This is a genomic window from Acinetobacter sp. ACNIH3 (assembly GCF_002918965.1).
GTDB classification, from domain to species: Bacteria; Pseudomonadota; Gammaproteobacteria; order Pseudomonadales; family Moraxellaceae; genus Acinetobacter; species Acinetobacter schindleri.
The window spans coordinates 57,672-173,014 of record NZ_PQLP01000001.1; the positions used below are offsets into that span (position 1 = coordinate 57,672).

The following is a 115,343-nucleotide window of genomic DNA, read 5'->3' on the forward strand; positions in this document are numbered from 1 at the left end:
TGGGGCAGCAGTCGCCTATGCTACTTATAAGATTCCTTTAAATCGCTGGTTTAACAGTACTTTCTTTTTATGGTTTGTGACCATTCTGCTGCTATTGGCAGTATTACTGGTCGGTACTGAAGTCAATGGTTCCAAGCGCTGGATTCGTCTTGCTGGCTTTACCTTGCAAGCTTCCGAAGTAGCGAAGGTGATGATGGCAATTTTCACCGCAGACTACGTAGTACGTCGTGCTGAAGAGGTACGCAACAAAATTTCCGGTTTGGGGCGCTTAAGTATCATCATGGGGGCAACCATCCTGTTGGTTATGCTTGAGCCGGACTTGGGGGCAACTGTGGTCATCACGTTAACCATGCTTGGGGTATTCTTCCTGGCAGGTGCACCGTGGAACCAGTTTGGTCTGGCCTTCGGCGTCATTATTGGCGCGTTGATCGCTGCAATTGCTTTTGAGCCATATCGTCTGCAGCGTTTCCTGTCTTTCTCGAATCCTTGGGAAGATCCGCTGGGTACGGGTTATCAGCTATCCAATGCGCTCATGGCTTTTGGTCGTGGAGAATGGACGGGTGTCGGTCTGGGACACAGTATTCAGAAAATGTCTTACCTACCTGAAGCGCATACCGATTTTATGCTGGCAATTCTGGGTGAGGAATTCGGTTTTCTGGGCATTGCGATCGTTCTGATTCTGTCTTTCAGCATGATTGTCTGCTGTATTCGCATTGGTCATCGTGCCCTGAAAAACCATTACCTGCGTGCTGGCTATCTAGCATATGGCATCAGTATTATTTTCCTGTTACAGGTTTTAGTGAATGCAGGCATGAACATGGGCATGCTGCCAACCAAGGGTTTGACCCTGCCATTTATCAGTTATGGTGGTTCTTCGCTGATTATGTGTGCCATGATGATCAGCCTGATTCTCAAGATTGATGCCACGACTCGTGAAAGTAATCCAAGCCGTGAGGAATCAAGCTTCTAGATTAGACTGACGGTTCGAGTCAGGCTGGGCATGGTCGAGAACTGTGCTTGGCATGACCGTACCGCAGTGATTGCAGCGCACAAAAGCATCCTTGGCTTTCGACAGGGGAATCAAGGGAATAAAGAATAAGGAAAAATAATTACGCTGCTGTCTCAGCTCGTAACCGGCTCGGGTTCGGCACACTGGACATAAGAACTGACTTTTTTCGATGACTTTGGTTTTCGGTCCAACACCAAAAATAAAAAACATAGACTGACTTCCACCTGAATTTTTCTTTAGCTTAAGCCAAAACAGCCCTTTATAAATAGTAGCCTTGTAGCTCAGTTGTGTGTGGAATCCGTTCGATATTCCATTGTGCCACTGCCTGTTTCAGCATTTTTTCCGGAGTATCCAGTTCAACTTCAGCCTGGTGCAAAGCTTTAAGTACCTGTTTTAATAATTGCGGCGCCTGAGTTAAATCCAGTGCTTGCGCCAGATTCTGTTTAGAGAGTTTCTGACCCTGATCATTCATTGCGAGTGGCAGGTGCATATACTGCAGACGAGGGTAGCCGAGCAATTGGCCTAGATAAATCTGACGTTCGGTATTATCCAGCAGGTCCGCGCCACGTACCACATGAGTTATACCTTGCAGGTAATCATCCACCACGACTGCCAGCTGATAGTTAATGATGCCATCACGGCGCTTCAGGACAAAATCTCCCAGATCATGCTTAAGATTAGAGCAATGATGACCTTGCAACGGATCATCAAAACAGATTTCGACATCTTCAACTTTTAAGCGAATCGCCTGATGTTCGAAAGCTAAGCCTAAATCACGGCAGGTATCCTGATAGATATGATTGGAACCGAGCATCTTGCGCGTACATTGGCAGGCATAGACCAGACCCTGCTGACGTAGCTGTTCAATCACACCATCATAAATGTCCAGGCGGTCTTTTTGAAAAATGATTGCGGCATCGGGATCGAAACCAAAGACATCCATGGCACGAAGAATATGATCTTCACTACCGGGATAAATGCGGGGAATATCGGTGTCTTCAATACGAACCAGCCATTGACCCTGATGGGCACGGGCATCGCAGTAGCTGGCGACTGCAGTAATGAGGGAACCAAAATGTAAAGGGCCGGTTGGCGATGGCGCGAACCGACCTGAGTAGCGAGTTAGCGAAACATCGTTTCGCCGCTGCGCATGAGGAGCATGCTCCGCAAGGGAGCTGTGCTCGGCTGAGGAATTCTCAACAGTCACGATTAACCGTTATTTTGCTTCTCTTTGATTTCAGCAAGAGTCTTACAGTCAATACATAAAGTCGCAGTTGGACGAGCTTCTAAACGACGCAGACCGATTTCGATACCACAAGTTTCACAGAAACCGTAGTCATCATTTTTGATTGCTTCGATAGACTGTTCGATTTTGCGGATCAGTTTACGTTCACGATCACGGGTACGTAGTTCAATCGCAAATTCTTCTTCTTGTGTTGCACGGTCGTTTACATCTGGAAGTGCCGTATTTTCGTCTTGCATGGTATTCAGCGTACGGTCAACTTCAGTCATCAACTCAGCTTTCCAAGCCAGCAGAATCTGGCGGAAGTGCTCAAGCTGACCTTCAGACATGTATTCTTCATTTTTTTTCGGTTGATAAGGTTCGATACCAAATAAGCTAGCAGTAGAACCACCTTCAGTCGTTTTTGGCTTAGATTTGCGCACACGTTTTGTAGCTTTTTCATCTACCACATCAGTTTGTTCATCTAAGACTTGATTTTGGTTGTCATTCGCCATTTAGGGCATTCCTCATCATATGCGTAGGTAACTACGCAAAAAACATGGTGATATGCAAATTTTTATCCACCCTGAAGAAGGATTATCCTCCTATGGGGGTCGTCATCATATAGACTTTTTATGCGTTTTGATAGTCTTTGATGGCGGGATTGTAGATATCACGTTTCCTTTAAGAGCAATAAAGTAAAGCAAAAAAAACAAATTGAAAAGTTAATAACCTGAAATTTCAGTATTAATTTTAGCTTGCTTTAAAACTACCCTTTGAATGTAAGTCTGGTACTCACCATTGTCTTTTAATTGTAATACGCGATAGCCGGGCTGTGCCTGGTCTAAGGCAAAATTTTCGCTCAAGGGTTTGAACTGTACACTGGTTGAAGGGGTAGACAGATAGCGTACGCCCTGCCATTTATTTTCAGAATCCTGATGCACATGTCCAAATAGCACCATTTTGACATTGGTATGTCGTGCAATCACATCTTTCAATGCTTCTGAATTTTTCAGCCGATGCTGGTCAATCCAGTGTGATTGCATCGCAAAAGGATGATGATGACAGGCCACGATCACATACTGCTTGCTATGTTCAAGCAATAACTGTTCCAGCTGATCCAGCTGTTTTTGTTCTACCCAGCCATCGACCCGGCCTTTTACAGCACTGTTGAGCAGAATTAACGTCCAGCAACCAAAGCTAATCGCATGCGCTTCATCACTATTTTTATAAAAAGGGAAAATAGCGAGATAATCATCATGATTACCCGGAATCTGATAATGCGGCACATTCCAGGCCTGCATAAATTGTAAGTAACGTTGATAGGTAGATTCTGCTGCAACCTGGGCCAGATCTCCGGTATGTACCACCGCATCAATATGCGGAAAACGGTGCTGAATGTCGTGTACGACCTCTAAAAAGCTTTGCTCCGGATTCATGCGGGCAAATTCAAGCTCAGGCTGGTCCATCAGATGCGTGTCTGAAATCTGGATGAGCGTCCAGACTTTTTCAGATGCAGGAGTAGAGGTCTGTGTCATCTGATCTACTCCTTTGGATAGGCTGTTGAGATATGTTGCTGTAACCATTGTAATGCCATAATGACGGGCGCATTTTTGAGGCGGTTATAACGGAATAATTCTGGAAGGTGGGCATAATCAAAAATATGCAGCTGGATATTTTCCCCTTCATCCGGCATGCCATGTACACCGCCATGTTCAGGCAGTTCTGCCTGAGCCACATAAAGGTGGAACAGTTCAGAGCAGGCACCCGCTGAAGGATAGAAACTATACAGATGTTGCAACTCCTGGATTTCACAGCCAGATTCTTCCAGTGCTTCACGACGGATGCAGTGCTCTGGAGATTCATCACCATCTAAAACCCCGGCGATGATTTCTAACTGCCATGGGGAATCGGTATCATCCAGTGCACCAATACGGAACTGCTCGATCAAGGCAAATTTTTGTTGTTGGTCATTATAAATCAGCACCCCAGCTGCAGGACGCCGCGCAATCAGTTCACGCTGAATCGGAGGAATATATTCCTTGCTCTCAAAAAGACGATGACTCAGCTGCACTTTTTCGACTTTCACGAATCCTTGATACAGATATTCGCGCTGTTGCAGGTCGACATCATTATAGTTATAGGACGCTTGCTGAATAATCTTCATAAATCAGAAAAGGATGAAAACATTTATTTCATCCTATCTGAGTTTTTAGCAAAAACAACTGATTTTCAGTGGGAATTAGACTTTATGATATAAATTTCGACCACTTTCAATGAAGCTGGTTTTCATGCTGTTAAGACCTGCTTCAACCTCTGGATCGAGCTCTGCTGCCTGCTGTGCATTTTTCTGATTATTCGCATAATCCCGCACATTCTGGGTGATCTTCATCGAACAGAATTTCGGACCACACATCGAACAGAAATGCGCTGACTTGTGTGCCTCTTTCGGCATGGTCTCATCATGCATGCTGCGCGCCGTATCCGGATCCAGACTCAGGTTAAACTGGTCTTCCCAACGGAACTCAAAACGGGCTTTGGATAGGGCATTGTCACGTGCCTGTGCACCCGGATGGCCTTTGGCCAGATCCGCTGCATGCGCGGCAATCTTGTAGGTGATGATACCGTCTTTCACATCCTTTTTATTTGGCAGACCCAAATGTTCTTTTGGCGTCACATAACATAGCATCGCGGTGCCATACCAGCCGATCATCGCGGCACCAATGGCTGAAGTAATATGGTCGTATCCCGGAGCGATATCGGTGGTCAGTGGTCCCAATGTATAGAAAGGCGCTTCTTTGCAGACTTCCAGTTGCAGATCCATATTTTCCTTGATCATATGCATTGGCACATGGCCTGGACCTTCGATCATCACCTGTACATCATGTTCCCAGGCACGATGGGTCAGTTCACCTAAAGTACGTAGCTCGGAGAATTGCGCTTCATCATTGGCATCCTGAATACAGCCCGGACGCAGACCATCACCCAGACTGAATGAGACATCATAGGCTTTCATGATTTCACAGATTTCATCAAAGTGCGTGTACAGGAAGTTTTCCTGATGATGGGCCAGACACCACTGCGCCATGATTGAACCACCACGGGATACAATCCCGGTCAGACGGTTCGCAGTCAGTGGGACATAACGTAATAACACGCCAGCATGAATCGTAAAGTAATCCACGCCCTGTTCGGCCTGCTCAATCAGGGTATCTTTAAAGATTTCCCAGGTCAGGTCTTCGGCTACGCCATTCACTTTTTCCAGCGCTTGATAAATTGGCACAGTACCGATTGGCACAGGGGAGTTACGGATAATCCATTCGCGGGTTTCATGAATATTCTGACCTGTAGACAAATCCATAATCGTGTCAGCACCCCAGCGGGTTGCCCAGGTCATTTTTGAAACTTCTTCTTCAATCGATGAACCCAGTGCCGAGTTACCGATGTTGGCATTAATCTTGACCAGGAAATTACGCCCGATGATCATCGGTTCGCATTCAGGGTGGTTGATATTGGCTGGAATAATGGCACGACCCGCTGCAACTTCCTGACGCACGAATTCTGGTGTGATTTCAGTCAGGTTTTTCGCACCAAAGTTCTGTCCGGCATGCTGGCGCATATCAACACCTTCACGCTGGCGCAGATTTTCACGGATGGCGATGTATTCCATTTCCGGTGTAATAATGCCTTGCTTGGCATAGTGCATCTGGCTGACATTGTGACCGCGTTTGGCACGACGGGGTTTTTGAATATGTGCAAAGCGGATATTGGCAGTACGGATATCGCGTAGGCGCTGGCGACCAAATTCGGAACTTAAGTCTTCTAGTACTTCGCTATCACCACGCTGTTCAATCCAGCTTTCGCGTACATGCGGCAGACCTTTGTTCAGGTCAATCGTGATTGCAGGATCGGTATAAGCACCAGACGTGTCATACACCATTAAAGGTAGATTTTTTTCACCGCCCAGGCCAGTCGGCGTATCTGTCAGTGAGATTTCACGCATTGGCACCTGAATATCAGGGCGTGAACCTTGAATATAGACTTTGCGGGAAGCTGGTAAAATACGGGTGAGATCTCGAGCTTCCTGCTCATGATGAGCATCGGTTGCGGGAGTGGAGAGATTCGTTAATTGGTTCATGGCAATGATCCTTAGAATGACATCAACGAATCAAGCACGACCAAAAACGCAGGCGGATCTATCTTATAGATAGAAAGAGGGCTTTAAGTTTTTAGAGGCTTGATTCCTACGCAGGTCTTAACCTGATCAGGTTCAACGGTACTCACCATCAAATTGCACTCTAAAAGGCTATTTTGGTGATCTCAGCGAGTGATTACTCGCGCTCCGTCAAGCTCAGGCGATCATATAATAGTTAGGGGATAAAAAGTAGACGTGATTCGCTACTTTCTAGCAGAAATATGCAGTAAAGATTTCAGGGAAAAAGGCTGTTATAAACAGATGGCGTCCCTGAAACAGTCTTTTTTATAGTCTTGGGCTGGCATCTGAATTCCGGAATAATGTGCAATCTGTTCCCAGGTTGAACGGTTCTGATATTCGCTGTCAAGCACCTGTTTGCGCTGCTCTTCATTCATATCCAGAAATTCTAGAAAGCGTTGTGCCTTGGAAGTGATGCCACCTTCATTGCCTTTAGACAGACCGATAATGGTTTCCAGATGGCTATGATCAACGGCATAACGATCCCGATAATCCTGGGAAATTGGCGCACTATTCATGCCATGAAACAGGAAATAATTATATTGCTGTAGCAGATATTCAGCATCCTTTTGGTAAGGGCTTTGCGGAAAACGCTTGAGATAATCCTCCCAGTCCAGAATACGCGCAGCAATTTCAGCAGGTTCAATCATTAAGCGTTGTTGCGTGAATACTGGTTCAAGATTCTGCTGAGATAAAGTTTCAATAAAAGCACGTTCTGCTGCCGGGAGATAAGGTGCAAAGATACGAGCCAAATATTCAGGACTACGACGATAAGTCAGTTGCTGTTCTCCTTGCTCCACCACTTCGACATATGCTTGTCCCTTATGTTTAAGCAGGTACTGGTCACGTGCAGTCAGTTCAACAAAATGACTTTGCTGAATGGTCGGATGTTGAGCCATTTCCAGCGCATATTGTTCAAATGCACGTTGCTGGGCTGGTGTTCTTTCAACTTTCAGGAAACGGCTATACATGGCATTGGCATGACGCATCAGGTTTTTTTGCTGTTTATGCTCTAACAGTGGCAGACACACTTTAAGATTCTGATTGATCTGCTCAAGCGCAAAAGTCGTGCGCTGGTCATCAATTTCAGCCATCTGTTTTTCAATATTCTGGCACATTAGGCTAAAATCTTGAGTTGCAGTATTTTTCTTGACACTGGTTTCAGCAGGCTCAATTTCGACCTGCGGCTGTTTGGGCTGCTGACAGGCAAGCATCAGCAACAGCAACAGGGCAAGGCAGCTGGCAACTAAAATTGAGGAAAAACGTGTAGACACTATAACTCTATGCTCTGATACAAATAATGAATAACAGCGGGGAATGCGCCTATTGTATACATCTTGTGCCAACAGACTGTTTAGTATTGTGAAGCTGTTTGTTAAGCTGTTGTCATCGATTCAAAAATGTGAATCAATATAGGATAAGTTCACTTATTTGAATTAAAAAAATTAATAAAAATCATACGTAAGTTTAGGAATAGACAAGTAATATTTGTATCACTTTAAGATTCAAGCATTTGGCTATATTTCGTTATGTATGACGATACAGCAGTTAGGGATTCACATTATAAATGAAGATAAAATTCATCCTTAGTGCCAGCCTATTGTGTTCAAGTTCTGCCGGATGGGCACTGGACTTGGTTGAGGCGTATGAACGTGCCAAACAAAATGATCCAAACTGGCAGGCCAATGTACTGCAATATGAAGCCGACCAGCTGAATCTTGGAATTGCCAGCGGCAATTTACTTCCAACTGTAAGCCTGTCGGGAAATGTGACCCGAAAAAACCAGTCGACTGATAATTCTGGAACACAAGGCTTGCCTGCGGAATTTGGGGAATTACAGGGTTCAAGTACAACCACCCGACAGATTGCTGTGACTGCGCGTCAACCTTTGTTTCGCTGGGATGCCTGGCAAGGCTACAAGCAGGTCAAAACCTCAGTAGAACTGAGTGAAGTCAATTTGCGTCTGCAGAAGCAGCAGCATATTTTGCAGGTAGCGGAAGCTTATTTTAATGTACTGCGTCAGCAATCCCTGACTGGTGCATATTTGCAGGAAGAGCAGGCGCTGGCTGAACAGTTGCGCATGATGAATGCCAAACTCAAAGAAGGTCTGGTTGCACGCAGTGATGTCAGCGAAGCCAATGCCCAATATCAAAGTGCCCAAGCCAACCGAATCGCCACACAAGTACAGTTGGTGTTGGCACAGGAGCAACTGGCGCAGTTAATTGGTCCTTATCAGGATAATCTGGCGGTCCTACGCAATGATTTCCAGTTCCAGAAACCATTACCAGCCAATATCCAGTCCTGGACCGAACTGGCACAAAGCCAGAACCTGGAAATTCTACAGGCTCGTCTGCAAAAACGTTATTCCGAAGATGCCAAACGTGTTGAAGAAGCAGCACGCTATCCGCAAGTTGAAGCAGTGGCAACTTATGGTTATTTGAAACAGACGCCAGAAACCGTTTTATCTTCTAATGGAGACTTTGATCAGGTCGGAGTAGAGGTCAACTGGAATCTGTTTAGCGGTGGCCGTACCAGCAAGAATATCCAAAAAGCAGGGGTGCTGGTGCAGCGTAGCGATGCCCAGCTGGATGCTGCGATGCGTAGAGCCAATACCGATGTGAAACAGTCTTATCTACAGGTGGAAACAGATGAAGCCAAGCTGAATGCCCGCAAGGCGGCAATGGAATCAGCAGAAATTGTTTCCCAAGCATCCCGAGCACAATATCAGGAAGGGCTGAAAGCTATGGTGGATGTGCTGCTGGCACAGCGTAATGCTTTTTCTGCCAAAACTGATTATCTGAATGCTAAGTATGATTACCTGATTCATGTGCTGCAGTTGCAGGCCTCAGTAGGGCAGCTCAATGAACAGCAGCTAGCGGAAATGAATGCCTGGCTAGTAGAATATAACTAAAATCTAGCAAGCTCTTTTGAATAGATTGCCACCCTACTTTCATTATTGCAGTGCTTTAGGACAGGGGGGATTTCTCTCTAATACGGTTCGATGCAGCGTTAATTTTCTAGGTAAATAAAGCTATAAAGAGATGTCGATTTATAGTAAATTTTTATTATAAATTAATAAAAATGAAATCCTAATTATTTGTTTAAGATAGTGAATCATTTAAATGTTAATAATTTTTAAGCAATAAACCAATGTAAAAGTTACAAAAAATATATTTTTTAATAAAAAATAATACAAAAAAGCGTACAATTGTGCGAAATGTGATCCAATCTCCCTTGAAAGTGTGAAGTAGTTCTTGAATTCACGCAGGCATATTTAATGCAGCAGATATTTATATAAGAAAATATCCGCATTTCTTCTGATCACATAATTAATTCTATTTAGGATGGGTTAGGCATCCTATTAAGCAAATTCACGCATTGAAGAAAAAATCTATGATCATAGATGAAAATAAAAAAGCAGGGTCTGGGCTTTACTTTACTGTACAGCTTAAGTTCGTTGTAGCATTTATTGGTGCCTGCTTCTGGGCAGGATTTTCAATATGGATCGCTCAAGATTGGATAGATGATCTGAGTAATTATATTGGTCAATTTGCGGCTATTTTTTTCGTATATGGTATAGCTATTATTCCTGGTTTTATGAATTCATTTGCAGCTTTTAGTCTGCTGATGGATCGAAGACCGAAGCGAGAACCTTTACCCGTTTATCCTGGGATTACAATGCTGGTTGCTGCCTATAATGAAGCTGCCTCAATTAAAGATACACTGGTCAGTATTGCTCTGCAAAAATATCCAGGACCATTACAAGTAATTGTTATCAATGATGGCTCCCAAGATAATACAGCAGATATTGTTCGACAGGCTGAAGCCAAATATCCTTGGCTAGCCTTGCTGGATTTAAAGAAAAATGCAGGTAAAGCCAATGCATTAAATCAAGGTTTAAAAATTGCCGAGCATGATCTTATCATTACTGTTGATGCTGACTCTTACTTACATAAAGTGGCATTAATTAATATTGTTGAGCGCTACAAGTTAGATCCCCCTAATACACGTGCTGTGGCTGGCAAAATTCTGGTGCGTAATTCTCGTGAGAATATGCTTACCAAGGTGCAGGAATGGGATTATTTTCTGGGCATCGCTGCTACTAAACGTTTGCAATCTTTATATCAGGGAACCCTAGTTGCTCAAGGTGCTTTTTCTATTTATGACCGTGATGCATTAATTGAGATGGGAGGGTGGCCTGAATGTGTAGGTGAGGATATTGTGCTGACCTGGGCTTTATTAAAAGCAGGCTATCGTGTTGGGCATTGTGAGGACGCCTGTTTATTTACCAATGCCCCCATGACTCTTAAAGTCTTTGTCAAACAACGTCAGCGTTGGGCACGTGGTATGATCGAAGCCTTTATTAAACATCCCGCTATTTTAATTAAACCAAGATTGTCTACATTTTTTATTCATTGGAATTGATTTTTTCCCTGGTTAGATATTGCTTTTACTTTTGGCTTTATCCCGGGGCTCATCTTGGCATGCTTTGGACACTATTGGATCGTTGGGATTATGACTCTTGCACTATTGCCACTGGCATTCCTACTTGGTCTACTTAATTACAAGATTGAGCGGAGCATGTTCAAAGATTTAGATCTCAAAGTAAGAAAAAATTTTGTTGGTTTCTTACTGTATGTGCTGACCTATAGTTTTCTGCTACAACCCGCCAGTATTTTATGATATCTGGATGAAGTCTTCAGAACAAGAAAAACCTGGGGGACAAAATAAAATGAGAAGTTATAAAATCAGTCTGTATGGTGTTGCTTTAATCATTAGCATGACGAGTACCAGTAATTATGCAGATGTATTACAAGAACAGCAAACTGAAAAAGAGCATGCGGCTGGAACAGAATTCTTTTTCAGTGACGATAGTGAAGGTTTTCAGACTCGTAAATTATCAGCAGAATTTTTGCCTCAATATGAAGATGCCGATCATTATTTAGGGGTACGTGGCAGTGCTTATCAATATAGAGCTGATGACTGGCAACGCGATGGTCAGAAGATCTCATTTATTGGACGTGATATTGAATCTGCTACCGCTAATGGCTGGGTCTTAGAAGCGGGGCTATTCGAGCAAGGTGATCATACTTTATTAACCTTCGATGGTAGTTATCGTACGCCTCTTGCAGAAAAGACAGCTATTGAAGTTTTTGCTAACCGAGATTGGGTTGAAACCCAAGCTGCTTTAGAACATGGAACACATTTTACTTTTGTGGGTGCTGCACTGGATCAAGGTCTGGGAGATCATGTCACCGTAGTAGGAGTAGCGGGTTCACAGCTCTTTTCAGATGATAACCGCCGTGATCATGGACGAGTTAGGCTTATCTATCAGCCTTCACTTGACCTAGGCCTGACATTGCAAGCCCGATATCGCACTTATCGCAGTAGTGAGACGGATGTAGGGGGCGAGTACTTCAATCCGAAAGATTATCAAGAAAGCATGTTTGCTATTGGCTGGCGTAAACGTATTTCCGGATGGACCACCGGTATTACTGCCGGGCTAGGCCGTGAAAAAATTAATGATGATGCTAGTCAGAACACACGATTATTTGAATTGAACTTACAAAGTCCTGTACGTAGTGAGCAGTTTTTACGCCTGAATGCCGGATATAACCGCAGTGCTTCTTTCTATGGGCCAGATTATAACTATCGTTATGTTCGAGGTGAGTGGATTTTACGCTTTTAGGCAAAGTGAACTGGTTTGCTGAATAGCGGTCTATTAGGCCGCTTTTTCTTTAGATCTATGTTTGAGGGAATAGAACTTTTTCAGCTTTTTAACTATGTGTTTCCTCTTCTGCATCTTCCTCAAAGGTCTTCGCAATCTTTTCAATATTGAGGCTCTTTGCCATCGCGTCAAAGATTTGCTTATACACGCCGTCCTGATGATAAAGCTGATCATGCTCGCCATGTTCAGCAATCGCGCCTTCTTTCATCACGTAGGTATAATCCGCATCAATAATCTGCGACAGGCTATGCGAGATAATAATCACGGTACGACCTTGCTTGATCTGATCCAGACTCTGCTTGATCTGTTCAGCAGCAATGGCATCCAGGCTGGCAGTCGGTTCATCCAGAAAAATAATCGGCGGATTTTTCAGGAACATGCGTGCCAAGGCAATGCGCTGCTGCTGTCCACCAGAAAGCTGCAAGGCATCGGAATCATAACCATTGGGCAACTGTAAGATCTGTTCATGAATCGAAGCTTTCTGTGCGGCCTCAATGACATCTTGCATACTGGCACTGGTCCTGCCATAACGGATATTGTCAAAAATCGTGCCCTGAAAAATATGATTTTTCTGTAGAACCAAGCCAATATGATCACGTAAATACTGGGTGTCATAATCCTGAAGATCAATACCATCCAAGGTGATCTTGCCTTGCTGCGGTTCATAAAATTTATCCAGTAAACTAATCAAAGTCGATTTACCCGCACCCGATAAACCGACCAGCGCAGTGATCTTGTTAGGGCGGATTTCCATGTTGATATCTTTTAGGGCATGGTGTCCATTCGGATAATAGAATTCGACATGGCTCAGCTGAAATTTGCCCTGAATAGGTGGTTTCTGCTGTCCACTGGATTCAATTTCATGATCTGCTTCCAGAATATTAAAGAAGCTCTCGGAATAGATCATGGCATCATTAACTTCATCATAAATCCGGTGCAATGAACGGATCGGTGCCGAGACATTATTAAACAGCAGCACGTGATACATGATCATGCCAATACTCATCTGACCAGCAAGCACAAAATAAGCGGTCAGAATAATGATAAGGACGATGCCAATCTGCTCAATAAAGGTTTTCAGACCATCAAACAGAAAACTGGTTTGACGGGTTTTCATCTGATTATCGGTCAGTTCACGCTGTAGGTCGAGCTGCTTTTCGGACTCAATCGACTCACGGTTAAAGGATTTAATTACGGTTATCGAGTTAATAATACTGAGAATGCCCTGACTCTTTTTCTCGCGACCGTCTCTTAAACTACGGCGCCAGCCGCCCAGTTTTTGCGCCTGTTTGTAGGTCAGCCAGAAGTAAATTGGTACAATCGCCGTGGCTACCATCCCCACATAAATATTGGCATAGTACATCAGGCCCAAAGCTACAATCGCGCTGGTAAATAGCGGCAGGATATCAATAAAGAAGATCTGCACCAGACGCGTCAGTGAGCTAATACCACGGTCAATACGGGTTTGCAATTTGCCGGCCTGGTTATTGTCCTGATTAAAAAAAGCCAATCGATAGGTCAGAAACTTTTCAATAATGCCTTGTGCCAGATCCTGAGATACAAAAATTCGCAACTTTTCCCCATAGAATTTTTGTCCAAACTGCACGAAAGCATTAATCACTTCTTTCACCAGCAAGATCGCTGAAATGGTAATCAGGATATGCCAGCCCTCATTCAGTCCTTCACCTGCTTCAAGCAGCTTATTGATACTGTCGACTGCATATTGCAAAGTGATCGCGTTGACCTGAGCGGTAAATGAACCGATCAGGGTCAATATCAGGGTCGCAATCACCAGCAGCCGGTAAGGACGGACAAAGGGACGCAGCTTGTGAAAGAGTTGCCAAAGATCCATGCAGTATTATTTTTATTGTGAAAGTTAAAACAAGTTTATGCCCCTGAATGATCATTCACAAGAAGCTGATTTGTATTGATTTGTGCAATTTTAGTTGTGTGCAGAAAGCGAAAATGACAGGATAAAAGCTCTAAAGAGAATGAAACTGACATGACACTGGATTTGTTTTCGCCCCAGCCTCAAACCAATCTTTTGCCCTGTGACGGGGTAGTAGAAGACCATGGTCTGATTTTAAATGGAGAGCAAAGTCAGAAATATCTCGACTATTTTTTGCAGCATCTGGCTTGGGAGCAGGATGAGGTTTTCCTTTTTGGCAAGCACCATGTCACTGCCCGTAAAATTGCCTGGTATGGTGATGCAAATTACCAATACCATTATTCGGGCAGCTTGAAGAAAGCCCATATCTGGCAGCCAGCATTATTGAGATTGAAACAGCATATTGAACAGCAGGTAGGTCATCCCTTTAATTCCTGTCTGGCCAACCTGTATGAACATGGTCAGCAGGGCATGGGCTGGCATAGTGATAATGAAGCCAGTTTGATGTCAAAACAGCATGAAACTGTCATTGCTTCTTTAAGTTTTGGTGCTACCCGCAAAATGCGTTTTAAACATAACTATACTGGGGATCTGGTAGAGTTGCTGCTTCAAAGTGGGCAGCTGATTGTGATGCGTGGGCAAACCCAGCAGTTCTGGAAACATCAAATTACCAAGACCACTAAAGTCATTACACCAAGGATCAATCTGACCTTTCGCTATTTTTATCCCGAAAATTAGAGATATAGAAGGAGCAAGATTACATGCGTATTTATTTAAGATTTCTTGTTTCGCCTATCCATTTAGAAAAGTATCCATTTGGATGCTTTTTATTTTAAGGATTCACTCCGACCGGATGTCGATACCAGCTTTCAATAAATAGCGCTGCTGCAATACTGTCAGCCGCTAACTTTTTAGCTCGACCTTGAGTCTGATAACTCTCTAATTCATCCCGCGCTTCACGTGTAGTGAGACGTTCATCGACCATCAAGGTTTCAATATTGGTTTGATGACGTAAACGGCGGGCAAATTTGCGTGCACGCGCAGAAAGTTCAGATTCTGTATCATCCATATTCAGCGGCAGGCCGACTAAAAATAAAGTCGGTTGATATTGCTTGACAATTTTCAGTAGTGTATCCCAGTTGGGAATTCCATCTTTCATGGGAAATAAAGCAAGAGGGTTGGCACTTTCAATCAGGGATTGTCCAACCGCCATGCCCATTTTTTGTGTACCAAAGTCAAACGCCATAATCATCTGTGGCGCGTTTACATCAGGCATGTCCAATCTCAGAAGACAACCAGTTTCGATCTACGCCCATCTTTTTATAGGCAGCATCCCAACGGTCGTCATAAGGTAAATTAAAAATTAAATCCATATCCGATTCACAGATCAGCCACTCACCTTTAGCAATTTCTTTTTCCAACTGGCCTTTACCCCAGCTAGCATAGCCAAGTGCAATCTGGTAACGTCCGACACCTTGGTTATGGGCGATGGCATCTAGAATATCCTTGGATGTGGTAATACAGACATTTTCACCGACGGCAATTGAAGAATGCCAGGTAGGCTGACCGGTGTGCAGCACAAAACCGGCTTCAGGTCGCAATGGGCCCCCTTGCAACACTTCATGAGGATTGACATTATCTGCTTCGATTTCAAGATCATTCAATAATTCTTTGATCTGAATGCCTGCAGGTCGATTGATAATGATGCCTTGCGCTCCATCTTCGTCATGTCGTGCGAGATAAATGACCGTGTTGGCAAAAAAATCGTCACGCATTTCTGGTGGAGCAATCAGACAACGGTGTGTCAAATATTGTTTGTTCACCGAAAAGCTTCTCCTTAAAATCAATTTCTTGGCAAAGAAATCGTGTGATCTTCACCTTTAACTTACTAGAGCTTTGTTAATTCACCAACAGTTTTTTGTGAGCATTGTAATATTTTTAAACATGCTGAAACTTTAACTGACGTAACTGACGCGCGTGTTGCAGTGTTGTTTCATTAATTTCCACACCGCCTGTCATTCGTGCAAGCTCTTGAATACGTTCATCTTCTTCTAGATCAAGAATTGTGCTGCTAGCCGGATCGGTTTGCTGCTTTTTCACCAGCAGATGCTGATCAGACTGTGCTGCGACCTGTGCCTGATGAGTGATACACAGAATTTGTACATGCTGCGCCAGATCGGCTAACAGACGTCCCACAATTTCCGCCGTGCCCCCACTGATGCCAACATCAATCTCATCAAAGACCAGAACTTCAGCTTCAGTTTTTTCAGCATTCATCACTTGCATTACCAGTGCAATACGGGACAGTTCACCACCGGATGCCACACGTGCCAGCGGCTGTGCCGGAATACCTTTATTGGCAGTAAATAACAACTGAATAAAGCTCAAGCCTTCACTGTTTGGTTCATCGAGTGGTTCAAATTTAAATTCAAAATAAGCTTCTGGCAGGGCAAGCTGTTTGACCTGTTCCGTCAGTTGTTTCGCCAATGGACCAGCTGCTTCACGACGAATCTCATCCAGATGCCGTGCTTTGGCCAGAAACTCCTGATAAGACAATTCGACTTGTTCCGCCAGTGTTTCTGGATCTTCGAGCTGATGCAATTGCGCTAGTTCAGCCTGCCAGGTTTCATACTCTTCCTTTAATAATTCAGGTTGGGTACGGTATTTACGTGCCAGACGGTGAAACACTTCAAGTTGTGAATTCAGCTCTTCCATACGTTCAGGATCAAAACTTTGACGATCCATAAAATGACGCAGGTTGGCTGTAGCATCTTCAATTTCACTCTGCGCATTGAGCAAAGAAGTGTGGATTTCAGAAAGCTGCTCACTACGACCAGCATGGGATTCTACACGACGCAGTATAGAGGAAAGCTCCTGATTAATATTCTGTTCCGCTTCATCCAGGCCATTCAGACTATAGACACAGTCCTGCATGATCGCTTCATGATGAGAGAGACGATCAAATTCCTGTTCAATTTCCTGATAATCAATCTGTACTACATCTTCAAGTTCTTCGAGCTGTAGTTCCAGTGTTTCCATGCGCTGTTTACGGGTGGCTTGAGCATCAAGCGCTGCCTGATGCTGGCGGATATTTTTATGCCAAGTACTGTATGCATCACGAACTGCCTGGGCGGGCTCATAAAAATTATAATAACGGTCCAACCAGTGTTTCGGGTAAGGCGGCTCCAGTAGCTGTTGCTGGCTGTGCTGGCTATACAGTTGTACCAGTAAACGGCCAATTTCTTTCAGTTCAGACAGACTGCTTGGACGGCCATTAATCCATGCCTTGCTACGTCCCGTAGCAAAAATCACCCGACGCAGATGGATTTCACCCGACTCATCATCCAGTTCATGCTCTTTAAGCCAAAGCGCTTCGGGACTATTGTCCTGATAACTGAAGGTTGCTGTCACATCGGCTTTTTCTGAACCATAGCGCACATAGTTGGTGTCGGTGCGTTCACCCAGACAGGCCGAGAGAGCGTCCAGCAATAAAGACTTACCAGCGCCGGTCTCGCCGGTGAGCACGTTAAAACCTTGATGAATATCAATGGCTAGGTGGTCAGCTAAGGCAAAGTTGATCAGAGTTAAATGTGTCAGCATACACGCATCCAAGCTGCGAAAAGTTTGATTGAAATCAAGTAGGATCTGATATGCATCAGATCATGTATGTCATTATAAATCAGGATGAAACCCTTTGATTCTATCTTATATTACGGTCAATGATACAAGCAGATTTTGTAGTATTGTCAGTATGCACGACTAAAGCAGGTCAATCTTCCCATAAAAGTGATTACTCCCTACAGTTCAGCGAATCCTACTAAATTTGATTTTGCATTGCAGAATTGTTCATCCTCCTTTAAATCACTTTATTTTATATATTTGCTTATTGAATATATGTACAAAATATATACAGAAAATTTTAAGCTGAGCTAGGCAAACTTCGATTGATTAGTTAGGAATGCGCATTTAAACTACAGCCATTCCAATATTATAAAACCCGTGCTCTGGAGATAAACGGATGTCAGCTCAGTTTGACCATGTTTCAGTACTTAAGAAATCAAATGTATATTTTGGCGGTCTGTGCATCAGCCATGTGGTTCAGTTTGAAGATGGTACGAAAAAAACCCTGGGAGTCATTCTACCGACTGAAACCCCACTTACATTTGAAACACATGTGCCTGAGCGTATGGAAATTATTTCCGGTGAGTGCCGTGTGCAGATTGCAGATAGCGAAGAAAGCGAACTGTTCCGTGCTGGTCAGTCTTTCTACGTGCCAGGCAATAGCCGTTTTAAAATCGAAACTGATGATGTATTAGATTACGTTTGTCATTTTGAAGGCTGATTTTATTATTTCATCTCCCTAACCGGACTGAAGCTGATCAGGAAATTTTCTGCCGAATCGGTTAAACTTAATTTATACAGAAATCCTGTGAAGCTGGCTTTGCAGGATTTTTCTTTTGCAGCATATTTCCCAAATTAATTTAGAGGTCGTTCATGGCTAAACCTGAGTATTTTTATGGCGTACATTCAGTTGAGTCATTACTGGAGCTTGAGCCTGAACGCGTCCTGACGCTGTTTACTCTGAAAGGTCGTGATGATCAGCGCTTAAAGCGTGTATTAGAGCTTGCTGAACCGTTTGGGATTAGTGTGCAACAGGCTAGTCGCGACAAACTGGAAAAACTGGCAGGTTTGCCGTTCCATCAGGGGGTGGTAGCAGCAGTACGTCCGCATCCAATTTTAAATGAAAAAGATTTAGAAGAGCTTTTAAAACAAGATTCGCAAGCACTTTTATTAGCGCTTGACCAAGTCACCGATCCGCATAATCTCGGTGCCTGTATCCGTACGGCAGCAGCCATGGGTGTTGTGGCTGTAATCGTGCCACGTGACCGTTCTGCAAGTTTGACACCGACAGCGCGTAAAGTCGCAGCCGGTGGTGCCGAAAAAGTTAAATTTATTCAGGTCACCAATCTGGCACGTACCTTGGGTCAGATCAAAGATGACTTTAATGTCCGCGTTGTGGGGACTATGCTCGATGAGAAAGCATTACCAATTCAGCAATTTGATTTTACTGGTACTGGTGTCTGCGTGGTAATGGGGGCGGAAGATACCGGTCTGCGTCCAATTACGCAAAGTCAGTGTGATCAAACGGTTTATATTCCGATGGCAGGCAACTTGCAAAGTTTAAATGTCAGTGTTGCAACAGGTATGGCTTTATATGAAGCCTGCCGTCAGCGTAATGCTTAACCCCTGATGAGATTATCCACACGTGCACAAGGTTATTTTTTCCTCTTAACGACCATGTGTATCTGGGGCGGTTTTACTTTAACCGCTCGCCTGAATGCAATCTGGCAGATCAGTGCCTGGGATATCGTCGCACTACGCTTCTCTCTGGCTTTTCTGATTCTCATGCCGATTTTAATCTATCGTAAAGAGGCTTCTTTTTTATTGAAAAAAGAATCTTTTATCCTGGCTATGATCGGTGGAGTGGTGTATTGCCTGTTTGCTTATAGCGCATTCCATTACGCGCCGACTGCCCATGCCGCCATTTTCTTGAATGGCTGCATACCGTTGTGTACCGCAGTGATGGCTTATTTTCTGATGAATCAGGCTTTTGATAAACATACCTGGATCAGTCTGAGCATTATGATCGGGGTGCTGTGTCTGATGAGCGTACTGATGTATCAGGAAACAGGTGTGGCCTTTGGGGCAGGGGATGTCCTGTTTTTCATCAGTGCGATTTTATGGGGGATATTTACGGTCTTGTTACGTAAATATCAACTGTCTGCCTGGCAAGCCATGTGTGGCGTGGCAATTTGGTCGGCTGTGGTGTATGTGCCGATTTATCTGCTGTTCTTACCTAAAAATTTAACTATACCTGAGCCCCACCATTTACTATTTCAAACACTTTTCCACGGGGTGTTTGTGGTTATTATTGCGACTCTAACTTATGTAGAAGCGATTAAGCGGCTTGGCGCATTTAAAGCAGGCAGTATTACCAATCTGGCACCTTTTATTGCGGCTATTCTGGCAGTGCCCTTGTTGAATGAAACGCTGAGTCTGGCGATGGTCTGTGGTCTGATCGGGATGGCAATCGGTGCCTTGCAGCCATGGCGCTGGCTGCAACATCAGGACAGTTTGGCCATCAAACTTGAAGAACAAAAAAAGCAGTCTTGATGACTGCTTTTTTTATTAGTTCAGAGCCCTTTGCAAATATTGTTCATGTAGAGGCTGTAGATGCGCATATAAGTGCTCCAGATGGCCATCATTTAATACGATATCATCCGCCAGTTGCTGTTTTTGTTCACGGGGCATCTGAGCAGCAATAATGCGATGAATCTGTTCAATATTTTGACCATCACGCTGTGCAGCACGCTGGATCTGCAACTCAATCGAAGCATCAATCAGTAAGGTATGGTCGGTAAGTTCATGCTGATTGGTTTCAAACAGCAGGGGAGACACCAGAATCACATAAGGACTTTGTGCATCCTGTAATTGCTGAATAATCGATTGGCGAATTGCGGGATGAGTAATGCTTTCTAAGATTCTACGGGCATCATTGGATTGGAAAATATGTTCGCGTAAAGCACGACGGTTTAAGGTTCCATCTTTCTGTAATACCCAGTCACCAAAAGCTTGCTGAATTTGTAGCAGTGCTGGCTGACCGACTTCGACAATCTCGCGTGCCACAACATCAGCATCCACGACCACAATACCATGCTGTTCAAACCATTGACTGGCAGCAGATTTGCCGCTGCCAATACCACCTGTCAGACCTAGTGTAAATTTCAAATTATTGACCTAAATAGACTTTCATAATCTGCTCGCCCCACAGGAAAGCGATCCAGCCGGCAATGGCAATATAAGGACCAAAAGCAAAAGGCTGATTTTCCTTACGTACTTTTAACAGAATAATGCCAATAATTGCACCAACGAGTGATGACAATAATACAACTAGTGGCAACATTAACGGTCCCATCCAGGCACCTAAAGCAGCCAGCAATTTAAAGTCACCATAACCCATGCCTTCTTTACCAGTTACTATTTTGAACAGGTAGTACACGACCCATAAACACAGGAAGCCGATGATATAACCCCAGATGGCTGAAGTTGGTGAGGTGTAAATTGCATAGCTATTTACCCCTAAGCCTAAAGCTGCAAGCGGAAGGGTATAGCGATCTGGAAGCAGCTGGGTATCAAAGTCAATAAAGGTTAGTGCAATGAGAATATAAGTCAGCACCAGACCGAACAACATTTGTATTGTAGGACCAAATACAGCCAAAACGGTCAATGCACAAACTGCTGTTAGAATTTCAATGAATGGATAACGGGCACTAATTGGATTTTGACAGTTCGCACATTTACCACGCAAGGCTAACCAGCTGATCACGGGGATATTTTGATACCAGCGAATTGATGTATGACATTTTGGACAGGTCGACGCAGGTTTACTTAATGTAAGCTTGCTTTCATCAATGATCGGTTGATCAGGGTGTAAAAACAGCTGGCAGTCGTTACGCCATTCCTGTTCCATCATTTTAGGGGTGCGGTAAATTACGACATTCAGGAAACTACCGATACAGAGACTAAAAAGCCCGACTGCAATATAGAGCGCAGTCGGGTTTTGAGTGAAATATAAAATAAGATCTTGCATTAAACCACGGAACCCATCTGGAAAATTGGCAGGTACATTGCAATAACAAGACCACCTACAAGCACACCAAGAACGGCCATAATCAATGGCTCCATCATGGAGGTCAAACCATCAACGGCATTGTCGACTTCATTTTCATAATGGGTCGCAACTTTATCCAGCATGGCATCTAGTGCACCAGATTCTTCACCAATCGAGACCATTTGCACGGCCATAGAAGGAAACTTATTGGTAACACGCATGGCGAATTGCAGTTGTTGGCCAGTAGCAACATCCTCACGAATTTTCATTACCGCATCTTCATAAACTACATTATTTGTAGCGCCTGCAGTTGATTCCAGTGCATCAATTAATGGAACACCAGCAGCAAAAGTCGTTGCCAGAGTACGACTATAACGAGCAATAATCGCTTTATAAACCAGATCACCAAAGATAGGCGCTTTTAGTGCAGCCTTATCCAAGAAATCACGGAATTTTTTACTGCGTTTTTTTGCTTCCAGGAAAGCAGTAATGACTACACCAATCCCAATGATCAGCAGGAACCAGTATTTCTGCATCCATTCAGACATATTGACTACCATTTTTGTAAATGCTGGCAAGTCTGCACCAAATGACGAGAAGAGATCCTGGAAGACTGGAACGACTTTAACCATCAAAATAATCGTAACAATAATTGCAACAACAACCACTGTTGCTGGGTATTTCATGGCTTTTTTAATTTTCTGCTTTAACAGTTCACTTTTTTCTTTATAAATCGCAACACGATCCAGCATAGTCTCTAAAGCACCCGATTGTTCACCGGATTCAACCAGCGAACAGAATAGCTTATCAAAGTATTGAGGATACTTGCGCAGTGCACCTGCAAAGGTATTTCCGCCTTCAACCTCACCTTTAATCCCGAGTACAACCTCGCGCATTGAAGGATTTTCAAGGCCTTCCGCTACAATTTCAAAGCCTTGTACGAGTGGTACACCGGCTTTCATCATGGTAGCAAGCTGACGGGTAAAAATGGTGATATCCAGTGTGGTCACTTTTTTCTTCATCAGGCCTTCAAGAATATTCTTCTTTTTTTCTCGAATACTCTTGATACTGATACCCTGCTTACGCAATGTGACCTTGGCCAAGGCGAGGTTACGTGCAGGTATTTCCCCTTTAATCTTTATACCTTTACGGTCTACCCCTTCATAGGTAAAGGTCGGCATCATTTGACCTTTTTTCACTGAAGCCATGAGTTTATCCTTATTTTATAGCAGCACCTGATCATTCGCTGGTAACACGATTGACTTCCTGAAGAGAAGTCACCCCCTGCATTACCTTTAATAACCCTGATCGGCGTAAATTGTTAAAACCTGCGCGTGCGGACGCTTCGGCAATCTCAATTGCATTGCCATCTTCCATAATAATACGTGAAATCTCTGGTGTCACTTTCATGACTTCATAAATACCGACTCGACCTTTATACCCTTCACGACATTCGTTACATCCGACAGGTTCAAAAATACTAAATTCCGGATTCTGTAAATCATCATCGCTAAAGCCCATTTCAAGCAGGCTCTGACGTGGAATATCTGCCGGTTTTTTGCAATGTGGGCAAAGGCGACGCGCCAAACGCTGAGCAATAACCAAATTCACCGAGGTGGCAATGTTAAATGATGGCACACCCATATTACGTAAACGGGTCAGGGTTTCTGGTGCGCTGTTGGTATGTAGTGTTGACATCACCATATGACCTGTTTGTGCTGCCTTGATTGCAATCTCTGCAGTTTCCAGGTCACGGATCTCACCGACCATGACAATATCAGGATCCTGGCGCAGAAATGATTTCAAGGCAGCAGAGAAGGTTAGGCCGACTTTATTATTGACGTTAACCTGATTGATCCCTTGCAAGTTAATTTCAACGGGGTCTTCAGCAGTTGAAATATTGGTGTCTTCACGATTCAGGATATTTAAACCGGTATAAAGAGATACAGTTTTACCAGAGCCTGTCGGACCGGTAATTAACAGCATACCTTGAGGCTTATCTAGTGCCTCCATAAATAAGGCTTTTTGATCAGGCTCATACCCCAAAGCATCAATACCCAGCATGGCACTCGATGGATCCAGAATACGCAGTACCAGTTTTTCCCCAAACAAGGTTGGAAGTGAGTTGACACGGAAATCGATAGCCTTATTTTTAGAGAGTTTTAACTTGATCCGGCCATCTTGAGGCACACGCTTCTCGGAAATATCCATTTGTGACATAACTTTAAGACGTGAAGCCAGACGTGTTGCAAGCTGTAAAGGTGGCGTGGCGATTTGACGCAAGACCCCGTCGACACGGTAACGCACACGGTACATTTTTTCATAAGGTTCAAAGTGTAAATCAGATGCACCCATACGGATTGCATCAATCAGTAACTTATTAATATATTTAACAATGGGTGCTTCATCACCTTTATTGTCATCCTCATCATCTTTATTCGGGTCAGAGTTATCGATATCAACATCTAGATCAAAATCATCATCAAAGTCAAAGGTGCTTTCTTCAGTAAAATTCTGCTCGATCAGTTTTTCGAGTTTATTATGTTCAACAATGATGGTTTCAATATTGAGTTTGGTCGCAAAACGGACAGCATCAATTGCTTCGATATTGGTCGGATTGCTGGTCGCGATAAACAGAATATTGCTATTTTTAAAGATTGGCAGCACGCGGTGTTTGGTAATGATCTTTTCATCAAAATCTTCGCGTACGATCAGGGCAGGATCATAGGCACTGATATCAAATAGCGGTTCACCGAATTCAAGAGAAATCGTTTCTGCGATTTTGGTTGGCGAGAGGCGGTGATGTTCAATCAGATAGGGAACAATATCAATTTTATCTTTTTTGGCACTGCTCAAAGCACCCTGCATATCTTCTGCGGATATAACCCCTTCATCGACAAGTCGACGAATAAACCCCGTAAATCTTGGAGATCCCTGAATTGCTGTCATGCTCTAATATGCCCGTGAATCAAAATTGTTTTAATTGCTTTATCAAAATTATACGTTGCTTGCGTAAAATTACCATAGCGTAAAATGCTGCCTTCTTCGCATTAATATTCAAAATACTGAATGAATCCTAAGAAGTGATCCCCATAATCTTAAGTGATAACAAAAAATGAGCAGTTTGAACAGACCTGGCACTGAAAATGCCGCAAGAAAACTCTTCTTCAAATTTTCTAATTCCGTGTAGAATGTGCCCAATTAAAGATAGGTATTCAGAATAGGTTGTTTATGTCGTTGTCGACGATTACCCCATGGGTAGTGGGTAACTGGAAAATGAACCCGCTGCAGACAGATGCGCAGATATTGCTTCGTGGGGTGAAAGATTTACTTGAATCTACACCGATTTCAGCAGAAAAGTGTCATTTAGGCGTAGCCCCTGTAGCAATTGCACTCACTCAGGTTCAGGCTGAAATGGCTTCCGCCGTTCGTCCGGTTTATGCCGTTGCTCAGGATGTATCTCGTATTGCAGGCATGGGCGCCTATACGGGCGAAGTGAGTGCAGAACTGCTGGCAGACAGTGGTATTGGTTATGTTCTGGTAGGACATTCTGAACGTCGTGAAATCTTTGGTGAGTCACGAGAGATTCTCAATACCAAAATCAAAAATGCTTTAAATGCAGGTTTGACTGTGATTTATTGTGTAGGTGAAAGTCTGGAACAGCGTGAAGCCGGTCAGGCGGAAGCTGTGGTATTGCAGCAGATCTGTGATATCGCGGCTGTAGTTGAAGCAGAGCAATGGAAGAATATTGTAATTGCCTATGAACCGATCTGGGCGATTGGTACTGGTAAAACTGCTTCTCCGGAAGATGCACAAGCGATGCATGCTCAGATCCGTCAAGGTCTAAAACAGATTACTGGTTATGGTGAAACCACTGCAATTCTGTATGGTGGTAGTGTTAAACCTGAAAATGCAGTAGAGTTGGCAGCCTGTCCTGATATCAATGGGGCACTGGTGGGTGGTGCATCACTCAATGCCGATTCATTTCATAAAATTGCCCAGGCATTTGCAAATACACAATAATTAGGAGTTCAGCATGCAAACTTTTGTGCTGGTAGTACATATTATCTTAGCGATTTTGATGATTGTCTTGATTTTAGTTCAGCATGGTAAAGGTGCAGATGCTGGTGCATCTTTCGGTGGTGGCGGTGCTGCGACTGTTTTTGGTGCTTCAGGTTCAGGTAATTTCCTGACCCGTTTGACTGCAGTATTTACGGCATTGTTCTTTATTACCAGCTTGACTTTGGCGGTATTTGCCAAAAAGCAGACCACAGATGCTTATACTCTGAATAGCGTTCCAACGACTCAGACTGCACCTGCTCAATCGGCTGAAACTTCACCAACTGCACCAAAAACTGGTGAATAATTTCGCCAAAGGCTTTCTTTTTGTGCATGATGCGAATAGAATGCCTGCAGCTGCGGTGGTGGTGGAATTGGTAGACACGCTACCTTGAGGTGGTAGTGCTTTCGGGCGTGGGGGTTCAAGTCCCCCCTTCCGCACCAACTTATAATCCAGAACATAAGTTGGTGTATGCAGCTAAAAAACTTCTGTTGTTGCGGGATGGAGCAGTCTGGTAGCTCGTCGGGCTCATAACCCGAAGGTCGTTGGTTCAAATCCAGCTCCCGCTACCAATCAATCCTTTTATAAAGACGCAAACTTTAAAGAGGCAACTTGAAACCAGTTTTAAGTTGAGAAGAGTTATTTGCATGTTGTTGCGGGATGGAGCAGTCTGGTAGCTCGTCGGGCTCATAACCCGAAGGTCGTTGGTTCAAATCCAGCTCCCGCTACCAATCCTTTAAAGACGCAAACTTTAAAGGCAGTTCTATGAACTGAAAAGTTTTTTGTACGCTGATGCGGGATGGAGCAGTCTGGTAGCTCGTCGGGCTCATAACCCGAAGGTCGTTGGTTCAAATCCAGCTCCCGCTACCACTTTTTGGAAAGTGTGGTTTCGTTATTTTAATCAGTTGCAAGCTCGTCGGGCTCAACTCTTTATAAAATCTCGAAGATCGTTGGATTAAAGTCCAGTGAGCGCTGCCAATTTTTCAGCGACAAAAGACCAACATATCGATAGAGATAGTTTTGATTGAAAACTTATCGTCTTTTGTATATAATTTTTGCACGTTGATGCGGGATGGAGCAGTCTGGTAGCTCGTCGGGCTCATAACCCGAAGGTCGTTGGTTCAAATCCAGCTCCCGCTACCAAGTTTCTTAAAAGAGGCTCACAACTATGGTGGGCCTTTTTGCACAGTGGGATTTGAAAAAATCCGAAATTGTGCATTAATTGGGGCGATTTACGCCCTTTTTTATTGGCTATCGTGTAGTGTCGACAAAATTTGGTCATATCTCCATGTTTCACTACTACTATAGTTTGTATTGGTTTGTAGTGGTCAAATAGATCATAAAATCGCACCAGATGACGAGAGTAAATGAAGCTATCAAATAAAACTCAAGCACTTCAGGACTTGATTGCACCTGCAGTTGAAGCCTGTGATGTAGATCTTTGGGGAATCGAATTTGTTCCTCAGGGTAAACGTTCTCTATTACGTATTTATATCGACAAGCCAGTCGATCCAACTGCTGAACCGGTCATCAATGAAGACGGTGAAGTGGAGCAGGGCCGCGGAATTGGTGTGCAGGACTGCGTACGCGTTACCCAACAGGTGGGCGCGATGCTAGACGTACATGATCCGATTTCAGGTGAATATGCACTTGAAGTGTCGTCTCCAGGCTGGGACCGTCCATTCTTCCAGCTTCAGCAAATGGCAGATTATATCGGTCAGACCGTTGCCTTACGTCTGATTAGTGCGGTGGACAACCGTCGTAAATTCCAGGCAAAACTGGTTGCAGTCGACCTTGAAAATGAAATGATTCAGGTAGAAGTAGAAAAGCAGCAGGTTCTGGACATCGACAGTCACAATATCGATAAAGCAAATTTGGTCTATCAAGATTAACTAAATCAATAAGAATCTGAACGAATAGGTGACATATGGCACGTGAAATTCTTACCGTCGTTGAAACGGTTAGTAACGAAAAAGGTGTACCTCGTGAAGCAATTTTTGAAGCACTAGAACAAGCTTTAGTTGCAGCGACCAAGAAGAAGTTCTACGAAGGAACTAACTCGGAAGAAGCACGTTTACGTGTAGAAATCGATCGTAAAACTGGTGACTACCGTACTTTCCGTCAATGGGAAGTGGTTGCAGACGAAGATCATGAAATGCCAGCTTGTCAGGATGCCATCTCTGATGTTGATCCGGCAAAATGGTCAATCGGTGACATTCGTGAGCTGGAAGTTGAGTCAATCGATTTCGGTCGTATTGCTGCACAGATTGCTAAACAGGTGATTGTACAAAAGATTCGTGAAGCAGAACGTGCACTGGTTGCTGATGCTTATGAATCTAAAGTCGGTGAGCTGATCTACGGTGAAGTGAAAAAACAAACCAAAGACGGTTTCATTATTGACTTAGGGGATAATGCTGAAGCATATCTTGCACGTGAAGAAATGATTCCGAAGGAAATCCTTCGCCCGAAACAACGCGTGAATGCGATTCTTTTCAATGTCAACCGTGAAGGTCGTGGTGCTCAGCTACAGCTTTCTCGTGCTAAACCTGAAATGCTGATCGCATTGATGAAAAAAGAGATTCCAGAAATCTCGGAAGAAATCATTGAAATCAAGGCAGCCGCACGCCAGCCAGGTGTACGTGCCAAAATTGCAGTGAAAACAAATGACCACCGTATTGATCCGGTTGGTGCTTGTATTGGTATGCGTGGTACACGTATCCAGGCAGTACAACAGGAACTCAATGGTGAGCGTATTGATGTCGTAGTATGGTCAGATGATCCTGCTCAGTACATCGCAAGCGCACTTGAACCAGCAGATGTATCCAGTATTGTTATCGATGAAGATGCACGTACTGCAGACATCATTTTCGCAACGAGTGATCAGTTGGCTCGTGCGATTGGTTCACAGGGTCAGAACGTTCGTCTGGCATCGGAACTGACTGGCTACAAGCTGGATATGATGCTGGAAGAAGAATACTACGCACGTCAACAAAGCGAAGCACAAAAATACCTGGACATGTTTGTAACACGTCTGGATATTGCTGAAGATTTGGCTATGGCGTTGGTAGAAATGGGCTTCACCTCGCTTGAAGAAATTGCATACGTACCTGCAGAAACGTTTGATGAAATCGAACTGGATGCGGAACTGGTTGAACTACTGCAAAGCCGTGCAAAAGAAGTTGCACTTGCTGATGCATTACAACAGCAAGAAAACGTACAAGCGCCAAGTGAAGAACTTGTTGCAATGGATGGCATGACAGCAGAGATCGCGCAAGCTCTAGCAGCTCGTGGTGTGGTAACAGTGGATGACCTTGCAGATCAGGCAACTGACGATATCGCAGATATTGAAGGTTTAGGCGCTGAAAAAGCGGGTCAGCTCATTATGAAAGCGCGCGAATCATGGTTTAACTAGGAGGTAGTATATGACGGACAAGTCGATTAAAGAGTTAGCCCTCAAATTGGGTCGCCCAGTTGAGAAGCTCCTGGAACAGGTTCGTGAGGCAGGTTTACCACAGAGCAAATCTGACGAAATTATTACCGCCGAACAACAAGATCACCTGATGAGCCATGTGAAAAAATCACAAGGTTCGGATGGTCATGCAGGACAAATCACGTTGAAACGTAAAACGACCAGTACGGCTAAAGTAGCCAGTACTTCGGGTAAGGCAAAAACCATTAATGTAGAAGTTCGCAAGAAACATACATTTACTAAGCCTGATCCAGAACAAATCAAGGCAGAAGCACTGGCAAAAGCGCAAGCTGAACAGCAAGCAAAAGCTGAAGCTGAGCAAAAACCAGCAGCGCCGAAGCCAGCTGATGCACCAAAATCAGGTGCAAACAATGCCAGCAAAGCATTAGAAGCAATGCGTGCTGCTGCGAAACAAACCAGCGACAAGCAAGAAGTTTCTAAAGCGGCTGTAGTTGTAAAACGCAAATCTACAAACAAACCAATTGTGAAGCAGGTTGTTAAACCGACTGAAACTGCTGAACAGAAAAAAGCACGTGAAGCGCAAGCAGCACAACTCAAAGCTGTTGAAGAAGCTGCACGTCGTAAGGCTGCTGAAGAAGCGCAACAACGTACGCTTGAACAAATGCGTCAAATGGCCTCTAAGTACACGGCGGAAGATACCACAGCAACGATTCGTGTTGTTGATGATTCTCCTCTTGCTGCTGGTCTGGTTGGCCAAGCATACGAAGACTCTTTCGCAAAAGAAGACCGTGAAATTAAACGTGGTACGAACACGAATAATACTCGCTCATCTAAGAAAGGTGGTCGTCGTGGTGAAGAGCAATCTTTCCGTGATAACTCACATAAACGTGGTCTGAAAACAAGTCAATCGAACAAACATGGCTTCGAAAAACCTGTTAAGAAACAAGTTTATGACGTTGAAATCGGTGAAACGATTGTCGTTGCTGATCTGGCTGCGAAAATGGCAGTTAAAGTTCGTGAAGTCATCAAATCACTGATGAAAATGGGTGAACTGGTTACTCAGAACCAGGCGATTGACCAGGAAGTTGCTGCGCTGATCGTTGAAGAAATGGGCCATCATCCGGTACTGGTTTCTGAAACTGCAGCAGAAGATACGCTGATGGAACAAGCTGAAGAGGCGCGTGGTGTGCAATCTACACGTGCACCTGTTGTTACCATCATGGGTCACGTTGACCATGGTAAAACATCGCTGCTTGACCGTATTCGTCGTGCCAAAGTGGCTGCGGGTGAAGCGGGTGGTATTACACAGCATATCGGTGCTTACCACGTAACAACTGATAAAGGCATCATCACTTTCTTGGATACTCCGGGACACGCAGCATTTACAGCAATGCGTTCACGCGGTGCGAAAGCGACTGATATTGTAGTGTTAGTTGTGGCGGCAGATGATGGTGTAATGCCACAAACTGCTGAAGCAATTGACCATGCGCGTGCTGCGGGTACGCCAATCATCGTTGCGATCAACAAAATGGATAAAGAATCTGCTGATCCAGATCGCGTATTGAATGAATTGACGACCAAAGAAATCGTGCCTGAACAGTGGGGCGGTGACGTTCCTGTGGCCATGGTTTCTGCGCACACAGGTGCCGGTATCGACGAGCTTCTTGATCTGATTTTAATTCAGGCTGAACTTCTAGAGCTTAAAGCTTCTGAAGAAGGTGCTGCACAAGGTGTAGTTATTGAAGCACGTGTTGATAACTCTCGTGGTGCAGTAACGTCAATCCTTGTACAAAACGGTACCTTGAAAGTAGGTGATCTTGTTCTTGCAGGTTCATCATACGGCCGAGTTCGTGCCATGACAGATGAAAACGGTAAACGTATTCAATCTGCAGGTCCTTCGATTCCAGTGGAAATCTTGGGTCTTCCAGAAGCGCCAATGGCAGGTGACGAAGTTCTTGTTGTGAATGACGAGAAAAAAGCACGTGAAGTTGCTGATGCGCGTATGGATCGTGAACGTCAAAAACGTCTTGAGCGTCAATCTGCAATGCGTCTTGAGAACATCATGGCATCAATGGGCAAGAAAGATGTGCCGATTGTGAATGTGGTTCTGAAAACTGATGTACGTGGTACATTGGAAGCATTACACGTTGCGCTTGCTGACCTGGCAACCGACGAAGTTAAAGTACGTATTATTGGTTCAGGTGTCGGTGCAATCACCGAGTCTGACGTAACACTTGCTGAATCTTCTGAAGCTGTACTTCTAGGCTTTAACGTTCGTGCCGACAACACTGCGCGTCAAAAAGCAGATGCTGACAGTATCGATATCCGTTACTACTCAGTAATCTACCAGTTGATCGACGATGTGAAAGCAGCCATGAGCGGTAAGCTTGCACCTGAACACCGTGAAACAATTCTTGGTGTTGCGCAAGTACGTGAAGTATTCCACTCTAGTAAATTTGGTGCAGCTGCGGGCTGTATGGTACTTGAGGGTACTTTACACCGTAACAAACCGATTCGCGTATTACGTGATGACGTAGTTGTGTTCCAAGGTGAACTTGAATCTCTACGTCGCTATAAAGAAGTGGTTGAAGAAGTTCGTGCGGGTATGGAATGTGGTCTTGCAGTGAAAGGCTATAAAGACATCAAACCTCTCGACAAGATCGAAGTGTATGATGTTCAACTGATTAAACGGAGTCTTTAATGGCGGGTAGTCAGCGTCTTAAGCGTATGGCTGATACAGTTCAGAGAGAACTCTCTGAACTGATTCGTCAGGAGCTTAAAGATCCACGTTTGGGTGGTCTGGTGACCATCTCGGCGGTGAAAGTCAGCCCTGATTTAGGCTATGCTGAAGTTTATGTGACTGTAATGGGTCGTGAACTGGGTGATGAGCAAAGTGAAGCGGCAAATAAAGAAACGCTGGATGTGTTAAATAAAGCGTCTGGTTTCTTGCGCCACGAACTAAGCCGTCGTATCAAGACACGTATTACGCCACGTCTGCGTTTCCATTACGACAAAACCAATGCATATGGTAACTATATGTTTGGTCTGATTGCTGAAGCTGTGAAGGATTTACCTCCAGCTGAAGACAAGAAAGATGAAGAATAAGCGCTGATCAAGTGCAATAAAAAAGCCACCTTCGGGTGGCTTTTTTATTAGGCTTGAGAAATAAAGGAAAAAGACTTTCATGCTTATTTATATCCGCTTTCTATTTTCCTTCCAGAAGGAGAACCGAAGGAAATAAAAGCCTTTGTTATTTTAAATCATCATCGCAGTTCTTCTTTTCAAAGAAAGCACGACGACGGGTTTTCTGCCAGGGCAGGGGACGTTCCAGTGCTTCCGGTACTTCACCACTCATTGAGCGCAAACGTAAGTGCAGTGCTGCCTGAGCCATCAGATTGGCCGAAACTGGTGCTGTAATAAAGGCAAACAGGGTAATCAGCACTTCAGCAAAACCAAAACGACCAAAGCTTGCAGAATAGATCATCGCAGCAATCAGGAAGCTACCGAGGCCCAAGGTACTGGACTTGGTCGGTGCATGCAGGCGCATAAACAGGTCGGGTAATCGAACCATACCAATCCCGCCGACCAGCATAAAGAATGAACCGATCAGCAGGAAAATCGAGATCAGAATTTCTAGGTATAATTGCATCTGAGAACTCCTAATCGATCACATGGCCAGTGGTAAAGTAACGTGCCAGCGCAGCCGTAGAGACGAAACCTAACATTGCCACGAGTAAAGCACCTTCAAACATAAAGGTACTGGCCCAGTAAATACCGAGGATGACGACCAGACAGGTAGCATTCAGGAACAGAGTATCCAGAGCCAATAGTCGGTCCACAATTGAGGGTCCTATGACCAGACGTGCCAGACACAGGAACATGGAAATGGTCACGGCACCCAGACAAATCAGTAAGGCATAAGGCAAAATCGTCATGCATTTTCTCCAGTCTGAGCGCTAAAAATCTCAATCAGTGGACGTTCATAGCGCTGTTTGATAACTTCAATCTCAGCAGCTTCATCGTCGGTACTTAAGGCATGCACCAAAATGTCGCCACGATCCTGATCAATTCCGGCAGATACCGTACCTGGCGTTGTGGTAATGATCATTGCCAGTAAGGCATTTACTTCTTCATGTTCAGTATCCAAAGGAACACGGAACCATTTGGGATGCAAATTTTTGGTTGGTCCTAAGACCAGAATAGCGACTTTAATATTGGCAACAATAACGTCCCAGATCACCACAAAGAACAGACGAATGGCGGGTAGCCAGTGAATATTCGGTGTATAGTCAATAAACCGGAATACCATTCGTGGAATTAATACTGCAAGGACTAATGCGGTGACGAGTGTACCTGCATCCAGACTATGATTGAGTAAAGACCAGCTTACTCCGACAATGACGGAAACCAGTGGATGAGGGAACCAGCGGCGTAAGAACGATGCTTTCATTATGGTCCCTCCTGCGGTTTAAGCTGGTTATCGCTTGGCGCATTTTTCTGTTCAATATACTGTTCATTGATCTGACGCTGTTTGAATTCAGAAATATTTTCACCTTCTAAAGTTGCCGGTGAAATTACATATGGAATCAGATGTGCATTTGGATCTGGATTTTCCCCACCATATTTGGTTTCAGGCAAATATTCCGGGTCAAATGGCTGCACGCTAATGACCTTGCCTTCAGCATCACGTTTCAATAATGCCGCTTCATAGACTGGATTATCTTTAATTTGTACAGCAGTGCGATACACATAATTATAGATAGGTGAAGCAAATACCACATAGGCTGTCAGTCCGGCGAGCAACAGGTAAATCACCTTATCATTACGCAAAGGTGCCCGGCTTGGCAGGGTTTCGTACTGGGTAAAGGCTTCAGAATGGACATTATCATCCGGTTTGCTGGCCCGCCAGAACAGGATAAAACCAACCCGGGTAAAGGCTAGAATACTCAGCAAGCTAACCAGTAGCACCGTAATAATGATGATCATCTGATAAGGTGAGCCTGTCGTAGCCTGCAAGATAAAGACCTTACCGAAGAAACCACTAAATGGTGGCAGACCGGCCATCATCAAGGCAATGATAAAGTAGACTATCGATACCAGGGTATTCTGTTTCATCTGTGGTGCGATTTTAAAATGATCTTTAAACTCACCACGCTGAGAGGTGATCCAGCCGCTAAGCATATAGAAAGCAGCAGCAATCACGGTACTGTGCACCATATAGTACAAACCACCAGCCCAAGCTGCTGAATTATTCAAGGCAATTGCAATCAGAATAGTACCCACTGAAGACAGCAGCATAAAACCAATGAAGCGACGCAAACGATCTGTGCCAATAGCTGCCACAGCACCATATAACGACGTGATCAGACCAATAACCATCAGACAGTTCATCAGAATCTGATGGCTGTATTCATCATCAAAGACCGTACCATTGACCCGCAGGATGGCATAAATACCCACCTTGGTCATGATGGTAAACAGGGCTGCTACCGGTGTGGTTGCCACAGCATACGTTTTCGGGAGCCAGAATCCGACAGGCAGCATGGCAGCCTTGATTCCAAACACCACAAATAACAGCAGTCCACCAGCAACTGCAATTTTATGTTGATCATTTTCCAGCGTTGGCATCAGTCGGGCAACGTCGGCCATATTCAGGCTGCCGACACTGCCGTAGATCATGCCTAAGCCAATCAGAAACAGGGCAGAAGCCAGCAGGTTAATTGTGACATAGTGAATACCCAGCTGGAAACGAGCCTTGCCTTGACCATGCAGAAGCAGGACATAAGATGCCATCAACAGGATTTCAAAGAATACAAACAGGTTGAACAAGTCACCTGTGAGGAAAGCACCACTGAGTCCCATCAGCAGGAAATGCATCATGGCATGGAAATAACGTCCGCGCATGTCCCAGTCACGACTGGCATACCAGATAATCGGCACAGCCAGTGCATAGGTCAGTACCAGCATCAAGGCAGACAGCTGATCCAGAACCAGTACAATTCCAAATGGAGCAGACCATTCACTTAGGGTATAAACACTGATTTGTCCCTGACTGGTGCTTATCAAGTAACTGATTGAAACCACCAGGCCCAGCAGCGTTGAGACATGGCTGATGCCACGACGCCAAGGTTGACGCCAGTCTGTCGCCAGTGAACCTGCACCAGGATTGCCTAATAACAGCAGAATGAATGCAGTGAATGCTGGCAGGAGAATACTGAAAATAGGTGTATGTTGGACCCAGAAATTATAAAGATCAGTCATTAAGGCTCATCCTCACGTGGGTCATGGTTTGGTATTTCTTCTTTGGAATCAACGTGGTCTGTCCCTGATTCATAACGGCTGCGAAGTGCCAGCTGAACAATGAATGCCGTGGTGGCAAATCCGATTACAATAGCAGTCAGTACCAATGCCTGTGGCAGTGGGTCCGTAGTTTTGGTGGTTTCTGTAAGGACTGCAGGTGCATTGAGCTGAATACGTCCCATGGCAAACAGAAACAGGTTGACGGCATAACCGATCATTGCCAGACCCAATACTACAGGGAAGGTACGGGCACGCAGGATCAGGTAGATCCCGGTTGCTGTCAGGAGTCCAATTGCAGAGACCAATAAAAATTCTAGACTGATCATTGCATTATCCTCTTGGTACCGGGCCAGTCATAGACGAGTGACGTGAATCCCCAAGCACAGAAATCATTAACATGGTCGCGCCGACCACGGTGACATAAACCCCGACGTCGAACAGCGCTGCAGAAGCCAGATGCATATCGCCCAGTATTGGGGGGTGGACATAAATATGCGCACTGGTCAGGAATGGACGTGACCAGAACCAGGCAGCAACACCAGTTAGGCCAGCAAACATCAAACCGCTACCAATCCAGATTTCATAGAGACGACCAGATTTAGCACCCAGCATTTTTTCTGCATGATCCTGACCGATGGCAATGTACTGAATAATTAAGGCTAAAGAAGTCACTAGGCCTGCGATAAAACCACCGCCAGGCTGGTTATGGCCGCGCATGAAAATATACAGACTCACCACCAGTGCGACTGGCAAAATCCAGGAAGCAGTAATTCGCAGCATCAGCGGGGAGGGGTTAAAACGATAAGTCAAACCTTGAGTAATGGTAGTGCCATGGGCACGCATACCATCCATCAGGCTCAATACGCCAATCGCCGCAATACCGAGTACGGTGATTTCACCGAAGGTATCGAAACCACGGAAATCCACCAGAATCACGTTCACCACATTGGTCCCGCCGCCGAGCGGAATTGACTGCTGGGCAAAGAACCAGGAAATTGAATTATGATCTCGGGTCATGACGAGCCAGGCTACCCAAGCAATACTCAGACCACCCGTAATTGCAATAATGGCATCGCGCCAACGTCGGGTCGGACTGGATTCATAAGGGGTGAGCTGTGGTAATAGAGACAGGCTCATCAGCAGCAATACTGTGGTAACTACATCGACGGTAATCTGGGTCAGGGCCAAATCTGGTGCCGAGAAACCGATAAAGATCATGGTCACGACCAGACCGACTGCACCGCTGATCAGTACGGCTTTAATCCGCTCGTGATGGAACCACAGCATCATCCAGCAGGCTGAGAATAACAGCAGCCATAAGATAATCGCTAAAGCCGGTGCATGGGTCAGCTCACGTGCGCCAGTACCAATCTGATGAGTCAGTAAAGGTACAGCAACCAGACCGATGGTAAAGATCACAATCCACAGCAGATAGCTTTGCAGTTTGCCATTTTCAGTGGCACGGCGAAAACGACGTGAATTTAGCAATAATGATTTTAAGAATAGGTCAAATAAAATCCGGCCCTGAAATTTGCCCAAGCTCGGATCAAGATCAATTTCACGAATCAAGCCGCCTTTGGCCAGCGAGAAATAGAATAGGATTCCGCCAATCAGGGCGATCACACTCATTAAGAGTGGTGCATTAAAACCATGCCAGATAGCAAGGTGGGTGCCTTCAAACGCCAGGTTTTGTGTGGCAGCCCGGGCAGTGCTATTAACAATTTTCTCAACCAGTAAGGCAGGCAAAATACCGACCAGAATACATAAGGTTGCCAGTAAAGTTGCTGGCGCACGCATGCCAAATGCTGGTTCGTGTGCATTTTTATTCGGTACATGGCGCCCAATTGGACCATCGAAGAATACGCCGTGGACCAGACGAATCGAATAGGCTACCGCGAAAATACCGGCTAAAGTCGCGACAATGGCAGAGCCAATCATTACTGGACCACTTAGGTTGGCCAGCAGTTCAGTAAAGAACATTTCCTTGGACAGGAAACCATTGGTCAATGGGACACCTGCCATTGAGGCAGCAGTGATCATGGTAAGTGTTGCAGTAAAAGGCAGTAATTGCCATAAGCCGGACAACTTGCGTAAGTCGCGTGTACCCGATTCATGGTCAATAATGCCGGCAATCATAAACAGTGCAGCTTTAAAGGTTGCATGGTTAATGATATGGAAAATTGCAGCAGCCACCGCGAGTGGTGAACCAATCCCCAGCAGACACATGATCAGGCCAAGATGACTGATGGTTGAATAGGCCAGCAAGCCTTTCAGATCTTCCTTAAAGATGGCAAAAAAGGCTGCCATGCACAGGGTAAATAGACCGATAAAGGTAACAATATTATGAAAAAGTGCCGCGCCAGCAAAAATTGGCAGCAAGCGTGCGACCAGAAATAAGCCCGCTTTTACCATCGTGGCAGAATGCAGATAAGCAGATACTGGTGTCGGTGCTGCCATGGCATTTGGCAGCCAGAAATGGAAAGGAAACTGCGCACTTTTGGTAAAGGCACCAAGCAAAATCAGCAGCAGGGTAGGTACAAACAGGCTATGCGATTGGATCAGCTCGGTCATCCCAAGGATCTGATCAATCTGATAAGTTCCTGTAATCTCGCCCAGTAAAACGAAACCACCCAGCATTGCTAGACCACCCATGCCGGTAATGGTTAACGCCATGCGTGAGCCACGTTGGGCCACTTCATAATTGCTCCAGTAACCAACCAGCAAGAACGAGGAGATACTGGTCAGTTCCCAGAAAATTAATAAAATAATCAGGTTATTCGACAAGGAAATGCCGAGCATCGCTGCCATGAACAGCATCAGCAGGATATAAAGTTTGCTGAGCGAGTTCTTCGGACTTAAATAATAGTAGGCATAAATAAAAATCAGGGTGCCGATGCCACTGATCAGCAGAGCAAATAATAGCCCCAGAGAATCCAGGCGGAAACTGAAATCAATACCAAGTTGAGGCAGCCATGACCAGCTTTCGCTAATGACTGCGCCATCTAGCACCGCAGGCGCTTGGCTGAGTAATAATGCAAAACTGCTGAGGCTGACACCAATGGCCCCTAAGGCCGTTACCCCGCGCGAAAATCTTTTCAGCCACGAGACAAGGGTTGTGCCTAATACTAACGGTAACAATATAATAATCGGCAGCACACTCGTATCCATTGTCGTGAGTTAGGTCGTCATGAACCTAGGGTGAATCTTTATCTTTCAAGGATTACAGGAATGCAAGGAGCAGCCCTAATTTCTCAATCTTGAAAGCCAAATCGTATTCAAAGAATAAAAAACAGTTGTATTGCGCAACTTATAAACGATAGCAAATTCCGATTTTACAATGAAAAATGCAAGTAATTCCGATCATATTACAGGATAACAACAACATCAATCTTTTTGTGTACGACTTAACAATTATACGATGACCCCATGAAAACATGGGGTGCATGCTTGAGCACATCGACCGGATTGAACTGAAAATAAAGATCAAATTTGAAGATTCTATTGAAAAAAATGGACAGCCTTGAAGGTCTGCTTCGATAAGGAGCCATTCAGAAAAATTAAATCAGGTTAATTCAAGAGCCAGCTTATTCGCTTAAAACGGAATTTGGGGAATTTTCCGGTCATTCTGATTCAGTAAACGTAGCAACTCCTGTTGCTGCTCTTCATTCAATGTTTGCTGAATCAGTTGCAAGATTGAAAGTGGTGTTACTTGTTCAAGCTCGGGCTCGAGCAGCACGATTTCCTCAGTATTCAGTGTTTCTTGACCCAAGCCTAAATTGGCATAGAGTTGATCAAATTGCGCTGGGATTGTATCAACTTGAATTGGGGAGAGTTGTTTATTTTCAAGACACAGACATTGAAAATCCGCTGCCTGTTCCAGTAACTCAGGACGGTTACCTGTCACAATGATTTGCAGTTCAGGAAAGGCTTGATGCAGACGAGACAGAATGACTGCTGCCATGTCCTGATCCAGCTGATGATCAATCGCATCAATCAGTAGAATGCCACTGCCTTCCTTGCATGGAAACAGGCTTTTCGGATTGAGCAGACATAGGCTTTTCGGATTGAGCAGACATAGGCGACGCACAATATCTCCGACTAAGGCAATCCAGTTGCGGATGCTATTCGGTAATTGCTGTAAAGTCTGGGTTTGTCCTTGGTAGCTCACCATCAGCTGCATTTTAGGTTGGTACTGCAAATAGAGATTGCTGACTTCAGGCAGAACGATCGACAAAGCTTCACGCAGGCTATTTAAACTCGGAGTATTCACCTGAATCTGGGCATGTTCAATATGCTTGACCAGTTCATCCATATTGTGTTTTTTATCCTGCTGCGAAGCGCGGCTCAGGATTTGCTCCAGAATCTGGGCACTCTGGGCATTTTCAATGTCGCTAATTTCCCGGAACCATTCAAAAAAACGGGTAAAAGTCGTAAAGGGAATAGCTGCAATTTCATAGGCATACACCGTCTGTAAAATCGCCGGATTATTTTTACTAAGCAAATTGATTTCATTGACAAAACGCTCAGACGGATAATAGGCAATCAGCGGTAAGCCCAGCATTGGATCTTTGGCGAGGGCTTTCTGATACAACGTGACCATCGCTTCGAGTTGCGATGTATCTACCTTACTCAGTCCCACACCCTGACTATTTAAAGTTTTATAAAGCTGCCAGCTACACTGCTGGGTAGAAGATTGCTGTTGATCGCTACTTTCTGCAAAAGAGCCAATTTCTTCAGGAAAACGGACCTGAATATTGATCTTGGATTGCAGACGATGTTGCATGATGTCCTGATCCAGCATCACCATGCCGGCAGTACGCAGGTCGCGATAGCGCGCAGCGAACCAGGTCAGTGCCTGATAGGTGCTACGCAGCAGGGCCGTTTTACCAGAACCCTGATCACCGAGAATTAAGGTAACGGGCAGTTTATGATATTTAAAATCAAGCTGGATATCAGAAAAGTGCAGGGTATGTTTGAGTTGTATGGATTCGACTTGCATAGACCACCTGTATCGTGATGCCTACATCCATGCTGTACTAGCCTGCTGCCTGCCGTAATGATAGAGGCATTTTAATTTTTAGCTGCTGAATCAGGTCATAAATGTGGTGAATATTTAAGCTTACTTTAGCACGTGTACAGGCCACGTAAAGCAGTCTTAACTCTTCATCACTAATCTTGTGATCTTTTTCATTTAATTTAAACTGGTAGTCATCTTCAATATGGACCCGGTCCCATTCCAACCCTTTGGCTTTGTGGGCAGTGGAGATGATGTAGTCGGCCTGTCCGATTGGCGTGATCTTGGCCAGCGCAGTTTTTAGTGGATCAGTCCCATGCTCATCCACTAACTTTACTAACGGTTTAATGTCGCTGCCTTCATTGGTCTCGCAATATTCATGCACATCATGCCAGGAGTTAAACCAAGCCAGTTCAGGCACATCCACCACGCGTTTGCCCTGTTTCAGCATGGCAGCCGCTTCGACAAAACGGTTGAGCTTGACATGATCGGCCTGCAGACTGACCTTTTCACCACGCACAAGTCCAGCAAGCAGCAGTTCCATGGCGCGGGCATTGGTACGGCATAAAATCGCATCACGCATTTTAGTATGTGGTTTATTCACTACTTTAGAGTTCAGATGCGGATTACCGAGTAAGGGCACGGTTTCATTCAAGGCTCCCAAAATTGCATTGGCATTCAGGGCAATTTCAGGACCAAAACGGAATGAGGTGGTCAGGCGGGATTCTGGTAATGGCAGTTGCTGCATGGCATTGACTGCACCACGCCAGGCATAAATCTGCTGATGCGCATCCCCGACATAGATCACCTGGGTGCTGCGCTGTTTTAGCAAAATGCCCAGCATCAGGGGGTCAGCATCCTGAGCCTCATCAAACAGTACATAATCCGCTGGAATATTCGGTTCTGACAATGCCCAGAGTTTCAGATAAATATCATGTCCAATACCGGCCTGATGATTCGGATCAATTGATTCCAGCCAGCGACGCTCAACCGCAGGATAGAGTTTCTTTTGCAGGGCTTCGACATCGTCCGGATGTAACCAGCTTGGTGCCTGAATATGCCGTGGAGCAGGGTATTGTGAACTAGTTGAACAGAAATAACCGACCGCATTGGCGACCAGACTGGCCAGACGCGAAGGCATCATGACATATTTTTCATAACGGCCACCCATCATGCGGCGCAGGGTCATCGGCTCAAGGCGATATTCCTTGGCAATGAAGCTTGGACTGAGACGGGGCAGGCGCAGTTTATCCGTGACTCCACGTGGAACACTGCGATAGGCTAGTGAATGGAAAGTCCGGCAGTCCACACCACGATGAAACTTATTCTGTGCTTCCGCAGCAATGGATTTGTTAAATGCCAGATACATGCCACGCCGCTGCGGCATGGCATCGCTGATCATTTGTAAAGTTGTGGTTTTACCTGTGCCGGCATAGGCAATCACTTTAAAAGATTTGCCCAGACGTGCGTTATCAATCGCAGTGGCCTGCTCATAGGTTGCGGTCGGTTTAATTGGCTCAGACACAGGTAAATTCAAAATTTAGTGTGAGCGGTTGGCTTTTTCAACCAGACCGGATAAGCCCTGACGACGTGCCAGTTCATTTAAAACCAGTTGTGGATCAAGGTCGAAATAGCCCAGCATCACGATGGTATGGAACCACAGATCTGCCACTTCATAGATCAGGTCATTTTTATTGTCTTCGGTTGCTTCAGCTTTAAAGTCTTTGGCAGCAATTACGGTTTCAAAGCTTTCTTCACCGACTTTTTCCAGAATTTTGTTTAAGCCTTTGTGATAGAGCTTGGCAACATAAGATGAATCGGGATCAGCCTGCTTACGTTCAGCCATCATCTGACCCAGATAAGACAACACTTCAACCTGTTCTGATTGGGCATTAGATGCATTCATCGCCATGGTATGCGGGTTTGCAGATTTTTCACCATAGATCGCTGCAGGATCTTTGATTTGAGCATCGACAATTTCCCAGCCATTCGGCGTCAGTTTGCGATAGAAACAAGATTCACGACCAGTATGACAGGCAATTCCACCATGCTGTTCGATTTGCAGCACAATCACGTCAGCATCACAGTCCAGACGGATTTCATACACTGTCTGGAAATGACCAGATTCTTCGCCCTTATGCCATAACTTGTCGCGGGAACGAGAGAAATACACGGCCTGATTTTTTTCAGCTGTCAGTGCCAGTGCTTCACGGTTCATCCACGCCACCATCAATACACGACCGGTTTGATGATGCTGGGCAATGGCAGGTACAAGTCCTTGTTCGTTAAATTTTACTTCATCGAGCCATTGCAGGTTATTCATAAGGGTGTCCATCTGTTGAATCAATATCTAAATGTTTAATACATGCGGATCAAATATCCGTCCGGTAGTGTACGTGATCTGAGATCATTTGCGGCAAAAATCTGTATCTGAAATGACAGGATCTGTCGTGATAACTCAGGGTATCGTGATTAATGACCGATCAAAATAATAAAGCCGCCAGCAGGCGGCTTGGTTCAAATTGCATTTTCGCCTGGACTTACCAGTGCTCACCCGGGAAGATACGTGCATATGCTTTCTGCACCCAGTTCAGCTTCTGTGGCTGACCTACAGAGGCAGATGAACTTGGGAACAGGTTGTAGCCGATCGACATCAGTTTATTGTTAATGTCTGGTGCAATTGCATAAGTAATTGAAGCTAGACGACCCAAACCGGTAGCAACTTTTTTCGGTCGTTTCACAATTGCATGTGCAATCAGATCAGACGCTTCTTCAGGAGAAAGCGTCGGAACATATTTATAGATCTTGGTTGGTGCAATCATTGGCGTACGTACCAATGGCATATAGATGGAAGTAATCGCGATCTTATGTGAATTGACTTCTGCAGACAGACAGCGGCTAAATGCATCCAAGGCTGCTTTCGATGCCACATAAGCAGAGAAGCGGGTCGCATTTGCCAATACCCCAATCGAACTGATATTGATGATGTGACCCTGACGACGAATCATCATATGTGGCAGGATGTTCATCACCAGACGCACAGCACCGAAATAGTTCAGCTGCATGGTGCGTTCAAAATCGTGGAAGCGATCCACCGATTCATGTACCGCACGGCGGATCGAACGACCGGCATTGTTAATCAGAATATCAATGTGATCAACAGAAGCCAGAATCTGTTTGGATACTTCATCAATGGCGTCCAGATTATTCAGGTCACACGGAAAAACTGTTGCCATGCCGCCTTTTGCTTCAATTTCTTCTTTTACCTGGTCCAGAGTCTCTTTGGTACGTGCTACTAGCAGGACATGTGCACCTGCATCTGCCAGACGATGTGCTGCTGTCAGGCCAATGCCGCTGGATGCACCTGTAATGAGGATGGTTTTGCCTTGAACTCGTTTCAGTAGATGTTTCTGTAGTCTGGATTTCACGTTTGTTATTCCTGAAATATGCTGTAGGTTTACATTTTTTCTTATTTGGTTTGTACGTAGGTATGCACGAAAGTTCGTACACAATGAAGTCTGTATATGATAACGAATTATGCAGGAAAATCCAGAGATTAAGTTGTTGAAAATAAGGAAAATTTTAGAGTAATTGCTCTATTTTTAAACTACGTTTCAATTAATTTTTATTGTGATCTAACCATAAGATAAAGCTCATGAAAAGTAAAGCCAGATAAAAAACTCCATCAGAAATGATGGAGTTTTTTGCTTTAAAAGAAGGCTTAAACGGCTGCGAGTGACTGTTCCAGATCAGCAATCAGGTCATCAATGTGTTCAATCCCGATAGAAAGACGAACCATATCTTCACTCACGCCAGCCGATTTAAGTTCTTCTGGATTAAGCTGGCGATGAGTCGTAGTGGCCGGATGACAGGCCAGACTCTTGGCATCCCCAATATTGACCAGACGGGTGAACAGCTGCAGGGCATCAATAAAACGAGCACCGCCTTCACGACCACCTTCAACACCAAAAGTCAGAATGGCAGACGGTTTCCCTTTCACATATTTCTGCGCCAAAGCATGCTGAGGATGATCTTTCAGACCAGCGTAATTGACCCATTTTACTTTTGGATGCTGCTGCAAATATTCCGCAACTTTAAGTGCATTTTCAGTATGACGTTCCATACGTAGACTTAAAGTTTCCAGTCCTTGCAAAATCAGGAATACATTTTGTGGGCTGATTGCTGCACCAGTATTGCGAAGTGGTACCACACGGGCACGGGCAATATAGGCTGCTTCACTCAAAGCTTCGACATAGTTGACACCGTGGTAGCTTGGGTCAGGTGTATTCAGGGTAGAGAAGCGTGCTGCATGTTTGCCCCATGGAAACTTGCCGCTATCGACAATAATGCCGCCAATCGAATTGCCATGCCCGCCAATATATTTGGTCAGTGAGTGCACCACGATATCGGCACCGAAATCAAAAGAATTTTGCAAGACGGGAGTTGCTACAGTGTTGTCGACAATCACGGGTACGCCGTATTCATGCGCAATCTTTGAAATCGCTTCTAAGTCGATAATATTGCCGAGTGGGTTACCAATTGATTCCACAAAAACCAGTTTGGTTTTGTCGTCAATCAGACCACGCAGTGCTTCCGGGTTTTGGTAGTCAAAGAAGCGGACTTCAATGCCTTGCTTTGGCAGGGTATGTGCAAACAGGTTATAGGTGCCACCATATAAAGTAGACACTGAAGCAATATTGTCCCCAGCTTCAGCAATGGTCTGAATCGCGTAAGTAATGGCGGCCATACCGGATGCTAATGCCAGTGCGCCAATACCACCTTCTAGCGCAGCAATACGCTGTTCTAACACTGCTGTGGTCGGATTCATGATACGGGTATAAATATTGCCCTGAACTTTCAGGTCAAACAGGTCTGCGCCATGCTGGGTATTGTCAAAGGCATAAGAGGTGGTCTGATAAATTGGCACCGCGACAGCTTTGGTGGTGGGTTCCGGGCTATAACCTGCGTGAATTGCTAAAGTTTCTGCTTTATAAGTCATGATCGTTAGTCTTCTTTGTGTTTTGCTTTAATAAAATTGCTCAAATATTAGCGCTTGAAATATGAAGAAAAGTGCATATTTATTCAGATGAATATCTTAATTCACGATATAACATCAACAAAATAATGCAAGTTCAGGTACTAAAAATTCTGTTTGAAAAATAAACAGGATTAAACTTGTAACAAGGCATTAACTTCACCGGAATGGCTTATGTTTTGGAGACATTCTGCGTATAATAGCCGATTATTTTTTCGCTCATGATTGAGCAGGGGAAATTCATTTTTTCCCCATCTGGTTTTTCAATTGAGGAGTCCTACGTGGCCCAATATATTTATACGATGAACCGAGTATCCAAGATGGTTCCGCCGAAGCGCGAAATCCTCAAAGATATCTCCTTATCATTTTTCCCAGGCGCAAAAATTGGTGTGCTTGGTCTGAACGGTGCGGGTAAATCTACTTTGCTTCGTATTATGGCGGGCGTAGATAAAGATTTCTCTGGTGAAGCTCGTGCGCAACCGGGTATCAAAATCGGTTATCTGGAGCAAGAACCACCTTTGGATGAAACCAAAGACGTTCGTGGTAATGTTGAAGATGGCGTACGTGAAGCACTTGATGCTTTGGCACGTTTGGATGAAGTTTTCGCTGAATATGCAGCAGAAGATGCAGATTTCGATGCACTTGCAAAAGAGCAAGAAAAGCTAGAAGCGATTATTCAGACTTGGGATGCGCATAACCTGAACAACCAGCTTGAACAGGCGGCAGCTGCATTAAACCTGCCAGCTTGGGATGCTGATGTAACTAAATTGTCTGGTGGTGAGCGCCGTCGTGTTGCACTTTGCCGTCTGCTTCTGTCTAAACCAGACATGTTACTTCTAGACGAACCGACGAACCATTTGGATGCATCATCTGTATCCTGGTTAGAGCGTTTCTTGAAAGACTTCCCAGGTACCATCGTTGCGATTACGCATGACCGTTACTTCTTGGATAACGTAGCAGAGTGGATTCTCGAACTTGACCGTGGCATGGGCATTCCATACCAAGGCAACTACTCTTCTTGGTTAGAGCAGAAAAATGCCCGTTTAGAGCAGGAACAGAAGCAAGAAGAATCTTTTGCTAAAGCGCTTAAGAAAGAACTTGAATGGGTTCGTTCTAATGCCAAAGGCCAGCAAAAGAAAAACAAAGCACGTATGGAACGCTTTGAAGAGCTTAACTCGCGCGAATTCCAGCAACGTAACGAAACGTCTGAAATCTACATTCCACCTGGTCCACGTCTAGGTAACAAGGTTGTAGAAGTTGAAGGTATCAGCAAATCGTTTGGTGATCGTACGCTCTATAAAGATTTATCGTTTGTTGTACCGCCTGCTGCGATTGTGGGTATCGTCGGTGAAAACGGTGCGGGTAAAACTACACTCTTCCGTATGATGACAGGCGAATTACAACCTGATACGGGTACAGTAACTTTAGGTGATTCAGTTAAAGTTGCTTATGTAGGTCAGATTCGTGATACCTTAGATAACAACAAAACTGTTTGGGAAGAAGTTTCTGGCGGTTTAGATATCTTGCGTATTGGTGAATACGAAATCGCGTCGCGCGCGTATATCGGTCGCTTTAATTTTAAAGGCCAAGATCAGCAAAAACGTGTCGGTCAGTTGTCCGGTGGTGAGCGTAACCGTTTACAGCTTGCAAAAATCCTGCAAATGGGCGCTAACGTAATCTTACTCGATGAACCGTCGAACGACTTGGACATCGAAACTTTACGTGCACTCGAAGACGCGATTCTTGTCTTCCCGGGTACAGTGATGGTGATCTCGCATGACCGTTGGTTCCTTGACCGTATTGCAACGCACATCTTGTCATTCGAAGGTGAAACACCTGAATTCTTCACCGGTAACTATGCAGAATTCGAAGAATACCGTCGTAAACGCGATGGTGATGACCTGGTTGCGAAACGTCAGAAATACCGCAAAATTGGTGCTTAACTAAAGCGCAAAAAAACCAGCCCTAGGGCTGGTTTTTTATTCTATATTCTTAAGTTATTCAGCTTTCTATTTCTGATAAAAGTTGTGCAGCCTTACTATGATTTTGCTGTCTGGCTTTATCTAACCATAATCTGGCCTGTTCATCATTTTGATCTAGGCCTAGTTTCCCATGCAAATAATACACGCCAAGTCGATATTGTGCTTCCATATGTCCTCTTAACCCTGCACTCAGGTAGTTCCAGACAGCATTGCGTTGATAGATGTGTTTTGGGGTTAGGCGTTGGCTAATCTCTGGTATAGCCTGTAGTTGTTGCAGGGTCATGCACAGTGACTCATATTGCAAAGCCTGCAAATAATAAGTATCTGCTTCACTTGGCTGCTCCTCAATGAATGGAATAGGTGGATCATTGTAAGAAAATAGAAAATTTATAATTTTTTTAAGCATTTTTATTATTCCTTTATGCTGCATCCCTGCAATAAATTGGAATCCTTCTTTATAAGAATAAATTACACCAGTTTGTCTGATGATGTTTTTAAATTTTTAGATAATCCGATAAAACTAATCTAATGAAAGGCATAAAAAAGACTGCCGAAGCAGCCTTAAATATGAAAGAGAAAAATCAGATTTCCCATTCATGATTACATTCACGGCATTTCCATTTTTTCTGGCTTTGCATGAATGCCTGCATAGAGATTTTAAAGTCAGGCAAGTCTTTATAGAACATAAAGCCTGCAATCAGACAGATCACGAATACAATCACTGTCGCAGTCTGTAGGGTAGTGCCTGCACCGTCACCAAAAATCCACATACCAATACTGATGATCACCAGCAGAAGTAAGACAAATAGGGCAGGTACAAGAAGTACCAAGCTTTTTGGCACGACTGGACGTGCTGCTGGCTGACCTGGTTGTGCAAGCGGCATAATTTTAGGACTTTGACATTTCGGACAACGGTATTGCATTGCAACTCCAGAATTTTTCAATTTTGTCTATTTTAATCTTAATCATACAGAAAGCCAAAAGTGGCTCAAAGTTATCATAATAAATTTCAGACAATAAAAAACCCAAGTTGCAATGCTTGGGTTTTTTATTAAGATCACCCTAATATATTAGGGTGATCTTGAATATGGCGTCCCTACGGGGATTCGAACCCCGGTTACCGCCGTGAAAGGGCGATGTCCTAGGCCTCTAGACGATAGGGACAAATGAGGCAAATACACAAGTAAAGCAAGACTTTTGGTGGAGTCAAGGAGGATCGAACTCCTGACCTCTACAATGCCATTGTAGCGCTCTACCAACTGAGCTATGACCCCAGTCTGTGTGAGCGCTATATTATGGATATAACGTTCACACGTCAACTAAAAATTTAATTAAGCTTCATCAACTGCATCATTTTTCGGCAATTTTAAGCTTTCATTAAGTTTTTCCCAGACTTTCAGCTCTTTTTTGCTTGGACCACCGACAATTTCCAGGGCATGACGCAGACGGGAAAAGGTCAGGTCCGGTCCAATCGTCACCATGGTTTGCATCACGGGCGTAGATGCAGTTGAACCGGCAATGGCAATAAAGAAAGCTGGCATAAAGTCACGCAACTTGATGCCCATCTGGTTGGCAAGATCCATCAAGGTTTGGCTGACCGTATCATTATTCCAAGTAAACAGGCTTTCCAGACGCCAAATTGCAAACTGCAAACTTTGACGTACCTGTTCTTCAGTCAGTTTTTTGCTTTCAAACTGTTCTTTATTTAGTGTCGGGAAATGGTTGAAATAATGCGCTGACCAGTTCACCGCTTCTGACAACAGGTTGATACGTGGTTGAATCGCAGCAGCAATTTCTTCTAACTTGGCACGATCAGCTTTCCAGGCCAGCAAGGTATCCAGAAGCTCGGCAGGAGAAAGTGCCTTAATCCACTGACCATTCAGCCAATTTAATTTTTCTACATCAAAGATCGGGCCGCCAAGAGAAACACGATTAATGTCAAAGTGTTCAATCATCTCAGCCAGCGTAAATTTTTCACGCTCATCTGGCATTGACCAGCCCATACGACCCAAGTAATTCAACAGGGCTTCTGGCAATACACCGATGTCTTTATAGTAGTTAATAGACGTCGGGTTTTTACGTTTAGACAGTTTTGATTTGTCCGGGTTACGCAGTAGTGGCATATGGCACAGCACTGGCATATCCCAACCAAAGTATTTGTAAAGCAACTGATGTTTAGGTGCAGAAGGAATCCATTCTTCACCGCGAATCACATGGGTGATTTGCATCAGATGATCATCGACCACGTTTGCCAAATGATAGGTTGGCAGCCCGTCTGTTTTTAACAGAATTTGCATGTCGACTTGCGCCCATGGAATTTCTACTTCACCACGCAACATATCATTGAAGGTACATACACCTTCAGTTGGCACTTTCATACGAATCACATGCGGTTCGCCAGCTGCCAGACGACGTGCGACTTCTTCTTTAGAGAGTTTCAAACCACGGCCATCGTAACGTGGTGATTCACCACGTGCCTGCTGTTCAGCACGCATTTCATCTAACTCTTGCGCAGTCGCAAAACAGTAGAAGGCATGACCTTTATCTACCAGCTCTTCAGCATATTTTTTATAGATGCTCATACGTTCTGACTGACGGTATGGCGCATGTGGACCACCAATATCCGGACCTTCAGACCAGTTCAGGCCTAACCAGCGCAAAGAATCCAAAATCATTTTCTCTGATTCAGGGGTAGAGCGCAGCTGATCAGTATCTTCAATACGAAGAATAAATTCACCGCCGTGCTGCTTGGCAAAGCACAGGTTAAACAAGGCAATATAGGCAGTTCCTACATGAGGAAAACCTGTAGGAGAAGGGGCAATACGAGTACGAACAGTCATAGTCGGATGGAATCTAAATATAAATTTCTGGCTATTATAACGAAAAAGCCACATCACTTAATGCTTAATTCAACATTGAATGATATGGCTTTAGATCAGAAACAGTTTTAAATGTTGCGAGCTGTCAGCTGATCATTAGGAATTGCTGCTAAAGAAAAAATTTTGCAGAAAACGAGTAAAACTCTGGTTTTGATCGGCAAAAAAGTTTTGTGATGGACGTACTTTAATTGCAGTCAAAACTTTCAGGTTTTCTTCAGGATGCAGAGATTTTTCAGTTTTTTGCTGCTGAATTGCCTTTACAATAGGAGATGACTTAGTCACTGTTACTGCTGGTTTAGAGGCAGCAGCTGTTAGTGCAGCCGGATTATTAACTAGCTCAGGGTGCGCAACAACAGCGTTGCTGAATTGTGCGGTAAATAAAATGGATAGGCTCAGGATGCCGGTCTTGAACGTTGCAAATTTCATGTCCAAACTCCCTCTCTTGTTGTGGTGCTGGATTTATAGTCTTAGGGTTTTTGTTGTGTTGAATACAATTCAATCACATTTAACCTCTAAAAAGTAGAACCAAGTCACAAAATTTACAAAAAAAATAAATATGACAATGGAAAATTGAGAAAAATCAGAGATCACCTCATAACGGCGCTATTTTTAGCACAGGACTATGAAGAGACTATGAAGATCATATCCTAAAGTAATCAATTGATAGGCGATAAGTATAAAAAATGCAGAGAATTGTCATTTATAAGATATCTAAAAATAAGAAAATCTTTAAAATTATTATTATAAGCATATGATTGTTAAATATATTTCAAGTTTATATAGTGTTTTTTAGATAAACAAAAGAGCTATTGTAATGAAAAAAATAATTGTATCTGCATTTTTCGCAGTGCTTTCGGGGACAAGTACACAGCTGGCAATAGCCAAAGATTTCCTGAATGTTTCCTACGATCCAACCCGTGAGTTCTATCAGGACTATAATGAAGAATTCGGCAAATTCTGGAAACAAAAAACCGGACAAACGGTTAACTTTAAGCAGTCACATGGGGGTTCAGGTAAACAGGCCCGGTCCGTAGTAGATGGTTTACAAGCCGATGTCGTTACCCTGGCACTGGCCAATGACATTGAAGAAATCGTCACTGCTGGTCTGATTCATAAAGGCTGGCAAAAAGAGTTTCCGAATAACTCAGCACCTTATACTTCGACTATTGTCTTCTTGGTGCGTAAGGGTAATCCAAAACAGATTAGAGACTGGAATGACCTAACCAAGCCAGGGGTCGAAATTATTACCCCAAATCCGAAAACCGGTGGCGCACCACGCTGGATTTATCTGTCTGCCTGGGGCTATGTGCTGAAACAGCCGGGTGGTAATGATATCCAGGCCAAAGAACTGGTGAAAAAATTATATGGCAATGTCAAAGTGCTGGATTCAGGTGCGCGTGGATCTTTAACCACTTTTGCTGAGCGTGGCATCGGTGACGTGTTGTTGTCTTGGGAAAATGAAGCCTTGCTGGCGACTCAAGGTTTAGGTAAAGACAAATACGAAATTGTTTATCCGTCTATCTCGATCTTGGCTGAACCATCGGTGGCGATTGTCGACAAAAGTGTCGCGAAAAATGGTAGTGCGAATCTGGCTAAAGGTTATTTGAACTACTTGTATTCACCGAAGGGACAGGAACTGGCAGCGAAATATTATTTCCGTCCGCGTGACCAAAAAGCGGCTGCAAAGTATGCAAAACAATTTCCAAAAATTCAAACCTTTACAATTAATAAAGTGTTTGGTGGTTGGGCTAAGGCACAGAGAACTCATTTCGTAAATGGTGCAATCTATGACCAGATTTCTGCTGAAAACCGCTAATTTGCCATGTTTTTCTAAATACTTGATAAGACGGCAAAACGGATAAATTGCTTATCCGTTTTTTTCATATTTAAAGAATAAAATGCTATAAAACCTGCATAGCTCTATATTGTTAAAATTTTTATTATATAAAACATGATATTAAAACAACAAATAACAGAATATTACCCTGTATACACTTTGTTTGCTGAATTGCGAAAAATAACTTTATTTCATATAGTTATATCAATACAAGATAATCCTCCCGTGCTCTCATGAAAACTCAGTTAAAATCAATATTTAGCGCTGCCTTATTGGCAATAGGTTTGACCTTTACCGCAACGGCTACGCAAGCAGCTGACCGTGATTTTTTAAATGTTTCCTATGATGCAACCCGCGAGTTCTATGACGAATTCAATAAATCTTTTGGTGCTTACTGGAAAAGCCGTACTGGTATTAATGTGAACTTTAAACAGTCGCATGGTGGTTCTGGTAAACAGGCACGTTCGGTTGTTGATGGTCTGAAAGGCGATGTTGTGACTCTGGCTTTAGCCAATGACATCGAAGAAATTGTAAAATCCGGTCAGATCAAAGCGGGTTGGCAAAAGGAATTCCCATATAACTCTGCACCGTATACCTCGACTATTGTATTTATGGTGCGTAAGGGTAACCCTAAAGGAATTAAAGACTGGAAAGATCTGACTAAACCGGGCGTGGAAATTATTACACCAAACCCGAAAACTGGTGGTCTGCCACGTTGGGTGTATTTGTCAGCTTGGGGTTATGCAGAAAAACAACCGGGTGGCAGCAAGGCCAAAGCTCAAGAGTTTGTGGGCAAGCTTTATAAAAACGTAAAAGTCATGGACTCAGCTGCACGTGCATCGATGACTACCTTTGCAGAGCGTAATATTGGTGATGTATTGCTGACCTGGGAAAATGAAGCTTTAGTGACGCAAAAGACATTGGGTAAAGAAAAGTTTGACATTATCTACCCATCTCTGACGATTCTGACTGAACCTTCTGTGGCAATTGTGGATCGTACTGTTGAGAAAAATGGCAATAAATGGTTGGCAACAGGCTATATCAATTATTTATATTCTCCACTCGGTCAGGAAATGGCAGCGAAACATTATTACCGCCCACGTAATCAGGAAGTTCTAGCGAAATACTCGAAGCAGTTCCCGAAAATTAAAACTTTTACCATTGATGAAGTATTCGGTGGCTGGGCCAATGCACAGAAAACTCATTTCGTGAATGGGGCGCTCTTTGATCAGATTTATAACTCAAAACGTTAATCTGTTGATTTAAAATTTAATTTTATAAATAAAGAAGCTTCCTCCAAGGAAGCTTTTTTATCGTTTGAGTAAAAATAAAAACGGTTTTCTCTATGGAAAATAATATTTATCTACAAAAAGTCGTTTGGAGCTTTAGCTAAACAGAGTGATAATGTGCAGTTAAATTTTTCGCCCTATTGATTGAGTTTTTATGTCCCATATTTCTGTATTGCTTCACGAAACCGTTGATGCCCTGGTGGCTGATCGAAATACGGGAATTTATGTGGATGGAACTTTCGGCCGTGGTGGCCATACGCGTCTTTTATTATCTAAATTAGATGAAAATGCCCGTGTTTATGCCTTTGATAAAGACCCCCAGGCACTTGAAACAGCTGCGATCCTGGAACAGGAAGATCCCCGGTTTAAAATTATTCATGCCAGCTTTGCTGACCTTAAAGAAGCACTTGCTGAGCATGGTATAGAAAGCGTGGATGGCGTGATGGCGGATTTAGGCGTGTCATCTCCACAGCTGGATCAGGCTGAACGTGGCTTTAGCTTTATGAAAGATGGTCCGCTGGATATGCGCATGGACAATTCACAAGGCCCGACCGCAGCTGAGTGGCTGGTGAATATTGAAGAAGAAGCTTTGGCCAATATCATTTTCCAGTATGGCGAAGAGCGATATAGCCGCCGGATTGCCAAAGCGATCAAGGCTGCCGGATATATTGATACGACAGCCAAGCTGGCAGAAATTGTCAAAGTGGCACACCCGAAATGGGAAAAAAATAAACATGCGGCAACCCGAACTTTCCAGGCAATTCGTATTGCTATTAATAAAGAATTAGAAGATATTGAAGTTTTCCTGCCACAAGCCGTTGAAGTACTTAAACCTCATGGTCGTTTGGCGGTTATTAGCTTCCATTCATTGGAAGACCGTTTAATTAAACAATTTATTCAAAAAGAATCTACCTTAGAGGAAGACTCGGGCTGGGGGATGCCGCAACAACGCAAGGATACACGTCGACTGAAAAAAGTATCACGTATCAAGGCAAGTGATGAGGAAGTGAAAGCCAATCCTCGTTCACGTAGTGCATGGCTCCGAGTTGCAGAACGTTTAGCTTAATAGGCAAATAATGAAAACTGAAGTGGTCGAAAGGAAGTTGAATCAGTCAGGGATGAAGAAAGCCATTACTTACGGCATTCTGTTGATGATGGTTTTCATCAGTGCTGTATTTGTGGTATTTCAAGTCTTTGAATATCGTCAGGATTATCGAAAACTGAGCAGCTATCTGCGTGAGCGTGATGATCTCAATGCAGAGTGGGGACGTTTGCTGATCGAGCAGCAGACCTTTGGTGCAACCGCCCAGATTGGAACACGTGCCGTGACCCAGCTCAGAATGTATTCTCCTCCTGTTTCACAGACCGTGGTGATTTCATTGCCACAAACTTCAGATGTAAAAAAATAAGGCTAGCGCTCAGACATGGTAGACAAGAAAACCAAGCAAGTGGCACGTAAAAAACAGTCCGTGACGACAAAAAATGCTTTAAGCGTTGATATTAGCCGTTTTTATATTATGTGGGCCGTGGTACTGCTGTGCTTTCTGGCTTTGATCGGGCGCGCTTTCTATGTACAGGTGATTAATAAAGAATTCCTGCAGAACAAGGCCAATGCCAAGATTTTAAGAACCGACAAAATTAAAGCCATGCGTGGTGTAATTTATGACCGTAATGGCGTGCCACTGGCGATCAGTACTCCAATTATGCGGATAGTGATTGATCCACGTGATTATTTTGATAATAAAAAACTCTATGATGAAACGATTCAGGCTTTGGAAAAGGATCCGAATAACCGCAAGCTGAAACGTCAGTTACCAGATAAAAACCTGAACCTGGATGAACTGGCTGATGCGGTGGGTATGGATCGTGCCGACCTGCGCCAGAAGATGGAAGCGCGTCCACGTTCCCGTTATCTGATTCTGAAAAAAGAAGTTCCGCCTCAACAGGCTGAGCTGATTATGAAGCGTAATTTCCAGGGTGTATACACCGAGAAAAACTATAAGCGTTACTATCCGCAGCCACAACCGAACTCCCAGATTATTGGCTTGACCAATAGTGAGAGCGTGGGGATTGAAGGCCTGGAAATGCAGCTGAATACCCGTCTGTCAGGTGTGGACGGCGAGCAGCAGATAGTACGTGATAAGAAGGGCAACCGCGTTAAAGACCCTGAAATTATTAAAGAAGTTGAAGCAGGAGAAAACATCACGCTTAGCATCGATTCACGTTTGCAGTACATTATGTATCGTGAACTGACTGCAGCAGGTGTTGCAAATAATGCCCGTTCTGCAACCGCAATCGCGGTGGATGTGAAGACTGGTGAAATTCTGGCGATGACTTCATGGCCAGCTTATAACCCGAATGATAAAAACGGATTATTGAACAAAGATGCGATGCGTAACCGCGGTGCGGTCGACTCTTTCGAGCCAGGTTCAACCATGAAGCCGCTGACTGTAGCGATGGCGCTGGAAAGTGGTAAATATACAGCCAATTCAGTGGTGAATACGACCCCGGGGAGTATGCGGGTCGGGAATCACACAATCCGGGATACCCACAATTATGGGCAATTAACCTTGGGTGGTATTATCCAGAAATCCTCTAACGTTGGTGTCGCCAAACTGGCGTTATCACTGCCTTATGAAACCTTGCCGACTTTCTATAAACGCCTTGGTTTTGGTCAGCGTTCTGCCGTGAAATTCCCGGGTGAAAGTGCCGGTCTGATTCTGCCACCTAGTAAATGGAACGTGTCTGAAGTGGCGACTATGTCTTATGGTTATGGTCTGAATGCGACGGTGCTACAACTGGCTGATGCCTATGCCATGCTGGCTAACAAGGGTGTAAAAGTCCCGCTAAGCCTGTACAAGTTAGAAGAACAGCCGAAAGGCGAGCAGATGATTGATCCGAAAATTGCAGACCAGGTTCTGCTGATGATGGAAACTGCAACCTTGCCAGGGGGTACCGCTACTCGTGCGACAGTGCCAGGTTATCGGGTTGCAGGTAAAACAGGGACTGCGCATAAATTGCGTGCTGACCGTAAAGGTTATTCGACCAATGAATACCGTGCTTTATTTGCCGGTGTGGCACCAGTCAGTGACCCACGTATTGCCATGGTGGTGGTGGTAGAAAACCCGCAAGGCACCTACTATGGTGGTACGGTATCTGCGCCGGTCTTTGCGCGTGTAATGCAAGAGTCTTTACGCTTGCTGAATGTCCCATTGGACAAACCTTTAGAATCTCCCCAAGTCCAGTAAACAGGTGATCAATGTCGATAACATTTCAAGATCTCTACGCCGTTCAAAATAGTGCTGAATGGATGCGACAATCCTTTCAGGGCTTTGAGCTGGATAGCCGAAAAGTAAAATTAGGGCAAATTTTTATTGCCCTGACCAGTCTGTCTCAACCTGAAAAAACTGTGGAATATGCGAAAAAAGCGCTATCTCTAGGAGCACTGGCAGTCATTTCTGAACAGGATCTCGGAATCTCTCCTGCATTAGTTTTGACAAATGTAAGGCATCTAATGGGGGAGTGGCAGAAACGTTATCTGCAAGCGACCCAGCCAGTACAGGCTGCACGTATTCTGGCCGTGACTGGAACCAATGGAAAAACCACCATTTCCCGTTTGGTCGCAGAACTCCTGATGCTGCAAGGCAAACCTTGCGCGGTGATGGGCACCACGGGCAATGGAATTTTGCCCAATCTGGAAGCCTCTTCGCATACCACACTGGATGCGCTGCAATTGCAAAATGCCCTACATGGTTATGCGCAAGCGGGCGCAGAATTTGCTTCGATTGAAGCCAGTTCGCATGGTCTTGAACAAGGCCGCTTAAATGGTTGTGATATTGAAATTGCAGCTTATAGCAACCTGAGCCGTGACCATCTGGATTATCACGGTACGTTGGAAGCTTATGCTGAGGCCAAGTCACGTTTATTCAAATTTGAATCTCTGAAAGTTGCAATCATTAATCTGGATGACGCACATGCTCAGGTGATGATTGAGGCGGCTCAGGCTAATCTAGCGCAGCCGAAAATTTTGACTTATTCATTGTCGCAAGCTGCTGACTATCAGGTACAGGATATTCAATATAGGATTTCTGGTGCAGAATTTAAACTGATCACTGCGCAGGGTACATTCACCGTACACAGTCCACTCTTGGGTCATTTCAATATTGAAAACCTGGTGGCGAGTCTGGTTGTTGCAGAACAGGCTGGTTTTGATTTAGCAAATTTGATTGAGACTGTGCCTAATCTAAAAGGCGCACCGGGTCGTATGCAGGTACTGCGTGATGGTGAGCGCTTGTTTGTAGTGGATTATGCCCATACGCCAGATGCTTTGACACAGGTATTGGTGACTTTAAAACGCCATGTCAATAACAAGCTCTGGGCGGTATTTGGCTGTGGTGGTGACCGTGATCGTGGTAAACGTCCATTGATGACACAAGCGGCTCTCAATGGTTCGGATATTGCGATTTTAACCTCTGACAATCCGCGTACTGAAAACCCGGAACAGATTTTTGCGGATATGAAGCAAGGTATCGATTTCGCTGGTAAAACTTATCAGGAAATTCATGACCGCCGTGAAGCGATCAAGTTTGTAGTGAAACATGCGCAAGCGGGTGATATTGTCGTGATTGCAGGCAAAGGGCATGAAAATTATCAGGAAATCGATGGCGTTCGCCATTGGTTTGATGATGTTGTCGAAGTACAGGCGGCCATTGATGCGCAGCACTGTAACTCTGATTCAGCATATCCAGCGCAGTAATAGGACGAATTTATGCATACTTCAACTACCAGTACTGTGCCTTTAGTACCTTGGACTGCAGCACAATTACAACAGGCGACTCAGGGTTACTGGCTGAATGACAAGCAGCCTGAAGGCGAAATTAAACGTATCCTGATGGATTCTCGTGATGCTGAAGCCGGTGATGCTTTTCTGGCTTTGAAAGGTGAACGCTTTGATGCACACGATTTCGTAGCGCAAGTTGCGGCAAACGGTTGCCAGATTGCCATTGTCGATCATCCGGTTGATGCTGAAATCTGCCAATTGGTTGTGGACGATACCCGTCAGGCGCTGGGTCATCTAGGTGCTTTCCGTCGTCAGCAAAATCCACAACTCAAAGTCATTGCCCTGACTGGCAGTAGCGGTAAAACCACTACCAAGGAAATGCTGGGTAGTATCTTGTCTCGTCTGGCACCAACTTTGGTGACGCGCGGTAACCTGAACAATGATCTCGGTGTGCCTGTGATGTTGCTGGAGCTGCGCCCAGAGCATCAATATGCAGTGATGGAACTGGGGGCCAGCCATCAGGGTGAAATTGACTATACTGCTGGTCTGGTACAGCCTCACGTGGCCGGTATTATTAACATCGGGACTGCACATCTGGGCGAATTTGGCGGCCGTGATGGGATTTGCCGTGCCAAGTCAGAAATTTATTCGCATATTTCTGAAACCTCTATTATTCCTGCAGCGGATGATTATGCCGAGCAGATCCGAGCTGCTGTGAAAACCGAAAAGACCTTAAGTTTTGGTCAGGGCGGAGAGGTCTACGCAACTGAAGTGGAATTACATCCGCAGTCTGCAAGCTTTATCTTGAATACACCTCAAGGTAATAAAACAGTAAACCTGCCATTTGCTGGTGAGCATAATGTGCAGAATGCAACTGCTGCTGCGGCCTTATCTTTAGCCCTTGGTATCAGCCTGGATGATATTGTGGCTGGCCTGGAAGAGGCAGTAGGTGCCAAAGGTCGTCTGAACTTCATCAAGCACAAAGAATTTTTGTTTATTGATGATACCTACAATGCCAACCCAAACTCGATGCGTGCTGCCGCTGACGTTTTAGCACAGCAGGAAGGTATCCGTGTCATGGTGATGGGTGATATTGGTGAGTTAGGTGCATCAGCTGCGATTGAGCATTATAAACTCGGTCGGGATCTGGTTTCGGTAAAAGGCCTGAACTTTGTGGTGGCTGTGGGTGAATTTGCACCTGCCGCACAAGAAGGTGCGCGTAGTACACAATATGGTAAGAAAATGCAGGCTTTCCTGAATCAGGAGCAGGCATTACCGTTTTTAATTGATTTGATTGAAACACATCAACCTCAGCCGATGTCATTCCTGTTTAAAGGGTCGCGTTTTACCCATATGGAAACATTGATGGCTGCATTGATGGAGAAACTCTAAATGCTGTTATGGCTATTTGAACAACTGGCGGGCTATGACAGCACGTTTCAGGTGGTTCGTTATTTAACATTACGTGCTTTGCTCAGTGTCTTGACGGCATTGACCATTGGTTTGGTGCTGGGCCCTGTGATGATTCGCAAATTACAGGCATTAAAATACGGTCAGGCGGTGAGCTCATTTGCACCGGAAAACCATGCCAAAAAAATGGGTACACCCACCATGGGTGGTGTGCTGATTCTGCTCTCAATTGGTATTTCGACCTTACTCTGGGCAGATTTATCGAACCCATACGTGTGGATTGTACTTGCGGTGATGGTGATTTTTGGTGCCGTTGGCTGGGCAGATGACTGGATCAAGATCCGTTATAAGGATAATGCCGGTTTGCCTGCACGCAAGAAGTTTTTCTGGACCTCTGTAGGTTCAATTGGTGCCGGTATTGCGCTTTATGTGATTGCACAGCAACAACCGAATCCGGTCGTGACAGCCAATATGCTGGATGTGCTGATTCCATTCTTTAAGGATCATACGATTCCACTCTCAATGATTCCACTCGGTATTGGTTTTATTATCTTTACTTATTTCGTGATTAATGGCGCATCGAATGCCGTTAACCTGACGGATGGTCTGGATGGTCTGGCGATCATGCCGATTGTACTGGTGGCTGCTGGTCTAGGTGTTTTTGCTTATCTTGCCGGTGATGTACGTTTTGCGAACTACCTGCATATTCCATATGTAAAATATTCATCTGAGCTAGTGGTGATCTGTGCCGCGATGATTGGTGCGGGTCTAGCATTCCTGTGGTACAACGCCCATCCTGCCCAGGTATTTATGGGCGATGTAGGAGCTTTATCATTAGGTGCGATGCTGGGTACGATTGCGGTGATGGTTCGTCAGGAAATCGTGTTTGCGATTATGGCGGGTGTATTTCTGGTTGAGGCAATTTCAGTATTCTTGCAGATCGGTTCATTAAGAATGCGCAATAAACGCGTATTCCTGATGGCACCCTTGCATCATCATTATGAAAAGAAAGGGTGGCGTGAAACTCAAGTGGTGATCCGTTTCTGGATTATCACGATTATGCTGGTAGTTTTGGGTCTAATGACTTTAAAATTACGCTAAGAAATGCATTTGAAAAAGTCGGCGCATGCCGGCTTTTTTGTTTTGGAGAAACTATAAAATGAACCTACTCATGTGTCCGGTATGTCGTGAGCAGTTACGTCTAAATGAACGGACCTGGCGCTGTGACAATCAGCATAGCTATGATGTCGCAAAGCAAGGCTATGTGAATTTGCATGTGGTTCAGCATAAACACAGTAAAAATCCGGGTGATACACCTGAATCAGTACAGGCGCGCCGCGCATTTTTAAGTGCAGGTCACTATGCTCCGTTGCAACAAGCAGTGGTACAAAAGATTCGTGAACTGCGTATTGAAAATCTGCTGGATATTGGCTGTGGGGAAGGGTATTACACTGATGCCATGCAACAGGAAGTACTGCAGTGTGTAGGCGTGGATATTGCCAAAAATGCGATTCAGGTAGCAGCGAAGCTGAATAAAGAGATTACTTGGGTAGTAGGTACAGGCGCAACTTTGCCTGTATTAGATGAATCAATAGATCTATGTACCAGCCTGTTTAGCCCGATTCCGAAACAGGAAATTCTGCGTGTACTCAAGCCGAAATCTTATTTAATGGTTGTGACTCCTGCACCACAGCATTTGTATGCCATGCGCGAAGCCTTATTTGAGGAAGTTAAACCGCATGAACCACAAAAGTTTGTCGAGCAGTTGCAAGATGCATTTGATTTGGTGAGTGAACAGATTGTTGAAGCGCCTATGAATTTGCCACAAGCAGACTTGAAAAACCTGATTGCGATGACGCCATATGCTTATAAGGCTAAACCGGAACGCCGTCTGGCACTTGAACAGCAAGAACAATTTGAATTAATGGCACAATACCAGATTTATCTTTTTCAAAAGAAATAATACCGATCATTATTCTAAATAATATAAAGCCCTCATTTGAGGGCTTTTTATTTGACTGCTTAATCGGGAAAGTTACTGAACCTGTTCAATCAGACTATCAAGAGAATCTGTTTTCTTTGGCTGCAATGGTTGTTCCTGCGTTGCTGGTGTTTCACCAGGTACAGTCAATTCTTCACCCGGTAGATCTTCAAAATCATTTTGCTCACGTCTAGGTATAACGACTGGGGCTGGACGATACAGTGGAGTGGCCATTGGTGGAGAAGAGTGGTCTTCTTGTACTTCTTCTAAATCCTGATTGATGACTTTAGTACGATTAACTGGGGCTTTGGCTTTACGATCCAGACGCACCCAGGATTCTGGTGTACCTTTTAGCGCATTGGCCATAAAGTCGGTCCAGATTGGCAGGGCAGCTACACCGCCATACTCACGGCGACCTAAAGTTGTTGGCTGGTCAAAGCCGACCCAGGCTACTGTTACCAGCTTACCATTAAAGCCAGCAAACCAGGCATCCTTGGCATCGTTAGTAGTACCTGTCTTTCCCCCCAGGTCACTACGCCCAATGCGTAAAGCTGCACGGCCAGTACCGTGCTGGATTACATCACGTAAAATATTAGCCATTTCGTAGGCAGAGCTGGATTTAAGAATACGCTGTGCCTGACGGTAATTGCTATGTTCAGCCGAAACTTTCGGTGCTACTGCTTTGGTTTCCAGTGAGCGGTTATTCATTTCGATCACTTCATCATCTGGCGTCACCACGTCAGCAGATGCAATCGTTTGTTCTTCCTGATTAATACAGGAAATGCAGGCATATTCAGGTTTTGCTTCAAAAATCGTCTTGCCATAAGCATCTTCAATACGGCTGATGAAATGCGGCTGGATACGGTAACCGCCATTGGCGAAGGTGGCATAACCGGTTGCCATCTGAATAGGCAGTACTTGCGGCGTACCAAGGGCAATGGTGTAGTTGCGTGGAATCTGTTTGTCTTCCAGACCAAAATCCATCAATAATTGTCGGGTGCGCTCAATCCCCACCGTTTGTAGCAGGCGCACAGAAACGGTATTACGTGAAAGGTATAAGGCACGACGTAAAGGAATCATGCCCAGATAACGACCATCTGAGTTTCGGGGAGTCCATTTACCAATCGTAATCGGCGCATCATTGACCATGGTATGCGGACTCATGCCGCGTTCCAATGCCAGTGCATAAACAAAAGGCTTGATGGTCGAACCCGGCTGACGCCAGCCTTGAATGGCACGGTTAAAAGTCGATTGATAAAAATTATAGCCACCCACCACTGCTTCAATGGCACCATTATTTGGATTGATGGCAATCAGCTGACCTTGAACTTTAGGAATCTGTACCAGTGCCCAGGAAGTTTTTTGTGCATTAGGACGTAAACGGACAATATCTTTCAGTTTAACAATATCCGCCGCACGCTTGGGTGCAGCGCCAACACTATTGGCGTTTCGGTAACGGCGCGCCCATGACATTCCTGACCAGGGAACGGTGACGGTGGTGCCATCCTGCATTAAGGCTTCAAAACTATTTTGGTTGATTTTAGTGACTTGAGCAGGGTAGGTATTGGCAAAAGGCTGGAATTTTTTTAAGGGTTGATCATTTGCTTCAGCACCGCGCCAGCCATGACGTCGGTCATAAGCTTCAAGGCCTTCTTGTACGGATTGCTCAGCATACGCCTGACGTTGACTATTAATCGTGGTATAGACTTTATAGCCAGAATCGATAGCCTGTGCACCAAAATTCTGGATCAGTTCAGAACGAACCATCTCTCCAACATAGGGAAACTTATTGCGAGTGCTACGATCCGGCATATCCAGATTGATTGGTTCCGCAATCGCTTGCTGATACTGTGTCTGATTCAGATAACCAAGCTGCAGCATACGTCCCAGAATCCAGTTACGACGTTCAAGAGCACGTTTAGGATTGGCGACCGGATTGTACTTGGAAGGAGCTTTCGGCAAACCGGCAATCATTGCCATCTGGGCAAGAGAAAGTTCTTCCAGGCTTTTGTTGTAATAGATTTTAGCCGCTGCTGCGATGCCATAAGCATTTTTACCCAAGAAAATCTTATTCACATAGAGGGTTAAAATTTCTTCTTTAGTCAGGTTTTGCTCAATTTTACGTGCCAGGAAAATTTCAGTCAGTTTGCGCTTCAGTGTTCGTTCTGGACTGAGATAATAGTTTTTTGCCACCTGCATAGTGATGGTCGAACCACCGGTCTGTACATCGGAACCCGTGACGCTTTCACTTAATGCCCGGCCCAAGCCTTTAAAACTGATGCCACTATGTTCGAAAAAGCTGGAATCTTCCGCAGCGAGGAAGGCATGAATAAATTCTGGTGGAATCTGATCATATTCCACAGGCACAGAAAGTTTGCCGCCATATTCTGCAATCAACTCTTGATCGGAACTAAATACTTGTAAAGGCTTAAGTAAAGGAGCCTTTTTAAGGATAGACATTTCAGGCAAAGATGGAGCAATATAAAGGTACATGCCATAAAAGCCCATCGGAATTGAGATCATAATTATGATAATGATCAAAAAAAATGGATGAACAAGGCCTGAACTGGATAGCTTTTTCATAACAAGTAAGTTTTAATAAGAGCTAATGGCAAACTAAGTGAGCGGTCAGTATATCCTTTAGATATACATAATGTTAGATGACTTATTGTATCTAGATAAAATTATTAGACCGATTATACCTAGTAGGCTACTTTATTTTTGGGGATAAAAAAATAATAGGAATGATATTGTGCGCAGGTTATATCGTAAGCCAAACAAGGGGTTAATAGGCGTCGACATCAGCTCGACTTCTGTTAAAGTTTTGGAACTCTCTATGAAAAGCGGACGGTACTGGGTAGAAAGCTATGCTTTGGTCCCATTACCAGAAGGTAGTGTTGTTGAAAAAAACATCTTAAATCCAGAAGCCGTCGGTGATGCTTTGGCTCGTGCTATTAACTTGGCCAATACCCAATCTAACCAGGCTGCATTTGCGATTCCTACGTCTATGGCGATCACCAAAACGATCGAAATGGATGCAGATATGACAAGTGATGAACGCGAAGTTCAAATTCGTGAAGATGCCGAACAATACATTCCATTCCCACTCGATGAAGCCAGCATTGACTTTGAAGTCTTGCCTGATCGATTGTCTAATCCAAATCGTGTCAATGTTCTGTTGGTCGCAACCCGTATTGAAAATGTCGAAGCCCGGTCTGAAGTACTGCAAATCGCGGGGATCACACCCAAGATTGCAGATGTAGAAAGCTTTGCATTGGAAAATGCTTTCAGGGTGTTTGCCGATACTTTACCAATGGGCGTAAATACTGTCGGTATTCTGGATATTGGTCATAGCATGACAACTCTATCAGTCATGCGGAACAACAAGATTATTTATACTCGTGAGCAGGTGTTTGGGGGCAAGCAGCTGACTCAGGAAATCCAGAATCGTTATGGTCTGTCTTTTGAAGAAGCGGGACGCGCCAAGAAAACACGTGCATTGCCAGATGACTATGATATTGAAGTCTTGGAGCCATTCTTGGATGCTGTGGTGCAACAGGCAGCTCGTTCATTGCAGTTTTTCTTCTCATCTTCTCAGTTTAATGAAATTGACCATATCCTGTTGGCAGGAGGGAATGCCAATATTCCGGGTCTGGCAAAATTATTACAGCAAAAGCTTGGTTACCGTGTCACGATCGCGAATCCATTTTTACAAATGGGCTTTTCTCCTCAAATTGATATTAAAAAAATTGAAAATGACGCGTCCTCACTCATGGTTGCATGTGGTTTGGCATTGAGGAGTTTTGATTAATGGCAAAAATTAACTTACTTCCTTGGCGTGATGAGCTCAGGATAAAAAGAAATAACGAATTTGTCGCATATTGCGTCGGGGCCTTGTTGCTAGGGGTAACAGCAGCTGGAGGAAGCTGGTTCTACTATGATCAAAAATTACAGGATCAAGAACAAGCCAACCAACTCATCATCAGTACCAATCAGAATCTGGATGTACAGCTAAAATCTCTGGAAGGTTTACAGGAACAGCGTAATGCGATTGTGGAACGCATGAAACTGATTCAAGGTTTACAAACCCAGCGTCCAATTGCCGTACATCTTATTGACGAGATTGTACGTGTAACCCCAAGTGATATGTATATCACCAAGTTTGACCGTGTCGGTGATAAGTTCACCATTGAAGGTAAAGCAGCAAGTCCAAATACGGTTGCAGAATTATTGCGTAATCTCGAAGCTTCTACCTGGTACCGTAATGCTTTCATGAATGCATTCCTAGTGGCGGAAGAGAATAAGGACAAGGCGCCAAGCTCTGTTATTCCACGTGTTGAAGAATCTTATGGCACATTTACAGTGACAGTGGATCTGGACCAGATTGCTCAACCGGTGCTTTCAGAACAACAGCCGCAAGCAGCTGCAGCAGCAGGAGGGGCGACATCATGAGCGAACAATTTGATGAATTAGGTCAGGAAGCTGTTGTTGTACCAAAAAATAAAATGACGGTAGAAAAGTTTTTTCAGCAATTTAATACCCTCGATCCAAATAACTATGGTAGCTGGCCACTGGCTGTAAAGATTACCTGCTGGGTATTTATTGTTTTCCTGGTTTTGATGCTGGCTTATTTCGGTCTGATTCGAGGCAAGATTGAATCAATTACTCAGGCCAATGCACAAGAACAGAATCTGTTAAATGAATTTCGTGAGAAAGATTCCAAACTGCGTAATTTGCAACAATACCAACAGCAACTTCAGGATATGGAAGCAAGCTTTAACCAGCAGCTTGAACAGTTACCAAAGGAAACTGAAATCCCAGGCCTGGTTGAAGATATTAATTTGAGTGGTGTCAATGCCGGACTGAAGTTTAAGAATATCCGTCTTGAACCTGAAGTAAAGCAAGAGTTCTTTATTGAACAGCCAATTTCTATTGAAGCAACGGGTGATTATCATGCCTTTGGTTCATTTGTCAGCGGTATTGCAGGATTGTCTCGTATCGTGACGCTACACGATTTTACGATTACGGGTACTGAAAATAAAGAGAAGAAAACAGATATCCCGGTTGTAGATTATACCTTGAAGGCAAAAACCTATCGTTATGTCGGTAGTGCGAACTCAGCATCGGCAGATACAACAGCTGCGAATAGTCAGGGGGCACAGTAATGAAGATGATCAAAATTGCTTCAGCACTTACTGCCGGATTAATCCTGGCAGGTTGTGAATCACGTATTGATGTGGTGAATCAGGAAATGGCCAATATCCGCAATCAACCCGCATTGCCCATTGAGCCAGCACCCGATTTTGCTCCGGTTGAAACTTTTAGTTATGCAGCACATCAGCTAAAAAGTCCTTTCTTGCCAAGTTCATTGGCAGCAGAACTGAAGATTATGGCAGGGAAACGGGTTTATCCAAACCTATCACGTCAATTGCAACCTTTAGAAAGTTATCCGCTTGAAACTTTGACCATGAAAGGAAGTCTCAAAAACCAGGCTGGACAGATTATGGCTTTAATTAATACGCCAGATGGGGAAATTGAACGTGTACAGCGTGGCAGTTATATGGGACTTAATCATGGTCGGGTGATCCATATCACACCGACACAAATTGATCTGATCGAGATTATTCCAGATGGACGCGATGGCTATGTGGAACGCCCTCGCAGTATGGTCCTGATTGGGCCTGCGCCATAAGTTAAAGGGAATAACAATGAATAAAAGTTTTAAAGAATTTATTTTTGGGGATGCTAATACAATGAATCATGTGTTTCGTCAGTTTTCAATGGGGGCAGTTGCTATTGCTGTAATGCAGGCGGCAAGTGCACAGGTTTCGATGACCAATGTGGTGCCAATGCAGATTCCAGGACAAGGTACTGAAATTCGCGTGATGTTTAATGGCTTGCCACCTCAACCACAAGCTTATCAATTAGAATCACCATCACGTCTGATTCTGGATTTTGATAAAGCACAGCAGAATTTAAAACAGAGCAATATTGTTGTTGCAACGAAAGAAGCAAGTTCTGTAGATGTGACTTCAGATGCCCAGCGTGCGCGTTTAACTGTGAATCTGGCTGATGCGGGTGCATTTACCACGCGTGTTGAAGGCAATACCTTTATTCTAAAAATCAATTCAACCAATCCAGTTATCCCTGTACAGCCAGTCGTACAACAAAATACTCAAGGTATTACTAATATTGGGTTCCAGCGCGGGGCGAAAGGTGAAGGTCAGGTCGTGATTGATCTGGCGAGTGGTAATACACCGGTTGATGTGCAACAGCAAGGCACCAAAGTTATTGTACGAGCATTAGGCTCCAAGATTCCTACTCATTTAACGCGTCGTCTGAATGTGAATGATTTTGCTACACCTGTTTCGACAGTAGATGCAGTCAACCAGAATGGCTCTGGAGTGATTACCATTCAAACTTCAGATAGCTATGAATACATGGCTTATCAAACCGATAATAAACTGACAATTAGTTTAAAACGCCCAGAAGAGAAAAATCCATTACGTCCAAAAGCTGCTCAGCATTATACTGGTAAGAAAATTTCTTTAGATTTTCAGGATATTGAAGTTCGCCGAGTATTACAGCTACTAGCAGATTTCACTGACATTAATATGGTTGCAGCAGACAGCGTACAAGGCAATATTACTTTACGTCTTAAGGAAGTGCCTTGGGATCAGGCTTTAGATATTGTTTTAAAGACTAAGAATTTGGATAAGCGTCGTAATGGTAATGTAATCTGGATAGCGCCTGTATCTGAGCTCATTAAAGCTGAAGAAGAAGAAGCCAAAGCACTTGCACAAAGTGTAAAGCTTGCTCCTATTCAGACAGAATATATGCAACTCAGTTATGCCAAAGCAGCTGATATTGAAAAGCTCATCACGCAGAATAAAGGGGCCTCAAGTGCCGGTTCTAATACAGGCAGTACAAGTGGAGATGATAAGGAGAGTCTACTGAGTTCACGTGGTTCTATTTCTATTGATGCACGTACCAATACTTTAATTGTAAATGATACTCAGCCTTTTATCGATAAAATCCGCAATATGGTGGATCTGCTTGATGTACAGGTAAAGCAGGTCATGGTTGAAGCACGTATTGTGCGTGCATCGACTGAATTCACCAAAGAAATCGGGGTGAAATGGGGAATTCTTTCTCAGGGCATTACTAATAATAATAATCTATTAGTGGGTGGAAGTGACACTACACTTTGGGATTTGCGTGATCCTCAAGAAAGTGATTTAGGTGGATATACCTATGATATTCAACGCCCAGATAATTTGAATGTTGACTTGGGTGTTGCAAACCCTGCTGGTCGAATTGCTTTTGGCTTGATTAGCTTATCTGACTTTATGTTAGATCTGGAGCTTTCTGCTTTACAAGCAGATGGTTATGGTGAAGTGATCTCAACACCTAAAGTTTTAACAGCAGATAAGCAGGCGGCTAAAGTTTCATCAGGTACACAAATTCCGTATCAATCTTCAGAAGGGGGTGGTGCAAATGCAGTTTCAACTACTGAATTTATTGATGCAACCCTCAGCTTAGATGTAACTCCTAGTATTACACCTGACGGTAAAGTTCAGATGCTGCTCAATATTACCAGTGATACTCCTGGAAACCCGACTCCAACGGGTCAATTAACGATTAATAAAAATCAAATTAGCACTAATGTGCTGGTTGATAATGGAGAAACGGTAGTTTTGGGGGGGATTTTTGAGCAAGAAACACGGAATGGACAAACTAAAGTACCTTTCTTGGGAGATATTCCATATTTAGGTCATTTATTTCGTAGAGATCTTAAATCTGACAATAAGCGTGAGCTCCTGATTTTTATTACACCTCGAATTGTTAATGACAGTGTTTCAAGAAATCATTAATATATTTTGAAATTAACAAAATGAATAGGTGACTCCTTGCCAAGCAAAGAGTTTGAATCCCTGCCAAATATCTATTTGGTAGGGCCGATGGGGGCGGGAAAGACAACAGTAGGACGGCATTTAGCAGAATTGTTAGGACGAGAATTTCTGGATAGTGATCATGAAATTGAGCGTAAAACAGGTGCAACGATTCCCTGGATCTTTGAAAAAGAGGGTGAACAGGGCTTTCGTAGTCGTGAAACGGTTGTCATCGATGAGTTAACTTCACGACCACAGTTGGTTTTGGCCACAGGTGGTGGTGCGGTGACTCAGGCGCCTAACCGCGAATATCTGAAACAGCGAGGCATCGTTGTTTATCTCTACACTCCTGTAGAAATCCAGCTCCAACGAACCTATCGCGACAAAAACCGTCCCTTATTACAAGTTGAAAATCCGGAACAGAAACTTAAAGATCTGCTGGCAATTCGGGATCCGCTGTATCGGGAAGTCGCACACCATATTATTGAGACCAATCAGGGCGCTGCACGCGATCTGGCACAGCGTATTCTGAATCTCATCCTTCCGAAAAAATAAGCTCAGTAAAAAAGTGGTTACCCCATCATGCAAACCTTACATGTCGAACTCGGTGAACGTCGTTACCCAATTTTTATTGGTAGCGATTTAAATCCTCAGCAGCTGTTAGAACCTTATATTCATGGTAAACAGGTGATGATTGTCAGTAATGATACGGTAGCACCACTATATCTGGAACACTATAAGACAGCCTTGGAAAACCTGGGTAAAACAGTAGCGACCTGTATTTTGCCTGATGGTGAAAAATATAAGGATATTCAATATTTAAACCTGATTTTTGATGCGTTGCTTGAAGCGGGTTTTAACCGGGATTGTACTGTATTGGCATTGGGTGGTGGCGTGATTGGCGATATGGCTGGTTTTGCTTCAGCCTGTTTCCAGCGTGGTGTGTACTTTATTCAAGTGCCAACAACTTTGCTTTCGCAGGTGGATTCCAGTGTCGGTGGTAAAACCGGGATCAACCATCCACTCGGTAAAAACATGATTGGTGCTTTCCAGCAGCCACAAGTCGTGCTGGCGGATATGTCCCAGTTATCAACCTTGCCAGATCGTGAATTATCAGCAGGTCTTGCTGAAGTCATTAAATATGCATTACTCGGTGATAAGGACTTCCTGGTTTGGCTGGAAGCCAATATGGAAGGTCTGATTGCTCGTGATGAGCAGTTGCTGGCTGAAGCTGTTTATCGTTCCTGCGCCCATAAAGCCCGTATCGTGGCGAATGATGAAAAAGAGCAAGGTGAGCGTGCTTTACTCAACCTCGGTCATACCTTTGGTCATGCCATCGAGTCTTATCTGGGCTATGGTGAATGGCTGCATGGTGAAGCGGTAGCAACCGGTATGGTCATGGCCGCTGATTTATCACAGCGTATGGGCTGGATTTCCGAAGCAGATCTCGCGCGTACAAAAAAAATCATTTCTCGTGCCAAACTTCCGATTGTTTGCCCTAAAATTCCTCTGGATGATTTCCTGGGATATATGGCACATGACAAAAAAGTCTTAAATGGACAGTTACGTCTGGTATTGCTGGAACAATTAGGACAAGCGATTATCACCCGAGACTTTGATGTAGAATTAATGAAGCAGGCCATTCTGGCCAATCAGGCATAGGTAATTTTAGAAAATGACAGCACTCCATACGCCATGGCAAAAGATTCAGCATTATTTTTGGCTGGTGACTGCGGTAGGCTGTCTTTTTGTTGCGCTCATTTTTTGGGCAATTACAGATAAGGATCAGGTCACTCCTGTAGAGAAAAAGCCTGAAACAGAGGTTGAACTACTGATTCAACCAGAAAAAGTCGCTTCAATGACCCATCTTGGTGCATTAAATGAGGAAGTTCATCCGCTGGATATGACCACACGCACCATTGTAAATGCAAACCATGAAGCCGAGTTTCGTGGTACCAAATATGTTACTCAATTTAAAAATCAGTATGCGATTGAGCTATTTCGGGTCTCTGATGAAATTATTATTAAAAACTTCTTAAGAAAACAGATAGATCGTAATAAATTCATATACTTGCGTCTGTCAGGCGAAAATATGCCTGAGCAATATGTTTTACTCTATGGTTCTTATAAATCAGCCAATCAAGCAAAGCAGGCACTGGATCATTTGAATATGGATTTGCCGAAATCAGTCAAACCAGCTGTGCAGCAAATTCAGGATTATCAACCTTATGTGAATAACTTAGGTTCTGATGAGCTGACGTCTAACCAGAAACTCTATCAAGTACGATTAAAAAATGTGCCTCTACCAAAAGTAGAGGAAATAGTAGTTCCTAAACCGCAGAGCCAGCCCTCATCAAATACGTCAAGTACCACCAGTACAACTATTGTTCGTCGTGATCCATCGGGGAATGTAGTAGATGTGCAGAAGTCTGAAAGCACTGTACCGTCAACGCCACGTGCTCAACCTAATGGTCAACAACGTGCTGAAGAGCAAGAGATAAGTGATCCTTTTAACTAATACAAATTTGGGTGCGGGCTAAAATAGCGCACCCTGTATGAAAAAATACTATAAATGTGCGTTTTTGGTGCAAAAAATACACAATAAAAATTATCACTCTGTTCCTAATATTTGCTAAATCTTTGTCATTGGTATTGTTTCTGTCTTAGTGCATCAAGTTGGCATGTTCTTTGCTTTATTGGTGCATGAATTGAATTAATCTCCCTGTTTTGGCGCGAAAATGATTCGATGATTATGCGTAAGCGTCATATTTAGTCGTTATTTTTATGTGATTTCTGAGTCTTTTAAACTTTATTTTTCATGCGTATTAATCTGAAAAGGTTTATCTTCAAAGTGTGAAGAAAAGTTTTACTCTGCTCATAGAAATTTCCTCGAAAGTAAATTGGACGCCATCGCAAAGACGGATTTAGATTGTTTAACAGCCCGCCAGGGCTTTGTGATAAGAAGGGTACGCTATGCACATGCCATCGCCTAATAATGTAGCTCCCGCTCAAGGTTTATACCAACCGGATGAGTTTAAAGATAACTGTGGTTTCGGTTTGATCGCCCATATGCAGGGTGATGCAAGCCATGATCTCGTCAAGACCGCAATTCATAGTTTAAGTTGTATGACCCACCGTGGTGGTATTGCCGCAGATGGTAAGACCGGGGATGGTTGTGGTTTGCTTTTGGCAATGCCAAAGGAATTCTTTCGTGAAGAAGCAAAGCGTTTAAGTGATATTACCTTAAGCGAAATTTTTGCTGTAGGTACGATCTTCCTGAACCTGGATCCTGCACTTGCAGCACACGCAAAACAAGTATTAACCAAAGAAATTGAAGAAGAAGGTTGCCGCGTTATCGCATGGCGTGTGGTACCAACCAACAATGGCGCGTTAGGCGAGATCGCGATGCAGTCTTTGCCTGCTTTTGAACAGGTCATTGTTAACTGCCCAATCGGTGTCACTGAGGTTGAATTTAACCGTAAGTTATTCTTGGCGCGTCGTCGTGCCGAGCAGAAACTGATCAATGATTCATACTTCTATGTAACTACCTTATGCTCAACTGTGATTAGCTATAAAGGTTTGATGATGCCAGCAGCAATTGCTGACTTCTATACTGACCTGGCTGATGAGCGTCTGGCGTCACATATTGTGGTGTTCCACCAACGTTTCTCTACCAATACCTTGCCACGCTGGCCATTGGCTCAGCCATTCCGTTATCTGGCGCATAATGGTGAAATCAATACCATTACTGCAAACCGTAACTGGGCGCTGGCGCGTACACCTAAATTCGAAAATCCATTACTGCCAGGCTTGACTGAACTGAACCCGATTGTTAACCGTACCGGTTCGGATTCTTCTAGTCTGGATAACATGCTGGAAATCCTCATAGGTGGTGGTATGGACCTGTTCCGTGCGCTACGTATGCTGGTTCCACCCGCTTGGCAGAATGTTGAAACACTTGATGCTGACTTACGTGCATTCTATGAGTTTAACTCTAAACATATGGAAGCATGGGATGGTCCTGCAGGCCTAGTCATTCAGGATGGTCGTCATGCGATCTGTATGCTGGACCGTAATGGTTTACGTCCTGCGCGTTGGGTCGTGACTAAAAATGGTTATATCACCCTGGCGTCTGAGATCGGTGTATGGGGGTATGAGCCTGAAGATGTAGTATCTAAAGGTCGTGTAGGTCCAGGTCAGATTCTGGTTGTGGATACCTTGACTGGTAAAGTATTAGATACTCAGGATGTCAATAACCACCTGAAACGTATGCGTCCATACCGTGAATGGCTGCGTGAAAATTCAGTACGTCTACAGGGTAGCCCTGAGCTGGAAGAATATCTGTGCGATCAAGGCTTAAAAGGCGATAGCCTGAAAGCGGCACAGAAAATGTTCATGGTGACTTTTGAAGAACGTGACCAGTTATTACGTCCAATCGCAGAAAGCGGTCAGGAAGCTGTAGGTTCAATGGGTGATGATACGCCAATGGCCGTGTTATCACGTCAGGTCCGTCACGTTTCCGATTACTTCCGTCAGCAGTTTGCGCAGGTTACTAATCCGCCGATCGATCCATTACGTGAATCGATCGTGATGTCACTGGAAACCTGTTTCGGTCGTGAACAGAATGTATTTGAGCAAAGCCCAGAACATGCAGACCGTTTGATCGTATCCAGCCCAGTGCTGACGAATTCAAAAATGCATCAGATCCGCACGATTGGTCGTAAAGGTTATGAAATTGCGGACATCGATCTGAACTATCCAGAAGCGGAAGGTCTTGAAGCGGCGATTGCACGTATCTGTGAAGAATCTGCTCAAGCGATTCGTGATGGTAAGACTTTACTGGTACTTTCAGACAAGAAAATCCGTGAAGGCTTCTTGCCAGCTAATGCTGTGATGGTCACTGGTGCAGTACACCATTATCTGATCAATACAGGTCTGCGTACCGATGCGAATCTGATTATCGAAACCGGTTTTGCTCGTGATCCACATCAGTTTGCTGTACTTCTAGGCTTTGGTGCGACAGCGATCTATCCATACCTGGCGTATGACGTGATCAATGATCTGGTGGCGAAAGGTGAATTGCTGGGTGATCCGGTATACGCGCAAAACAACTTCCGTAAGGGTATTGAAAAAGGCTTGCTGAAAGTCCTGTCCAAGATGGGTATTTCAACGGTTGCTTCTTACCGTGGCGGTCAGCTGTTTGAAGCAGTGGGCTTATCCAATGAAGTCGTGAACACATGCTTCGTTGGTGTACCAAGTCGTATTCAGGGTGCAACATTTGTTGATCTTGAAAATGACCAGAAACAATTGGCTGATATCGCGTGGAAAAACCGTAAACCAATTGATCAAGGTGGCTTGCTGAAATTTGTATTCGGCAAGGAATACCATGCATTTAACCCGGACGTGATCAACTCGCTGCACAAAGCAGTACGTTCTGGTAATTATGCAGATTTTAAAGAATATGCAGAACTGGTGAATAACCGTCCGATCGCAACGATCCGTGACCTATTCAAACTGAAAACAGACAATTCGATTGCACTGGATCAAGTGGAATCTGTAGAAGAGATCCTGCCTCGCTTTGACTCTGCGGGTATGTCTTTAGGTGCATTGTCGCCTGAAGCACACGAAGCGATCGCGATTGCCATGAACACAATTGGTGGTCGTTCAAATTCAGGTGAGGGCGGTGAAGATCCAGCGCGTTACGGCACTATTCGTAACTCGAAAATCAAACAAATTGCATCGGGCCGTTTTGGTGTGACTCCTGCTTACTTAACTTCAGCAGAAGTCCTGCAAATTAAAGTCGCGCAAGGTGCAAAACCAGGTGAAGGTGGCCAGTTGCCGGGCGGTAAAGTGAACGGTCTCATTGCTCGTTTGCGTTACTCTGTACCAGGTGTAACCCTCATTTCGCCACCACCGCATCATGACATCTATTCAATTGAAGATTTATCACAGTTGATCTTTGATTTAAAACAAGTTAACCCACAGGCGATGGTGTCAGTTAAACTTGTTTCTGAACCAGGTGTCGGTACGATCGCGGCAGGTGTAGCGAAAGCCTATGCTGACTTCATTACCATTTCTGGTTATGACGGCGGTACAGCGGCTTCTCCACTTTCCTCTATTCACCATGCGGGTTCGCCTTGGGAACTTGGTCTAAGTGAAGCGCATCAAGCCCTTCGCGTAAATGACCTGCGTGGCAAAGTCCGTGTACAAACCGATGGTGGTTTAAAAACCGGTCTGGACGTTGTGAAAGCAGCAATTCTGGGTGCAGAAAGCTTTGGTTTTGGTTCAACGCCAATGATCGCATTGGGCTGTAAATACCTGCGTATCTGTCACTTGAATAACTGCGCAACCGGTGTAGCAACTCAGCAGGATCACTTGCGTCAAGAGCACTACATCGGCGAACCACAAATGCTGATCAATTTCTTCACCTTTATTGCTGAAGAAACCCGTGAATGGTTAGCAGCACTCGGTGTATCCAGTCTGAAAGACCTGATTGGCCGTACCGATCTGCTAGAAGTCTTGCCAGGTGAAACTGACAAGCATGCACATCTAGATCTGAGCAAACTGCTGGAGTCACATCCTGCAGCTGAAGGTAAAGCACAGTACTGTGAAGTTCAGGGCAATGCGCCGTTTGACAAAGGTATTCTGGCTGAGAAAATGGTAGAAGAAATTCTGCCAGCGATTGAAGCGGGTACTGGTGGCGAATATCACTACAGCATTGGTAACTGTGACCGTTCGATTGGTGCACGTCTGTCTGGTGAGATTGCAAAACGTTATGGCAATCTCAGCATGGAAGCTCATCCGGTTAAAGTAAACTTGCTGGGCACAGCAGGTCAGTCACTGGGTGTATGGAATGCCGGTGGTCTGCACATCAGCCTTGAAGGGGATGCCAATGATTATGTCGGTAAAGGCATGGCAGGCGGTCGTATCTCGATCTTCCCACCGAAAGGTTCGCCATTCCAGACGCAAAATACCGCAATTATTGGTAATACCTGTCTGTATGGGGCGACTGGCGGTAAACTTTTTGCTGCAGGTACTGCGGGTGAGCGTTTTGCGGTGCGTAACTCAGGCGCCTTTGCCGTGATTGAAGGTGCGGGCGACCACTGCTGTGAATATATGACTGGTGGTATTGTGACTGTGCTTGGTAAAGTAGGCCACAACTTTGGTGCAGGTATGACCGGTGGGTTTGCCTATGTACTTGATCTGGATAACGACTTCGTTGACCATTACAACCATGAACTGATTGAGCTGAACCGTATTTCTACTGAAGCGATGGAAGAGCACAAAGAGTTCCTGGGTCGTATCCTGGATGAACATATTAAAGAAACAGGTAGTGCTTGGGCGTACAAGATCCGCCACGAGTTTGACTTCTATAGCCGTAAGTTCTGGTTGGTAAAACCAAAAGCTGCCAACTTGCAAACGCTGTTGAAAACAACTCAAGCTGATCCACAATAATTCCACTACTGCAGAAATGAAGGCAGATGCAAGGCAACTGTGAATCCCTTGCATCTACCCACGGAGAGAGACATGGCAGAACGCCTAAGTAATGACTTTCAATTCCTGGATGTAGCACGCCAAGATCCAGAGAAAAAAGAGATTGACGTCCGCAAAGCAGAATTTGTGGAAATTTATAAACCTTTCACAACTGAAGTGGCTGCAAATCAGTCACATCGTTGTCTAGGTTGTGGTAACCCATATTGTGAATGGAAATGTCCGGTTCATAATTACATTCCAAACTGGTTGAAGTTGCTGGCAGAGGGCCGTATTTTTCAGGCAGCTGAATTGTGCCATCAAACTAATACCTTGCCAGAAGTTTGTGGTCGTGTCTGTCCGCAAGACCGTTTATGTGAAGGTGCTTGTACCTTAAATGATGGTTTCGGTGCAGTCACCATTGGTAATGCAGAAAAATATATCAATGACACCGCCTTTGCATTGGGCTGGCGTCCAGATATGTCCAATGTAAAATGGACGGATAAAAAAGTTGCCATCATTGGTGCAGGTCCTGCCGGACTTGGTTGTGCGGATATTTTAGTTCGTGCCGGCGTAAAGCCAGTCGTGTTTGACAAACGTCCGGAAATTGGTGGCCTGCTGACTTTTGGTATTCCAGAATTCAAAATGGAAAAAGATGTAATGAAACGCCGTCGTGAAATTTTCACCGGTATGGGCGTTGAATTCCGTCTGAACACTGAAATTGGTACAGATGTGACCATCGACCAGCTACTGGCTGACTATGATGCGGTATTCATGGGTATGGGAACTTATACCTATATGAAAGGTGGTTTTGCCGGTGAAGACCTGAATGGGGTTTATGATGCCCTGGATTTCCTGATTGCCAACGTGAACCGTTGCCAAGGCTGGGAAAAAGATCCATCGGAATACATCAGCGTTGAAGGCAAGAAAGTCATCGTTTTAGGTGGTGGCGATACGGCTATGGATTGTAACCGTACCTCGATCCGTCAGGGTGCTGAGTCTGTTGTGTGCGCTTACCGTCGTGATGAAGAAAATATGCCGGGTTCACGTCGTGAAGTAAAAAATGCACGTGAAGAAGGGGTGGAATTCCAGTTTAACCGTCAGCCAATCGAAATTGTCGGTGAAAATGGCAAAGTGACAGGCGTGAAATTTGTGACCACTCAACTCAGTGAACCAGATAGCCGCGGCCGTCGCAGCCCGGAACCAATTCCGGGTTCAGAAGAAATTCTGCCTGCGAATGCAGTACTGCTGGCATTCGGTTTCCGTACCAGCCCTGCGGACTGGTTTGCTGATGTAAGTATTAATCTCGATGGTTCTGGTCGTGTGCTTGCCGCTGAACAGCAGCAATATAAATTCCAGACTTCGAATCCAAAAATCTTTGCTGGTGGCGATATGGTGCGTGGTTCTGACCTAGTAGTCACTGCGATCTGGGAAGGTCGTCAGGCTGCTGAAGGTATTCTGGATTACCTCGATATCTAACAGTTAAAAATTCACTGTAATCATTTAAGGAACCTGCTACGGCAGGTTTTTTTAATCTTTAATTATTTGCAAACTTAAAATAGGAAGCATTAAAAAGATTATAAAAAGTAACAAAACTTTAGAAAATACTGTTTAAAATCAAATTAATTATATAAATATCAATAAAGAATTGAGGACGAGACATCATGCGTGTATTAAAACAATCTCTCATAGCTTTGATGCTGGCCAGTACCTTAACCCTGAGTGGCTGTGGCTATAACACCTTGCAAGTCAAAGATGAGGCTGTGACTGCAGCCTGGTCTGAAGTACAGAACCAGTATCAACGTCGTGCCGATCTGGTACCGAATCTGGTGAATGTGGTGAAAGGCTATGCCGCGCATGAAGAGCAGGTGCTCACAGAAGTCACTCAGGCGCGTGCCAATGTAGCAGGCCTCAAAGTCGATCAGGAAGTCTTGGAAAATCCTGAACTGTTCCAGCGTTATCAGGAAGCACAGTCACAAATGACCAGTGCCTTGTCACGCCTGCTTGCGGTGACTGAAAACTATCCAGACCTGAAAGCCAATCAGCAGTTCCGTGATTTACAGGTGCAGCTGGAAGGTACAGAAAACCGGATTGCGGTAGCGCGTAACCGTTATATCACCACGGTTCAGGACTTTAATTCTTATGCACGTCAGTTCCCGCAAGTGATGACAGCCAAAGTGATTGGTATGGATACCAAACCAAACTTCAGTGCCGAGCAAAGTGCCCAGAAAGCTCCAACAGTCTCTTTTGAATAACTCATAACGTATAAATAAGCGAGAAATCACATGCCTGAGATGCTGCTGAAATACTGTGCTGGGTTGCTCCTCATATTGGGTATGGGGCTAACAACACCTGCTTCAGCAGAAACCGCCACGGCTACGGATACTGAAGAAGTCATCGTAGCGCGTGAAATCTTACAGCCTAAAACTGGTCAAAATGCTCCAGCTCAAGAAACTGAGGCTACAGCAGCGTCACAACCACAGATTGCCAATGATATGGCAGAAGGGCGGTTGCAGCGCGACTTGCCAAGTCTGAACGAACCTGTTATTGATCAGGCAAATTTACTGAGTCCTGCTGAAAAGCAGCAGCTGAGCCAGCGTATCCTGAAACTTTATAATGAAGGTAAAGGTCAGATTGGTGTGGTGATTGTACCGACTACCGGACAGGAAGATATTTTTGATTATTCCATGCGGGTCGCTGAGGCCTGGCAGCTTGGTTCGGCTAAACGGGATAATGGTTTACTCATGACCATTGCCATCAATGATCGCCGTATTCAGATTCTGACTGGCTATGGTCTGGAAGGCGTATTGCCTGATATTGTGGCAGGGCGAATTATCAATGACAAAATTACGCCGTATTTTAAGCAAGGGCAGTATGCTCAGGGAATTGATTCAGGACTGGCTGAAATAGAACGGATTTTAAATCTTGATCCTGAAATTGCCGCCCAAGCCGCGGATGAGCTAAAAGAGCGACACGAACAGGCTTATAAAGCCCAGCAAGCTTCTCAAGCCACTTTTGGTGCTGTAATTTTTATTATCATCGCTGGTGTGGTTGCTTCGATGATTTTTGGTAAAAAACTCAGTGCTGCAACTGCTGCAGTTGCAGGTACAGCTGCTGGCCTAGTCAATGGCATGGGCTTAATTGCCAGTTTAATGATTGGGATTGGCGTATTTTTTATATTAATCACTTCACTGGCGCAACTACTTTTGTATGCCTTTGCTTCTGGTGCTGGTCGTGGCGGTAGCGGCCGCGGTGGTTTTGGTGGCGGCTTCGGTGGAGGCGGTGGCGGTTTTGGTGGGGGAGGAGCATCAGGCTCATGGTAACAACGACAGATACAACAGAAATTGTCACGCAACCGAAGCTGGAAGAATATGCGCAGCCGAGTTTTAAGCGATGGTTCAAGCATTTCTTTTATATGCCAGCAACCAAGCGGTTTTTCTCCAAGCAGGATCAGCATGCAATTGCATTAGCTGTTGAAGAAGCTGAGCATGGGCATGTGGGGGAGATTCAGGTAGTGATCGAAGGCTGTTTACCTTCACGATCGGCCTATTATCAGGATACGCTGTGTCGTGCCCGCCAGTTGTTTGCTGAACTGGGCGTTTGGGATACCGAATATAATAGTGGTGTGCTGCTGTATTTAAACCTGTGTGAACATAAGGTTGAGATTGTGATTGATCGGGGAATTAAAGATGCAACGACCCAGCAAGTCTGGGATGAAATATGCCAAAATATTATTCATCATTTAGTCCAGCAGAAGTTTAAAGAAGGTGTAATCGAAGGAGTGAAACAGATTGGACAGGTTTTAGATCATTATTACGATCGTAAAATAGATGATTTAGAGAATGAATTAGGTAATAAACCGATTATTTTTTTATAATGAAGTAATAGTTTCTTTAATAAATATTATCTAAATTTTATCAACTTTAGTTTAAAAGACGCATCGAATTCGATGCGTCTTTTAAAATTAAATTATCATAGAGCAATACAAGATTTAGGTGCTAAGCCAGTAGCCACATTAGTCTTACAAGTCCATTGACCAGTAGACTCTGTAATTGCAGCTGTGCCATCATTACCACCACCTGTTGCAGCAGCATTGCGGTCAGCTGTACGGTACCAACCAATTGTTTTAGTATTAATTTTTGAAGAACCTTGAAGTGTACATACAATCGAAGTTTCGCCATTTACAGCAACAGCCGCAGAAATACTTGCGCAAGCAGCGGTAGAAGAAGGAATTCCGACATCAGCAGGTGTAGATAGTGCAGTTGATACCCCTTCTGAAAGTTTAAGTTCTGTATTTGTTTTACCACCACTAATATCAGCTAAACCAACAGATACTTGAGATTTAGCTACATAGTTTTGGTAAGCAGGAATCGCAATTGCAGCAAGAATACCGATAATTGCAACAACAATCATTAATTCAATACATTCCATAAGTCACTTTATATGGACATGCATCAAACCATTGAATTGTATTGTTTTATTTCATTCTTTATTTTGTCCATATGGACATGCTTTTAAAAGGACAAAACTTTTCAAATTGTCCATATTAAAAAATGGCTTTTACTCAGTGCGATAGGATGAATTTTTATAAAAGTAGGCAGGTTTTGAGATATTTTTAAATTTAGATAAGTTAAAAACGGAATAAAAAATATAGACTCATTTATCAGCCAACTTCTGTATTTCTTCTTTATGCTGAAGAATCACACGTCTTGCATGATGCAGAACAATACGCCTAGTTGCTTAGTTATCATCAAATTGCATAGACAAAAATTTTACAGCTGGACGAGGTATTTGTTTACTTTGAAGTCTTTCAGTCTTTTCATTCTATTACTCCCCCATGTATGAAATATTCCGCATAGAACAGCACTTTCAATTTCAAATTGCTTTTCCCCCCACACGAGCAATCATGACTAAACTAAATATAGTTGTCTGTTTGCCTAGCTGCAAATAATTTAGCTTTTCCTGCTACAGGCAACTTTCATATTTACATTTCTCAAAACTGACAAAACTGACATTTTCTGTCACTTAGTTACACAAATTTACTTTACATATTTTCAGAATTTTTAATCCATTAAATAATGTATTGATTTAATGTAGAATAATTAGATAATATGCATTGGCACACTTTGTGCAAATTATAAATTAGCTTACAAAGCTTATAAATAAATTAACAAAACATTTGTGGAGAATGTTATGAACGCACAGAAAGGCTTTACGCTGATCGAGCTCATGATTGTGGTCGCTATTATTGGTATTCTTGCTGCAATTGCGATTCCTCAGTATCAAAACTATACGGCTCGTTCGCAGGCTTCAGAAGCAATTAATTTACTAGGTGGTTTAAAAACTCCGGTAATGGATATTGCGGGAATGAGTGGCCTAGCTACAGCATGTAGCACTAAAGACGCTGTTAAAGATGTTGCAAGCACAAAAGACGTAGATGAAAGTGAACCTGCGGGCGCATTACATGCAGATAATGGACATACTCTAACCGGCACTTATGTAGCGAGTATTACAGCTAATGGTGCAACAGCTGGGACATGTATTTTAACTGCAAAATTTAAAAATTCAGCAGGTATTAATGATAAATTAAAGGATAGAGAAGTTATCTTTACATATACACAAGCTACTGGTAATTGGAAATGTACTTCTGACTTAGATCAAGCTGTGCGTCCAAAAACTTGTGATGCTAAATAATATTTAATACCAAATTAAAACGCATCTTTAGAGATGCGTTTTTTATTTTTACCACTATAAAAGGGAATATTTATGACTCTAGAAGCTCTAAAAACAGATCTGTCACCACGCGCATTAGAGAAATTTGATTCATTTAAAGCTTCAGTAAACCCTAGTATGAATGCCAATTTCAATTCAAGCGATGAAGCTACTTGGTACGATTTCATTATTCAACTTCACTTAGATCAGTATGAACTAGACTCTGATATTTTTCAGCAATGGCTGATAAAAGATGTAAAATTTTCGGAAACAGCAGCAACTATTTTAGCTGATCGCCTAAGTTCAGGCTTGTCTCTACTCAATCATTATAAGAAAGCCGACTTCGCCTAGAATGATCACACCGCTAATTCTTTATTTAACGGTGTGATCATCCACCTATACTTTATTTTGCTTCAACTCAAAATTTTCTAATAATAGTGAGTTTACGACTTTTAGCAATTTTTCATAATCTTCCTTTAACTGCTCATAATCACTTTTCACAGCTTTGGTCCTGCTTTTAGCTAGTTCAACCTGCTGTGCAGGCGCAAGAATATGTTGCCCTACTTCCTGCGCAGCTAGCTCAATTGCCTCTATAAGCGCAGCATGACGGCTCTTCTTAATAGAACCCCGTTTACGCCCTGCTTCCAGTGCTACAGTGTCATTATTAATCGCAGACCCTTTTGGTAGAATAGTCGGTTTGTTGGCTTTTAATCGTTTCAAAGCAGCATAATATTCATTGAGTGCACTCATTTTTTAAACCTCAATATTGATAGTTTGAATTTTTTGAATAGTTTTATTTAAAGCCATAATATCGCTATCCATCTGCCCATACAGCAAACTACTTGGTGCTTGTGTTTCTCGTGCTCGTTGTAATCGTTGGACTGCTTTTTGCATTTTCTCTGCGCTGCCAGCATCAAACACTGCATGGGCACAACTCAGACAACTTGTAATCGCAGTAAAGGAAATTTTTTCGCAAGAATCAGGGTTGGTACAAGCACCAAAAAGACTAGGCTTATATGCAATTTCCCCCTTTTTCATCCGCTTAACCGTTTCATCACGATCTGGAAAAACCTTCAGTAATTGCTCACGATCTTTTTGCAACTGCAAATAGGTTCCTGCACCGCCAAAGAGCTTACTAGAAGTACTTATTACGCCTTCCTCAAACTGAGTGTAGGAATGTACCAAACGCTGATATTCTAGCTCTTGAATAAATTCCTTTTGACTATCGCTGGCTAAAATGTTTGGAGCAAACACCGCATTGTCTCGATAATACAAAGTCATTGCTTCGGTTAAATGCTTATATTGAACTGACAGAGCACCTAACCCAATAATGCCTGAACGAGCACTATACACAGCCAGTGAGCGTCTAAATTGATGGGTACAGATATTCCAATACTCACCAATTTGACAGTCTTTTTCTTCTCGCCAATTCCGAAAACCATCAAATGCCTCTAGTTCAGCTAAATCGCTTTCAGTAATTTTTAATTCATCTCCAAGCGAGACTGAAATAAGGCTTAAATACTGATTAAAATTATTCTTTGTACGAGTCGGAGCACCTGAAAAATTGGAAATAAAATCGGTTTCGTTTTTAATATTTCGATTATTTTTATTTCGATGCTTTTGCGAGTATAGCGTTGGAAATAAGGGGTACTCAGCAGGATTAGACATATCATAATGTGGATTGAACAAAGCATAGATTTTACCGATACTTTGCGCTGCATGTACGCCTACTTGAATATCTTCAAACGTGATCCAATAAGTAGACTTATTACCTCCACCATGTAACTTAGAGGTATAGCCCATTAACACATGCACTAGGTGCTCATTGCTCTGAACAGTTTGGTAACAGTCATAAGACAGTTGATTCACCTCATTGTCCCGCATCCCTGTAAATAGGTGAATCCACAACTTGGCCATGCCTTGAATCAACGTCATATAGCGAGTGAGATTGGCATGTTTACGAATCTGATTATTTTCAAACAGTACCGTTAAACCAAGCAAATCTCGAGCATCCACAAAACTCACTGCATTTTTATAATCTTTAAACTCACGCGGCATACGCGCAAAAGCTTTATCTTGCTGAATATGCTGGAACCATTGCAGCAAAGCAGGTGCATTTTGATTAAACTCGTTTAATTTATCCGCTAAAGTATTAATTAAGGCAATATAAAGCCGTGAAGGAACCACTTTGGTTTGTGGGCCTACTTTGCCTGATTGCAACCTGAGTTGAGCAGCCAACTTTGCTAAATACTCAATCGGTTGATATGTACTAAACGCAGGAATGAGCCAGGGGTGTTGCTGTTGAATAGAAAAACAATCCGTTAAAAATGCTTTGACTTGGAGTGCTTTTTGATAACTTACGCTTATATAAGCATCATTCACTTTTGACATATAAGCAACATCACCAAATAACTGCTGCAATGTACAGCCATTACGGTATGCAATAGCAGCAAACTGGCGCAAAATAGTATGCCGCTTCTCAATACTTTTAATAATCGACTTACCCGATTTTATATAAAGCAAAGCAAAACTGATTTTTTTCATTTCTGCACGAATTTGACAGAAGAGAAAATCATCTTCACGTGCATTTTCAAGCCAACTATTAAAATTCAGGCGACAGTGACACTTCGGTAAATATGGAGAAAGATCCCACACATTGTCTGAATAAACTGATAATGTTTCACCGCTTTTCATTCGCGATAATACAAAAGTACTTGGAACAGTCAGCTGATTATTTTGTAGACTGTACTCATCAGGTAAAAACAGTTCAGCAATACCCAATGAATATAAATATGAATTAAATGAACTCATGCGACCCATCCCAAATCAAGTAATAATTCAAAATGATTCAGCCAATACGCATCTAAATCACCACTTTCTACTTCTTCCTGAATTGAAAAAATACGATCACGTAAATTTTCATAAGTGTTTGATAAATCTTCGATCACTTCATCGATACGATGTAGTACAACCCCAAACTGCTGTTCCCACTTGATTAGGTCCGTGGCTTTTTGTTTTACATAGCCGAGCAGACTTTTCAGTGACAAAAGCTTACGCACATCTTCATCATCAGCGTGGACTGCATAGTGTTGGCAAAATAGACAATGCTCAAATTGCTGACAGTTAGGTGTAGGAGCTTGTTCGGTAAAGCCTAAAGCTTTTTCAGGCTGTGGAGCTGCTGTAATACATGCACCGACAGGTAAGGTCTGAACATCAACAGTCTCATCCAACGTTTGCACAGCGATTCGTTCAAGCGTTCGTGTTTTTGCGACTGCAACTTCTCGCAGCTCATTAAAAAACTGTGAAATCTGCTGGGCTGCATCTTTGAATGAAGTACGTGCATAATTATTTCTTGCCGTATCGAGTGAGTGACCCATTACTTCAGCTTCAAGCAGTAGATCACCATCGCTAAACTCAACAGTTTGACTGCTCTTATGTTTACGCCACTGTTGCGGCGTAATCCAGACCATTCTTGGGAAAATACGCTGAAATAGCTTTTTCATTAATTGTAATCTGCCGTAGCTGACAGGTCCCAGCTGTTGAATTTCGTTGCGTAATGGAAAGATGAAATCACATGCTTCATCTTGAATATACCATTCACGAAGTTCCAGAATCTTTCTAAACACTGGCTCAAATTTCACCCCAAATTCTGGGTATACTGTCTTACCTCCTGCACGGCTTTTCGCTCCTGAAAAGCGTCGTCCTTGAGTACTTGGTAGAATTTCCATTGTTCCTATTTGTAATTGTTGAGCAGTGTCTAGATTTGCTCCAGTTTGTGCGATAAAGAGCAACATACCAATGGCAAGACCGTATGAAGCAAGTCTTGCGCGCTCTAAATGCCGCTTGTCTTTATTACGTTCTTCAAGATTACGAATCGCTTGATTGCGATTCTCACGTAGACGCTTTCGATGCTCACTATCTTCTTCTAATTCAAAATCAGCCAGCATTTTGGAAAAAGCTGGAATAACCGGATATTTGACTAAATAACTCTGTATATCAAACTGGAAATGCTGTTTTTCAATTTGATGATGAAAACCCGAATAAAAATAAAAGTTCTCTTCATCAACCGATTTAAAATGCGCTGGAAAATCTGCTTCTTGTATCACAATACGATGGATTTCAAGAAAGACATTCTGCAAAGTCGCATAAGTTTTCTGATGATCTTCTTCCGCAATGGGTAATATAGGAACATCATAACGCTGAGATTGGACTTGCATCGCTTGACTAACAATATCAATTTCATGACAGTCAAATACATATGCGATTAATTTGGCTGCATTACGCTGATATTGCTTTGCTGTATGTGCAGCCAAACTTTCCTCTTCAGTATCAGCAAGCAAAGTGCGATCAACTAAATATTTACTGTAACGACGATACGCATCGATCACACTATCTTGATTCGAAAAATCAAATATCTTTTTTTGGCTATCTACCCAATCTAAGAAAAATTTACTGGTGTAATAAAATAGCCCTTTTGACAAATCTGATCCGCCCATTTGCAGTAAATAATCGGTCAAACATTGTAAAAAATAATGCCTTTTTTCATCAAATGATGCAGATAACTGTTGTTCTGACAAAATCTCGCCAGATATTCTTTTTCGGTAAAACAGTATTCCAATATCTAATGTTTTAAAACCCAAAGAAGCGGTTTTATCTTTGCAGACGAGAAAAAGTCGCTCATATTCATTAATTTGTTTGTTGATATCGGAGATATGGACGAACAATGGGGTACGTGTGAAACTCATAATAAATCTCCTGCTGAATTTACAGAAGACATCACGTACTTCATTAAACTTGATTCATACTCATGCTGAATTTTACTGCGCCATTCTAGTCGCGATTTATAGTTCAAATACTGTAAAGTCGTACTAATCTTGGTATGACCCATTCTGGCTTGCACATATTCGACAGCTGTCATCGCTGAATGCCCTTCGGGCAGATGCTGTAACTGGCTTTCCAGCAAATTCATCCCAAAACTAGCACGTAAATCATGGAATTTAAAACTTTGAAATTGCGGATCAATCAAGCGAATCTCGGGTAATAACACGACTTTTAAATAACTACGTACCGCTTCGCCTTCATACAATTTAAGCCTAGTCTCAAATGAGTTAGAGGCTTTGATCTTCTCGGTCAATTGCTCTTGTTCAGCTTTGCTAGTGTAGAAAGGTGTACCAAGCTTGGTGAGAAACACATAGTTTTCATCCGAGTCACCATAGTTTGACTTCTGTCTACGCTGACGTGCCTGCTCACTATTGATATAGATTTTAAGATCTCGAGCTAACCAATTCGGAATTAGCAGCGTCATTGGCTTTTGAAATTTAGTATCAATACCTGTCCCAGCTCCAACAGGCAGACGAATAAAGCCATGACTATCAGACTCACGATTAAATAAACAATTAATTCTTAAAGTACAAATCGTTTGCAAACGTGCGCCCGTGAATAAGGCAAGATAGAACATCAGCTGATATTCACGTGATGATTTTTGCAGTGCTTTTAATATAACAGCCTGCTCTTCAACAGTAAGTGGGCTTAATTCACCACCGTCAATAATGGCTTCAGAGTTCGGAGCCTTGGCTGGAACATGAATCGCAAGATCATGCGACTTAATTGCCAATTGTCTACGTGCGCCAAATTCATTATCAACGGAAATATATTTATAGACATCTTGGAATGGAAGCCCATAGCGTTGATGATCAACCAAATTTTCTGTTATTAGAAATCGATAACAATTGATCACAGCATTAATTCGACTACGTGCCGAACTGGCTGAAATTAGACCTGCATTCGCTTGCCCAATCAGGCGAGTACGATATTTAAAAATCGCATTCAACTGTTTTAGTTTATGAAATTTCAAGCAGTCCAGTTGTTCATCTTCTAAAAAGCGTTGAAAATCAACTAACTGATTGGCAATAAATGCAAATGTTTTAAAATCATACTGTATTGTTTGTTGTAATTTTTTCAGTAAGTACAGATTAAAAATTTCAGATGGCTGCCCATCCCCTTGAATAATACTGGGGAATTTGAGATAAGCATCACCATATTTTTTGAATTCTGCATCATTTAAACAACGGGTTGCCTTAACCGACGTCAATAACTGAAATTTTTTGATGCTCACAACTTTGGCTTTAGATTGGTAGCGTGACTGACCATTTTTAAGTTTAGTGCTCATTTTGAGCCTCCTGTTTATTAAAAAACAGGCAAAAAGTGATCTTGAGATAGGATTGACAAAAATGCCCCTATTCATCAAAATACAAATGTCTGATCAGCAATGAAGACATTCATAAGAGCTCATGTTCCCGCATGGGCTTTTATACTTTTTGCCGAATGAAAATAATTACTTTTTTGTCAATTCTCTCTGTTCCTCTTTTCTTAATCGTTCCAATTCCGTAATAAAAAAAGCATTCATTGACTGATGTCTTTGCTTTGCCATTTGTTTGACCCAAGAAACTAAATCTATGGGTAAACGGAGATTCGTCTGTTTCATGTGCATCATACCACTTGCTAGCATATTGCTAACATAGCAATATGCTAACACTTATGTCAACTTTTTTTTTATAGCATAATGCTAGTGCTATTTTTACCGACTAAAGAATGTATGAGTAAGAAAGATATCCAATTTAATCTTCGTATTCCTGAAGAGCTAAAAGCTAAAATTGATGCTGCAGCGAAAGCGAATCAACGCTCTATCAATGCAGAAGCGACCTCTCGACTTTACGATTCATTCGTCATGAATGACAATATTCAAGTTGAAGCAGCAAAAATCGTTGAAAACTTTCTTCGAGCTCGATCTCCGACAGAGCGAAAAAAAGTGGTAGCTGAACGTTTAAATTTTGTATTAAGTGAATTGAAAAAAATTTATCATTTCAATGAATTTACAATTGCTGAATTAGCTTTTGAGATCAATGAAGATACGGCTGATGAGGCTGAAGCATGGTTTAGAGCAGAATTAGAACCCACCTTCGGACAATTGGAAAAAATAGCGCAACATACTTCAGTGAATCCAAACTGGTTACTCTTTGGTAAACAGACTCCATATGATATTCAGCACATACGTTTAAATGAATATTTAGATCAAGATATAAAGCTGCTTTTAGGTTCAGCCCCTAGTAATGAATATTTATCTGCATCAAAAGTGAAAGAAATAAAATTTATTCGCGAATTATCAGAAACAGGACAGTTAATTATTCTTAAAATTTATGAAAATTACGCAGTTGAGACTTTTTATCCCCCATATCATATCAGTGACGTAAATGGTGTTGGTGGATATAACTCATTGTTATATTTTTGTTTATTGATCAAAGTACTGTTGCGATATTATAAATCTAAGGTGAATGTATATAGTCATCTGCTTTCAAAAGAGCAGTTTAAACTTATTTTGACTGGAACAGTTCATCCCTTAACAATTGCAGAAAAATTACATCATATTCCTTGGGTTGATGATTTAGCGGATAGACCCCCAAATAAAAATTTAGATTATTGGGATGGTTTTGATACGTTAAGAGCAAGAATACTACGAGACTTTGCAGCGAAAGAATACATTCAGGAAATTTGGAATGATCCTGAGTTGTATTTAAAGCATCCTATTGAGTTTTAAAAAAGGGATGACATTTTACTAAATGCCATCCCTTTTTCTAGGCTCATTGGTATATTCAAATAAATCCTGCATATTACAATTAAAATATTCACATAAGGTATTTGCGACTGAAAGCTCAATTCGTACTGCACGATCATAGTAAAGACTTGTTAATGTATTACGATTGATACCAGTCGCTTGAGCTACCTCACTTAACTTTAAAATTTTTCGCTCACCCATCAAATTTGACAACCTACATCTAATCATAAGAACCTTTAAATTAAAAAATTAACCTATAGCAGGTTAATTAAACTTGATAAATAACTTTTACCATGCTAATTTAACCTGCAGTAGGTTATATTGTTTTATTAAAAACCAAATTAGCCGTTCTAAATTTCATTATATAGTTTTTTAAGGAAGTTCAGCTATGAATAACTACTTTTCTCCAAAATTCTCTGTTTCAGAGGAAGTTCGTTCAACTGCTGTTGCACTAATCAAAGAGTTTAATATTGACCGTACATTTGATTTAGCTTTGTTTCTTAATGTTAACCCCAATTTAAATGACCAAGATGCGACTTTAGCCTGGGTGAATTATTTTGAAAAAAATCAACATGATCTCAGTGACTTCAATCATGTTAGACGCCACTTTATGAAAAATTTTCCTAAAATTATGTTTGCAAATTTCAGTGAATAAAATAATCAAAGGGAGATATCAAATATCTCCCTTAATTTGTTTAGCAATGCTCTTATGGTAATCTCAACAAAAAGTAAAATTCAATTTAATTGGTTGTAAAAATATGGAATCATTTATAAAAGCAGGCCATATTGAGCCTTCAGTCATTGTTTTTGACGTATTTGGCACACTTGTGCAGATAGGGGAAAGACGTTCCCCATATAGAAAATTAATGAAATGGCTAAAAGAAAATGGGCGACAACCAAAACCTGATGATGCCAAATTTATTATGTTCCACAATTTAAATTTGGCAGAGCTTGCAAAGCGATTAGCAGTAAATATTCCAGACCAATTTCTGCAAGAACTTGAGCATGATTTAGATGAAGAGTTACGCTCTATTAGACTGTATGAAGATACCTTATCAACTTTGGAAGAATTAAAAAAATTGGGATTCAGATTGGCATTATGCTCCAATTTAGCGATGCCATATGGAAAAGTTGTTTCTTCATTTTTACCTTCTCTTGATGCTTATGCTTGGAGTTATGAGGTTGGAGCAATTAAACCCGAGTCACAAATTTATCAATATTTAATTGATAAATTACAATGTTATGCCAAAGACATTTTGTTTATTGGAGATACACTTTTAGCTGATTACAGTGGTCCAACTGAATTTGGTATGTCAGCACGTTTAATTGATCGTAAGAATGGGCAAAAGCTGGCAGATGTTTTAAACGACATACTTTAATAACTCGTGGACGCCACCTAATAGTGAATACTCACAGCTCCTCATCTTTCCATTTTTTAAATTCTGCAATTCGTTCATCAAGCTCCAGAACCCATGCTGGTTTTATATGTGGCACATTTGGACGCTCAACACCTTGATGGTCAAAAAATTTATACACCATTGCCGCCAACTTGATAAACGCCTGTTCAAACGTATTTGCCCAAACATCTAAACGATAATCGTGATAATGCTCTTGGTATAATTTACCACCATCTTCTACTTTATTAAGATGTGAGCCAGTCTCTAAATAAATCACTAATTGCCCATCATCTTCATCATTATATGCACCGTGATAAACATTTTGGCAATGCCCCCATGTATTCCAGTGCCATGATGGTACATCGCCAATAACCGTCCAAAAAGCTGGGTGTGTATCAATAAAATGATATGCAGTTAAAAAGTCTGTTGGATTTGCGAGATATGCTTGCTCATTTTCAAAGGCAGTCTGTAAAGCAGATTGTAAATGCTCAAATTTATTTTTATCTGTGTAGGAAAACAAACTACTAGAAAAATGCTCAGAGGTTTTAAAAAATAGGCAACCACTCTCTTTATCCTCACCAAAATATTGATAAACCTCTGGTAGAATCTGTAAATCTGTAGGTTTGACATGATGGATCTGGTGTTGTACGTCTTTTAAGCTTTCGTGAATTGCTTCCATACGATCAGGGTAAGTGATGACAAGTTTCGTATCTCGCAGTGATAAAACTGCTGGTTCAGTTATTTGGGGTAACTGTTGTAATAACCAGCCTGGTAATTGTTTTAATTCAGTTAGCTGCATTTTTAGTTATCCTATTTTTTAATAATTTCAACTTGTTACATATGTTACACAACATAATTTGTGAAAGTTCAGTGTAAGTTAGTCCATAGGAGTATATTGTCACACAATGGCTTCAACAAAATTAAGAACAGAAATCAAGCCACTCATTGTTTCAATTTGATGAATTGGGATACCGCTAGTGACTCTATTTTCGGACGTTAAAAAAATCTTCATCGCAGCCTGATCACCACCTGTCAAAGCATGTAAAGCCTGGTATAGACGAATCAGCAACAGTGCTAATTTCCCCTGTTTAGAATTTGGATCTAATTCAGGTTGGTTGTGCAATTGAGTGATTGCCTCAACATCCATATCTAGCACTATTGCGAGCTGAGACTGACTAAGGGAGAGCAGTTTAGCAGCCCTAAGTATTGATTTTCCAAACACAACTTCTGGTACAGCCTGCTGTTCCAATAACGTCATAGCATCATCTCAAGCTCTAATTTTACTGATCAAGCCTTAAATCTAACAATATCATGCAAATTGCTAGATAAAACGATCACCTATTCCTGTTCGTACCATACCAGTTATTCTTACTTGTTAGACCAACATAAATAGTCACATAAGCTAATTTTGCCGACACCTGATGATTCATATTTACACCACGCTCTGCTGCTTCCAAGGCTAGTTTTTGATGAACAATGATGGAACACGAATAACAAATCGACCACTATATTAACCAAGGGGATCAGTTTTTAAATGCCGTTAGGGGGGCATTTTTACACTGCCGATAACACAGCTATCTTCCTAATTTTTTAAAATAGGTTTCACATTTTGAAACGGGGCCAAAATTATATTTTAAAGCGGTATTGGCTCTAGCTGTTGCATATTCAATACTTTGAATTTCACGCTGCTGAGCGAAAACTTGAGTCGCAGGATGTAACTGTTCTGAGCAACTGGCATCATTGCTAAAATATTTTAATGTCTTGGTTTTGGAAAAATATATTGCAGCAAACAATCGCCCATCTTTAAATACAATCGCTGATGAAGCATCTAAACTGCTTCCAGACCTACCTTCATAATACAGAGCCTCATCTGTTTTCAATAAATATGGCGCTGAGTAATTGTCGAAATTAGATTGAAATTTTAGATAATCATGATTTAACAATGTTTGAAGTTGTGTTTGGATTTTTGGATTCAAAACAATTTGAGGAATTGATGAAATATCTGAATATTGAATTAAGTCTAGTTCTTGAGCATGAGTAAAAACGGAGATTGAAAAAAGTAGAAATAGATAATATTGATGCCTCATATCAAATTTATTATTTTTATGTCCATATTGACTTACTTATGGATTGTTCATTTTATATGGACACTTATGGAGTATCAATAAGCGTAAAGCCTTTCTGTGCGTTCATAACATTCTCCACAAATGTTGTTAATTTAGTTATAAGCTTCAAGAGCTACTTTGTTTTTGCACAAAGTATGCCAAAGCATCATAACTATTTAAGTGTCTAAAAATCAATATCTTGTATAAAGTAAATTTTTATAGGTTTATATTTTGTTTTAAAAATGTAATTAAGTGACAATATTTGTCAATTCATTGCATGAAATGTACCTGATTTCTGCTTTTAAAAATTTTATTAAAACTTATAGAAAAACTTAATTTTAAATTATCATATATAAAATTTCCTTTTCCTGAATTACTCATGAAATCCACGCTTGCCCTCATAGCAGCAATCCTCATCTCCCTAGCATGGCTTATACCCATTCATTATCGGCCTTGGGTCACCTATACAGGTGAGCTCTATGCTTTTTTTGCACTTTTTGCATTAGCTGCAATTTTCTTAAAAGAAAAAGTAATAATTCCAACAGTGAGTCTGCCGCTATTGCTTCTTGCCAGTGTGCCTTTTATCCAGTTACTCGCAGGGCAGGTGTTTTTCTTTAGTACTGCCATAATGGGCTTTATTTTTGTTTTTAACTTTTGGCTGGCAAGTGTGTTGGGTTATAGCCTTTCAACCGGAAACTATAACCGGGAAGAAACTTTTACCAATCTTAGCTATGTATTTTTAGTTTCAGGAACGATTATGGGCTTAATTGCTGTATGTCAGTGGACGAATCTGGATTCAATACTGCCAGGCATGGTGAATATCAGTGGTACTCAACGTCCCTATGCCAATTTCGCCCAGCCAAACAATATGGCAACTTTCTTGGTCATGGCATTGATGAGCTGCCTGTACATCTATGAAAAGAAAAAAATCCAGACCAAATGGCTATTTGCCTGCGCTGTTGTGATTGTGATTGGTGTGGCTTTAAGTCAGTCACGGACCGCCTGGGTCGCTGCGATCGCGATCATGTTGTATCTGTCATTCTACCAATATAAAAGGATCATTCGCCTGAAATGGTATTACAGCACAGCATGGTTCATCTTTTTTATTTCCTGCATTGTCGCTTTTCCATTACTCAGTCAGCTGGCTACGCAGATTATAGATGTACAAGTGGTGCAAAGCCGTGATGTAGTATCTCGTGCTACAGGCGATATGTCCCGACTCGCCATCTGGCAGCAAATGTTGGCCGCGATTCAGGCTGAGCCATGGTTTGGTTATGGCTGGTATCAGACCAGTGTCGCTTTTGTCTCGATCACTGATACAGTTCAAGGTCCGGTCTGGATTCGTAGCGCACATAACTTCATTATTGATTTCCTAATCTGGAATGGGGTAGTGATTGGTGTCCCATTCTTAGCTTATTTCGGCTACTTGGGCTATCAAATGCAGCGATGGGTGAAAACCCCCGAGTCTGTCATTGGTATATTAATGATTGGTGCTTTTGTCACTCATGCCATGTTTGAGTTCCCACAGCATTATGCCTATTTCCTGTTACCAGTGGGTTTTATTATCGGTACAGTACTAGCGCAGCGAGCTGATATGGTTAAGCAGCTTGTCATGCCAGCATGGTTGATGAAATTAATCTTCATTACAGGTGTTATTTTAATTGCAGTCATTTACCGGGATTATGATACTGCTGTGCCAAAACTCGGTCAGAGCATTCGCTATGAACAGCAACCCGAAAAAATCACCAATCAAAAACCAATTTTCTTATTGACGGAATTTAATCATCGTATTGACTGGATCCGGGTAGATCCTTATACCAAGATGAGTCAGGACGAAATCCATCAACATGAAAAATTGGTGGTGAGTTATCCAACCAAATACAACTTGCTAAAATATATTCGTTTACTGGCCTATAATGGTTATATTAAAGAGGCACATCACCAGCTCTGGCGTTTGAATACGATTCAAAAAACTGAACTGAACTATGATGAAGTTATTAAAGATATACCGAAATAGTTTCAGCTCAATAAAAAAGCCATCATCATGATGGCTTTTTTATGTCTTTAAGAAATCAAAGCTGGCTTTGAATATAGTTTTCAATAGTTACACTTTGAATCAGATCAAGCTGAGTCGTTGTCCAATCTAAATATTCTTCTTCTTTTTCCAGAATTTCTTGAACCAGATCACGAGTTACATAATCCATTTGAGTTTCAGCTAAAGCCACGGCTTGCTGGATGGTTTCAATATTCTCTTTGACTTTGCGTACGTCACATTGCAACACTTCTTGGGTGTGCTGACCAATATAAAGTTTGCCTAAATGTTGCAGGTTGGGCAGACCTTCTAAAAATAAAATTCGTTCAATAATTTTATCGGCATGTTTCATCTGCACGATCGATTCTTTGTATTCGGCAGAACCGAGCTTCTCAATACCCCAGTCATTAAACATGCGTGAGTGCAGAAAATACTGGTTAATTGCAGTCAGGTGGTGATACAACACCTGGTTCAGCTGATTAATTACATCACGATTGCCTTTCATTGTATCACTCCGTATAGCTTGATGACCCATTTGTACTTATGGGTTTTTATATCAGATTATCTTAAATCATATGGCTCGGCAATGGCGAGTAATTTATTGAACTGCAAATGAAAATCGCAATCAAATAGTATTAAATGAAATCTAAAACAATAAAAACCCGCCAGAGTCGAGGGCGGGGAGGAGTAATGATCAGAGATCATTGTTTTTATCATTATACTTATAGGGGTATTCAATATGCTATTTAGGCTGCAACTGCCAGACGCGCAGCAATCTGGGAAACTTCATCACTGATGATCATACGAGCTTCAGGTGCACAGCGGCCGCAACACGTTCCCAGGTCAAGCATTTCGCGTACTTCACGATAGCTTTCCGCCCCATTGGCAACAGCTTCTTTAATGTCTTGATCAGTAATGCCACGGCATAGACAAACATACATGTCAGATAACCACAGTGTTTAAATAGGATAAGTGATATTATTGATAATTATTATCGTTTGTCAATAAAAATCATTTGAAAATGCGTTCAAAATAATTGGGGATTTAGATAAAAAAATACCACCTGAGCGGAAATCCGAGTGCTGCTCGGATTTCTGCGTAAAAGCGATTTATAATTTAGAATTAAATATTGCAGGCTGGAGATTTGGTGATTTTGATAACTTATTGATTAATAATCACTACACCATCCATTTCAACCAGTGCATCCTTAGGTAGGCTTGCTACACCCAGAGCTGCACGTGCAGGATAAGGCTGGGCAAAGTATTCACCCATAATCTGGTTAACCAGCTGGAAGTGAGACAGGTCAGTCAGGTAAATGTTGAGCTTGGCAATATCTGCTAGGGAGCCGCCAGCTGCTTCACAGACTGCTTTCAAGTTGTCAAATACACGACGAATCTGAGCCTCGATGCCTTCAACCAGTTCCATGCTGTATGGATCTAGACCAATTTGACCTGAAAGATACAAGGTATTGCCAACAAGAATCGCTTGCGAATAAGTACCGATCGCAGCAGGGGCATTTTCAGTATGGATCACTTGGCGGGACATCAATTTCTCCTTTTATCATCAACATACATCATATTAGATCATTGCCATGGGCAAAAGCATTATCGTTTTAAATGATTAACTCGCCTTCGATGTGGTTTCTGAAATGCTTATTGGCTGGGGCAGACGGATAATTCGCGGGAAGCCGTAATGCATACGCAAGTCTCGAATCAGCTGGGCAATCTGCTTACGGTTATGTACGACTACGTTGACATAAGTCTTACCTTCGTAACTACGTACCGACTCTACACCAGACTTGGCTTTACGGCATTCATAGATCAGTTCGGAAATCTGTTCATCATCCATGGACAGGTCAATGCAGAGATAAGCGGTAAAGCTGATATCTTCAATGTCCTCAGAGGTCCACTGCAATGGCATCATATTTTCTGGATGCAGGTTTTGTTCGTGTAGCAAGTTATGGCAGCGTGCACGATGCACGATCAGACCACGGCGGGTCAGATGACCTTGAATCGGATCACCCAGTACCGGATTACAGCAGTGCGCGTATTTGACATCGACCCCTTCTGTACCCTGAATTAAACGAGTCGAGTTGGAGCCAGTTTCTGCATCCTGAGCAAAGAGGTGATTGGCGACCAATTGAGGTAATAAATCACCGACTGCAATCTGTTCATATAGACGTTCCTGAGTCGGAATATGACGCCATTGCAGAATATTGGCCCAGTCCTCGTCAGTTAAATCCTGAATAGAACGATTAAATAATTTTAAAGCACGATTTAAAGCCTGTTCACCGACCATACGCTGCTCGTCAATATCCTGATCACGCAGGATGTTTTGAATCGCACGACGGGCTTTTTGGGTATTAATAAAGCTGAGCCAGTCTGGATTTGGTGAGGCGAGTACATCAGTGATCACTTCAATGACTTGACCACTGCTTAAAGGCGTAGAAAGCGGTTTGGTGTCGCCATTAATTTTGGCACCAACCGCGTGGTTACCTAGAAATAGACTGGCAGAATAGGCGAAATCCACTACGGTCGCGCCTTGAGGTAATTCATGTAGCTGACCATGAGGAGTATAAACCCAGATTTTTTCCTGATGCAGATAATCCAGTAATTCATTAAAAGTGGTCTTGGCACAATCCCCATCCACCAGAACATTCAGATTCTGCATAGAAGCCTGAATCGCAGAACGGCAGGCTTGAGGTGCATTTTCACCCAGTACTACACCAAAACGTGCTGCCTTACGCATCAGTTCGGTTTGAATGGTTAGGGAAAGTGTCGTCTTTTCACCCTTGATACGCATACTCAGCGACTGGTTACCACCCGGCAACGGGCGACGAATATGATCGGCAAAACTCAACACCTGGAAACTATCTTCCAAGAGTTCTGCAAAGCGGTCACAGTCAGCAATACTTTGTAAAATGATTTCAAAGGCGTGACTATGAGTGAGTTCCTGCAGGTTAATATCATTCTTAACAAAGTGACGTAGCAACTCGATATTATTATTTTTCTTTTTGATTCGGCCCTGGATATTATACTGATGGAGTAATTCATTCAGTTTTCTTTCCCAGATCGCCTGATATTCACAGCGTTTGGATTTGGTTTGCTGTAGGGCAGTCTGGACATTATTGTACATGTCCAGATCCAGGTTCTGGTAGCAGAGATGTTCCAGATTATCGGCCATCTCATTCATACCAACCAGCCGGGCCATCGGTACGAAAATTTCAAAAGTTTCTTTGGCAATACGTGCACGTTTATCTGGGCGTAAGGCATCTAAGGTAGTCATGTTGTGATAACGGTCTGCCAGTTTCACAATAATGACACGTGGGTCCTGTAGGGTAGCCTGAAGAATTTTCCGGAAAGAAGCGGCTTTATTATATTCCTTATCACTGGATTGGCTTAGTTTGGTGACGCCGTCCACCAGTTCAGCTACCGTCTTGCCGAATTTTTCAGCAATATCGTCCTTATTGAAATCCGTATCTTCAATCACATCATGGAGTAAGGCTGCCATGAGGGTTTCGGCATCTAAACGCATATGCGCCAAGATGCTGCTCACAGCGATCGGATGCAGGATATAGGGTTCGCCACTTTTACGGGTAATGCCATCATGGGCAATATCCGCATAATCACAGGCGGCAAGCACACGCTCGACTTCACTGGCACTCAAATAAGCGTCGATGATGATATTAAGCTGTTGCTTGGCTTGACTGACCTGTGGGCCTGGCATAAAACACCTTTAAAACTGAATTCTTTACTAAAAATGCGCGAATACTTTTAATGAAAAGCAAATCGCAAAGTTTGTCAATTTATTCCGTTTCTATTCACGGAAAAACCGCATAAACTTGATAACTCGACCTTATGTTATAACCGTTCTAGACAGAATATAAAAGTCACAAAACAAAAAAAGCCTAGTTGAAAACTAGGCTTTTTATGGGAAAGGTTTCTTATTGGAAAGAAAAACCGTCCAGATTCAGGTTATTTGCTGAAAGTGCAAGGTCTAGACTAGAAGTCTGGTAGTCCTGATCACGTTGTTTCAGGATGTCTTTAGATACATGACCTACTGCAATTTCACGTAGAGCAACAACGGTTGGCTTGTCATTGTCCCATTCTACAGTTGGTTCAATGCCTTGACGTGCCAATTGACGCGCGCGTTTGCTTGCCACTAGTACAAGCTCAAAGCGGTTGTCTACATGGTCTAAACAATCTTCAACGGTTACGCGTGCCATAAGAATTCTCGTTTGAATAATATTTTAACAGACTGCGAAGTATAAAAGGCTTTGCCTGTAGACTCAAGTTTTAATCACTCTTCGCTTGGCGTAATTAAAGCCTGAATCAGTTTTTCATGACGATTCGCTTGTTGATGAAGTACCAATCGGTTGGCAATAATCACGGCTTCCAGATCATGCAGCGCTTTGTTGAAGTCATCATTGATAATGACATAATCAAAGTTCACATATTGCTGCATATCTTCTACCGCACAGCTCAAACGATGCTCAATCACGTCAACAGAATCTGTACCGCGGTTAGATAGACGTTGACGCAAGTCAAACTGACTCGGCGGCAAAATGAAAATTTGTTTGGATTCAGGAAATAAGCGACGGACCTGCTGTGCACCCTGCCAGTCAATCTCGAGCAGGACATCATGACCTTTGGCCAGTTGTTCTTTTACAGTCGCTTGCGCAGTACCATAATAGTTACCAAAGACTTCAGCATATTCAATAAAGCCACCTTCATTGACCAGATTGAGAAAATCTTCTTTGGTAGAGAAGTGGTAATGCACACCATCGAGTTCGCCAGGTCGTTGACCGCGTGTCGTATGAGAAACAGAAACATGAAGATTGTTGACGCGTTCAAGTAATGCTTTAACGAGGGATGTTTTGCCCGTTCCAGACGCTGCAGAAACGACAAACAAGAGACCCGACATGATATTTTTCCTGATATGATAAAATATCTTCTCTATTTTAGAGTAGACCGGCTTTAAACTAAATAGTTGTATGTCGATTGTTTTACATTTATTTCAATTGTAGCGCCATAAATTGAGTGAGTATTGAGGATTTCTATGGAAATTGTTTTAGCTAACCCGCGTGGTTTCTGTGCCGGTGTGGATCGTGCCATTGCGATCGTGAACCGTGCCCTAGAATGCTTTAATCCACCCATTTATGTGCGTCATGAAGTGGTACATAACAAATTTGTCGTAGATGATTTACGTCAACGTGGTGCGATCTTTGTCGATGAGCTAGATGAAGTGCCAGATGACAATATCGTGATTTTCAGTGCACATGGTGTGTCTAAGGCTGTACAACAGGAAGCCGAACGCCGTGGTTTAAAAGTTTTTGATGCGACCTGTCCTCTAGTCACTAAAGTACATATTGAAGTGACCAAATATGCCCGCGAAGGGGTGGAAGCGATTCTAATTGGTCATGAGGGCCACCCAGAAGTTGAAGGCACCATGGGGCAATATGATAAAAATAATGGCGGTGACATTTATCTGGTTGAAGATGAAGAGGATGTTGCCGCTTTAACAGTTCGCAATCCTGAGAAAGTCGCTTTTGTGACCCAAACGACTTTGTCGATTGACGATACAGCGAAAGTCATTGATGCGCTTCGCCAGAAATTTCCGCTGATTCAAGGCCCACGTAAAGACGATATTTGCTATGCCACTCAAAATCGTCAGGATGCTGTACGTGACTTAGCTGAACGTTGTGATGTCGTGCTAGTCGTAGGATCACCGAACTCATCCAATTCAAACCGTTTGCGTGAACTGGCGGAGCGTATGGGGAAGGCAGCTTATCTGGTCGATAATGCAGATGAGCTCAAGCAGGAATGGTTTGCAGGAAATGTCCAGATTGGGGTAACAGCAGGAGCATCTGCACCGGAAATTCTGATTAAACAAGTCATTCAGCGTTTACAGGAGTGGGGTGCACAAGCGCCTAAAGAGTTGGATGGACGAGAAGAGAATATTACATTTAGCCTACCCAAAGAGTTACGTATTCCAGTCACTCAAGCTTAAGATGTGGCACACTTATCACCTGATTTGTAATTTAAAAAAACAGATAACTGATTTTTGCAGTTATCTGTTTTTTTATGCCATTCATCTCTATTTGTGTGGGTTTTGTAATCTAATTAGATACTATTTTTAATGAGGTAAAGTTTCGCTGGTTTGAGGGCAGGATGCAAAAAGTAAAAGGATTTACATTAATTGAGCTGATGGTGACGATGGCGGTTCTGGCGATTATTGCTGGAATGGCTGCTCCTTCTTTTGGTAATTTGCTGCTTAAACAAAATCTTAACAGAAGTACGCAAGATTTGGTTGCTACCTTGAGCGCAGCACGCTCTACGGCTGTATTAGAACGTAGAGAGGTGACTGTTGATTTAAGCAAAACCCACCAAACCGCAGATACTGCAGCAACACGCTATTGGTTGCCCAGAGGTGAGGCTGTTTTGGCATCAGGTTCTCCAGTGAGTATTACCTTTCAGTTGAGCGGAGCAGTGAAAGATCACGCTGCCGATATTGAAAATCAACCTTTTGTGGTTTGCAGTAAAAGCGGTGGCAACATCTCTAAAGAAATTAATGTTTCACTCATGGGGGCAATCAGCGTGGTTGAGGGGACATGCTCATGAATACAATGAATATGCATCAGCGTGGTGTCGGCTTAATGGAAGTCTTGGTGGCGCTGCTCGTGCTTGCTATTGGTGTGCTCGGTTTTATTACATTGCAGTATCGTGCAGTAGAAGCCACTACAGAAAGTGGTTATCGGGTGCAAGCGATTAATATTGCACGAGATATGGCAGAACGGATTCGGGTCAATCGTGGAGCGATTGACACCTATGAAGACTTATTGAAAGGCACTGCCGCAAAGCAAATCGCAGATACTACTGACTGCGCCACAACGGATTGTACTATTAGTGAGCTTGCTGCTTATGATGTTAAGCAGGTGTCCCAAAAAGCACAAGATATGGGTATGACGATGAGCAATATGCCATGTCAGGGTAATAGTGATGATCGTTATTGTGTTTATGTGGCGTGGGGTGATACTGCAGCTACTGATGGTGCTGATGCTGGCAACTGTACCAATGGGGCAGCGTATGTTACGACCTCGACCTGTTTGATTATGGAGGTTTATTAAGATGAATAAACCTCAAGAATTTTTAAATCTCTCCCAAACCCTCTTTTTCAAAGAGGGTAGCGTTGCGAATCATACTCAGTATAGAGTTTGTGAAAAGTCTCCCTTTGTAAAGGTAGGGAATGTATTCCGCAAGGGGAGATTTTCTAATCCTCAACAAGGCTTTACCCTAATTGAATTGATGATTACTCTTGCTTTGGGTTTGATTATTATCGCTGCAGCAATGCTATTATTTTTGACGGGTCAAAAAAGCTATTCCTTACAGCAAGGTTCAGCAGATTTACAAGATAATGCCAATTTCGGCTTGAATTATATTGTTAAAGATATTCGTCTAAGCAATCTAAATACTAAAAGTTCAGGGATAAATGATGAAACCGTGGGCGGTGGTATTGTACTGACTTCAACAGCCAATGCAAAAACGACAACAGCAGGTTCACCAGCAGTTACGACACTTTCTCCCAATCTGCTTGTAAACGTAAAAGCAGATATGACCAAAGGAACAGGTACGGATATACCTTTGATTTTATTATCCCAAGGCAATACAGGTTTATCTAATGTCAATACCGAACTCAGCGACCAATTGGTAATTCAGTATAGACCGCAATATGTGCAAGACCCAGATGATGCAGACAAACTGTTTGGCGGTTTTGACTGTGAGGGCAATCGGATTGAAGTGGCAAAAGTAGCTTCGGGTACGCAAGATTACAACATTATCGTACAGCGTTATTTTTTACGTGAAGATACCAAAATTGGCAACGAACCGAATGCTTCGCTTGCTCTTGCTTGTGATGCAGGTTATTACTCCGATACTGGCTCTCCAACAGCAATCACAGGTTTTAATGACAAGAGTCAAATTATTTTAAAGCGTGTGGACTATTTCCATGTCTTGCTCGGCATACAAAACGGCACAAACTTTCGTTATATCTCGATTGATGACTATATGAAACTGACAGGCACAAAACCACGCATTCTATCTGTGCAGTTGGGCGCATTAATTCGTTCGTCACAAACCGTAGGCCGTGACAGCATGATTAAAGATGACCAGAAATTTCAGGTTTTGGATAAGGAGGTCACGGTAAAAACGCCAGCCGCAGGCAGTTCGAAATATGTGCGCCAAGTGGTGTCACAAACCGTTGCATTGCGCAATACCTTTGGTACAAGAGGGGCGTCAGAATGAAAAAAATGGCTATTTATCATGTCTCACGCTATGGGCAACAAGGGGCAACCTTAATTGTAGTGATGATTTTACTGCTCGCGATTACCATTATAGGTACGATGGCAATCCGTCAGGGGCTTGTATCTTTAGGGGTTGCGACTAACAGCCAAGCGCAGCAATTGTTAATGCAAAACTCTGATGCAGCATTTTTTAATGTAGAAAAAGAAAGCAACTTGATTCAGGCATTATCTGCCAGTGGGATGTTTGGTTATATTGATGGGGCGACTAATAAAGATAAAGAGCTGGTATTTTGCTTCCGCGGTGATCAGTCAAATTTTTTTGATATTAGCAAAGCCAGTCTGATGGAATGGGTATCGGGGACAAAACCCAAAAATAATACTTTAGGGGAAGACGGATACTGTAGCGCCAAAGCCAGTACCACTAACTTTTTTACTAGTGGGCGTAAAGCGGTCATGACCCAAGTAGCAGTCAAGTTTTCTACGCAAGCCAATAATGACCCATTTTTTGGTTCGATTTTTGGTTCTGATGAAGAAAGCATCAAATTTCAACGTAGCAAACCTGTCAAAGTATTTGCGGTGTCAGTGATGCCGACTTTAACCCAAGCAGATCCAGATGCCATTACCGGCTGTTTTAATAGTCATATGAATGAAGTCACTATACCCGATGGGGTTACCGCAGCGACAGGCGCAGATTTAAGTGTAACCCAATGTTTGACGAATTTGAATGTTCCTTTTGTGTCACACGTCACTGAATATGTGATTACGCAAGACTTTGTATAACCGGGAGTCGACAAGATGAAAAAGATAGCAAAAGTCATGATAAATAAAGTCTATCGTCAGAACTTGCTGGCTGCCAGTATTGCAGCGCTGTGTACGGCAATGGTGGCAAGCAGTGTTACCCAAGCCAGTGATATTGATATTTATCAGGAAGCCCAGAGCGGTACGATTACCCTGATGTTTATGCTGGATACTTCGGGAAGTATGTTTGCCAATCGTAAGGGCTTATCTGTCACTGGTGGCGGGAGCAGTGCTTGTGATATTGGTAGTGTCAGCGCATCTTCAAATACTGGTTATGAAACAGCAACAACCGCAAGACCCTATATTCGCCAATATTGTACTGTCGCATTGAGTAATGCAAATTCCACGGTCAGAAGTGGTGTAAAAGTCAAAGATGTATGTACCCTTTCAGGTAGTTCATATCGTTGCTACGACCGTATTACGCGACTAAAAGATGGGATGTATGACTTATTGTATGGTAACGCAACGGAAAATATAACAAGATTGGCAGATGACTTAATCATCGGGTTATCGGATTACTCGGGAAATCGTACAGGAACGAGTAATAGTGGGCGAGTGATGGTGCCTGCCAGACGTTTAGATGCAAGTGTTACGCATTCAAAACAAGAGTATCAACTTATAGGGAATAGCACCAGTAACTATACTTACAAAGTATGTTCGGTAATGACCCCTGATGGGACATGTACGACATGGATAGCTTATATACCTAGTGGAAGCAATGCAACGAATAAACTTAATACTTTTAATAGCTTAGTGGCTGGATATACGCCTTCTAGCTCTGGCAGTGGAACTTCAACTACAGTTACCTACTCTAGGAGTGTAACCCAAACACATCGTCAATGGTTGATTGATGCGATTACCAATGAACCAGCATCTGGTGGTATTGGTATGAATCTGGATAATAACTGGACAAACTATACCCCCACAGCGACTACATATGTGGATACCGCAGCTTACTTGATGGGAACAACCACAAGAACAGGAACAAATAGTGGTTTTGCTGCTTCAAGTGATAGTACCAAGAACCCGAGTAATACCAATAACTTTTTAGCCCCTCAATCTGTTCGAGATGAATTGGCTCAACCAGTCAGTTCAAAAAGTTGTAGTGGTACAGGGATTTATGTATTAACTGATGGTGAACCACGTACAGGGACGGGAAGCAATGAAGCCAATGCTCAGGTATTAATCCGTCAGGCATTGAGTGATAGTAATTATTCCTGTACGGGAAATACCAGTTACTTGGATGGTGGTGCATATACGGGTGGCTGGCGATGTATCAGTAATTTTGCCGTATCATTGTTAAATAATAACTATAATGATACCCCTGCCCCGATTTTTAAAAAGGTTAAAATTAAAACCGCAGTAGTCGGTTTTGGTTCTATGTTTGAGGGTCTGCCTGACTATAAAACAGAAGTCAAAACTCTTGAAACGCAAGCTGCAAGACTTAAAAAGATTACCGATACCTCTATTAGCGGAACTGCTGCCGTAGATGTCAAAAATACTGCAAAATGGGGAATTTTGGGGGAGGGTGGCTATTACAGTGGTTCAGAGCCAAGGGATATTGTCGATAGTGTAAACGCATTCCTCGGCGACCTTGCGACTGAAATTCCTGCAGTCACCACAGGTTCACCGACCATTCCACAAGATGCTTTAAACCCTTCCATCTTGCAGAATAAAGCCTATTATCCACAATTCCAGCCAACGCCTGAAAAACCTTATAGACTTTGGGTCGGTAATCTGAAAAAGTACCTCGTCAGCAGCACAGGGGTTTTAAAGGATAAAAAAAGTAATAATATTATTGATAACAAAGGTCGAATCATTGCTAACTATGACTATTGGTCGCCTGATGTAGATGATACAGTTCAAGATGCTGATGTAAATACCTATGGTAGTATCAAATATGCACAACAAGGCGGTGTATGGTCGCAGCTCAAACTTCGTACCGCTGCCAATGGCACAATACAGCGTAAATTGCTCACTAACCGTGTTCGTACCGGTACAGCCTTTAGCAGCAGCAATGATACCTTGCGTACAGTCAATCTTGACTATATCAATACCTACAGCGATGACCCAAATCGTGGTTATCTCATGAGCTTGCTTGGCTATCCAATTAGTGTAGCTGATGCGGAAACACCTGCCAATATTACCATAACCACTTTGGCGGCAGCCACAGCAGACCTGCGCCAAATCGGTGCAGTCATGCACTCAACTCCTGTATTGGTCACCAATAAAGGTAAAATCGGCTATAACTCAAGCACGAAAAAAATTACCTCAACTGGACGAGAAGATTATGTCTTGTTTGGTACAACACAAGGTTTACTGCACGTGGTCGATGCTTCAACAGGTGAGGAAAAATTTGCCTTTGTTCCCAATGAAATGATTGAAAACCAGAAACAGGCATTTTTAACCTCAACCGCAACCAGTGGCGGTATGAATAACCTATTCTATGGCGTAGATGGTGCATGGACATTACATACCGAATATGTAATTGATGATTTAGGCTACCTCACCACAGGTACAGGTAAAAACTCACTCAAAGGTAAACAGCTGGCGGTCGGTGGTCTGCGTATGGGCGGACGTGGCTATTATGGTCTGGATTTATCCGATATCGACAGTCCAGCACTCAAATTTAATATCAATCCGACAGCCCCCTATACATCATGTAGCAATAGCAATCCACTGGCTTGTATGGGGCAAAGCTGGTCTAAACCAAATCTTGCTTATGTAAACTGGGGCGGTACTCGCAAATTGGTGATGTTTGTCGGGGGGGGGTACGATAGTGGCTATGAAGCACATAATTACGACCAGACTGACAGCAAAAAAGGTGCAGGCGTATATATGTTTAGTGCCGAAGGTATCGATGCTGGTAGTTTACTTTGGTGGGCAAATGCCAATGCAACCACAAGCGATACGGACACTGATAGCGGTACAATCGGCACAAATGATAACAACCTGAAATATAGTGTGGTGAGTGAAATCCGTACAGTCGATAGAGATGGTGATGATTTGGTCGATCATCTGTATTTTGGTGATTTGGGCGGTCAAGTGTTCCGGGTGGATTTGAATAATAAAGCTGCAACATTGGGCAGATTTGCAACCCGAGTACAGCGTATCATTGACCTGAATACAGATACAACAGCAGGTAAACGCCCTCGTTTCTATGATGCACCCTCATTCTCACTATATAGTGAAAAAGGTACAACTTTTGCAGTAATATCTATTGGTAGTGGTAATCGTAGTTCGCCATTGCAAGACTACACCGATGGTACAGAAGGTTATGACCATGACGCAATTTATAATGTCTATGATAAAGATGTGGCAGACAAAAATTTGTATGGTAGCTACACTATCAAAACCGATAGCGTCACCAAAGCCCAAATGGGAGAGGTCACCGATACGAACCGTAATGTAAATACAACACTGGTCGCACCTTATACTGGAAAAGGCTGGTTCTATAAATTCCAGTCCGATCAACTGCAAAGTGAAAAAGTCTTTGGTACACCACTTGTCATGAACTATCGGTTATATGTATCCACATATGACGGTAGTAAAGACGGGATTTCAGGCGACTGTGGTGCAGGGGTCAAAGGTGATAGTTTCCTTAACCGCTTCTGTATGCCGTTTGGACAGTGTGCTATTGCAGATGCAGGCAATAGCTCAACCTGCGTGGGTGCAGATTGTGATAAAACCAAATTGGGAGCAGGGATTCATACCGTGACTATTCGAGGTGATGAGCCAGCCGATGCAATCACACCAGACCCAGATAATCCACCAGCAGTAGGAGATACAAGTGCTAGTAACTATTGTCTAAGCACAGGTAGTCGTGCGGCATATACTCCGCTGGGTGGAGGTACAGGTGAACAGACTAAAATTTGCCTAATTCCACAACGCTGGTATGAAAAACTGCAATAAAGGGGGGGGGGTATGCAAAAACGGATTGAAAATATTACTCGTTTAAGCTCAAGCATGGTTTTGCGGGAGCTTCATTTAGCTCACTCGAAGTATGGATTATTATTTAGTACAACCGCAAATAAGGAATATATTCCGCAAGTCGAAGCAAAACGTAAAAGTTTTATTTATCGTTGTTCAGGTTTTACGCTCATTGAACTTATGGTTGTGGTTGTGATTGTGGCAATCTTTGCTGCAATCGCTATCCCAAGCTATCAAGCCCAAGTTCGTAAAGCTCAAGCAGCACAGGCACAGCAAGAAGTACAGCGTATTGCCAGTGAGCTAGAACGGTGGAAATCACGCAATTTCAACTATCTTGGCTATAACTTGGCAGCAAAGACTATCAATGGTTATGCCAGCTTTACGGTAACCGATGGACTTGAACCGACTAAAGCCCTTACAGACTCTAATGTTGCAGGGCAAAGTTGGGTGATTGTTGCTGAAAATGCAGATGATAGCAATTATAGTTTTCTCATGACGAGTACAGGCATACAGTGTAAAAATAAATCTTATGACAATATCGAGGACAATATTAAAGGAGCAGATGATGCTAGTTGTGGCACGGGAGCGGAAACATGGTAATGCAAACTTATCAACGAGCATTCACGCTTATTGAGCTGATGATAGTTGTTGCTATTATTGGTATTCTGGCTGCAATTGCTTATCCCTCCTATCAACAACACGTGCGTAAAACAAAAAGAACGGAGATGCAGGCAAGTATGCTGCAGATTGCTTCCCAGATACAGCGTTATAAAATTGCAAATTTTAAGGTAAAAGGCGCAGTTGCTAATGATTTCGGGATTAAAGCAGCCTATCCGGAACAAGGAACTCCTCTTTATACAGTAGCTTTAAAATGGATTGATACAGATGGGAGTGTAAAAAATACGACACCTTTAGGTTCTGAAAGATGGGTCTTGATTGCAACACCAATTTCGACTGCAACACAATATCGTGATGGCCATATTGGTTTAAATTTTAAAGGTGAGCGTTGTTGGACCCAAGGTACAGATAATTCTGGTACAGCATGTACTCCATCTGCCATATCAAACTGGGACGGACGCTAACTAAATTCAAAATTGTGGATAACCAACTTTTGATCTTTCATTCAGGGCAAAATTCACGTAAAATACTGCCCTCTATGAAAGGGGTTTGAAATGTGTCGATGGTCGATGCAGGGATAATCCGTAAAAACTATAAGGTTCTATCATGGTTGTTATTCGTCTTGCACGCGGTGGTGCTAAAAAACGTCCGTTCTATCAAATCATTGTGACTGATAGCCGTAATGCACGTGACGGTCGTTTCATCGAACGTATCGGTTTCTTCAACCCTACAGCTCAAGGTAAAGCAGAAAAACTTCGTTTAGATGCTGACCGTTTTGCTCACTGGGTTTCTCAAGGTGCTCAACCTTCTGAACGTGTTGCTTCTCTAGCTGCTCAAGCTAAGAAAGCTGCAGCTGCTGCTTAATTTTAAGGTAGCAAGTAGCCCATGACACCAACACAGAATGTTCCCGAAGATCGTATTCAGATTGGACAGCTACGTTCAGCATATGGATTAAATGGGTGGCTCTGGGTCTATTCCAATACAGAACCTATGAGCAACATATTTGACTATCTGCCTTGGTACATTGAGACCAAAGCAGGTTGGCAAATTGTTGATGTAAAACGTTGGAAACCGCATGGCAAAGGCTTGGTTGTTTCGCTGAAAGGTGTGGTTGACCGCACTGGGGCGGACGAATTGGTTGGTGCAAATGTCTGGATTTCAAAATCGCAACTGCCTCAACCAGGCGTGGACGAGTATTACTGGTCAGATTTGAAAGGCTTAATCGTATTAGGTTTGGATGATGAACAGGAAGTCAATCTCGGTCAAATCCACGAAATGTTTGAAACAGGTGCCAACGACGTGATGGTAGTTCGCGCTACTGCTGATAGCGTTAATGGCGAAGAGCGAATGATTCCATGGCATAAAGATGTGGTACAACGCGTTGATCTCGAAGCGGGTCGTATCTATGTCAATTGGGGCGTAGACTACTAACATTTTTGGAAACACGGGAGTCTGCGATGTTTTTTGCAGTCATTACGCTTTTTCCTGAAATGTTTGAAGCGATTACACGTTTCGGTATTAGCGGGCGCGCAGCACAACGTGATTTGATGCAAATTCATTGCATCAATCCACGCGAATTTGCTGAAGGGAATTACAAACGGGTGGATGAGCGCCCATTTGGTGGTGGTCCCGGTATGGTGATGATGGCTGAGCCATTAGCGAAAGCAATTCATCGCGCCAAAGAGCTTGCAACGCAAGCGGGTGCAGTTCATGTTCCTGTGGTATATATGTCACCGCAAGGAAAAACCTTAAATGAACCTGCGGTACAGGACTTCGTTAAATATGACGGACTAATTGTATTGTGCGGACGTTATGAAGGTGTCGATGAGCGTTTGATCCAGAAATATGTTGATCAGGAATGGTCGATTGGAGATTACGTGTTGTCGGGTGGTGAACTCCCTGCGATGGTTTTATTGGACAGTATTATCCGGAGACTTCCGGGTGCGATGTCGGATGAACAATCCCATGTGCAAGACTCATTTGTGGATGGTCTTTTAGATTGCCCACAATATACCAAGCCAGACCATTTTGAGGGTATGGATGTGCCAGACGTTTTAAAATCGGGACATCATGCCAATATTGAAAAATGGCGTTTTTTGCAGCGTTATCAGCGTACGCTTGAACGTCGACCTGAATTGGTCGAACAAGTCGAACTGACAAAGCAACAAAAAAAATGGCTAAAAGATTTGCAAGGAAATAGATCTTAATTTATTCTCCGAGCGCAAAAGGCAAGAAGCTTCGCTTTTTTGCCACACTTAAATAGACTCTTTATGCATTGAAGCGGTCAAGCATAAAGGGAAAGTCAATCGGGTCTATGCGCTTTAGCCTCTAGCCCCAGTGGATATCAGACCTCTTCTGACCCACAATATTGGAGATACCCCATGAGCGGTAAGCATCCTTTAGTTCAAGCTGTTGAAAATGCTCAGCTTAAACAAGACATCCCAGCTTTTGCACCAGGTGACACAGTAGTTGTCCAAGTAAAAGTAAAAGAAGGCGACCGTGAACGTCTACAGGCGTTTGAAGGCGTTGTAATCGCTAAGAAAAACCGTGGTCTGAACTCTGCGTTCACAGTACGTAAAATTTCTAGCGGTGTTGGCGTTGAGCGTGTATTCCAAACTCACTCTCCAATCGTTGCTAAGATTGAAGTGAAACGTCGTGGTGATGTTCGTCGTGCTAAACTTTACTACCTACGTGAACTTTCTGGTAAAGCTGCACGTATTCGTGAAAAGTTGCCAGCTCGTAAACAAGGTTAATTTTAACCTTGCTTCCAAGCAAAAAAATGCGCCTTTCGGCGCATTTTTTATGTCTGAATTTTAGGTTTATAAACCTTGCAGTTCTAAACGGTTGGCATGTTGGCTGTAAACATTGACAGGATCCGGCGCAAAAGTCCCTTTGATGCCAAACATCAAGTTAATTTCATCTAAATGATTCCATGGATAATCATCACGGATAGTTTTACCAAATTTTGCAATACACATCGATACGATACCATCATTGGCACCTTCTTTATAGGCAGATAATCTATTTAAGGCTTTGATGACCACATCACTGATATCTAAAGCATTGGTTGTAGGCTGATTACCGGTGATTGAATATAGTGCTCTTGATATTTTCCTTCACCACATTTCTTTAAGAATAGTCCCGTATTAAAATGTTGGTTAAATTCGGCTGTTCCTTCCATAGAAGTGCTATGACCGGCTGCCAATGCGCTGTATGGGAACGTTTGCCCATCTAGTCCTTATGCCCACATCAGTACATTTCCGAAGGGATTAATCAGTACATTCAGTAGTTCAGCAGTGCCTGTACTATTTGCTAGATTCATCACATCAGATAGATACAACAACCGTGCCTTGATTGGCACCGCCTACCGTTAGTACAGAGACAGTTCGCTTAGGCATCACACCCACAGCATAACGTACCGCATGTGCACCATGGCTATAGCCAATTAAATTGAGTTTTTTCGTACTTCTAATGGCTAGGACTTTATGAAGTTGAGCCACATATTGCTCGCCACGTAATTCGCTTAAATGGGGACATACGTATTGCAAAAGCGGTGGAACCATTTCGTGCCAAATCAGGCAGGATTTGGTATCAATAATCCATTGCTAAATTTTCTGTTGCTAAGCGATTAAAGCCGAGAAGTCCATGTGCAAAGACAATCGGATATTGGGTTTTTGCATAGCTTGATATGATAAATTTTGTTTCTGCCTGTTGGAGAGGAGAGGTGTTGGTTTGAACCTTCAAGGTTGATGTCATGGCTAACAGCATCAATGCAATATTAAGTTTCATAAAGCTCCATTTTAAGAAGATATGAAAAAGCCCTACTCATGTTGACTAGGGCTGATCATACAAATTGCTTTATAAGCCTTGTAGTTTTAACCGGTTGGCATGTTGACGGTAAACATCCACCGGATCTGGAGCAAACAGGTTTTTCAAGCCAAGCACCATATTCACTTCATCCAGATGGTTCCAGTTGTAATTATCACGAATGGTTTTACCGAACTTGGCGCTACAGCGTGATACCAGCCCATCATTTTCTTTGCCACCATCAATGAGCAGGGCAGTGACTTTAAGTGCTGAATCAGGATCAAGCTGGTTCGTGACTTGACCAACACCTGTGAATGAATAGTTGTAAATGCCTTTCTGTTGATAGGCACCTTCACCACAAGCTGTAGTTGGCATACCAATTGGATATTTCTGATTAAATTTTGCAGATCCTGCCAAGGTTAGACTGCTGCCACCCGCCAGAGAGTCATGTGGGAAACTGTTTGGATCCAGACCTTGTGCCCAAGTAATGGCTTTAGATACCAGATTGATTCCCCCTACTAAAGGACCTTGTACAGGTGTTCCTTCTGCTTGCAGGATCAGGTCTGCAACAGGGGAACCTTTATGTGGTGCGCCGACTGAAGTCAGAGAAGCAACCAGAGCAGGTGCTACACCTGCGACATAGCGAATGGTTGGACCGCCGTGAGAATGACCAATCAAGTTAACTTTTTCTGCACCGGTAATCGCCAGAATTTCTTCAACTTGATGTTGAAGTTGTTCACCGCGGATTTCGGAGGAATTGAATGGTGAAACACGGGTTGCCCAGACATTGGCGCCGTTACGCGCCAGATCTGGCAGAATTTGGTACCAGTAATCTAAGCCAAACTGATCGGTACCGATCTGAATAAAGCCCGCCATGCCATGTGCAAAAACAATTGGATATTTGGTTTTCGCATAGCTGGAGCTGGCTTTTGCAGTGACCTGACTGGCTTGGGTGGATGCCTGAGTGCTGAGACATGAACCCGCCAGCAGCAGACCAGTGATTAGTACTCTACATTTCATTATATTTTCCTCACTTTGTTGTTTTAACCGGATGATCCTCATCCCGTTGTGCAAAGTTCCCTTATCGCAGGAACTCAGTTTTCTATGCTGTTACGGCTATAAAGGTGGTGCTTGATTAAAAAATAAGGGTCAGCCAATCGGGAAACCCGCAGCAAAAACTTAAGTGATCTATTATTTTTCCATTACAGCTTTCAGATCACGGATAAGCCAAATAAAAAAGAATCAGAAAAAAAGCCCATATTTCACTGGAAATATAGGCACTCGCGTTATAAGCCCTGTAATTTGAGTCGGTTGGCGTGCTGGCGATAGAGAGCAACCGGATCTGGTGCAAACATCCCTTTTAGACCAAACATCATATTGGCCAGATCAGTATGGTTAAGTTTGTACTGGTCATGGATGACTTTACCCATGAACGCGCTACAACGTGACACCATGCCATCATTGTCTTTATTGTCATATGATAAAGGACCTAACTGCATCAGGATCGTATCAATATCCAGAGCATTGGTAGCTTGGGCTACGCCTGTCCAGGAATAGTAATGAATGCCTTTGCTGTCTTGCTGTTTTAAATTTTTATTGCAGTTTTCGGTGGAAGCCAGTACACCATCTTTCACCATTTGCTGTGCCACGCTGGCATTAAAGGTATTAGATCCGGTCTGGGTCAGAGATTTCATGGAGGCATCAAAATCAATTTCCAGTTCCGGCTTCAACTGACCGAGTGCAATCAAAGGTCCAACAATATAATCACCTAGAATGTTGAAGGCAGTACGGCTCAGGCTATTGTTCTGGATATCATCTGCGACTTTGGAACCGTGGTAGGTGCCTGCCACGCCGGTAATCGAAGCGATATACTGCGGTTGGGTCGCTGCAACATAGAGTACCGTCGGCCCACCATGGGAATGACCAATCAAGTTCAGTTTTT

The 115,343-nt window shown here is 43.1% G+C and carries 108 protein-coding genes, 7 tRNA genes and 1 riboswitch (2 of these 116 cut by a window edge); of the genes, 61 read left to right on the forward strand and 54 right to left on the reverse strand.

Annotated features, from left to right (window positions below; all coding sequences use genetic code 11):
• Positions 1–970, forward strand: partial view of a putative lipid II flippase FtsW gene (gene ftsW, locus C3420_RS00275; protein ID WP_004810120.1) — the 3' portion only. Its footprint begins 227 nt before the window's first position; the window shows 970 of its 1,197 coding nt (coding positions 228–1,197); its start codon lies off the left edge, out of view; it ends in the stop codon at positions 968–970.
• Here ftsW and C3420_RS00280 read toward each other — a convergent pair.
• From C3420_RS00280 to C3420_RS00310, 7 genes are all read right to left on the reverse strand, one after another.
• Complete coding sequence (locus tag C3420_RS00280; RefSeq protein WP_004896373.1) at positions 959–1,219, reverse strand: zinc ribbon domain-containing protein; 261 nt, start codon at positions 1,217–1,219, stop codon at positions 959–961. The two genes, ftsW and C3420_RS00280, sit on opposite strands and share 12 nt — an antisense overlap.
• Positions 1,220–1,268: 49 nt before the next feature.
• Complete coding sequence (gene gluQRS / locus C3420_RS00285) at positions 1,269–2,216, reverse strand: tRNA glutamyl-Q(34) synthetase GluQRS (RefSeq protein ID WP_103799975.1); 948 nt, start codon at positions 2,214–2,216, stop codon at positions 1,269–1,271.
• Positions 2,217–2,218: 2 nt separating this feature from the next.
• Positions 2,219–2,746, reverse strand: a complete 528-nt coding sequence (gene dksA / locus C3420_RS00290; RefSeq protein WP_004810113.1) for an RNA polymerase-binding protein DksA — start codon at positions 2,744–2,746, stop codon at positions 2,219–2,221.
• 210 nt (positions 2,747–2,956) lie between these two features.
• Entirely contained in the window at positions 2,957–3,769 is an 813-nt protein-coding gene (gene cpdA / locus C3420_RS00295) for a 3',5'-cyclic-AMP phosphodiesterase (protein ID WP_103799976.1), read from the reverse strand.
• 5 nt (positions 3,770–3,774) lie between these two features.
• Positions 3,775–4,398 carry an NUDIX domain-containing protein gene (locus C3420_RS00300; RefSeq protein ID WP_004896367.1) on the reverse strand — a complete coding sequence of 208 codons (624 nt, stop codon included), beginning with the start codon at positions 4,396–4,398 and terminating at the stop codon, positions 3,775–3,777.
• Positions 4,399–4,473: 75 nt separating this feature from the next.
• Entirely contained in the window at positions 4,474–6,369 is a 1,896-nt protein-coding gene (thiC, locus tag C3420_RS00305; protein WP_004810108.1) for a phosphomethylpyrimidine synthase ThiC, read from the reverse strand.
• A gap of 86 nt (positions 6,370–6,455) precedes the next feature.
• A riboswitch (TPP riboswitch) is annotated at positions 6,456–6,586 on the reverse strand.
• A 91-nt stretch (positions 6,587–6,677) separates the two neighbouring features.
• Entirely contained in the window at positions 6,678–7,718 is a 1,041-nt protein-coding gene (locus C3420_RS00310; RefSeq protein ID WP_048881739.1) for a hypothetical protein, read from the reverse strand.
• Positions 7,719–8,011: 293 nt separating this feature from the next.
• On the opposite strand from C3420_RS00310, the gene C3420_RS00315 reads away from it, so the two are divergent.
• The 4 genes from C3420_RS00315 to C3420_RS00325 all read left to right on the forward strand — a co-directional run bounded on the left by C3420_RS00315 (position 8,012) and on the right by C3420_RS00325 (position 12,133).
• Positions 8,012–9,355 carry a TolC family outer membrane protein gene (locus tag C3420_RS00315; RefSeq protein WP_048881740.1) on the forward strand — a complete coding sequence of 448 codons (1,344 nt, stop codon included), beginning with the start codon at positions 8,012–8,014 and terminating at the stop codon, positions 9,353–9,355.
• 482 nt (positions 9,356–9,837) lie between these two features.
• Positions 9,838–10,869, forward strand: a complete 1,032-nt coding sequence (locus C3420_RS00320) for a glycosyltransferase (RefSeq protein WP_228152920.1) — start codon at positions 9,838–9,840, stop codon at positions 10,867–10,869.
• Positions 10,870–10,959: 90 nt separating this feature from the next.
• Positions 10,960–11,127 carry a hypothetical protein gene (locus C3420_RS17525; protein WP_228152921.1) on the forward strand — a complete coding sequence of 56 codons (168 nt, stop codon included), beginning with the start codon at positions 10,960–10,962 and terminating at the stop codon, positions 11,125–11,127.
• A gap of 49 nt (positions 11,128–11,176) precedes the next feature.
• A complete protein-coding gene (locus tag C3420_RS00325) occupies positions 11,177–12,133 on the forward strand; it encodes a hypothetical protein (protein WP_228152922.1) in 957 nt (318 codons plus the stop codon).
• A gap of 88 nt (positions 12,134–12,221) precedes the next feature.
• Here C3420_RS00325 and C3420_RS00330 read toward each other — a convergent pair whose 3' ends face one another.
• Positions 12,222–14,024 carry an ABC transporter ATP-binding protein gene (locus tag C3420_RS00330; RefSeq protein WP_103799978.1) on the reverse strand — a complete coding sequence of 601 codons (1,803 nt, stop codon included), beginning with the start codon at positions 14,022–14,024 and terminating at the stop codon, positions 12,222–12,224.
• Between the two features lie 150 nt (positions 14,025–14,174).
• Between C3420_RS00330 and C3420_RS00335 the strand changes: the two genes are divergently transcribed.
• Entirely contained in the window at positions 14,175–14,798 is a 624-nt protein-coding gene (locus C3420_RS00335; RefSeq protein ID WP_103799979.1) for an alpha-ketoglutarate-dependent dioxygenase AlkB family protein, read from the forward strand.
• Between the two features lie 94 nt (positions 14,799–14,892).
• On the opposite strand, the gene ruvX is transcribed toward C3420_RS00335, so the two are convergent.
• The 3 genes from ruvX to recN form a co-directional block, all read right to left on the reverse strand.
• Positions 14,893–15,336, reverse strand: coding sequence for a Holliday junction resolvase RuvX (gene ruvX / locus C3420_RS00340; protein WP_004810094.1), 444 nt, complete (start codon positions 15,334–15,336; stop codon positions 14,893–14,895).
• Complete coding sequence (locus C3420_RS00345) at positions 15,329–15,883, reverse strand: YqgE/AlgH family protein (protein ID WP_004810091.1); 555 nt, start codon at positions 15,881–15,883, stop codon at positions 15,329–15,331. The genes ruvX and C3420_RS00345 overlap by 8 nt, the downstream gene beginning before the upstream one ends.
• A 115-nt stretch (positions 15,884–15,998) precedes the next feature.
• Positions 15,999–17,660, reverse strand: a complete 1,662-nt coding sequence (recN, locus tag C3420_RS00350; protein WP_103799980.1) for a DNA repair protein RecN — start codon at positions 17,658–17,660, stop codon at positions 15,999–16,001.
• 418 nt (positions 17,661–18,078) lie between these two features.
• On the opposite strand from recN, the gene C3420_RS00355 reads away from it, so the two are divergent.
• The 3 genes from C3420_RS00355 to C3420_RS00365 all read left to right on the forward strand — a co-directional run bounded on the left by C3420_RS00355 (position 18,079) and on the right by C3420_RS00365 (position 20,234).
• On the forward strand, positions 18,079–18,402 hold the full coding sequence (locus tag C3420_RS00355; protein WP_004810087.1) for a pyrimidine/purine nucleoside phosphorylase: 324 nt from the start codon (positions 18,079–18,081) through the stop codon (positions 18,400–18,402).
• 152 nt (positions 18,403–18,554) lie between these two features.
• The gene (gene rlmB, locus C3420_RS00360) at positions 18,555–19,304 is read left to right on the forward strand and encodes a 23S rRNA (guanosine(2251)-2'-O)-methyltransferase RlmB (RefSeq protein WP_008306825.1); all 750 of its coding nucleotides are present in this window, start codon (positions 18,555–18,557) and stop codon (positions 19,302–19,304) included.
• A 6-nt stretch (positions 19,305–19,310) separates the two neighbouring features.
• The gene (locus tag C3420_RS00365; RefSeq protein ID WP_103799981.1) at positions 19,311–20,234 is read left to right on the forward strand and encodes a DMT family transporter; all 924 of its coding nucleotides are present in this window, start codon (positions 19,311–19,313) and stop codon (positions 20,232–20,234) included.
• Positions 20,235–20,249: 15 nt separating this feature from the next.
• Here the strand turns inward: C3420_RS00365 and coaE are convergent, their stop codons facing one another.
• From coaE to pilB, 4 genes are read right to left on the reverse strand one after another with little or no spacing between them, the layout of a single operon-like run.
• Entirely contained in the window at positions 20,250–20,849 is a 600-nt protein-coding gene (gene coaE, locus C3420_RS00370; RefSeq protein WP_048881745.1) for a dephospho-CoA kinase, read from the reverse strand.
• 1 nt (position 20,850) lies between these two features.
• The gene (locus C3420_RS17755; RefSeq protein ID WP_004896340.1) at positions 20,851–21,711 is read right to left on the reverse strand and encodes a prepilin peptidase; all 861 of its coding nucleotides are present in this window, start codon (positions 21,709–21,711) and stop codon (positions 20,851–20,853) included.
• A complete protein-coding gene (locus tag C3420_RS00380; protein WP_004810078.1) occupies positions 21,711–22,940 on the reverse strand; it encodes a type II secretion system F family protein in 1,230 nt (409 codons plus the stop codon). The genes C3420_RS17755 and C3420_RS00380 overlap by 1 nt, the downstream gene beginning before the upstream one ends.
• A 31-nt stretch (positions 22,941–22,971) precedes the next feature.
• Complete coding sequence (gene pilB / locus C3420_RS00385; protein ID WP_071319780.1) at positions 22,972–24,681, reverse strand: type IV-A pilus assembly ATPase PilB; 1,710 nt, start codon at positions 24,679–24,681, stop codon at positions 22,972–22,974.
• A 282-nt stretch (positions 24,682–24,963) separates the two neighbouring features.
• Between pilB and tpiA the strand changes: the two genes are divergently transcribed.
• The 11 genes from tpiA to C3420_RS00440 all read left to right on the forward strand — a co-directional run bounded on the left by tpiA (position 24,964) and on the right by C3420_RS00440 (position 32,327).
• On the forward strand, positions 24,964–25,755 hold the full coding sequence (gene tpiA, locus C3420_RS00390) for a triose-phosphate isomerase (RefSeq protein WP_103799982.1): 792 nt from the start codon (positions 24,964–24,966) through the stop codon (positions 25,753–25,755).
• Positions 25,756–25,768: 13 nt separating this feature from the next.
• Positions 25,769–26,098 (forward strand): preprotein translocase subunit SecG, encoded by a 330-nt coding sequence (gene secG / locus C3420_RS00395; RefSeq protein ID WP_004896327.1) that lies wholly within the window; start codon positions 25,769–25,771, stop codon positions 26,096–26,098.
• 52 nt (positions 26,099–26,150) lie between these two features.
• A tRNA-Leu gene (locus C3420_RS00400) sits at positions 26,151–26,235 on the forward strand.
• A gap of 52 nt (positions 26,236–26,287) precedes the next feature.
• A tRNA-Met gene (locus C3420_RS00405) sits at positions 26,288–26,364 on the forward strand.
• Positions 26,365–26,446: 82 nt separating this feature from the next.
• A tRNA-Met gene (locus C3420_RS00410) sits at positions 26,447–26,523 on the forward strand.
• Between the two features lie 62 nt (positions 26,524–26,585).
• Positions 26,586–26,662, forward strand: a tRNA-Met gene (locus C3420_RS00415).
• A gap of 196 nt (positions 26,663–26,858) precedes the next feature.
• Positions 26,859–26,935: transfer RNA gene (locus C3420_RS00420), tRNA-Met, on the forward strand.
• A gap of 224 nt (positions 26,936–27,159) precedes the next feature.
• Entirely contained in the window at positions 27,160–27,684 is a 525-nt protein-coding gene (gene rimP / locus C3420_RS00425) for a ribosome maturation factor RimP (RefSeq protein WP_004810072.1), read from the forward strand.
• A 35-nt stretch (positions 27,685–27,719) separates the two neighbouring features.
• Positions 27,720–29,204: a transcription termination factor NusA gene (gene nusA, locus C3420_RS00430; protein ID WP_004810069.1), complete on the forward strand. Its 1,485-nt coding sequence runs from the start codon at positions 27,720–27,722 to the stop codon at positions 29,202–29,204.
• Positions 29,205–29,214: 10 nt separating this feature from the next.
• The gene (gene infB, locus C3420_RS00435; protein WP_048881747.1) at positions 29,215–31,923 is read left to right on the forward strand and encodes a translation initiation factor IF-2; all 2,709 of its coding nucleotides are present in this window, start codon (positions 29,215–29,217) and stop codon (positions 31,921–31,923) included.
• A complete protein-coding gene (locus C3420_RS00440; RefSeq protein ID WP_004810065.1) occupies positions 31,923–32,327 on the forward strand; it encodes a ribosome-binding factor A in 405 nt (134 codons plus the stop codon). The genes infB and C3420_RS00440 overlap by 1 nt, the downstream gene beginning before the upstream one ends.
• A 145-nt stretch (positions 32,328–32,472) precedes the next feature.
• Here the strand turns inward: C3420_RS00440 and C3420_RS00445 are convergent, their stop codons facing one another.
• The 11 genes from C3420_RS00445 to C3420_RS00495 form a co-directional block, all read right to left on the reverse strand.
• Positions 32,473–32,871 carry a Na+/H+ antiporter subunit G gene (locus C3420_RS00445; RefSeq protein WP_004810062.1) on the reverse strand — a complete coding sequence of 133 codons (399 nt, stop codon included), beginning with the start codon at positions 32,869–32,871 and terminating at the stop codon, positions 32,473–32,475.
• Positions 32,872–32,881: 10 nt separating this feature from the next.
• Positions 32,882–33,157 (reverse strand): monovalent cation/H+ antiporter subunit F, encoded by a 276-nt coding sequence (locus C3420_RS00450; protein ID WP_004810060.1) that lies wholly within the window; start codon positions 33,155–33,157, stop codon positions 32,882–32,884.
• Positions 33,154–33,672, reverse strand: coding sequence for a Na+/H+ antiporter subunit E (locus tag C3420_RS00455; RefSeq protein ID WP_004896311.1), 519 nt, complete (start codon positions 33,670–33,672; stop codon positions 33,154–33,156). The genes C3420_RS00450 and C3420_RS00455 overlap by 4 nt, the downstream gene beginning before the upstream one ends.
• A complete protein-coding gene (locus tag C3420_RS00460) occupies positions 33,672–35,483 on the reverse strand; it encodes a monovalent cation/H+ antiporter subunit D (protein ID WP_103799983.1) in 1,812 nt (603 codons plus the stop codon). The genes C3420_RS00455 and C3420_RS00460 overlap by 1 nt, the downstream gene beginning before the upstream one ends.
• Positions 35,483–35,848 carry a Na+/H+ antiporter subunit C gene (locus tag C3420_RS00465; protein ID WP_004896306.1) on the reverse strand — a complete coding sequence of 122 codons (366 nt, stop codon included), beginning with the start codon at positions 35,846–35,848 and terminating at the stop codon, positions 35,483–35,485. The genes C3420_RS00460 and C3420_RS00465 overlap by 1 nt, the downstream gene beginning before the upstream one ends.
• 4 nt (positions 35,849–35,852) lie before the next feature.
• Positions 35,853–38,690: a monovalent cation/H+ antiporter subunit A gene (locus tag C3420_RS00470; RefSeq protein ID WP_103799984.1), complete on the reverse strand. Its 2,838-nt coding sequence runs from the start codon at positions 38,688–38,690 to the stop codon at positions 35,853–35,855.
• 424 nt (positions 38,691–39,114) lie between these two features.
• Entirely contained in the window at positions 39,115–40,521 is a 1,407-nt protein-coding gene (locus tag C3420_RS00475; protein WP_103799985.1) for an AAA family ATPase, read from the reverse strand.
• Positions 40,522–40,558: 37 nt separating this feature from the next.
• On the reverse strand, positions 40,559–42,061 hold the full coding sequence (locus C3420_RS00480) for a UvrD-helicase domain-containing protein (protein ID WP_071319786.1): 1,503 nt from the start codon (positions 42,059–42,061) through the stop codon (positions 40,559–40,561).
• A 15-nt stretch (positions 42,062–42,076) separates the two neighbouring features.
• Positions 42,077–42,859, reverse strand: a complete 783-nt coding sequence (gene hisIE / locus C3420_RS00485; RefSeq protein ID WP_103799986.1) for a bifunctional phosphoribosyl-AMP cyclohydrolase/phosphoribosyl-ATP diphosphatase HisIE — start codon at positions 42,857–42,859, stop codon at positions 42,077–42,079.
• Between the two features lie 217 nt (positions 42,860–43,076).
• Positions 43,077–43,964, reverse strand: a complete 888-nt coding sequence (locus tag C3420_RS00490) for an SDR family NAD(P)-dependent oxidoreductase (RefSeq protein ID WP_004810045.1) — start codon at positions 43,962–43,964, stop codon at positions 43,077–43,079.
• A gap of 293 nt (positions 43,965–44,257) precedes the next feature.
• Positions 44,258–45,535, reverse strand: a complete 1,278-nt coding sequence (locus C3420_RS00495; RefSeq protein ID WP_103799987.1) for an O-acetylhomoserine aminocarboxypropyltransferase/cysteine synthase family protein — start codon at positions 45,533–45,535, stop codon at positions 44,258–44,260.
• Positions 45,536–45,852: 317 nt separating this feature from the next.
• On the opposite strand from C3420_RS00495, the gene ettA reads away from it, so the two are divergent.
• Positions 45,853–47,514, forward strand: a complete 1,662-nt coding sequence (gene ettA, locus C3420_RS00500) for an energy-dependent translational throttle protein EttA (RefSeq protein WP_004810042.1) — start codon at positions 45,853–45,855, stop codon at positions 47,512–47,514.
• A 58-nt stretch (positions 47,515–47,572) separates the two neighbouring features.
• On the opposite strand, the gene C3420_RS00505 is transcribed toward ettA, so the two are convergent.
• From C3420_RS00505 to C3420_RS00530, 6 genes are all read right to left on the reverse strand, one after another.
• Complete coding sequence (locus C3420_RS00505; RefSeq protein ID WP_103799990.1) at positions 47,573–47,959, reverse strand: SEL1-like repeat protein; 387 nt, start codon at positions 47,957–47,959, stop codon at positions 47,573–47,575.
• A gap of 175 nt (positions 47,960–48,134) precedes the next feature.
• A complete protein-coding gene (locus C3420_RS00510) occupies positions 48,135–48,476 on the reverse strand; it encodes a hypothetical protein (RefSeq protein ID WP_004810038.1) in 342 nt (113 codons plus the stop codon).
• A gap of 165 nt (positions 48,477–48,641) precedes the next feature.
• Positions 48,642–48,717 (reverse strand) — tRNA-Glu (locus tag C3420_RS00515).
• 34 nt (positions 48,718–48,751) lie between these two features.
• Positions 48,752–48,827 (reverse strand) — tRNA-Ala (locus tag C3420_RS00520).
• 57 nt (positions 48,828–48,884) lie between these two features.
• Positions 48,885–50,393: a glutamate--tRNA ligase gene (gene gltX / locus C3420_RS00525; RefSeq protein ID WP_103799988.1), complete on the reverse strand. Its 1,509-nt coding sequence runs from the start codon at positions 50,391–50,393 to the stop codon at positions 48,885–48,887.
• Positions 50,394–50,528: 135 nt separating this feature from the next.
• Positions 50,529–50,858: a hypothetical protein gene (locus tag C3420_RS00530; RefSeq protein WP_004810034.1), complete on the reverse strand. Its 330-nt coding sequence runs from the start codon at positions 50,856–50,858 to the stop codon at positions 50,529–50,531.
• A 388-nt stretch (positions 50,859–51,246) separates the two neighbouring features.
• On the opposite strand from C3420_RS00530, the gene C3420_RS00535 reads away from it, so the two are divergent.
• From C3420_RS00535 to C3420_RS00575, 9 genes are all read left to right on the forward strand, one after another.
• A complete protein-coding gene (locus tag C3420_RS00535) occupies positions 51,247–52,248 on the forward strand; it encodes a sulfate ABC transporter substrate-binding protein (RefSeq protein WP_103800500.1) in 1,002 nt (333 codons plus the stop codon).
• A 254-nt stretch (positions 52,249–52,502) separates the two neighbouring features.
• On the forward strand, positions 52,503–53,522 hold the full coding sequence (locus C3420_RS00540) for a sulfate ABC transporter substrate-binding protein (protein WP_103800499.1): 1,020 nt from the start codon (positions 52,503–52,505) through the stop codon (positions 53,520–53,522).
• A gap of 190 nt (positions 53,523–53,712) precedes the next feature.
• Positions 53,713–54,624, forward strand: coding sequence for a 16S rRNA (cytosine(1402)-N(4))-methyltransferase RsmH (gene rsmH / locus C3420_RS00545; protein WP_004896284.1), 912 nt, complete (start codon positions 53,713–53,715; stop codon positions 54,622–54,624).
• A gap of 10 nt (positions 54,625–54,634) precedes the next feature.
• A complete protein-coding gene (locus C3420_RS00550) occupies positions 54,635–54,967 on the forward strand; it encodes a cell division protein FtsL (RefSeq protein ID WP_004810026.1) in 333 nt (110 codons plus the stop codon).
• 15 nt (positions 54,968–54,982) lie between these two features.
• Complete coding sequence (ftsI, locus tag C3420_RS00555; protein WP_103800498.1) at positions 54,983–56,806, forward strand: penicillin-binding protein PBP3; 1,824 nt, start codon at positions 54,983–54,985, stop codon at positions 56,804–56,806.
• Between the two features lie 11 nt (positions 56,807–56,817).
• Positions 56,818–58,314 carry a UDP-N-acetylmuramoyl-L-alanyl-D-glutamate--2,6-diaminopimelate ligase gene (locus tag C3420_RS00560; RefSeq protein ID WP_103800497.1) on the forward strand — a complete coding sequence of 499 codons (1,497 nt, stop codon included), beginning with the start codon at positions 56,818–56,820 and terminating at the stop codon, positions 58,312–58,314.
• A gap of 12 nt (positions 58,315–58,326) precedes the next feature.
• Positions 58,327–59,730 carry a UDP-N-acetylmuramoyl-tripeptide--D-alanyl-D-alanine ligase gene (locus C3420_RS00565; protein WP_103800496.1) on the forward strand — a complete coding sequence of 468 codons (1,404 nt, stop codon included), beginning with the start codon at positions 58,327–58,329 and terminating at the stop codon, positions 59,728–59,730.
• On the forward strand, positions 59,731–60,849 hold the full coding sequence (gene mraY, locus C3420_RS00570) for a phospho-N-acetylmuramoyl-pentapeptide-transferase (RefSeq protein ID WP_048881757.1): 1,119 nt from the start codon (positions 59,731–59,733) through the stop codon (positions 60,847–60,849).
• 58 nt (positions 60,850–60,907) lie between these two features.
• Entirely contained in the window at positions 60,908–61,711 is an 804-nt protein-coding gene (locus tag C3420_RS00575) for a putative RNA methyltransferase (RefSeq protein WP_103800495.1), read from the forward strand.
• Positions 61,712–61,783: 72 nt separating this feature from the next.
• On the opposite strand, the gene ponA is transcribed toward C3420_RS00575, so the two are convergent.
• The gene (ponA, locus tag C3420_RS00580) at positions 61,784–64,312 is read right to left on the reverse strand and encodes a penicillin-binding protein PBP1a (protein WP_103800494.1); all 2,529 of its coding nucleotides are present in this window, start codon (positions 64,310–64,312) and stop codon (positions 61,784–61,786) included.
• Positions 64,313–64,481: 169 nt separating this feature from the next.
• Here ponA and C3420_RS00585 point away from each other — a divergent pair, with 169 nt between their 5' ends.
• The 13 genes from C3420_RS00585 to C3420_RS00645 all read left to right on the forward strand — a co-directional run bounded on the left by C3420_RS00585 (position 64,482) and on the right by C3420_RS00645 (position 80,968).
• A complete protein-coding gene (locus C3420_RS00585) occupies positions 64,482–65,540 on the forward strand; it encodes a pilus assembly protein PilM (RefSeq protein WP_004810013.1) in 1,059 nt (352 codons plus the stop codon).
• Complete coding sequence (locus C3420_RS00590) at positions 65,540–66,181, forward strand: PilN domain-containing protein (RefSeq protein WP_004810012.1); 642 nt, start codon at positions 65,540–65,542, stop codon at positions 66,179–66,181. Before C3420_RS00585 ends, C3420_RS00590 begins: the two co-directional genes overlap by 1 nt.
• On the forward strand, positions 66,175–66,894 hold the full coding sequence (locus tag C3420_RS00595; RefSeq protein WP_026056744.1) for a type 4a pilus biogenesis protein PilO: 720 nt from the start codon (positions 66,175–66,177) through the stop codon (positions 66,892–66,894). The genes C3420_RS00590 and C3420_RS00595 overlap by 7 nt, the downstream gene beginning before the upstream one ends.
• Positions 66,894–67,421, forward strand: a complete 528-nt coding sequence (locus tag C3420_RS00600) for a pilus assembly protein PilP (protein WP_004810006.1) — start codon at positions 66,894–66,896, stop codon at positions 67,419–67,421. The genes C3420_RS00595 and C3420_RS00600 overlap by 1 nt, the downstream gene beginning before the upstream one ends.
• Before the next feature lie 16 nt (positions 67,422–67,437).
• A complete protein-coding gene (gene pilQ, locus C3420_RS00605) occupies positions 67,438–69,603 on the forward strand; it encodes a type IV pilus secretin PilQ family protein (protein ID WP_103800493.1) in 2,166 nt (721 codons plus the stop codon).
• A gap of 36 nt (positions 69,604–69,639) precedes the next feature.
• Positions 69,640–70,176 (forward strand): shikimate kinase AroK, encoded by a 537-nt coding sequence (gene aroK / locus C3420_RS00610; RefSeq protein WP_004810003.1) that lies wholly within the window; start codon positions 69,640–69,642, stop codon positions 70,174–70,176.
• 27 nt (positions 70,177–70,203) lie between these two features.
• On the forward strand, positions 70,204–71,283 hold the full coding sequence (gene aroB / locus C3420_RS00615; protein ID WP_048881762.1) for a 3-dehydroquinate synthase: 1,080 nt from the start codon (positions 70,204–70,206) through the stop codon (positions 71,281–71,283).
• A gap of 13 nt (positions 71,284–71,296) precedes the next feature.
• Positions 71,297–72,139, forward strand: coding sequence for a hypothetical protein (locus tag C3420_RS00620; protein WP_048881763.1), 843 nt, complete (start codon positions 71,297–71,299; stop codon positions 72,137–72,139).
• A 461-nt stretch (positions 72,140–72,600) separates the two neighbouring features.
• Entirely contained in the window at positions 72,601–77,076 is a 4,476-nt protein-coding gene (gene gltB, locus C3420_RS00625) for a glutamate synthase large subunit (protein WP_171294426.1), read from the forward strand.
• Positions 77,077–77,148: 72 nt separating this feature from the next.
• Positions 77,149–78,570: an FAD-dependent oxidoreductase gene (locus C3420_RS00630; protein ID WP_103800491.1), complete on the forward strand. Its 1,422-nt coding sequence runs from the start codon at positions 77,149–77,151 to the stop codon at positions 78,568–78,570.
• Positions 78,571–78,755: 185 nt separating this feature from the next.
• Positions 78,756–79,346 carry a LemA family protein gene (locus C3420_RS00635; RefSeq protein WP_103800490.1) on the forward strand — a complete coding sequence of 197 codons (591 nt, stop codon included), beginning with the start codon at positions 78,756–78,758 and terminating at the stop codon, positions 79,344–79,346.
• A 30-nt stretch (positions 79,347–79,376) separates the two neighbouring features.
• The gene (locus C3420_RS00640) at positions 79,377–80,414 is read left to right on the forward strand and encodes a TPM domain-containing protein (protein ID WP_103800489.1); all 1,038 of its coding nucleotides are present in this window, start codon (positions 79,377–79,379) and stop codon (positions 80,412–80,414) included.
• Entirely contained in the window at positions 80,408–80,968 is a 561-nt protein-coding gene (locus tag C3420_RS00645) for a TPM domain-containing protein (RefSeq protein WP_103800488.1), read from the forward strand. The genes C3420_RS00640 and C3420_RS00645 overlap by 7 nt, the downstream gene beginning before the upstream one ends.
• Before the next feature lie 95 nt (positions 80,969–81,063).
• On the opposite strand, the gene C3420_RS00650 is transcribed toward C3420_RS00645, so the two are convergent.
• The gene (locus C3420_RS00650) at positions 81,064–81,504 is read right to left on the reverse strand and encodes a pilin (protein ID WP_103800501.1); all 441 of its coding nucleotides are present in this window, start codon (positions 81,502–81,504) and stop codon (positions 81,064–81,066) included.
• Positions 81,505–82,284: 780 nt separating this feature from the next.
• Here C3420_RS00650 and C3420_RS00655 point away from each other — a divergent pair.
• Together C3420_RS00655 and C3420_RS00660 are read left to right on the forward strand one after the other, a co-directional pair.
• Positions 82,285–82,785 carry a pilin gene (locus tag C3420_RS00655; protein WP_103800487.1) on the forward strand — a complete coding sequence of 167 codons (501 nt, stop codon included), beginning with the start codon at positions 82,285–82,287 and terminating at the stop codon, positions 82,783–82,785.
• Between the two features lie 72 nt (positions 82,786–82,857).
• Positions 82,858–83,154, forward strand: coding sequence for a hypothetical protein (locus C3420_RS00660; RefSeq protein WP_103800486.1), 297 nt, complete (start codon positions 82,858–82,860; stop codon positions 83,152–83,154).
• A gap of 45 nt (positions 83,155–83,199) precedes the next feature.
• Here C3420_RS00660 and C3420_RS00665 read toward each other — a convergent pair whose 3' ends face one another.
• The 5 genes from C3420_RS00665 to C3420_RS00685 form a co-directional block, all read right to left on the reverse strand.
• On the reverse strand, positions 83,200–83,553 hold the full coding sequence (locus C3420_RS00665) for a hypothetical protein (RefSeq protein WP_103800485.1): 354 nt from the start codon (positions 83,551–83,553) through the stop codon (positions 83,200–83,202).
• Positions 83,554–83,556: 3 nt separating this feature from the next.
• Positions 83,557–85,614, reverse strand: a complete 2,058-nt coding sequence (locus tag C3420_RS00670) for a hypothetical protein (protein WP_103800484.1) — start codon at positions 85,612–85,614, stop codon at positions 83,557–83,559.
• The gene (locus C3420_RS00675) at positions 85,611–87,548 is read right to left on the reverse strand and encodes a hypothetical protein (RefSeq protein WP_103800483.1); all 1,938 of its coding nucleotides are present in this window, start codon (positions 87,546–87,548) and stop codon (positions 85,611–85,613) included. Before C3420_RS00675 ends, C3420_RS00670 begins: the two co-directional genes overlap by 4 nt.
• Positions 87,545–88,972 (reverse strand): tyrosine-type recombinase/integrase, encoded by a 1,428-nt coding sequence (locus C3420_RS00680; protein ID WP_103800482.1) that lies wholly within the window; start codon positions 88,970–88,972, stop codon positions 87,545–87,547. The genes C3420_RS00675 and C3420_RS00680 overlap by 4 nt, the downstream gene beginning before the upstream one ends.
• Positions 88,973–89,137: 165 nt before the next feature.
• Positions 89,138–89,311, reverse strand: a complete 174-nt coding sequence (locus tag C3420_RS00685; RefSeq protein ID WP_103800481.1) for an Arc family DNA-binding protein — start codon at positions 89,309–89,311, stop codon at positions 89,138–89,140.
• An 87-nt stretch (positions 89,312–89,398) separates the two neighbouring features.
• Between C3420_RS00685 and C3420_RS00690 the strand changes: the two genes are divergently transcribed.
• Positions 89,399–90,397, forward strand: a complete 999-nt coding sequence (locus tag C3420_RS00690) for an Arc family DNA-binding protein (protein WP_103800480.1) — start codon at positions 89,399–89,401, stop codon at positions 90,395–90,397.
• Positions 90,398–90,415: 18 nt separating this feature from the next.
• Here C3420_RS00690 and C3420_RS00695 read toward each other — a convergent pair whose 3' ends face one another.
• Positions 90,416–90,643 (reverse strand): helix-turn-helix domain-containing protein, encoded by a 228-nt coding sequence (locus tag C3420_RS00695; RefSeq protein ID WP_103800479.1) that lies wholly within the window; start codon positions 90,641–90,643, stop codon positions 90,416–90,418.
• Positions 90,644–90,803: 160 nt separating this feature from the next.
• On the opposite strand from C3420_RS00695, the gene C3420_RS00700 reads away from it, so the two are divergent.
• Positions 90,804–91,070 carry a hypothetical protein gene (locus tag C3420_RS00700; protein WP_004281168.1) on the forward strand — a complete coding sequence of 89 codons (267 nt, stop codon included), beginning with the start codon at positions 90,804–90,806 and terminating at the stop codon, positions 91,068–91,070.
• Between the two features lie 103 nt (positions 91,071–91,173).
• The gene (locus tag C3420_RS00705; protein ID WP_103800478.1) at positions 91,174–91,794 is read left to right on the forward strand and encodes an HAD family hydrolase; all 621 of its coding nucleotides are present in this window, start codon (positions 91,174–91,176) and stop codon (positions 91,792–91,794) included.
• Between the two features lie 31 nt (positions 91,795–91,825).
• On the opposite strand, the gene C3420_RS00710 is transcribed toward C3420_RS00705, so the two are convergent.
• The 3 genes from C3420_RS00710 to C3420_RS00725 form a co-directional block, all read right to left on the reverse strand.
• Positions 91,826–92,611, reverse strand: a complete 786-nt coding sequence (locus C3420_RS00710) for a hypothetical protein (protein WP_004281164.1) — start codon at positions 92,609–92,611, stop codon at positions 91,826–91,828.
• A gap of 99 nt (positions 92,612–92,710) precedes the next feature.
• Complete coding sequence (locus C3420_RS00715) at positions 92,711–93,070, reverse strand: antitoxin Xre/MbcA/ParS toxin-binding domain-containing protein (protein WP_103800477.1); 360 nt, start codon at positions 93,068–93,070, stop codon at positions 92,711–92,713.
• A 316-nt stretch (positions 93,071–93,386) separates the two neighbouring features.
• Positions 93,387–93,899 carry a hypothetical protein gene (locus C3420_RS00725; protein WP_039902450.1) on the reverse strand — a complete coding sequence of 171 codons (513 nt, stop codon included), beginning with the start codon at positions 93,897–93,899 and terminating at the stop codon, positions 93,387–93,389.
• Positions 93,900–94,296: 397 nt separating this feature from the next.
• Between C3420_RS00725 and C3420_RS00730 the strand changes: the two genes are divergently transcribed.
• On the forward strand, positions 94,297–95,934 hold the full coding sequence (locus C3420_RS00730; protein ID WP_103799804.1) for a PglL family O-oligosaccharyltransferase: 1,638 nt from the start codon (positions 94,297–94,299) through the stop codon (positions 95,932–95,934).
• A gap of 55 nt (positions 95,935–95,989) precedes the next feature.
• Here C3420_RS00730 and bfr read toward each other — a convergent pair whose 3' ends face one another.
• From bfr to gmk, 6 genes are all read right to left on the reverse strand, one after another.
• On the reverse strand, positions 95,990–96,454 hold the full coding sequence (gene bfr / locus C3420_RS00735) for a heteropolymeric bacterioferritin subunit Bfr (protein WP_103799805.1): 465 nt from the start codon (positions 96,452–96,454) through the stop codon (positions 95,990–95,992).
• Positions 96,455–96,695: 241 nt separating this feature from the next.
• Complete coding sequence (locus C3420_RS00740; protein ID WP_005223443.1) at positions 96,696–96,890, reverse strand: bacterioferritin-associated ferredoxin; 195 nt, start codon at positions 96,888–96,890, stop codon at positions 96,696–96,698.
• A gap of 220 nt (positions 96,891–97,110) precedes the next feature.
• On the reverse strand, positions 97,111–97,494 hold the full coding sequence (locus C3420_RS00745; protein ID WP_005223441.1) for a RidA family protein: 384 nt from the start codon (positions 97,492–97,494) through the stop codon (positions 97,111–97,113).
• Positions 97,495–97,569: 75 nt separating this feature from the next.
• The gene (locus C3420_RS00750) at positions 97,570–99,675 is read right to left on the reverse strand and encodes a RelA/SpoT family protein (protein ID WP_048881773.1); all 2,106 of its coding nucleotides are present in this window, start codon (positions 99,673–99,675) and stop codon (positions 97,570–97,572) included.
• Between the two features lie 217 nt (positions 99,676–99,892).
• Positions 99,893–100,174, reverse strand: a complete 282-nt coding sequence (rpoZ, locus tag C3420_RS00755) for a DNA-directed RNA polymerase subunit omega (protein ID WP_004896248.1) — start codon at positions 100,172–100,174, stop codon at positions 99,893–99,895.
• Positions 100,175–100,248: 74 nt separating this feature from the next.
• Positions 100,249–100,872, reverse strand: coding sequence for a guanylate kinase (gene gmk, locus C3420_RS00760; protein WP_103799806.1), 624 nt, complete (start codon positions 100,870–100,872; stop codon positions 100,249–100,251).
• Positions 100,873–101,007: 135 nt separating this feature from the next.
• Here gmk and ispH point away from each other — a divergent pair, with 135 nt between their 5' ends.
• From ispH to rplS, 12 genes are all read left to right on the forward strand, one after another.
• A complete protein-coding gene (gene ispH / locus C3420_RS00765; protein ID WP_103799807.1) occupies positions 101,008–101,958 on the forward strand; it encodes a 4-hydroxy-3-methylbut-2-enyl diphosphate reductase in 951 nt (316 codons plus the stop codon).
• 161 nt (positions 101,959–102,119) lie between these two features.
• Positions 102,120–102,569, forward strand: coding sequence for a pilus assembly FimT family protein (locus C3420_RS00770; RefSeq protein ID WP_103799808.1), 450 nt, complete (start codon positions 102,120–102,122; stop codon positions 102,567–102,569).
• Positions 102,566–103,075, forward strand: a complete 510-nt coding sequence (gene pilV / locus C3420_RS00775; protein WP_171294427.1) for a type IV pilus modification protein PilV — start codon at positions 102,566–102,568, stop codon at positions 103,073–103,075. The genes C3420_RS00770 and pilV overlap by 4 nt, the downstream gene beginning before the upstream one ends.
• Position 103,076: 1 nt before the next feature.
• A complete protein-coding gene (locus C3420_RS00780) occupies positions 103,077–104,249 on the forward strand; it encodes a PilW family protein (protein ID WP_103799810.1) in 1,173 nt (390 codons plus the stop codon).
• The gene (locus tag C3420_RS00785; RefSeq protein WP_228152924.1) at positions 104,246–105,028 is read left to right on the forward strand and encodes a pilus assembly PilX family protein; all 783 of its coding nucleotides are present in this window, start codon (positions 104,246–104,248) and stop codon (positions 105,026–105,028) included. The genes C3420_RS00780 and C3420_RS00785 overlap by 4 nt, the downstream gene beginning before the upstream one ends.
• A gap of 15 nt (positions 105,029–105,043) precedes the next feature.
• The gene (locus C3420_RS00790) at positions 105,044–108,958 is read left to right on the forward strand and encodes a pilus assembly protein (RefSeq protein ID WP_103799811.1); all 3,915 of its coding nucleotides are present in this window, start codon (positions 105,044–105,046) and stop codon (positions 108,956–108,958) included.
• Positions 108,959–109,156: 198 nt separating this feature from the next.
• The gene (locus C3420_RS00795) at positions 109,157–109,576 is read left to right on the forward strand and encodes a type IV pilin protein (RefSeq protein ID WP_416202838.1); all 420 of its coding nucleotides are present in this window, start codon (positions 109,157–109,159) and stop codon (positions 109,574–109,576) included.
• On the forward strand, positions 109,570–110,058 hold the full coding sequence (locus tag C3420_RS00800) for a type IV pilin protein (RefSeq protein WP_103799812.1): 489 nt from the start codon (positions 109,570–109,572) through the stop codon (positions 110,056–110,058). Before C3420_RS00795 ends, C3420_RS00800 begins: the two co-directional genes overlap by 7 nt.
• Positions 110,059–110,200: 142 nt before the next feature.
• On the forward strand, positions 110,201–110,458 hold the full coding sequence (gene rpsP, locus C3420_RS00805; RefSeq protein ID WP_004826436.1) for a 30S ribosomal protein S16: 258 nt from the start codon (positions 110,201–110,203) through the stop codon (positions 110,456–110,458).
• A 21-nt stretch (positions 110,459–110,479) separates the two neighbouring features.
• Positions 110,480–111,025, forward strand: a complete 546-nt coding sequence (gene rimM, locus C3420_RS00810) for a ribosome maturation factor RimM (RefSeq protein WP_103799813.1) — start codon at positions 110,480–110,482, stop codon at positions 111,023–111,025.
• A 26-nt stretch (positions 111,026–111,051) separates the two neighbouring features.
• Positions 111,052–111,801, forward strand: a complete 750-nt coding sequence (gene trmD, locus C3420_RS00815) for a tRNA (guanosine(37)-N1)-methyltransferase TrmD (protein WP_103799814.1) — start codon at positions 111,052–111,054, stop codon at positions 111,799–111,801.
• A 174-nt stretch (positions 111,802–111,975) separates the two neighbouring features.
• Positions 111,976–112,347, forward strand: a complete 372-nt coding sequence (gene rplS / locus C3420_RS00820; RefSeq protein WP_004787066.1) for a 50S ribosomal protein L19 — start codon at positions 111,976–111,978, stop codon at positions 112,345–112,347.
• Between the two features lie 66 nt (positions 112,348–112,413).
• On the opposite strand, the gene C3420_RS17540 is transcribed toward rplS, so the two are convergent.
• From C3420_RS17540 to C3420_RS00845, 5 genes are all read right to left on the reverse strand, one after another.
• Positions 112,414–112,638 (reverse strand): hypothetical protein, encoded by a 225-nt coding sequence (locus C3420_RS17540; protein WP_228152925.1) that lies wholly within the window; start codon positions 112,636–112,638, stop codon positions 112,414–112,416.
• A gap of 282 nt (positions 112,639–112,920) precedes the next feature.
• Positions 112,921–113,157 carry a hypothetical protein gene (locus C3420_RS00830; protein ID WP_103799815.1) on the reverse strand — a complete coding sequence of 79 codons (237 nt, stop codon included), beginning with the start codon at positions 113,155–113,157 and terminating at the stop codon, positions 112,921–112,923.
• 28 nt (positions 113,158–113,185) lie between these two features.
• Positions 113,186–113,383 carry a hypothetical protein gene (locus C3420_RS00835; protein ID WP_103799816.1) on the reverse strand — a complete coding sequence of 66 codons (198 nt, stop codon included), beginning with the start codon at positions 113,381–113,383 and terminating at the stop codon, positions 113,186–113,188.
• 69 nt (positions 113,384–113,452) lie between these two features.
• Positions 113,453–114,421, reverse strand: a complete 969-nt coding sequence (locus tag C3420_RS00840; RefSeq protein WP_071319818.1) for a lipase family alpha/beta hydrolase — start codon at positions 114,419–114,421, stop codon at positions 113,453–113,455.
• A gap of 266 nt (positions 114,422–114,687) precedes the next feature.
• Positions 114,688–115,343, reverse strand: partial view of a lipase family alpha/beta hydrolase gene (locus tag C3420_RS00845; protein WP_103799817.1) — the 3' portion only. The gene runs 355 nt beyond the window's last position; the window shows 656 of its 1,011 coding nt (coding positions 356–1,011); its start codon lies off the right edge, out of view — the gene reads right to left on this strand; the stop codon is at positions 114,688–114,690.

Bases quoted from the DNA above. Each gene is read 5' to 3' on its own strand.
- C3420_RS00280 (WP_004896373.1), bottom strand. From the start codon at position 1,219: ATGTTTTTTATTTTTGGTGTTGGACCGAAAACCAAAGTCATCGAAAAA.
- dksA (WP_004810113.1), bottom strand. From the start codon at position 2,746: ATGGCGAATGACAACCAAAATCAAGTCTTAGATGAACAAACTGATGTG.
- cpdA (WP_103799976.1), bottom strand. From the start codon at position 3,769: ATGACACAGACCTCTACTCCTGCATCTGAAAAAGTCTGGACGCTCATC.
- C3420_RS00300 (WP_004896367.1), bottom strand. From the start codon at position 4,398: ATGAAGATTATTCAGCAAGCGTCCTATAACTATAATGATGTCGACCTG.
- thiC (WP_004810108.1), bottom strand. From the start codon at position 6,369: ATGAACCAATTAACGAATCTCTCCACTCCCGCAACCGATGCTCATCAT.
- C3420_RS00315 (WP_048881740.1), top strand. From the start codon at position 8,012: ATGAAGATAAAATTCATCCTTAGTGCCAGCCTATTGTGTTCAAGTTCT.
- C3420_RS00320 (WP_228152920.1), top strand. From the start codon at position 9,838: ATGATCATAGATGAAAATAAAAAAGCAGGGTCTGGGCTTTACTTTACT.
- C3420_RS17525 (WP_228152921.1), top strand. From the start codon at position 10,960: ATGACTCTTGCACTATTGCCACTGGCATTCCTACTTGGTCTACTTAAT.
- C3420_RS00325 (WP_228152922.1), top strand. From the start codon at position 11,177: ATGAGAAGTTATAAAATCAGTCTGTATGGTGTTGCTTTAATCATTAGC.
- C3420_RS00330 (WP_103799978.1), bottom strand. From the start codon at position 14,024: ATGGATCTTTGGCAACTCTTTCACAAGCTGCGTCCCTTTGTCCGTCCT.
- C3420_RS00335 (WP_103799979.1), top strand. From the start codon at position 14,175: ATGACACTGGATTTGTTTTCGCCCCAGCCTCAAACCAATCTTTTGCCC.
- ruvX (WP_004810094.1), bottom strand. From the start codon at position 15,336: ATGCCTGATGTAAACGCGCCACAGATGATTATGGCGTTTGACTTTGGT.
- recN (WP_103799980.1), bottom strand. From the start codon at position 17,660: ATGCTGACACATTTAACTCTGATCAACTTTGCCTTAGCTGACCACCTA.
- C3420_RS00355 (WP_004810087.1), top strand. From the start codon at position 18,079: ATGTCAGCTCAGTTTGACCATGTTTCAGTACTTAAGAAATCAAATGTA.
- rlmB (WP_008306825.1), top strand. From the start codon at position 18,555: ATGGCTAAACCTGAGTATTTTTATGGCGTACATTCAGTTGAGTCATTA.
- C3420_RS00365 (WP_103799981.1), top strand. From the start codon at position 19,311: ATGAGATTATCCACACGTGCACAAGGTTATTTTTTCCTCTTAACGACC.
- C3420_RS17755 (WP_004896340.1), bottom strand. From the start codon at position 21,711: ATGCAAGATCTTATTTTATATTTCACTCAAAACCCGACTGCGCTCTAT.
- C3420_RS00380 (WP_004810078.1), bottom strand. From the start codon at position 22,940: ATGGCTTCAGTGAAAAAAGGTCAAATGATGCCGACCTTTACCTATGAA.
- pilB (WP_071319780.1), bottom strand. From the start codon at position 24,681: ATGACAGCAATTCAGGGATCTCCAAGATTTACGGGGTTTATTCGTCGA.
- tpiA (WP_103799982.1), top strand. From the start codon at position 24,964: ATGTCGTTGTCGACGATTACCCCATGGGTAGTGGGTAACTGGAAAATG.
- secG (WP_004896327.1), top strand. From the start codon at position 25,769: ATGCAAACTTTTGTGCTGGTAGTACATATTATCTTAGCGATTTTGATG.
- rimP (WP_004810072.1), top strand. From the start codon at position 27,160: ATGAAGCTATCAAATAAAACTCAAGCACTTCAGGACTTGATTGCACCT.
- nusA (WP_004810069.1), top strand. From the start codon at position 27,720: ATGGCACGTGAAATTCTTACCGTCGTTGAAACGGTTAGTAACGAAAAA.
- infB (WP_048881747.1), top strand. From the start codon at position 29,215: ATGACGGACAAGTCGATTAAAGAGTTAGCCCTCAAATTGGGTCGCCCA.
- C3420_RS00440 (WP_004810065.1), top strand. From the start codon at position 31,923: ATGGCGGGTAGTCAGCGTCTTAAGCGTATGGCTGATACAGTTCAGAGA.
- C3420_RS00445 (WP_004810062.1), bottom strand. From the start codon at position 32,871: ATGCAATTATACCTAGAAATTCTGATCTCGATTTTCCTGCTGATCGGT.
- C3420_RS00450 (WP_004810060.1), bottom strand. From the start codon at position 33,157: ATGACGATTTTGCCTTATGCCTTACTGATTTGTCTGGGTGCCGTGACC.
- C3420_RS00455 (WP_004896311.1), bottom strand. From the start codon at position 33,672: ATGAAAGCATCGTTCTTACGCCGCTGGTTCCCTCATCCACTGGTTTCC.
- C3420_RS00460 (WP_103799983.1), bottom strand. From the start codon at position 35,483: ATGACTGATCTTTATAATTTCTGGGTCCAACATACACCTATTTTCAGT.
- C3420_RS00465 (WP_004896306.1), bottom strand. From the start codon at position 35,848: ATGATCAGTCTAGAATTTTTATTGGTCTCTGCAATTGGACTCCTGACA.
- C3420_RS00470 (WP_103799984.1), bottom strand. From the start codon at position 38,690: ATGGATACGAGTGTGCTGCCGATTATTATATTGTTACCGTTAGTATTA.
- C3420_RS00475 (WP_103799985.1), bottom strand. From the start codon at position 40,521: ATGCAAGTCGAATCCATACAACTCAAACATACCCTGCACTTTTCTGAT.
- hisIE (WP_103799986.1), bottom strand. From the start codon at position 42,859: ATGAATAACCTGCAATGGCTCGATGAAGTAAAATTTAACGAACAAGGA.
- C3420_RS00495 (WP_103799987.1), bottom strand. From the start codon at position 45,535: ATGACTTATAAAGCAGAAACTTTAGCAATTCACGCAGGTTATAGCCCG.
- C3420_RS00505 (WP_103799990.1), bottom strand. From the start codon at position 47,959: ATGCTTAAAAAAATTATAAATTTTCTATTTTCTTACAATGATCCACCT.
- C3420_RS00510 (WP_004810038.1), bottom strand. From the start codon at position 48,476: ATGCAATACCGTTGTCCGAAATGTCAAAGTCCTAAAATTATGCCGCTT.
- gltX (WP_103799988.1), bottom strand. From the start codon at position 50,393: ATGACTGTTCGTACTCGTATTGCCCCTTCTCCTACAGGTTTTCCTCAT.
- C3420_RS00530 (WP_004810034.1), bottom strand. From the start codon at position 50,858: ATGAAATTTGCAACGTTCAAGACCGGCATCCTGAGCCTATCCATTTTA.
- C3420_RS00535 (WP_103800500.1), top strand. From the start codon at position 51,247: ATGAAAAAAATAATTGTATCTGCATTTTTCGCAGTGCTTTCGGGGACA.
- C3420_RS00540 (WP_103800499.1), top strand. From the start codon at position 52,503: ATGAAAACTCAGTTAAAATCAATATTTAGCGCTGCCTTATTGGCAATA.
- rsmH (WP_004896284.1), top strand. From the start codon at position 53,713: ATGTCCCATATTTCTGTATTGCTTCACGAAACCGTTGATGCCCTGGTG.
- C3420_RS00550 (WP_004810026.1), top strand. From the start codon at position 54,635: ATGAAAACTGAAGTGGTCGAAAGGAAGTTGAATCAGTCAGGGATGAAG.
- ftsI (WP_103800498.1), top strand. From the start codon at position 54,983: ATGGTAGACAAGAAAACCAAGCAAGTGGCACGTAAAAAACAGTCCGTG.
- C3420_RS00560 (WP_103800497.1), top strand. From the start codon at position 56,818: ATGTCGATAACATTTCAAGATCTCTACGCCGTTCAAAATAGTGCTGAA.
- C3420_RS00565 (WP_103800496.1), top strand. From the start codon at position 58,327: ATGCATACTTCAACTACCAGTACTGTGCCTTTAGTACCTTGGACTGCA.
- mraY (WP_048881757.1), top strand. From the start codon at position 59,731: ATGCTGTTATGGCTATTTGAACAACTGGCGGGCTATGACAGCACGTTT.
- C3420_RS00575 (WP_103800495.1), top strand. From the start codon at position 60,908: ATGAACCTACTCATGTGTCCGGTATGTCGTGAGCAGTTACGTCTAAAT.
- ponA (WP_103800494.1), bottom strand. From the start codon at position 64,312: ATGAAAAAGCTATCCAGTTCAGGCCTTGTTCATCCATTTTTTTTGATC.
- C3420_RS00590 (WP_004810012.1), top strand. From the start codon at position 65,540: ATGGCAAAAATTAACTTACTTCCTTGGCGTGATGAGCTCAGGATAAAA.
- C3420_RS00600 (WP_004810006.1), top strand. From the start codon at position 66,894: ATGAAGATGATCAAAATTGCTTCAGCACTTACTGCCGGATTAATCCTG.
- pilQ (WP_103800493.1), top strand. From the start codon at position 67,438: ATGAATAAAAGTTTTAAAGAATTTATTTTTGGGGATGCTAATACAATG.
- aroB (WP_048881762.1), top strand. From the start codon at position 70,204: ATGCAAACCTTACATGTCGAACTCGGTGAACGTCGTTACCCAATTTTT.
- C3420_RS00620 (WP_048881763.1), top strand. From the start codon at position 71,297: ATGACAGCACTCCATACGCCATGGCAAAAGATTCAGCATTATTTTTGG.
- gltB (WP_171294426.1), top strand. From the start codon at position 72,601: ATGCCATCGCCTAATAATGTAGCTCCCGCTCAAGGTTTATACCAACCG.
- C3420_RS00630 (WP_103800491.1), top strand. From the start codon at position 77,149: ATGGCAGAACGCCTAAGTAATGACTTTCAATTCCTGGATGTAGCACGC.
- C3420_RS00635 (WP_103800490.1), top strand. From the start codon at position 78,756: ATGCGTGTATTAAAACAATCTCTCATAGCTTTGATGCTGGCCAGTACC.
- C3420_RS00640 (WP_103800489.1), top strand. From the start codon at position 79,377: ATGCCTGAGATGCTGCTGAAATACTGTGCTGGGTTGCTCCTCATATTG.
- C3420_RS00645 (WP_103800488.1), top strand. From the start codon at position 80,408: ATGGTAACAACGACAGATACAACAGAAATTGTCACGCAACCGAAGCTG.
- C3420_RS00650 (WP_103800501.1), bottom strand. From the start codon at position 81,504: ATGATTGTTGTTGCAATTATCGGTATTCTTGCTGCAATTGCGATTCCT.
- C3420_RS00655 (WP_103800487.1), top strand. From the start codon at position 82,285: ATGAACGCACAGAAAGGCTTTACGCTGATCGAGCTCATGATTGTGGTC.
- C3420_RS00660 (WP_103800486.1), top strand. From the start codon at position 82,858: ATGACTCTAGAAGCTCTAAAAACAGATCTGTCACCACGCGCATTAGAG.
- C3420_RS00665 (WP_103800485.1), bottom strand. From the start codon at position 83,553: ATGAGTGCACTCAATGAATATTATGCTGCTTTGAAACGATTAAAAGCC.
- C3420_RS00670 (WP_103800484.1), bottom strand. From the start codon at position 85,614: ATGAGTTCATTTAATTCATATTTATATTCATTGGGTATTGCTGAACTG.
- C3420_RS00675 (WP_103800483.1), bottom strand. From the start codon at position 87,548: ATGAGTTTCACACGTACCCCATTGTTCGTCCATATCTCCGATATCAAC.
- C3420_RS00680 (WP_103800482.1), bottom strand. From the start codon at position 88,972: ATGAGCACTAAACTTAAAAATGGTCAGTCACGCTACCAATCTAAAGCC.
- C3420_RS00685 (WP_103800481.1), bottom strand. From the start codon at position 89,311: ATGCTAGCAAGTGGTATGATGCACATGAAACAGACGAATCTCCGTTTA.
- C3420_RS00690 (WP_103800480.1), top strand. From the start codon at position 89,399: ATGAGTAAGAAAGATATCCAATTTAATCTTCGTATTCCTGAAGAGCTA.
- C3420_RS00695 (WP_103800479.1), bottom strand. From the start codon at position 90,643: ATGATTAGATGTAGGTTGTCAAATTTGATGGGTGAGCGAAAAATTTTA.
- C3420_RS00700 (WP_004281168.1), top strand. From the start codon at position 90,804: ATGAATAACTACTTTTCTCCAAAATTCTCTGTTTCAGAGGAAGTTCGT.
- C3420_RS00705 (WP_103800478.1), top strand. From the start codon at position 91,174: ATGGAATCATTTATAAAAGCAGGCCATATTGAGCCTTCAGTCATTGTT.
- C3420_RS00710 (WP_004281164.1), bottom strand. From the start codon at position 92,611: ATGCAGCTAACTGAATTAAAACAATTACCAGGCTGGTTATTACAACAG.
- C3420_RS00715 (WP_103800477.1), bottom strand. From the start codon at position 93,070: ATGACGTTATTGGAACAGCAGGCTGTACCAGAAGTTGTGTTTGGAAAA.
- C3420_RS00725 (WP_039902450.1), bottom strand. From the start codon at position 93,899: ATGAGGCATCAATATTATCTATTTCTACTTTTTTCAATCTCCGTTTTT.
- C3420_RS00730 (WP_103799804.1), top strand. From the start codon at position 94,297: ATGAAATCCACGCTTGCCCTCATAGCAGCAATCCTCATCTCCCTAGCA.
- bfr (WP_103799805.1), bottom strand. From the start codon at position 96,454: ATGAAAGGCAATCGTGATGTAATTAATCAGCTGAACCAGGTGTTGTAT.
- C3420_RS00740 (WP_005223443.1), bottom strand. From the start codon at position 96,890: ATGTATGTTTGTCTATGCCGTGGCATTACTGATCAAGACATTAAAGAA.
- C3420_RS00745 (WP_005223441.1), bottom strand. From the start codon at position 97,494: ATGTCCCGCCAAGTGATCCATACTGAAAATGCCCCTGCTGCGATCGGT.
- C3420_RS00750 (WP_048881773.1), bottom strand. From the start codon at position 99,675: ATGCCAGGCCCACAGGTCAGTCAAGCCAAGCAACAGCTTAATATCATC.
- rpoZ (WP_004896248.1), bottom strand. From the start codon at position 100,174: ATGGCACGCGTAACCGTTGAAGATTGTTTAGACCATGTAGACAACCGC.
- gmk (WP_103799806.1), bottom strand. From the start codon at position 100,872: ATGTCGGGTCTCTTGTTTGTCGTTTCTGCAGCGTCTGGAACGGGCAAA.
- ispH (WP_103799807.1), top strand. From the start codon at position 101,008: ATGGAAATTGTTTTAGCTAACCCGCGTGGTTTCTGTGCCGGTGTGGAT.
- C3420_RS00770 (WP_103799808.1), top strand. From the start codon at position 102,120: ATGCAAAAAGTAAAAGGATTTACATTAATTGAGCTGATGGTGACGATG.
- pilV (WP_171294427.1), top strand. From the start codon at position 102,566: ATGAATACAATGAATATGCATCAGCGTGGTGTCGGCTTAATGGAAGTC.
- C3420_RS00780 (WP_103799810.1), top strand. From the start codon at position 103,077: ATGAATAAACCTCAAGAATTTTTAAATCTCTCCCAAACCCTCTTTTTC.
- C3420_RS00785 (WP_228152924.1), top strand. From the start codon at position 104,246: ATGAAAAAAATGGCTATTTATCATGTCTCACGCTATGGGCAACAAGGG.
- C3420_RS00790 (WP_103799811.1), top strand. From the start codon at position 105,044: ATGAAAAAGATAGCAAAAGTCATGATAAATAAAGTCTATCGTCAGAAC.
- C3420_RS00795 (WP_416202838.1), top strand. From the start codon at position 109,157: ATGGTTGTGGTTGTGATTGTGGCAATCTTTGCTGCAATCGCTATCCCA.
- C3420_RS00800 (WP_103799812.1), top strand. From the start codon at position 109,570: ATGGTAATGCAAACTTATCAACGAGCATTCACGCTTATTGAGCTGATG.
- rpsP (WP_004826436.1), top strand. From the start codon at position 110,201: ATGGTTGTTATTCGTCTTGCACGCGGTGGTGCTAAAAAACGTCCGTTC.
- rimM (WP_103799813.1), top strand. From the start codon at position 110,480: ATGACACCAACACAGAATGTTCCCGAAGATCGTATTCAGATTGGACAG.
- trmD (WP_103799814.1), top strand. From the start codon at position 111,052: ATGTTTTTTGCAGTCATTACGCTTTTTCCTGAAATGTTTGAAGCGATT.
- rplS (WP_004787066.1), top strand. From the start codon at position 111,976: ATGAGCGGTAAGCATCCTTTAGTTCAAGCTGTTGAAAATGCTCAGCTT.
- C3420_RS00830 (WP_103799815.1), bottom strand. From the start codon at position 113,157: ATGGTTCCACCGCTTTTGCAATACGTATGTCCCCATTTAAGCGAATTA.
- C3420_RS00835 (WP_103799816.1), bottom strand. From the start codon at position 113,383: ATGAAACTTAATATTGCATTGATGCTGTTAGCCATGACATCAACCTTG.
- C3420_RS00840 (WP_071319818.1), bottom strand. From the start codon at position 114,421: ATGAAATGTAGAGTACTAATCACTGGTCTGCTGCTGGCGGGTTCATGT.